A 115343-nucleotide genomic window follows, 5' to 3' on the forward strand; every position below is an offset into this window, starting at 1 on the left:
ATCTGCCTCTTAGCAGACCACCGACTGCGCGGTGGTGAAGGGTAAGAAACCGCCTCTCAAGGGCCGCTCAAGAACTTAAATAATATCAAACATGAAGCCTTTCCTGGTGTGAAAAGGCTTCATTTTTTATTAAACTCTATTATGGCCATTCAAAAGTGCGCCTATCACCATTATTAATAAGGATATTTAATGAGATTTACAAAATTTATTCAGGCTATAACAGTCATTATTGCCATTTGTACAATAAGCGCATGTTCCGCCTCACCACAGATGAGCGGCACATTGACCTTACCCGCTTCTAAATTGGGTCTTGCCGCTGTTAACGATGGTCGCTTTGTCTATGTCGTGGGGGGCTCTGGTAAATCTTTATATGGTGACATTGATATCATTGACCCACAGTCAAACACCATAAAAACGCTCAAAAATAAGCTCACCCCAAGACGTTATCATAGTGCTGTTTTTGATGGTGATGAATCTATTTACATATTGGGTGGGGTTGGCTTAAAACAGGGGCGAATGGGTTTGGTTACCGAAGTCGAAGTGTTCAATACCCGAACGCATGAAGTGACATCCATTCAAAACTTACAAGCAGCAACTAGAGCCAACACCGCAGTTTTCCATGAAGATAAAATCTATGTGATGGGCGGCAGTTATCAAAGTAGGCAGGGTTTACGATCAACTGCGACCATGTTTATGTACGATACAGCTAGCAATAGCTGGTCTAGGTTAGCCGACATGCCTAGCGCTAAAGACACTAGGGCATTTGTTAAAGATGACTTTATTTATGTTGTCGGTGGTTTTGATCATAAAATCAGTATGGCGGTTTTTGAACGCTATAGTATTGTTGAAGACCGCTGGGAAACACTTCCACCTTTGCCAAAAGGTATTAGTTCACACTCATTAACCGTTGTGGACAACAAAGTATTCACCTTTGGGAATTATGATAATTTGGGTGAAACATTTGTTTATGACTTTGATACTTCTACTTGGCGTGAGGTTGATATCGGTTATTTACCTAGCCGACACAATGCAGCTACTACTATTAACGGTGTGACTTATGTTATAGGTGGCACTACACGTACCTCTAAAGGTAGCCTGAATCTGATACAAACCTTCAAATTGGGTGAATAATATCAATCCTGCGATGAGGGTAGCGGGTCGAATATCTACCAGCTGTTGGGGAAGCCTGATAACTCAGGCTCCACTCCTCTTATTCTAATTGAAAAGCGAAAATACATTACTCAACGTTCGCTGAAACCAATTCATAGGTTGAATAGTGAATTTCTCAAACTCGATTCTTTTGGATTCAGGATCCGCTTTCAAGGCATGATAAAGAATAGCAATATCTTGTTTTTGTAACAGTAAGTGTGCTTCGTTTGGTTGATAGGTCGAGCCGACCGGATACAAAACAAAAGGCTCTTTTGACATCTCAATATGTCCGCCGAGAATAGCCGCAACCTCGTTTTCCTCAGAAAATGCATAAAGCAGATTGATTGACTGCTTATAAGCGTCCCAGTTTTTTACGTAAATAAGTCCCGGATACAGTGTGTCTCCCGTCAGCAGGATTTTATGCTTCTCATCATAAATGGTTATTGCGTCAGCGTGATGGCCTGGTGTGTGAATCATTCTAATAGAGCGATTGCCAAGAGTGAATGTTTGAATTTCGCTAAGCCCATTTTGAAACCCAAGTTGTGTAGCTGCTTTTTTGACGTCGCTTGAAACGACTGTCACTGTCTTATTATTAGCAAACTGCTTATCTCCAGCCTTATGATCAGCATGCCCATGGGAATGAATGACGATAAGAGGTAAGGCTGGATCAGGGCTATATTGTTGTATCAGCCTTTCTATTTCCATTGCGACAGGCGAGATATTTGCGTCCTCTATTGCACCAGTATCAAATAGCATGGCTTTATCGCTGCCCAATAGCAGGTACATAAACGGTGCTTCGAAGGTGTCGCACTTATTTTGTCGTAATATGAAGGTTTGCTCATCTAACTTAAGAATATCCATTGGCTTTGCACTATCGGCATTGCAGGTCATTGAACCGTGAAACCATTTCTTGTTCTCAATGATAGGCACGATAGAAGTTGAGTCATTTATTGGTGATTTGTCAGTTATCGCATATCGTTGTTCGGCAATAGAACAACTGGACACAGCCATAATTGCAATGATTAAAAATAAAGAATTCCTCATTATTTTATTTCTCCTTGTCTGCTATTAGGCAGCTTTTTTATACGCGCAGAGATGGGCTCATTCTCAATAGCTTGGCAAAACCCAAATAATACCTCCATTATCTGAACGCTTTGCTCCTTGGATATTTCATTAATGACGCTTGCTACATCCTTTGTTATGCGCGTTAATTCAGCGACGTCATCAACGCCTAGTTTAGTTAAGGTAAATCGCTGACATCTTCCATCATTTAAATCTGTGTGCCGGTATATCAGCGATAATTTTTCTAAGGCACTGACTCTTGATGCGGTTCGTTGATGAGAATAGCTCAACGCCTTAGCTATTTCGGCTATAGAAGCGCCCTTTGATTGAGCTAAAAACATAACGAGAGAAACATCCGTAATAGGCGTGACAATAGAGCTGTCTTTTAAAACTTCTGAAAATTCATCATTAATCATTTTGCTTAATCTGCTGGTCATATTTGCAAAAAATGCTGCGGAGTAGTCGAGCTCATAAAAGAAAGGCTTTTTCATATTGTCATCATAAATACAATTAATTGTACAAATGATTGTATAGTTAGGTGCTGGTATGTCAACTAATCTTTGTTTCTGTAAATTTTTTCTTTAAGAAATTGTGTTAATGAATAGAAGAGAGGGTTCTTATGAAAGGATTGATTACTGCTGTTTAGAACAGGAATGAGGCTGTCTTCCCCCTAATCGATTGCAAAGAACTTCTTATATTGCTAGTTTCAATAGCCTAAATTTTTTTATGCGTAGAACATTTGTTTGGGTGAATATTCAATACTATGGACATCATATTTCGATTGGCGACAACGCAAGATAAACCAGCACTAGACCACTGCCTGCAGCAAATCATAGAGGCGGAGAGACCAATGGATGAATGCTTGGATGATGGATTTATTGAATATTATGATCCTGTAGACTTCATTAATAACGAAAATGCCACCTTGATCGTTGCTGAACAAGGAGACGTGATTATTGCCTGTGGCGCAGCAAAACTAAAGAACGCCAAACACTTTTACCATTACGATAAATCGCTCTACTTAGCCATGATGTACGTGGCCGATGCTTATCGAGGAAAAGGAATAAACCGCGAAATCATGCAGCGACTATTAAGCTGGGGGAGTGAAAAGGATGTCGTCAATGCCTCTCTGACTGTCTACCCTCAAAATGCTTCGGCAATCAGAGCTTATGAGAAGTTAGGCTTCGAGCCCGCCCTTTTAGAAATGCGGCTAAGAGATAAGTCTGAGCGCTAAACCTGCACTACGACTTCTACTCTTCACATTGCACAACAAACTAGTGTAAGGTGATAGTCCATCACCCTAGCATGCTCAATTTTATCGATTGAACAAGGAGCTTACTAACATGAAATTACTTTTCGGGACTGCCATTGTTTGCATCGTTCTATTGTCAGGCTGTTCAAAACAAGAACTAGCGCCACAACCGCCAGTTGTAAGTGCCCAAGAGCAGGCCGTTGCAATGCCAGATCAATTTGCGGCAGATGTTGCTATGCAAATTATGGACGCCGGTGGTAATGCTGTCGATGCAGCCATTGCGGCGCAATTTAGCTTGGCAGTGACATATCCGGAGGCAGGTAATATTGGCGGTGGTGGTTTTATGCTGACCTATATGGACGGCAAAACAAATTTTCTAGACTACCGTGAAACGGCTCCTTCAGGCGCATCAAGAGACATGTATTTGAATGAGCAAGGTGAGGTAGTTAGCGATTTGCCTGTCTATGGTATTTTGGCATCAGGGGTGCCTGGTACTGTCGCTGGCATGTGGGCTGCTCATCAAAAGTACGGTAGTTTGCCTTGGGAAGACTTACTTGCGCCTGCCATAAAGCTTGCCGAGGAAGGTTTTGAGATGCCAAGTCAGTTATTTGAGCGCATCGAAGGCTATCAGAGCTCTGTATCAGAGAAAGATATTGAGGTGAATTTTGCAGATTATTTTAGCGGTGTTAAGACGGGTGAAAAATTTGTACAACAAGAGTTAGCAAGTACCTTGAAGCGGATACAGATGCAAGGGGCAGATGGCTTTTACAAAGGCGAAACGGCGAAGCATATCGTCGATTTTATGAATGCAAAGAATGGCTTAATAACCGAACAAGACCTAGCTGCTTACAATGCGAAATGGCGCGAGCCTATTATCACGCAATGGCGAGAATTCACTGTCGTGAGTGCCTCACCACCAAGCTCGGGTGGCATCGCTATTGCCCAGTGGTTGCAAATGTACGAGCGAGTAAAAGCGCGCTCAGGTAAAATTGAGCATAATAGCCAGCAGTATATTCACGTTCTAGCAGAAATAGGTAAACGGGTTTTCGCGGACAGAGCCGAGTATTTAGGTGATCCAGACTTTTATGAAGTACCTAAAAGTGCTTTATTAGCCGCTGATTATCTTGACTCACGAGCAGCAGAAGTCAATTTAGAAGAAATATCAAATACAGAAAATGTTAAACCAGGTTTAGATGAAAGCCATGACACAACACACTTTTCAATCGTGGACAGCTTCGGCAATGCTGTATCTAATACAACCACGATAAATTTGAGTTTTGGTAGTGGGATGGTTGTTGAAGGCGCAGGCTTTTTGCTAAACAATGAAATGGATGACTTCAGTGCTAAATCAGGAGTCGCTAACTCTTTTGGCGCAGTCGGAGGGGATGCGAACGCCATTGCCCCGAACAAGCGGATGTTGAGTTCGATGAGCCCAACAATTCTTTTAGAAGATGACAAAATCAAGCTGGTAACAGGCTCGCCTGGCGGTACGACTATTATTTCTTCGGTTTACTTGAGTATTCTGAATGCTATCGAGTTCGATATGAGTGCCCAGAAAGTTGTCGATTCTCCGCGGTTTCATCACCAACTACTACCCAAAGACATGATCTATTATCACGACACGCTAGCGGACGACGTTGTCACTGCTCTGCAAGAGAAAGGTTATGTGATGCGTGCCGGCAACTTTGGTGATTTACAAGTAATAGTGAATACTAAGAAAGGACTAGAAGCAGCGTCGGAATCTCGCAATCGAGGTAGTGCTGAAGTCATTAGTAAGAACTAACACTGTTCAGAAAATAGTCTGATTTATTAGCCTTTTATATGTATTAATGTATATACTTAAATTAAAGAGGCCTTCGCACTCTAGTGACACTAGTCTGCAGGACGTCTTTAAATTTGTTAGCACCTCATTGATTGAGTGTAGGTAATAATTTATCTCGGACAATATTGCAGATGAATGCATTTTACACAGCTGTTATCACGATCAACCTGATTGCTGGGCTGAGTATCCTCATTTCAGGTCTGAAAGAAGACTATCGTCACTTTAAGACCTTTGCCTTGCTTTGCTTTCTATGTATAGCGTATACCGCAATTACATGGAGCTTGCACTTATCAATAGAGCTACAAAATGCGCTGTTCTATAGCAAACTCCAATTTGTATGTATGCTTATAGCCTTGCCTTTGTTTACCTATACATTTGGTACATGGTGCAATGTAAAGAAGACGAATCAGATAACACTGTTGGTCACTATCTGTGTTTTTATTATTCTTATTCTCAATTTTATTTCAGAAACGCCTTTAAGGTTCGGAAAAGAAGTTGAGTTAGTATTTCAATCTAGTCCAATTTGGGGTGACTTCGTCACGCTGACAGGCAATACGAGTCCGCTTTTTTACAGCTTCCAAAGTGTTTTTGTCGTTGTCGCAATATTAGGTATCTGGTTCGCCATTAAGCTTTTTAACAAGGCATCTAAGTTAGTGGGAGCAATGCTAACTCTGACGATTCTTGGGCAGCTATTTGCGAATTGGTTGGGAGCTAAAATTGATGCTAATGACTTGTCGTTGATTTATGTGGGAGGTGTGCCTTTCACGATATTATCAATCTTTGTTATGTTGCGCCTTGCCTATTCTTTTAAACTCGCAAAAATTGATATCGATATTGAGCGCAAGAAGTTAAATGATTTAAAACAAGACTTCTTTGAACTTGCGAAGGGCGTTTCTGACCCAAACAGCAATGATTTCTTTGAAAGAATGTTGAAAACACTTTATTCATTTACTCAGTCCAAAGTGATTTTCATTGGAATGGTGAATGAGCATCAGAAGTCGGTCAAAACTACTTTGGCTCTTTCAGACGGTGAAATAAGTACTAATTTTGAATATGAATTAGCTGGCACACCTTGCCAAGAAGTCAGCAACAACGAAGTGTGTGTTTACCCTGATAAAGTAGCTTCATTGTTTCCTGAAGATCATTTATTGGAAGAGATGGGCATTGTTTCCTACATTGGTCTTCCTTTGTTGGATGAACAAGGTAACGCTTATGGCTTACTCGTTTTGTTACACACTCAGGAATTTTCCCCATCTCAAGAGTTTAGACATATTTTGGGTATTTTTGCGTCTAGGGCATCCGCTGAGTATCGAAGGCAGTCTGTTGAAAATAAATTACAACAAATGGCGTATTACGACTATGCGACTCGCCTACCGAACAGAGCTCGATTGATTAATTATCTTGAAGAGCTTTCAAGTAGTGTCGACAAACAAGCCCAGATCGTTTTGTTTCTTATCGACATCGACCATTTTAATTACGTAAATAGGAAATACGGAAAAGATATTGCTGACGCGCTTATACGAGAGCTGGGCGTTCGTTTATTAAATTATTCTAGCTCGGAGATTTATATTGCGCGTGAAGGTGGGGATGAATTTGCGGTAGTTTTTACCGCATCAATCTCAAGCATTCATGGCAAAATTGCGGTTCAGTGGGAAGCACTTAAAAGTATATTTGAGGCTCCTTTTACCATCGGCAAGAGGATGATTTCTGTGACTTGTAGTGCAGGCGTGATTTCTTCTAATGCAAAAGATCTATTGAAAAACAACATCGTTTCTCAAGCTGGTATTGCCTTACATCAAGCGAAAGCAAAAGGCAGAAAGCAATGTGTTAAATTTGAAGAAACTCTAGCAAGTGAACTCGACCACGACAGGGCATTGGTCGTGAAGTTGCAAAAAGCCATCGCAGAAGAAACGCTTTTTGTGGTTTATCAGCCAAAGCATAATAAAACTGGAGAAATCGTCGGGGCAGAAGCCTTGGTGAGATGGATAGATTCAGAAGAGGGCTTCGTGTCACCTGATAATTTCATTCCCCTTGCTGAGTCGAATGGTTTGATTGGTGAGCTCACGATGTTTGTTGCTAGAACAGTCTCCCGAAACCTCAAACATATGGAGTCTAAGGGCGTATTGCTCCCCAAAGTGTCAGTAAACATCAGTGCTTTAGACATCAATAACCTGGGTTTTGTAGACAGTTTAGAAGCTGAAATAGCTAGTGAGGGTTTGAAGCCAAATCAGATTGAACTCGAAATTACGGAAACGGGGATTATTGATAGTTTCGACTTGGCTATTATCCAGTTGGGTAAACTCAGAGATAAGGGCTTCTCTATCGCCCTTGACGATTTTGGAACAGGATATTCATCACTCTCTTATCTTGATAGCTTACCTCTTGATGTCTTAAAAATAGATCGCTCATTTATATCAAAAATGCAAACAAAGCGGGGGAGAGCGATGGTGGATTCTATTATCTCCATTGCCAAGATAATGGATTTTAAAATCGTTGCTGAAGGAACAGAGAGCGAGCAAGATGTTGCAGAACTCGTAGCTATGGGCTGCGATACATTTCAAGGTTACTTCTTCAGCAAACCTCTAGAATTAGATGACTTCGTAGCATATTGTACTGCACCAAGTGTGTGAGTCGTCCGTTTCTAATTTTTCAGCCGTAGAAAGGCAGGAATCAATCTTCCTGCCTCTGCCATCAATTGATTTTACTGCTTGTGTTGATAAGTAATTTTACCACCCACAATAGTCATTACATTCTGTGCCGTTAAAATATCTGCTTCTGGGGCTGTCATAAAATCTGTATCAAAGATGGTAAAATCCGCGTATTTACCGACTTCGACAGAGCCGCGAACATTCTCTTGAAATGCCCCATAGGCGGGCCAAATGGTAAACATCTTAAGCGCTGTTTCACGACTCACTGCTAACTCTGGATGCCAGCCTTCGTCAGAACTGCCGTCTAGTCTTTTGCGAGCAACGGCGGCATAAAACTCTATACGCGGATCACCAAGTTCAACAGGCGCATCTGAACCGCCAATAATGATTGAGCCTCGGTCAATCAGTTGCTGCCACGGGTAAGCATAGGCAAGGCGTTCAGGGCCAAGTCGGTCTGGCGCAAAGTTTAAGTCGCCAATGCCGTGGCTAGGCTGCATAGAAGGAATAATCCCCAGTTTTACCATGCGATCTTGTTGAGCGGGTGGGATAACCTGAGCATGCTCTAGTCGCCACCTTGGTTCGGCAACGGCTCGCTCACTCACTGGAACAGCATCAAATGCTTCCTCATACCAATCTAACAGCGTTTTAACCGCTCTATCGCCTATGACGTGAGTTTGAACTTGCAAGCCTTCACGCAAGGCTTTACGAAGAATGGGCTTTAATTCCTCTTCGGTCGTTCTGTTCATAAAACCGTTGTGAGGTGCATCAGAGTAATTTTCGATCAGAGCCGCACCACGTGAGCCTAGAGTACCGTCGATATATACCTTAATTCCCCGCAAATCAAACAAGTCATCCTCCGTCTTCATTCTGCCGCGAGAGAACATGGTTTCTGCTTCCTGCACATTTGCTGCCGCGTAAATACGCGTTTTCATTCCGTCCTCAGCATGTATTTCTTGCATAATGTCGACATTGATAAAGGGCATTCCGGCATCTTGCGTTGCTGCCCAACCGAGTTTCGCATTTTGTTGCATGCCTACTTCTAGGCTATCTTTAATATATGCCTTCGTTTTTGCTGGAATAAGTTCGCGAAACACATTCATTGCAGTTGCAAGTACATAGCCAGTGGGCTCGCCATTTTCATCGCGCTCAAATTTACCGCCCTCGGGATCCGGGGATCCTTTAGTAATACCAGCCATTGCAAGTGCTTTAGAGTTAACTAAGGCTGAGACACCGTCTGCTCTTGGCATAAACAAGGGTTTATTTTCGGTAAAAGAATCAACGTCATGCTTAGTCAAGAATCGTTTTTCATCACTCCATTCGCGCTCAATCCAGCCTCGCCCTTGCACCCACTCACCTTCCGGCACGTTTTGTGCGAAAGCTTCAATTGCATCACGGGTCTCTTTCAAAGTCGGTATCCCGAATAGGCTAAGCGTCTTAGGTCGCTGGCCCACGCCTTCAACATGCTGGTGACTGTCGGTAAAACCTGGAAAGACAAATTTGCCCTGCATATCAAGCTGTCTGGCGTTACCGCACAAATAATCCTTTGCGCCTTCGTTGTCGCCAACAAAAACGATTTTATCTGCTTTTACTGCCACCGCTTGCGCTGTGGCTTTTGCATCGTTGGCTGTATAAATGGTTGTATTGTGTAGCACTAAATCGGCGTCCAAGCATTGGCTATCGTCAACTGCTGACACACTTTGATTGTCAGAGCAGGCGTTGGATAGACCGCCAAGCAATATTAGGCCAACTAGTTTAATTCGATAATTTTTCATGAGCGCTTCCTTAATTTTATTGCTTCCGAAAAAAATGCCGCTTTGAACAACAAGCGGCATTTTGGGTTTTATTAAGCTAAAGACCTAACTTAAAAAGTGTAACGAGCCTGAACATACCAAGTCGCACCGTTGAAGCCAAAAGGACTGGCTTCTGAGTACAACTGGCCACTACCGCCAGCGCCTGGGTTTTCCTCTGGATATGCATCTAATAAGTTATCAATACCTGCAACTAAGCGAGTTTCATCATTCAATTGATAAGATACTTGAACATCTAATAGCACTTCAGCGCCGATACCATTCACACCATTACCAGTATCATCCCAACCACCATAGTAGTTAGCACGAACTAAAGTACTGATATCGCCGTGAGAATGGAACCATGAAAGGTTACCTCTCAAGTTTGGTAGCAAGTCTTCAATTGCTGCAACTCGTCCTGCGTCGATTGGGTTGACCGTACCAACACTGTCGACCTCAGTTTTGTTGTAGTTTGCTGCAAGTGTTAATCGAGAATCTCCGCCCATAAAGTCGAAACTATAGTTACCAACCAAGTCAATCCCGGTCGTAGTCGTATCAAAACTGTTTGAGAAGAATCTAAATTGTGACAAGTCGTCCAAGCCGACAAACTCACCGCGATCAATCGTACCGTTTGCATCTAGGGCAGTTAGCGCCGCTGATACTGAAGCGAAGTCAGAGCCTGCTCCACCAGCAAAATTAAGTGCGTCTAGGAAGTTGATATTACCTCCTAATGCAACACGATCAGTCAGTTCAATATTGTAGTAATCTACTGTCCAGCTAGTGTCGCCGATATCGAACGCGGCACCAAACGAGAAGTTTCTTGCATCTTCTGGGCCAAGCGTTGGTCTACCGTTGCCTTGGCTTTCCACGAAATCAGCAGCAATTTGTCCTGCCGCTGAGAACAATGGCAATGTACCTTGGTCAATCAATACACCTTGTACGTTCTGTGTTGTCACGTTCGTGATGTTCGCTTGACCTGCAGTTGGTGCATGGAATCCAGTAGAGTAGGCTGCACGTAATCTAACCGTATCAGATACGTGGAAAATACCCGCTAGCTTGAAGTCAGTCGTGTTACCAAACTCACTGAAGTCTTCAGCTCGTATTGCCGTTTGGAGCGTTAAGTTTTCAGTAACATCTGCTTCTAAATCAACGTAAATCGCTTTACTGTCCTGCGAAGCGCTGGTATTCGCCGGGAAACCACCAAAACCGTTCGAGCTTGATGAGAAGCCTTGGCTAGCCAAAGGACCCAAGGCAAATGACGCTGAATCACCTGCGAATAAGTCAAATTCTTCTTTTCTGTATTCCGCACCAAATGCCACACTAAGCTCAGAATATAAGCCGGCATCCACCGCATATACAAAGTCAACGTTCAAGAGCGTTTCAGTTTGCTCTTGGCCACCAGGTACAAAGTCTCTTGGTGTATCTGGACCAAGCGAAGCGTTGATTGTGTTTTTGATGAAGAAGTCAGTTCTGTTTGAACCGCGCTGAGCACTCACATCGTAAGATAAACCGGTACCAACTGCTATTTCACCGCGCACACCCACAGTGAATGCCATATCTTCATTGGTCCCGCCGAAGCGAGGTACGAAGCCATTTGGAATGGTTTCAATAAATGAGAAACAGTTTGCGCTGGCTTGAACTTGTGCAAGTAATGTTGGATCAGGGAATACATTTCCGTTTCCGCCAATTGGGATACCATCGATACATGAATCAGTATTACCATCCAAAGCACCAACGAGTACCGAGTGAACGCCGTTCTCATCACGTAAACCTGTGAGTGGATCAACCAATGGGCCAGCATATACACCGCCACGTTGGCTACCTTCTGTCACTGGGTTACGATAGAAGAAACCACCTGTTACTTGTCTTTCACCGTAGTTACCAAACAAATAAAGCTCAGCATTGTCACTGATCTCAAATCCAGAGTTGATGAAAAGCTTAACGTCGTCTTCAACATCGGGTTGTCCCCAATACTGTGGTACTTCACTCGTGTAAGTATTAATACCGACGAAGTCGTCAGAAGAGATATATCCCGCAGCAACCATGCCCGCTACGTCATCTCTAACAACCGATCTTACTGTGCCTTCAACATCTCTAATTTCAGCTGTGACGTTGATAAAGCCATTTTCACCAGCTTCAAAACCGGCGTTTGCTGAAATTGTGTAATTATCGCCATCGCCTTCAAATGTAGAGCCATAACGCGCGTTTACTTCAAAACCTTCTGAATTATCACGCAAAATAAAGTTAAGCACGCCTGCAATGGCGTCTGAACCATACTGAGACGAAGCACCATCACGCAATACTTCTACTCGTTTCAACGCCATCGACGGTATGGCTGAAATATCGACCCCTTGTGCACCATCAGAAATACCACCGCCAAGGAAGGATATAATAGACCCTCGGTGACGGCGTTTACCATTCACCAAAACCAACACATTATCCGGTGATAAACCACGTAAGTTAGCGGGTCTTACGACTGTCGCTGCATCACTAATGGGTTGCGTATTTACGTCAAAAGATGGCACTGCTGTGCGCAACATGTCTTGAACATCAGTTGATGAGTTTTGGCGAAATTCATCACCAGAAATAACATCTACCGGAACAGGTGAGTCTGCTGCAGAGCGATTTGATAAACGAGTACCCGTAACGATGATTCGTTCAGCATCGCTTTCGGCTTGCGCATCAGTGTCTTCTTCTTGAGCAAACGAGTGGAGTGGATAGGCAGTAGCGATTGTCGCTGCGAGTGCCATCGTGATTGTATTTATTTTGTAAAACTTACTTTTCATTTGTATCTCCCAATATTGTTGTAAGCGGATTTCCGTCGTGCTTAACTGCCGGTTTACTCTAGTTATCAAAAGAGATGCCCGATCTTATTATTGTATGGAGCATTGGAATTGAAGTAAGGCATTGTGCATATTCGGTTTTATTATTGTTTACGCACAAAAACATCAAGACACTATCGGTTTTAGCATATGTGTATAGGGTGTCAAGGATAAAATGATGTTTTCAAAACAGAGACTTAACAGTCATCGGTTTGTACAATGATTCTGGGCTGAGTGCCATCTTCAGGATTATCGTAAATTACACCGCATCGATCGCCCCACTCGTAGCCCTTTGGCCATATCTTGGTCAGGAGTCCTGAAGTCGTAACAGGTCCGGCCACGCTGGTTTGATTGCCTCGACCACACCAATCCACAGCGCAAACAACACCAGGGTTAGTAAAAGTGATGGCATCCAGGTTGACTAGAAATTTGACAGCAAGATTTAAATTCCCCATAGGATAGCCAGAATTTGTTCTTATTGTTTGCCCACCGATATCAATAGTGGAGTCAATGCCCGGTTGAGCTATATTTTTTATAATTGCAGAAGCATAAACTAAGTCAGAAGTGCTTTTTAAATCGGATGCCAGTTTCGTCAATTGAGCTTCTCTTGCGTCTTCTGTGAAATCAACAAACCTAGGTATGACGATGACACTTAAAATCCCAATAAGAACAATGACAACAATGAGCTCAACGAGTGTAAAACCGGTTTGTGATACATTGTTTGCTGCGGTACTTCTCTTCATTCATCCACTACACTATTAATATCTTTTAAGCCAATAATTATCGCGGCGCTTTTAAAAAACACGCCCTGATAACTGATTAATATATTTGCCAACTAAGCCATACTGAATGCGAGACTCTATGACTTCATCAAACTTACCACAGAAGAGTAAGATTACGCCATCGATGATTAAACAAGTGAAGCTCAAACAAACTGCATTGGTAATGGTGTTGAAATAAAGAATCAAGGTTTAGAGTGCCATCATTTGCTCGCGACTTTATAAGAGCTGTTTACGCGTATGCATAGAAGGTGCTATTTAAAAAAGGGGTCCGTTATTGTCACAAAGGTAAAAATAGCAGCGTTGAATAGCATTATTGCTTCACAAATCACTAAGCCACTCACACCTGTTTTTAGTAAGCTATCGGAAGAAGAAACTAGATTTTTTGGTGAGTTTTTTCGTTATTGCGATTCGAATAAAAAGTGCCTCGATTTATTTTTGCGCGAAGCTCAAGAGGTCGACACAGAGCGATCTATCAAACTTAGCCTGATTCAAGGAACAGAGAAAAAGGTTTTCAATGTCGATTTGAACGAGACCAACAGGTATTCGTCTGAACCCGGAAAATTGATTGTTATTTTTCCTGGCTTTGGGATCGATAGTCGCGTTTACTCCGGCACTTTAGCACCATGGTTAAGCCACTTGTCTGGTAATGATGTGCTCGTAGCTCCAGCAGCTAATCAAAATGCAAACTTCAACTTTGGCTTAGATTCTGCCTCTTTGATTGCTGAATACATCAAGAAATCGGCTTATAAGAAGGTATCCGTATTGAGTTTTTCAATGGGAGCGGTAGCTGCAATCCACCTAGCTTCATTAACGGAAGTTGAACGCAATGTGATGATAGCGCCTATGCAGGACTTTCCTCTTGCGCTCAAGACTGTCGGAGGAATGCAATATCCAAAGCTATCTAAATTCTTAAACGATGACGATTATATTTCGATTGCCAACGAGGTTATTTTAAATAGTAAAGTTGATGCTAATACCCTGGACTTGCGTTCGCGCTTGCAACAATACCAAGTGCAGGATACTCGCAGAGTTCATTTATTTGCGAGCCGCGGCGACAGAGTCAGTCCATTTCAGTATTGGAAACCATTGGCAGAAACATCAGTTTGCTTGAAACAAACCAACAAACTAAACCATACACATTTGATGGCATTAATGGATGAAGATTTGAGAAACGAAGTACTTCTGCTGATGAGAGCGCCACTAAGGAGAAATGAATGCATCGCGGAGAGTGATGTGGCTATTTAGACTTCGATATAAATGCTTTGACTGGCTTTTGTGTGGCTGGAGATTCCTACCTGCGCAGGAATGACGTAGGAGGTATTGGCTATGGCTCCTTGTGGATGAGGCCAGAAATACAGTGACCGATGTTTCTCCTGGCAAACCAATGTTTGGAAAACCTTCGACTTGCAAATAAACATCGATGTAATCATTCTCCTTAACGTAGCCTGCCCACCAAACCAGCCACTTTCTTCGCTCAAAAGTAGATTCATCATTTAACATCTTTATCTCTCGGTCTGTGGAAGTGTGGCTTTTCTATGTATGCCAAGCACTTGGAACTTGAATATTTTCAATTAAGAAATCGATAAATACTCGTACTTTCGCAGTTAGCACATTCGATTTTGGATATACTAACCAAACAGCTACGTTATCATCATATTTGTAGTCGGGCAGGACTCGGACCAAACTTCCTTCTTTTAATTCAGTGTGTACGTTCCAAATAGAGCTCATGCAAATGCCAAGACCAGCTTTAGCTGCAATGCGAATACTTGAGCCATCGTCACATATTACTCTCGATTTTACTGGGTGAAGCGGAAAGGCATAACTTTCTCCAGCTACGGTAGAAACGAGCTTTCTTGTTTTGTTGCTGTCGAAAAAAATTAACTGGTGTTGCTCTAAATCGCTTGGTTCTTTAGGTATACCGTACTTTTTTAGATAGTCTGGCGACGCACATAAAATACGTGTGTCGTCAGCTAGTTTTCGACCTATAAGACTACTATCTTCAACTGCATAGTTACGTAAAGCAAGGTCATAACCACCATCGATAAGGTTCATTTGGGTATCGGATAGCTTTAACTCAAGGTTGATTTGGGGATACTGGTCGGTGAACTTTGGTAAAATTGGTGCAATAAACAACTGCGCAAACGTACTTGATGACGCGAAGCGCAATGTGCCGCTTACCTTTTTGAATGGCAATGTTGCGACAACAGTATCGATGGTAGAAATAGATTTAACAGCAGCTCACTTCAAAGGCCTGTCGCTACATGTTGTGTTTATGTTGATCCCAATGCTTCACAATCACAGACGTGAAGAGCATGCTCGGCTCTTAAAAGCCTTGAGTGAGATTGTTGAAGCAGGCGCCTTAAAACCAGTTTTGGATGAAACAGAATACCAGCTTGCAGAGATTGGTAAAGCACATGAGCGCTTAGAGAGTGGCCAAGCAATGGGTAAAGTGGTAGTGACTGTATAGTTGTTCAAATCAAGAGCTAAAGTAAATAGCTGGGGTGTCAAAGTGGGCATGTTAGTAAGATTTAATCCGGGGTTTTCTTCTCCCCCTCATATTCACAATATTACTTATCGCGGCATTGTCATTGAAGGCTTGCTACACAACGACGATCCAACAGCCGAATCAATGTGGCTGCCCGCTGGTTCATTCTGGACTCAACCGGCAGGAGAAGATCATATTACAGCTGCAAATGCACAATCTAATATGATTTATCTTGAAATTGATAGCGGTCCTTACTTAGTAAAGCCCTCTACAGAAAAATTTGATAGTGGTGAAAGGCCAGTCAATATTCATAGCGACAACATTGTCTGGTTATCGGAAGATGAATCTACCCTAATTAACGGTGAAGCGATTAAACTTGCTAACCTTTGGCAAAATAAGACTAACTTGACCCGAGGCATGTTAGTAAAGTTGAATAAAGGTGCAAAAGGATATTTGTTCGGTCAAAGTGACGGCAGTCCAGAATTCAAAGCTGTGGTTATTCAAGGGCTAGTCAGCTACAAATCAGACGAAACAAAGCAAGCTGTTAAACTAAATGCAGGAAGCTTCTTTAGCTCTACAGGAAAATTTGAGCACGAACTATCAACTGAAAGTGACACCATTATTTACATTAGAACTGACGCAAAACTAAAAGCCGAATTCTAAAACTAAAGGTGGCGTCTTGCGCTTTGGACGCCATCTGTAATCGCTAATATATATGTTTCTGGCTTGCTTAATTCTGCTTTTTGCGAAGCATGACAACGCCCATCCATATAAACCAGACTATTTGGCTTAATCCAAATGCATCCTTAAGTTCTGGTAGCCCTTGATAAACAGTGAGTATACCTAGCATACCAACGACAACTCCAAATACACATAAGGCTTTAGTGATTTGCTGAGTTCGCAGCCCAACAATACTTAGTAGAAATACCCATAATCCGCCTACTAATTCGATTCCGCCTCCTAAAGCATTTGCAACTGTTGCGTGGACAAAGTACAAGACCTCAGCTTGCTGTTGATCATGAGCGTGAAGACTGGCCATAGTATTCATCCCAACAAGTGCAATCATCCCTGAGCACATCATGAGTACCACCCAAATAAATCCAAATGCACTCGCAGTATTGAGTATATTTGATTTGTTTTTTGTCAGCATAACGTGGCTAGCTTGAACAACAATAAGCAACAAAATCCCGAAAACCAGATAGCCGGCTATATAGGCACTACTAATGAGCTCCTGGTTTGCGACTAAATAAGCAATTTTTTCCTGAAGTAAATCTGTTGGTGGGATACTGAGCATGACACCAAAAACGATAAACATCCACACATAACATAGCGGCATCGTAAGCAGCGATAGAGCTCCGTAGCGCATCAATTGACTGTTTTTATTTGCGGTAGTATTTGCTTCTGAATTCATGGCTGACCTTATTGCTAATGTTAAAAAGTTAAATTATATTCAAGCCGCTATCATAGTATTGTAGTGTGCTTAAGTCGTCCGAGTTAGTTGGGAAGGACTTTTTTTTCGAAGTTTTTACTCAACACAGGTTATTTCTCTGCTCATCATGTTTGATATTTTTATTTCGACCATAGCCATGTCGGTAGCATGCTTCTCTTTATTTTTGCTTCCGAAAGATCATCCAACGAGAGCCTTGTCGCTTGTGCTTATTTGTTTGGTCTTTTTGTCTGCGGGGTCTGTTGTTTTTAATCTACTGCCAGCGCTTACCCAAGTTTATGTTAGCTTGATTCCGAGCATTTTCTTTCTTCTTATTCCCGCATTTTGGTTGTACCACGATGCGCTTATTTCAGTGAAGCCGTGGTGCTGGGATAACAAATTGTTAAAACACTTTGTTACAGTTCCTATCGCAATGCTGCTTAGTATAGCTTTGTTGGTCCTTCCTGAAGAGGATTTTAAACAAATGTTTTTCTCTTCTGAGCCAGTAAGCAAGTGGTGGTTAAGCTTATTGTCAATGTTATTTTTTATCGGTGTTCTTAGTTGGTGTGTTCTCAGTTGTGCCTACGCTATTAGTATTTTACGCCGCACAGCAAAATATCAAAAACGAATAAAATTAGTCTATGCAGATAAATCCGGGCGAAACTTAAACTGGATCGTTATCACTTCAATTCTCATTGTTTTCACTTGGGTTTATGGCTTGATTGTTTTAGCGCTTGAAGATCAATTGCTCGATTATGGGGTATCAGAAACCGGCACATTGATATTACTAGCAATTGTCGTTTGGCTAGTTGCACATAATGGTATAAGACAAAGGCCGGGCTTTGTAGAGATACAAGATGAACCAAATGCTCTGAATGACCAAACAAATAAGAAGCCTTATGAGCGCTCATCGTTAGGCCAGAATGACTTGAATCGGATATCATCAAAGTTGTCAGTAGCAGTGGATAGGGACAAAGTGCATTTTGATTCAGCATTGAATTTACCTAAGCTCTCAAAGCATATTGGGGAACCTTCCCAATACATTTCACAAACCTTATCTCAACAACTGAATACAACGTTTTTCGACTACATTAATACTGCTAGAATAAATGAAGCAAAGGAATTACTACTGGGTACAAGTAATTCAATATTGGAAATAGCATATGCTATTGGTTTTAACTCAAAGTCTTCGTTTTATAAAGCTTTTCGGCAAGATATGGATATGACCCCTACGCAATATAGGAAATCACACCCAATTCGTTGATAGACACGTTGAGCAACATCAAGTGCTAAGCGGCTTTTGTAGTGGCACCAATGCGTTCGATGTCCAACTCTGAAACAGTAGCCTGATTAGTATAGGCTACCCAATCGATAAGGTTGAGATTGCCTTCGCTATCTTCCACCAAGGCCGAGCAATTTTCTATCCAATCACCATCATTGACGTAATGAATGCCATTTACGGTATCTGATTCTGGGTGATGAATATGACCACAAATGACACCATCTAGTGATAAATCTTTAGCGCGTTGTGTGGTGGCATTCTTGTATCGTTCGATAGCCTTATTCGCACCTTTTACTCGCTGTTTAATGTAGCCAGCAAGACTCCAATACTGCCCATTTCGCCAACTGCGAATATGATTAAACCAGCGATTAGTAAAGAGTAGCGCGTCGTAAGCTTTATCGCCTATCCATGCATGAAATTTACCTAAAGTTACGTCACCGTCGCACTGGTCACCATGTAGCACTAAGTAGCGCTTATTTGCTGCAGTATGGTGTACGTATTGTCGTTTTATTTCGATATCGCCAAACTGCATGCCTGAATATTTTTGCAAAGGCGCATCATGATTACCCGGTAAGAAAATCACTTTAGTCGTGCCATGACTCAAGGCGATGATTTTGTGCATGACCTCGTTGTGCGAATCTGGCCATCTAAATTGCTTACTCATGGACCACATATCGACTATATCACCCACTAAATAAAGACGATCGCAATGCATATTATTGAGAAAATGAAGTAAAAAATCGGCTTTACAATCTTTATTGCCAAGATGAGTGTCTGAAATAAATACGCTTCTGAAGTGTGGTACCTTAACCATAGTAGTTCCAAGTAATCTCTTTACTTGGACCACTACTCTAATCTTCGTAATTGACAGTTAGTTTACACCTTAGTGAAGATACCGTGACACCAAGGTTTTCTATGACGTGGCAAAAACTAACGTTTTATTTTGGCCACTGTTGTGACAGGACATTCACCTTGATGCTTTTAAATACAACAATCAGCCAAAAGCAGTAAAACTTGCATTTTGAGAAAATGCGGTTAAATTATATACAATTAAAAATTAGCAAATTTTTCAGTATTGCCGTTTTTATTACCTTCACGCTAATGGTAGGAAAAACAAAGTGCATTCGGAAGCCACGAAATCAACCTATGCAGCACCCAATCGAAAGTTATGGGTCTATGGTTTATTAGTGGCTACAGTTTTAGGCGCCCTAGCTTATTTTGGCCTTCTTAGTCAGAAAGACCGCTCGGTCAACCACGACTACTACCGGGTTCTGTACGAAGCATCTAACACCTTCAATGAAAATTTACTCAAGCTAGATAGCATGCATAAGTACAAAGAGAGTGTGTCATCTATCCGCTCACTTTTACCCAGCTATTCCCGCACTTGGAAAAACAAAAACGAGAAAGGCTCGGTCGACGCCGAGAGTCTAAAGACCTTCCAATATAAGGTGGTCGGTACATCTTTGTTTGTCACTTCACCAGAAAACGAATCCTTTGAAGCCAAGCTGGCTATCGGTGATATTTTACCTCAACCTAAAAAGGGCTTTAGTCAGTTTTTGTTTGCAAACGAAAATGATGTACTCGCCATGGTCGGCGCAGAACGGACCATTTCTATCGTTGAACTCGACAGTATCAACAAACAAATTCAAGCTAAGAACAAACAATTTCAATTTAACTTTAGTGACACAAAAGCCAGCGCTTCGAAGAGTGGACCTGCGCCTTTACCGACCTACAGTAACCATGTTGATATGAAAATATCTTACGGTGAATTTCGCGTTTATATTTTTCCATTTACTTTAAAAACGCCATTACATCAGGGCGAATCAGGCGAAAATAGTGCTGCCCTCGATCGTTTATATTTAGTGGGTTTGCTGCCTCAAAGTAAGCTTTCTAGTCGTGGTAGTGGTGATTGGAATATGTCGTTGTTGATAGTATCACTCAGTAGCTTGTTGTTTATGTGGTGCATGCTTCGGCTTTATTTACTTCCCAAAAACCAGTCAATCACTAAAACCTTTAGGGTTCTGGTAGCCGCTTCCAGTTATTTGTTTTTCATTGTACTTATTGCCTTAGTCTTGGCCTATTTTCAGAAAACCGTTTTGGAAACCAAGAAGGACAACTTGGCCCTTCATTATGCTAAGAATATCGAAACCAATCTCGCAAGAGACGTGCATAGCGTATTTTCTGACTTAGCAAGTTTTAGAACCTTTTACTACAAATTGATCAGTGCCATTTATGTGATCCCAAAAGCGCAGCAAGAGAGCGGAGAGTTTACCGATAGCCAGATTACTTCATTTAACAGGAGCGTGAAGGATGCCTTGCTGAGTTTGCATGACTCACCTTGCAAGGATGATTCAAGGGGTACGAAAATAATACGTGACCGTATGCCAGGAACGGCGGGCACAGCCATGCAACAATACAACATTACTTACGATTGCAATTTAGGCCCGAAGGATGAAGGCTTTGTTAACATTGAGCTTGATAGTAAGGCTATTTTAACCATCATTAATGCCAGCAAGTCTTCTAAAGATGGCCAAGCAACGCTTGATTTTTATGCTAACAATCAATCCCTAAAATTAGTCAGTAATGAGTCGTTAGAAACATCAATAAAACCAAGCTTCGATCGCACAAGCCCAAATAAAATCCTCTCGGTTTTCGCATTGAATCGAGAAGGTAATTCTGTGCTGCCATCAGTGAATTATCAAGAAGGTAACTCATTGCCAGAAACGTTTAACTTGTCGCACCGAAACTACTACAAACGAGTTCGTGATCACAAGGGATGGGATATTACTATTCCCAAAGAATATTTGGCTGACCAAGATAATCCACCGCTAGCAGATGTCAGCTACAAGAATATCTACATGCAGCGCTTGTTGAATGTTAATAATGGTACGCGTGGCACAACCATTTCAATGCCAATTGTTGAACCATCTCTGGATAAGCGAAGCACGAAGGCCTTAGATTACATTATGGGCGCAGATGTCTTATTGCCCTCTTTATCTTTAGGAAAAGCGCCGCCATATGATTTTGTCTATATGGTTGTCGATCGCAGTTCGGGGGAAGTGTTATTCCACAATGATAGTAGCCGCAGTTTGGTTGAAAACCTTTACTTTTCGGGTGATACAAAATCATCTTTGAGTAAATGGTTAAAGGCCGGTTTAGACCATTACAAAGAGCTATCAAAAGGCCTTATAGAGGGTGTTTATCATGGGCAGGATGGTCGTTTTGCAGTATCAAAAACAATCGTAGATAGGTGGGCGGTTGTCGTCTTCTATCCAAATGATAGCCTTCAAACGTTTATGACCAATCAGTTCTTGTATATCGCTACCACGTTTGTCGCGATTATTGGCTTTATGGTCTTAGTTATTTTTACTGTGCGCCGCTATGTGTGGACTAGCACTCTGAAGCGTAAATTGCATTTGCCAACTAAGCTGAATGTGCGTTTGATCATGTTGGTTAGTTCGCTGCTATTCGGCGCGGGTTATTGTTTTTATATTGTAGGCTATAACCTTGAAACTCTCATTTTTGAGGGAACGACTGTACCGCTCTCGCTGATAGTGCCTTTTGTCGGCCTAGCTATAGCCACATACGCTGTTTATGTCGGTTGTTATAATCACTTTTGCTATCCTTTGAAAGGGATGAAAGATAAGTTGTCTCAAGCGTCGAATAAAACGGCTAAGGAAGGCTCGAAGCGATTGATTGCTGCGGTATTAATTGCTGTCGGTGTTCACTTTATTTATTTGCAGCAAACGGCTGATGCACCACATAAAAGTTTAGACTTTCATTATCAACAACTGGCTTGTAATTGGCTGAACTATGAGCGCGAAGAACTAACCTCAATCGGTTTGAGTCGTTACCCTAATAGTATTACGTCTAGTCGAATATCACCTTTGGACTTACTGCCAATAGATGACTCGTGGCGGAAACGCTTAAAAAGGGATATGCCAAGTTCAAATTCTTCAATAAAGGCACCGGACAATGCGCAAACGGTCGCAGGCAGTTACTGTGATAATCACTCGTCACAAGTGCATCCAGATGACTATCCAAGCCTAAGTTCGGTGTTCGGTGGTACTTATTTGTGGCAGTGGATAAACATTTACATACTGGATAAAGAGCTGGCCGTTGACTATGTGCCATTTTATCAGATAGACAAAGATACACAGTCCGACATTAGTGTGTCTTCGAGTTTATTCAACCAAACACTTCTGTTTTCATTCCTTCTTGGGATCATTGCGATCATGTGGTTTCGTTTTAACACTAAGATCGTATGGAATAAGATGTATTGCCCCGAACGCTTCCTGCAACATATTCAGAATATGACACGTTCAGTGCATCAGCTAGACTTTGAGGAGCGCGCCACTAATCTGGTTATTGAATGTGACACCATTAAGCTCAATGGTATCGGCTTGGCCCTACTTTTGAGAACGATGAGCATAGGCAAAACTCATCATGCGAATAATCTACTTGATGGTTTTGATGAACTTTTTGAGCTCAGTCCCTGTTTACAAAAATTCAGTGCAGATGGCTTATTCTTGCCCAACCTGAAACTCAATATAATGAGGGGAGAGACTGCCAAAGACATGGAAATAGAATTGTGGGATATCGAAACTTGCTTAGAAAAAAGTGAGTTTAGACAGCCTTTGTTAGATCTCATTATGGAACTCAAGTCTTTGACCCTATCGCAACAATTGGCAAAGTTTACGATTTTCACAGGCTTCCACAGTTTACAACGGGTAAAAATGAAAGACCCATTAATGACAGAGAAGAACACGCTACTTGACCATGCGGAGTATCTCTCTTGGGCCGAATGTTTAATGGACTTCATGGTGAGTGTGCCTGATAGCTTTATGCAAGGAATCGACTTTGCGTTGCTAAAAGAAGAAGTTGACCATTTTCCTGAGTTGGCGTTTATTGCAAAAGATGTCGCTGAAAAACCCCAAGAGGATGACTGGGATGGTGTATTCAAACGTGATGAAGATCTTCTTCTCGAAAGTCGATGGGCAACGATTAATTACATCTTATTGAACGCAGAGGCGCTATATCGATTTAAATGGGAGTCTTGTTCAAGTGCCGAAAAATTAGCTTTGATTAACCTTGCGAAACAGCAACGGATCAACCCAGCTAACACTCAAATGATCGAACACTTGGCATTAAACGGATTGATTACGGTTCGCAAAGGTAATTTGGACATAATCAATCGGAGCTTTGCCCACTTTGTTCTGCATGCTGAAACCGCTGAAACGCTGAACCAATTGATTGCTGAAGGAGAGGCAGGCGTTTGGAAGAACTACAAACTACCATTGGGTTTATTGATCGTTTTAATTATTGGCGGTATAGCGCTCACCTCTGGTGAATCGATTTATATCATCGCGGCTTCGATGGCAGGTATCCTGGGCACCATTGCCAGTGTGACCAATAGTGCGAATCTATTGCGAGGGCAAGTGCAGGATTAGGAAACTCGCGAGGTGCTAGTAATCGTGTTATCTTCGCAAATTATGCTCTTGTAGCCATCTGTCCAATTACTAGCCCAAAGAAGTATTCGTTTAAAATGAAATTAATCCAGATCGATAAAGCCCGCTATCGCAAGCATCTCAACTACGTCATCATTACCTGTATTGCTAGTTTAACCGCGGGTAGTTTGGGTATAGCGCAAAGTTTAATTGCTTTATTTCCCGATCCAAGCGGAAGCCATTTCCATTGGAATTTAACGGGAGTAATCATCAGTGCTGTCGTGATTGGCCTCGTGTTAAACAAAATTAAAAACAATCATTTTATGACCGAGGTGACTTACGTTTGGCAACTGAAAAAAGTGCTAAACCGCATTAATCGTAAAATGATGAAACTCAAACCTGCCTCCGAAGAGGGGAATGTAAACGCCATGATTTGCATTCATTATAGCTATGCAGGCTCAAGGTTACTGTGGGAGCTAGACGACAATACCATCATTATGGAGCAACTCGCCCTAGATCAAGCTGCCCTTGATGGTTTAGCTTCAAAGTACAATGTAAATCTACAAGCAGAAGACTTTGAAGCATCTATGCTCGACCAATTTTAGTCATTAGAAAAGCATGATACCAGTTTATCATGCTTAGTCTGTCGCATCTAAAGACAGTGGGTGCTGAGCACCCCCATTCCACTTCGGTTGCTACTAAGTCAGTAAAAAGTTCCTACCATTATGAAAGATTTACTGAAGATCACTATTAATTTGGTCACTAAATCAGCGTACAGCCCATAGAATACGCGTGGGCTCTTCATGGCTCGCTTTTTGCTCCCAGCATAGTCATGTGTGCGACGCACAACAAGTGCTTCTATTGTATTCAACACTTGTACCGCAGTGAGATATTTCGAAACCTATCTGTGGTTAACTGCGATCGCATTCTCGTTAACTTGAACTACGGGAGACTTTTATGTCGACTTCAAAACATGATTTTAATTCTTACTTTATTGCGTCAAATGTCCAGTCTGCAGTTGATATTGTCGATGCGATAAAAGCCGAATCAGTAAGTGAAAACGATATTGGAACAGTGAGTCGAGATCCTCAATTTAAGGTGGCGGAATTGCCACAAGCCGACCTGAGTGACAAATCTAAATTACCGGAAGCGCTCAAGCGTGGAGCTCTCCTTGGTTCAGGCTCAGGATTGTTAGCAGGATTATTGTTAACAAGCTTTCCCGTTGCTGGCGTTACCGTAGGTGGTGCGGCCATATTAGCAATGACTGCGGGTGATGCTGCATTAGGCTCATGGTCAGCAGGCATGATTGGAGTTAGCGAAAATAGCGAACTTGTGCAGCAACTTGAAGATGCACTGGAGAACGAAAAAACAATCATTTTCACGAATATTAGTGACGCTGAGAAAGAGCGGATCCTGATGAAGCTACAACCCATTGCTGCGGCCGGAGAGTTAGAGTTCGGGAAGATTTAATGTCAGCTCAGTTTTTTGAATATAACTACAAGGGGCCATTGTGAGAGATGGCGTCTTGTTAGCTGCAGTAGCAATAGCAAAGGAGTATTAAGGTTATGACTAAGTTACCTCAATCTATTTACATCGCTTTTTATCTGTACCTCATAATGGTTTTGGTGCAATGGGGTGTCGCCACATTTTCTAAGGCTAAACAGCCTAACGCTGTCCCTGGAAAAGTTGACCAAGACTTATCGCACGATAGTTTTGTATTCCGAGCACATCGTACTTTCCAAAATACACTGGAAAACAGCTTATTGTTCGTTGCTACAGTATTGTTTGGCATTGCTATAGGCCAACAGGGACTGTGGTTCGGAGTACTGGTTTGGGTATATGTCATTGCTAGGATCATACATATGGCTCTTTACTACGCGATAGCGACTGAGAAAAATCCAAGCCCTCGCAGCTATTTCTTTATGTTGGGCTTACTCGCCAATGTGGCGTTACTAGGTTTGCTTGCTTACTCGCTTTTCATCTAGCTGCGGTAAACCAAGATAATAAACAAAATAAGGATAGGAATATGAGTAATTCAAAGATTATTTTAATCACCGGTGCGTCAAGTGGTATCGGTAGAGAAACTGCAAGAGTGCTCGTTGAACATGGGTACAAAGTTGCTCTTACAGCGCGAAGCGAAGACAAATTAAAGGCGCTAGTTGATGAGCTGGGTGATAGCAATGCTTATTTCGTTAAGGCTGATGCGTCAAAGTTAGATGAGCTAGAACAAGTGGTCGAAAAAAGCGTCGCGCATTTTGGACAATTAGATGCGGTTTTTGCAAATGCAGGCATGGGCGTGAGTGCAACTGGCACCGAGGGTGGAGACCCGCAGGAGTGGGATAAAATGATAGATATCAATATCAAAGCACTGACCTACACAGCAAAATTGACTATGAAACACTTACGTAAAACAGAAGGTCATTTCATTATCACGAGTTCAATTGCAGGTAAGATCACACTGAAAGGGTCTATTTATGGTGCGACCAAATGGTTCGCTTATGGCTTTGGTAAAAACCTATCAGCAGAAATGAAAGAGTGGGGCGGTAGATGCACCACTATTTGTCCTGGCATGGTTAATACCGAATTCTTTGATGAAGCTAAGCCAGATAAGCTGGATCCGCGTGACGTCGCGGACGCTGTGCTCTACTCGTTAACAACAAATGAACGATGTAATATAGACGAGATAACGTTGATGCCTACGAAGTAGTCTACACAGCAAGGTTATCGCACTGATCTTTAGGTCAGTGCATTTTCTCAAAAAATTATGCTCTTTTTTGCATCAACCACCAGAGGCTAGGGCTTAGTGGCAACGATAGATCTAACAAAAGCAGATATACGCAACGCAATAGTCAAACAAAGTACGCCTATGCTACTTGGTATTACGGCGGTATTTTCAATTTCACTTGTAGACACTTATTTTGTGGGAAAACTGGGTACCAAAGAGCTTGCTGCTTTAAGTTTCACCTTCCCTGTAACCATGGCAATTGCTAGTTTATCCGCAGGACTCGGCGCGGGTGCTGCATCAATTGTTAGTCGAACCATCGGGGAGGGTGAACAATCACATGCTAAGCGCCTATCTACCGACAGCCTTATCTTTTCTTCACTGTTTGTGACATTGTTGAGTACGATTGGCTTTTTTACTGTTGATCCGCTCTTTTCTTTATTGGGTGCTAAGGGAGAGACACTCGCATTAATTAGCCAATATATGAAAATTTGGTATTTATCTATGCCGTTTTTAGTTATTCCCATGGTAGCAAACGCGGTTATAAGGTCGGTTGGCAATGCCAAGTGGCCCGGGATAATTATGGTGGTCTCTGCATTAATCAATATTGGCTTAACGCCTCTTTTCATTTTCGGTTATGGACCTGTTCCTGCTATGCACATAGAGGGAGCGGCCATTAGTACTGCTATCGCGAGAATTTTCACATTCGTGCTCGCCTTATATGTTATCTACAAACATGAAGACATGTTGTTGATATGCTTGCCTTCTCTCTCTCAATTTATTAATTCGGTCACTAAAGTCATTAAAATAGCACTACCCGCTGCTGCAGGTAGTGTGGTTAATCCTCTAGCAATTGGGGTCGTTACTGGATTATTGGCTAGCTACGGGGACAATGTTGTCGCTGCATTTGGTGTAGGCACCAGAATAGAATCGTTTGCCAGTATTCCTCTACTCGCACTGTCAGCTGCGATTGGTCCCATTGTTGGACAAAACTGGGGCGCTGACCAAAAAGGGCGTGTTATTAAGTCGATTAAGTATTGTTATAGTATTACTCTGATTTGGGCATTTAGTGTAACCGTTGGGCTCTATTTCTTAGCGCCATCGATCGCTAGCATTATCGCTTCAGATAGCTCAGTTGCCGACATTGCTAGCTCATACTTGTTGGTAGTGAGCTCAAGCATTGCCGGGTATGGTTTTGTTATTATATCGGCGGCGGCATTTAACGCGCTTGGAAAATCAACGACAGGCTTGGCGCATTATCTAGTGCGAGGCTTCGTTTTGTATGTACCGCTCTCGTGGCTCGCAACGCTTTGGTTTGACTATCAATGGGTATTTTACGCGATAGCGGCTTCTAACATTGTCTCTGGTATTTTTGTGGCAACATACACCCTTTATTGGTTAAAAGTAGCCAAAAAAAATGACTGCGAGCCAAATGCCTTTAGTTTCCAATAATTGGCACATAGACTCTGTTTAACCTTTATGACTTCACGCTAGTTTAAACTGCCCTTGATGCTTCTATGCTCGACCAATTTTAGTTATTAGAAGAGCATGATACCGGTTTATCATGCTTAGTCTGTCTCATCTAAAGGCAGCGGTTTGCATGGCGCAGTGGGGCTAAGATTAACGCTTGGATCCCAAATTCGATCCCAAATTTTACCCACTGACGCAAAATCTGGACGCGCACTCACTTTTTTCGCATTTATAGCCTGAATACCTTTAGCGTCCGTTTGAGCAACCACAAAGTTAAATACGTAATTACACTCAACGCCCATTCGTAAGTCAGACATGATGATATTGTCGTCTTGTCGCTTTACTGAATAAAGTCCTTTCGTAAACCACGCTAAGCGATTGATTGCCCAGTTATCACTTAATGGATCGAGGAGCATGGGGGAACTTGGATAAGCTTGGAAACTCACTTCACTTGGTTCATCGAAGACCGACGCATAAATTTCATGGTACTTAGTCATATTACCAGATTCTGACACAGCGACGACTCGCCACAATAAGGTATTTAGTGGAGCAGGAGTACTGACATAGGCGATAGCACCTATTCCTTTTTCCTCCATTGCTATTTCGACTTTTTGGTCGATCATTACCTTGGCACTCAAGCTCCATGCAATGTATGCCGTGCTTGCAATTATGCCGAGTTTATTGGCCCTTATCGCGCTAATACTTGGTTGTTTGAGTGCTAAAGCAAAGCCCAAACCAATCAATAGTGGCAGAGTATATAAGGGGTCAATGATAAACAAGTTGGAAACACCATACGGATATTCAGTCAGTGGCCACATCAATTGCGTACCATACACAGTAAAGCTGTCTAATAGTGCATGCGTGCTTAAAGTGAGAAACACCAAGGCGAACCACCGTAGCTTTAAATGTGCAGTGTTTGGGTGAAACTCACTTAATAGCCAAGCGATGATTGGACTGACCAACAAGTGTACCCACAGTGAATGACTGAAGCCACGATGATAAGTGAAGGATTCAACGTCACCAGCGTAGGGTATTAAAACGTCTAAGTCAGGGAGAGTGCCTAATGCAGCCCCGTACAAAATCGCCCTACGGCCTATTTTATTCCCTAATACCGCATACCCGACTGCTCCACCAAGCGCGATTTGAGTTAATGAATCCATAATTACTACTATTGCTTTATTTTTGGTATAGCCTTGATACTAGAGGATGCTAGGAAATAGACCACATCATTCTGATTTAAATTTATGTTTGTAAGGGGATGCTAGATCGCAAAACTTGCAGACGGATACTTAATTGAATCGCAGTTATTAAATTTAGCAAAGCGCTCTAGCTCTGCTATCAGTTTAGGCATAAAGCCTGGCATCTCGTTGTTTGAGCTTGCTAGCTGGCCATTCTCAAGGTGCAGACTAATAACTTCTAACTGCTTTAGCTTTCTGTGGGCCTTGCAATCGATGCGCGCGACAAAGCGATCACCGAATAATACAGGTAGGGTGAAGTAACCATATTGTCTTTTAGCTGGTGGAACATAACATTCAAGTTTGTAGTCAAAGCCAAACAAGGCGTTCAGGCGGTCTCGATGAATAAGTACATTGTCGAAGGGGGAAAGTACTTTGACCGTGTTTTGAAAGCGCAGACTTGCTGCCTTATTTTCTATGTGATGATAAGTATCGGGGTGGTTTTTATTTTGAATGGATTCAATTTCACCAGATCGTAGTTTGGTGTCGATAATCGCTTGCATAGCATCGCGAATAGGTTTGCCGGTTTTTAAATGGAGGAGTTGTTTCTTGGTGAAAATGCCATGGGCTTTCATAGTATTTTCGAATAGGTACTTGGCATACTCTTCAACACTGGGCATTGATAAATCAATATTGTCTGGCAGGCAGCGCTCTCGTAAGTCGAATACTTTCTCCATCCCTTCGCGCGCGCAAATCATGATATCGCCTTGCATAAAAAGCCGCTCAAAGGCTCTACGACTTGGGCCCATGTTCCACCAGTCACCGGTATTTTCATTCTGTTTTTCGATATCTCTCAAGCGGGTTGGGCCGTGTTGCTCAATGCGCGCCAGTATCGATTTCAATAAGCTAGGGTCAGTGCCGTTATAATAACGATTCTTGTTGTTGCGCACGTCTTCCATAGCAGGTAGCGCAAAGCGATAATCACGCATTGGTAAATAAGCCGCGGCATGATACCAATATTCAAACACCTGCTTATTGGCGACTAATTCATTTAAATAAGATGGCTGATAATCGGGCACTCTGCTCCACAAAATGTGGTGATGAGCTCGCTCGATAACAGAGATGGTATCTATTTGTACATAGCCTAAATGCTCTATTGCTTGAAGTGTTCCTTGCAAACCTTTCGAAAATGCGGGTTTTCGCGCTAAGCCCTGTGTTTGCAGTGCAAGCCGTCGGAGAACTTTGGTCATCGCGGATTTAATCCAATCTGCTTTCTGTATCGCCGTTCTCGACTGAGCATACGGAACAAGTGGCGTTTGGCTTTACGCCGATGCTTTGCCACTGCGAATTCATAGCATCGAAAAGGTGAAGCTGATTGATGTTTACCTTGCCGTACGAGGTAAGCAATTTAATGGCTTCAAGAGCTTGGTATGCGCCAATGAGTCCAACCACCGGTGACATCACACCTGACTCTACACAAGTTAATTCTTGTTCTCCGAAAAACTGACTAATACAGGCATAACATGCTGAATTCACTCTGGGCGACACGCAAAAGACTTGGCCTTCCATCCGAATCGCGGCACCAGAGACCAGATCTGTTTTGTACCTATAGCAAAGGCGGTTTATATCATTGCGTGATTGCAAATTATCGGTGCAATCCAAAACCAGATTATGTTGCTCAATTGCTGCCGATAAAGCGTCGGTGTCTAGGCGGTAATCTATCGTGTTGAGTTGAACACCTTGATTTATTTGTTCTAGCGTCGATTTTGCAGATGATACTTTCTTTTTGCCTATATTGGCTTCAAAGTGGAGTACTTGCCGCTGTATATTGGACAGTTCAACAATGTCATCATCAACAATGGTTAATTCGCCAATGCCAGCGGCGACCAGATATTGGGCTGCAGCGCAACCTAATCCGCCAGCACCAATGGTCAGCACTTTACTATTTAGTAACAATTCCTGCTTTTCCAAATCAAAACCTTGCAAGGAAATTTGTCTGGAGTAGCGCATCGCTTCTCTAGTGCTAATACTTTTTGTCATTATCTACGCCTTCTCAATCTGATGACTGAATGAGTGAGCTAAACGGCAGAATTGTGAGGTTTTCACCAATCTCTACACGTCCACGCTCTTGCTCAATCAGGGCATAACAATTGCTGTTAGAGAAGCAAGACAATACACCTGAGCTCTGAGAGCCAGCACTTTGCACACATAAAAGGCCTTCATCATTGGTGAAGAAGGTGGCTCTTTGGTAGTCGGCACGCCCAGGTCTTTTTCTAAATACGGAGCTTGCCTCGGCTTGCAACTGAATGCCCGAAGAAGGTAGTTGCCCAGCCATGCATTTGAGCGCTGGTGTCGCAATTTGGTCAAAGGTCACTGCGCTGGAAACTGGGTTGCCAGGCAAGCCAAAAAACACACTCTTTTTTAAACGCCCAAATGCCAATGGTTTACCGGGTTTGATAGCGAGTTTCCAAAAATCAATATCGCCATATTCATCCAAGACTTCTTTAGTGTAATCCGCTTCACCCACTGACACACCGCCACTCGTAATAACGCAATCTGCTTCTTGGTCGGCTCGTTCAAAGGTTTGTTGAATGAGTGCTCTATCATCGGGGATAATCCCCAAATCAATGACCTCGGCTCCCAAGCTTGTCAGCATTGCTTTTAGCATTGGCCGATTAGTATCAAAGATACGATCGCTGCGCGCCGCTTCGCCGACCGAAAGTAATTCATCACCCGTAGAAAACACGGCAACTTTGATTTTGCGATACACTTCAACTTTGTCACAGCCTAAAGAAGCAAGTAAGCCAATATCAATAGGGGACAGCTTTTTACCAGACTGAAGGACACTTGCGCCTTCTCGAATATCATCGCCTTTGGGACGCACGGCCTCACCCTTATCAACCGCCACTGTGAATGATACGGAGTCTCCTTCGACTTCGGCATTTTCTTGCATAATGACGGTGTCTGCACCCTCTGGGAGTTCAGCCCCAGTCATGATCCTTACGCATTCACCAGACTCAATACGGTGCGAAAAAGCGTTCCCTGCGAAGCTTTTGCCAACCAACTGAAACTGAGAAGTGTTGGTCAAGTCTTCGTGTCGTAGTGCGTAACCATCCATCGCAGAGTTGTCATAAGCGGGCACATTGATTGGAGATGAAACATCCACAGCAAGCACACGATTAAGAGCATCATCTAGTGAAACCTCTTCGATTTCCTTCACCACATTAATGGCGCCTAATATAATCTCTTTTGCTTTAGATACGGGCAGTAAACCGTCAGTATCACAATTCCACGCCATGCTTCGTTCTCCTTTTTGGCAGCACTTTTTTTGCTACGTTTTATAGCCGTCTAATATGCCCGTTTAAGCAAATAATTTCATCTGCTTTCACCCATGTTTCTCAGGAGAACGTACTGGCTTATCGATACATGTAGATTTTTGCCGCCCGTTTAGCAACCAACCAATCGGAGACCATGAGACAAACAAAACATAAGTCAGCATACCAATCGCGATGGTGCCAAAAGCACTGATGGCAAATTCGACTAGCATTGGTAGATCGGTATCGAGTAGCAAGAACTGTAAAATCCATACCAAGGGTAAATGAATGATATATACCCAGTAAGACGAGCGTGAGACAAATTGAGCGACCTGACTCTGTCGGTCAAAAAAGCGCTTTCCTACCAATAAAACCGCTAGCACCGTATACATAGACAAGTAGGCTTCTGCGCTGGCTTTTATTGTTTGATTCAAGTCTACATCTGGACTGTTTGTGAGGTTATGCATCGCATCCATAATAGTGAATGAACTCGGCATAAATGAATAGTAGATGATGTAGTAGGCCAGTCCAATGATCAACAAAGGCCACATAAACGGCTGAATAGCATCTAGCACACGGGGCTGATTATAAATACCCCAACCTAGTATAAAGAAAACCCCATGGAAGCCAAAAGCCCAAAGTGCCGGACTGAGCTGCTCAGGTGCTGGTAAGGGGGAAAATTGGGTCAACATTGAAGGAACGAGCACCAAAGGTAGCAAGAGTAAAAATACAATGGGGTGCTTTATGACAGGTGTATGCCAATCAATTGCTTTAAGATTGAGTTTTCGATAAACGAAAAGAAACATCAAGGTCAGTGCATAAAACCAAATCAGATAATATAGAAACCATAAATGCATAGTGCTAAGCGGCGGCTTTGGCGCATCTGGATTATTCAGCATACCGGTAATTAACCCTAACATTGGTGAAGGGTTCGATACCGATTGTGCCGCCCATGAGAATATGGTGACAACAGCAATAGTGATCAGAGGTAAAAAAATGATAAGAGGTAGCGCTATACGCAGACTTCGGTTTTTGATTACAGCGCTTGCGCCTCGCTTCTTATAAAGTAAGGCGCCGAAAAAGCCAGCAACCAAGAAAAACAAAGGCATTCGCCAACCATGTGTATAAAAAGCAACAAAGTCGATGTAGCTTGCATTGTCAGTGCTTGCCGACATCCATACTTGGCTCATTAGAGGGCTGTATGCCAGAGATGCATGAAAGAAAACACCCAGAAGCATTGCAAATGCTCTGATGTTATCCATGTAGTGAATTCGTGAGTTAGAGACCGGTCCCATAAGGGGTTCTCCTTTTAATAAAAGTTATTGGTCGTGCAGGTAGTCAGTCAAGTCAGACCGCTTACTCCGACGATGATAATGTTAAACATCGAGTCAACTTCAGGTGAAATGTCGACATTTGTTTCATACATTGATTACATAACTTTTACTGAATCATGGGCCTTCTCTCTTAGGTACTAAGACGCGTTTGGTTAATTACCCGCCTGTTGTGATAAGTATGCACAATCAAATCGACTTTGCATAGTATTGTTAGTTTAGCGCTAAAGAATCAACTATATTTGCCGCTAAAAACGTAGGCATAACTTAAACTAAAAAAACTCCATGCAATCATATTCAAGCTATAGCGAACCGAGTTCAACGAACGATGACCCAACTGTTAGTGCAGAGTCACGCGAAATCATAGCGACATCTTCCATAATAGACGCACTCATAGAGGGCGATTATTCGATTCAGGCCGATACTTCAACGGCGCTAGGCCAAAAGTTACAAAGACTTATCGAAAAGCTGGGGGAAAATGCTAGGAATGATTTAAATAGGGTGGTTGACCTTTCAATTAATAATAATGAGGCTTCAATTGCAGCAGCCCAATTACTTTACGATTTAAAAAATGTTGCTGCGTTCTCTCAAAGAATTGCCTCTGCTGCGGAAGAAATGAGAGCCTCTGTTGGTGAAGTTAAACAATACAGTGAGAGTATTGATCAAGGCACAACGAATTCATTTAATGCGGTTGAAAAAGTACTAGGAACTCTCGGTAAGGCAGTTGAAACATTCGACGAAATAAAGGCGTCTGTTGCTGAAAATAGCGCAAAGCTGACTGGGCTGACTCATTTTACAAAACAAGTAAGGGATATTTCCGACCAAATAAAAGGCATAGCATTTCAGTCTAATATACTGTCAATGAATGCTTCGGTTGAAGCCGCTCGCGCTGGCGATCAGGGGCGTGGATTTGGTGTTATTGCACAGGAAATTCACTTGCTCTCAGGTCGTTCTGAAGACGCCACCGCTCAAATTACTAAATTGATCAATAATTACGAAAGCGAAGTTGCGGGTATTATGAAATCTCTTGGACAAAGCCAAGCTATGGTGGAGGAGGGGCAAAGCTCTATCAACCTAGCTGATTCCGAAATGAATACAATGGTTGATCAGTTCAAAGCAGTGTCGGAGAACACATCTCAAATATCATTAGCGCTAAGCGAACAATCACAAGCCTCGGAAGAAGTAGCGAAAGGCATAAACACTATTGCTATGCATTCAGATAAAAGCGTGGCAAGTACTGACAACATTGTTGAATCAATTGAGTCAATCCAGTCGCATATCAATCAAGAAATTCTGGCCGTTTCTGAACTAAATATTCGCGGAAAAATAGTTAAACTGGCCCAGTCTGATCATGTCATATGGAAAAAGCGTTTGGTAAATATGATTGCGGGTAAAGAAGGTTTGAGCTCACATGAACTGGCAGATCATCACAGCTGTAGACTTGGCCTCTGGTATGACAAAGTGAATACACCTGAACTCCGCTCCCATCCGGCCTTTGCTCAACTGGAAGAGCCACATCGCTTGGTTCATGCTCATGGTAAGCGTTCTGTCGATTTGTATAATGCAGGAAATATTGGGATGGCTTTACAAGAAATTCAAAAAGTTGAGCAAGCTTCAAGGCACGTTTTAGCGCTATTGAGGAAACTTGAACATGTCTAGTGATTAGCGCCATGAAAACTGTTTCATAACAACCTAATCTGCAGTACCTTTCAACTCAAGCGACCCCCGTGGTCGCATTTTTATGGCGCTTTGACTCAGGTCGCTTGTAAAGCAAAGAATGCCAATTTAACATCGTTTTAACAAAACCCTTCAGGCTTCGGCAGTGTAGAAAACGATGAAAAAAAATCTTGTTAGATTAGGAGCCCGTGTTCTGCTGGCTGGCAGTATTTACTTTTTAGCTTCAGCAAAATCATACGCTGGTTGGGAAGTGTCTTGGATTGATCGCTTTGACGGTGACAGTGTCAATTGGGACAACTGGACCGCACAAATACAAGCCAACTATAACAATGAAATACAGTGTTATACCGATGATGATAGTTCAGCGTTAAAAAACTATGATGTATCCGATGGCACGCTTAAGATTATTGCGCGTAAACAGAATATCGACTGCCCGGGTCAAAGTGGTGCTAGTAGAACGTGGACATCGGGTCGCTTAAACAGTAAAGACAAAGCTGAGTTTTTATATGGACGTTTGGAAACGCGGCTGCGATTCTTAGAGCTCCGAGGTGGAACTTGGCCTGCTTTTTGGATGCTAGAGAATCGGATTGCTGAAAATCCGATAAAAGGTGATAACGACAATGTTAATTGGCCGAACCCCGGGGCAGGTGAAATTGACGTTTGGGAGTGGTTTTCTAACTCTGGTGATTCATACATAACCAATTTCTTTAACGTTCACAACTGCGGAGGTGAAGTTCGTCCTGCTTATCCTGGTGGCGCTCCAGATGTCATGGTGTTTAATCGCTACGCGATAGAGTGGACTGCACAGGACATCACCTTCTATATGAATGACAACGTGGTTGCGCAACACAACCTAAGTGAATGCCCACAGTACAAAGAACCTATGTTTGCCTTAATCAATGTTGCTGTCGGTGGCAACCTTGGAGGGGCGGTTGATCCTGAACTTACCAGCGCGACTTTAGAAGTTGATTATATTGCACACTGCGTTGCTTCAAGCGCAAACGAAAGACAATACTGCAACGAAAGCACACCAGTAGCGCTTGATGATGACGGTGACGGTGTCGTTAATGCTGATGATTTATGTCCAAATACAGAGGCAAATACAGAGGTTGATGCAGATGGATGTGAAGTGCAGCAACAACCCAACGAAGCGGCTCCAGAACCGTCTGAAGAGTCAGTGAATGTGATTTCCTTATTCAGTGATAGTTACCAGAATATTGCGGATATAAATTACAATCCTAACTGGAACCAGGTGACGCAAGTTAGCCAAATTCAGATACAAGACAATACGGTTTTGAAGTACCAAAACTTGAACTACCAAGGCACGGACTTTGACCAAAACAAACAAGATGTTTCTAACATGGCTGAATTTCGTCTGGACTATTGGACCAAGGATGCTACTCAGCTACGCGTTTACTTAATCAGCCCTGGTCCAGTTGAAATTGCCTATGATATTGAAATTGAACAGCAGAGCTGGCAATCAGTGGCTATTCCAATTTCCGTTTTTGATGGCGTTGATTTGACCAACCTTTTTCAGTTGAAAATAGAAGGGAACGGTACAGTGTTTTTAGATAATCTACTTTTTGTCGCTGAAACGCAAACCGCTAATCCACCGCCTGCACCGCCAGCAACACCGCCTGCAGTAGAGCCTGAGCCAGCGCCAATTGATACTGAATCGAGTGGCGGCGCGACATCACTACCTTTGGTTTTATTGTTTTCTTGTCTTGCTTTGATTCGCCGTCGAACGGTATTCACTAAAGCCTAGTTCTGCGTTTTGCGGTAAGTTGACTAAAATAACAATGTTTATTTATTGTTCTATACTTTGCTTGGAAATATTCCAATAAAGCAAAGGAGAACGACATGCAAAATCCAGTAGGTTGGTTTGAAATATATGTTCAGGATATGGCTCGAGCAACTGCCTTTTATGAAAAAGTACTACTAACAAGTTTTGAATCAATTACTGACCCGACAGATGACTCGGTACAGATGATGGCTTTTCCATCTAATTATGAAACTTATGGTGCCAGTGGCGCGCTGGTGCATATGAAAGGTGTTCCGTCTGGTGGCAGCACGATGGTGTATTTCTCGTGCGATGATTGTGCCATTGAGCAGTCTCGAGTGCTCGACGCTGGTGGCAAAATTGAAAGAGAGAAAATGTCTATTGGTGAATATGGTTTTATCTCCTTAGTGTGCGATACTGAAGGCAACATGATTGGACTGCACTCTCAAACATAGTGCATTTACACAAGGAACAGCAATGCAATCGCCGAATCTAGTCTAGGCTTCATCTGGCGATTGCTAGACTGATGCACCTTCGTGAAAATGGTGAAAGCGCACATGCTTTTTCTTTTAAAAGCAACTTCAGCAACGGTCAGTAGAGAGTCCTCAGTCAAGTGAGCAACCTGCAAAACCCTGTCAAAAATTAGAAGCCAAGCATAAACACCGATAATAAAAACTTGCCTAAGGTGTGTTAGTGATGTATAACACTATTAAGTATTGGTGTGTTGGTGATGTATGACACCTAGTTTCGCTTCTATCACTTGTGTTGAACACTTAACTATAGTCGGTAATTAAAACAACTATGACGAGGAAAGACCTATGTCTAAACAATGGGATAACGATATCCCTATTTACATACAACTTTATCAGCAAGTCATTCGTCGGATTCTAGATGGCAACATTACTGAAGGTGAAGCCTTACCATCTGTTAGGACAGTAGCTGCAGAATATCAACTTAATCCGGTCACCATTTCTAAGGCATATCAGATGTTACAAGACGAGCAAATTGTTGAAAAACAGCGTGGTTTAGGTCTATTTGTAAAAGCAGGTGTTCAAGAACTCATATTGGCAAGAGAACGCAGTCACTTTTTAGAAAAAGAGTGGCCTGTCGTGTTAGAGCAAATCGCTCGTCTCAAACTATCTGCTGAACAACTGCTGAGCGCACAAAAGGAGGGGAAATAATGGAAGCCTTAATTAGAATGACCGGGCTGAGTAAGAGTTACGGTAAGAAACCGGTATTGAAGAATCTCAACCTTTCTGTAATGCCGGGTCAAATCTTAGGTTTAGTTGGGCCTAATGGGGCAGGCAAAAGTACTTGTCTTCACGCTATGTTGGGCTTAACAAGCTATGAAGGCAATATAGAAGTCTGTTCTTTTAACCCGCGAAAACAGCGTATCAATATGTTGAAAGACGTCGCCTATATTTCCGATGTCGCCGTCTTACCTTCTTGGTTAAAAGTTTCCGATGCGTTGAGTTACATGGAGGGCGTTCATCCTAACTTCGATATTCAAAAAGCCAAAGCATTCATCGCAAAAACGAATATTAGCTTGTCGTCTAAAGTGAAAACGCTATCCAAAGGTATGGTGACACAATTACATTTAGCTTTGGTCTTGGCTGTCGACGCGAAGGTCTTGGTATTAGATGAACCAACACTGGGGCTTGATATTCTTACTAGACGCCAATTCTACACCCATCTTCTGGAAGAGTTTTACACCGAAGAAAAATGCATTGTAGTGACCACGCATCAGATTGAAGAAATTGAAAATATTCTGACTGATGTCGCTTTTATCCGCGATGGCGAAATTGTGTTGGCTGAAAGTTGCGAAGATCTAAATGCTCGCTATCAATTATTAGCCGTCGATAATGAACACCTGGCTACAGCGCAAAGTTTAAAGCCACTGTACTCCACGAGCATGATGGGTTTGCACAGTATGTTAATCGATCTCAATCAGCTACCAGAAAATCATGTGCCACTTGCAGACTTGGGTAAAGTTCAAAAAGCGTCGTTAGCAGATATTTTTGTTGGTTTGATGTCGAAAGAGCAAGTTGTTGGCGAGAAAGAAGTCGAAGGAGAGAACGCATGAACTATCAGCAAATAAAAAGTAGCTTTCAACGCGAAATTTGGGAATCTCAAAAGACCTTTGTATGGACCCCGATTGTCATGGCAGCCTTGTTCTTCGTGCTGCTAGCATTTGAACTCCTTACGGCCAATGACTACCAAATGGAGAATATAGGTAACTTAATTAAACTGGCGCAATATCCTGATGCTAGCGAACAACTTGATCGTTTTGGCTTCCTTCTTGTTCAAGTTGTGATGGGGATATTTCTATCGATTGCTGGCCTATCTCAGCTGCGCTATTTCTTATCCTGTTTGTTTGACGAGCGACGAGACTTATCGATTTATTTTTGGCGTTCGTTACCAGTTTCAGATTTGCAAAATATCATTGTGAAATTCGTCACTGGTGCTCTCGTTATACCCATCACTTTCATTTTGGCGGCTATGGCCTTAATTTTTGTTGGGTTTAGTTTCTTTCTGATCCTAATGTCGATTACCCTATCAGGCCCTGATATTGGCGTTTGGCAGTTTGCCTCATCGGTGAATTTGCTCACTCCAATTATCAGTGTTTTCTTAAGCATTATTCCAATGACCTTGTGGATGTTTCCAATATTTGCATGGTTAATGTTGGCATCTATGATTGCAGGTCGAGCACCGTTTTTATGGGCGCTTCTGCCGATTGTATTCGTAATGCTGGCTGAAGTCGTCATAGTGAAAGTGTTCAATAGTGGCGATTTCTTTTTTGTTTATGCATTAAGAGACTATCTTTCGATTAGCCCAGAATTGCTTGCTGAGAATGGCATACGATTTACGTTTGAAAATGACGGTTTTACACCTGATTTAATTCCCAAAGCGATTATGAGTAAAGTGGGTATGATTCCCTTGGGTTTAGGTGCTGTCTTTATGGGGGCAACGTATTGGTTGAGAGTAAATCGCAGCCACGAGTAGAGAGCACAGTAAAACAAACGTTCTAGCTTGGCTCAGCTTGCACTCATGCAATCTGAGCTACAAGGCCCACAGTCTTTTAAATTCGCTGGTTTGTCTTTTGGAAATAATCACCTTCAGGCCGTTTTTCAGTGCGACCTGAAGCGAGCCATTCTCCATTGCATCTATAGATTCTATAAAGTGCGTATTGACTAGCCAGCTTCTACTCGCTTTAAAAAATAAATCGTGATCTAAACGTTCATGGATAGCACTGATAGGCCGGTGAACGCATGGCGATGCTTTATCAAAATAGACTTTTGTGTAATTTCCTAAAGCCTCAAAAGCGAAGATCTCGTCCACGCTCACAAAATAACATTCGTCTCTATCTTTAATAAAAATACGTTTTTCAGGACTAAGAGTCTCCTTTTGGACTCGCACTTTTGACAAAGCCTTTTCCAAGCGTTCTTGACGCACGGGTTTTAATAAGTAATCGAGCGCATTGTATTCAAATGATTTGATTGCATGTTCATTGAATGCTGTCACGAAGATCACTTGTGGCATTTCTTGGCACTGCTCCAAAATATCGAAACCGTCACCATCAGGCAAATCAATATCAAGCAAGAGTAAATCGATAGTGTTGTGCCTCAAAATCTCAAGTGCATCTTGCACGTTAGCAGCCTCAGCAACAACTTCAACATTGCCTATCGCCAGCACTTGCTGTTTTAGTTCGAGTCTTGCCAAGCGGCTGTCATCAACAATGGCAATGCGCATTTATTTCTTTTCCTCAAATTGTTCTAAGGGAAGAACGATACTCACAGTAGCGAAACCATTATCGTAGGACAGTGATAGTGACGGGGACACGACACTATTTTTGGGATATAACAGCGCTAACCGTCGGCGAATATTCTTTATTCCGATGCCTGCGTTTGATTGAGTCGAGATATTTTCATTCACTTTTGGCAGCGGATTACTGACATGAATATGCAGTGCGTTTGCTTGCTCGATTGTTATTTTAAGAGAAATAACACCGCCATCGACCAAGCGCGCTACGCCATGCTTGATTGCATTTTCAACACACAACTGTAACAGCATTTTTGGTATCAATGCGCATTGAGCCTCGTCACTTACCTCACTCTCAAACCTTAATCGATCTTCATATTGTATTTTACATAAGGCGATATATTCCTGCAGAATCTCAAGCTCTTTCTCAAGGCGTACTTTTGCACTTTGGTGCTGCTCCAATGAATAACGTAACATGTCCGATAATTGAGCGAGTGAATCTCTAGCTTTGTGAGGCTCTTCTAAAATACTGGCGCGTATGTTGTTTAAGGTATTGAACAAGAAGTGCGGGTTCAATTGTTGCGACAATACTTCTAATTGACTGCTGGCTAACGCTTCTTTTATCGCGTAAAGCTGGCGAACTTTTGTCAGCAAAAGGTACACTACTGACCAGAACAACGAAGCGCCAAACATATTATACCAATTACCCCAAAACATCGTTTTAATAGCGAACCAATGCATACCTTCAGGGATCGGAGGCACTGAGCCAAAGTAGATGAATAGCAGGATGCAAAGCACCATAAGGGATGTACCGAAACTCGCTCCCAGCATCGATTGAACGATGAAGTATATGACTTGATAAAATATGTTTGCAGTGTTGAAGAAGCGTTTGAAACCATAACGGCTGACGTAAGAATACAGTCCGGTTCCAAAAATCAGAGTGATCGCAAAATAAATTTCTTGGTGGGCCAAGCCTCTAGTGAAGTGAATACTGCCTGTTATTACCGAAAATACCGATAGCCAAGCTAAGAGCTGATAGTAGTGTACATATCTGCTTTGCATTAAATACTCTGTAGAGATTTGTCACGAGTTAGCAGTTGATGCGCTTTTTGGTCAAAACTACTCGCTTGATTGTTCAACATGATAACGGCTCTTGACCCATCCAAATAAAAGCCCATGAAAGTACTGAACCCGCCTGTCATTCCGTTGTGCCAAGCATATGTTTGTCCTTTATCGTCTTTCATAAGCATCCAGCCTAATCCTTGTTCAAATTTACCGGCGGTGGGCGTGTAGGGTGTGAATAGCAACTTGGCAAGTGCGTTCTGTTCCGTCGACATCAGCATCATATATTCAGCGTATTTAATCATATCGTCAAGACTTGAAACTACTGCACCTGCACCAGACGCAGCACCCAATGTCCATTTAGGCACGGCTAAACCTGAGGCATTATGACCTTGCGCCATACTTTTTGCCGGATTATTTATCTCAGGAACAGTGTCAACCGAGAGGTAGCTATTGTCCATTTTAAACACGTCGAAGATATGTGTTTGCATTTCATTAGCGAGATCTGTATTGCGGTTAATCGCCAGTGCCTCACCTAAAACAGCGAAGGCGAAATTAGAATATTCATGTTTGTTTTCTTCCGGTAAGTACGTTGGCGCAAGCAAATCTTCCTGCAACATTTCGCGCGTAATATGCTTGAATGGGTTTTGTGGATCCATGCTTTTTTGTAGGCTAGGAGGATTGCGCTCCAAGCGGCTCGTATGAGTCGCTAGTGCTTGCATAGAAATAGGAGATGCATTTTCAAAAAAACGGTCAACTGTAGTTTGTAATTCGAGCTGGCCCTCTACTACTTGTTTTGCCAACAGATACGCAGTAAAGGTTTTACTAATTGAGCCTATTTCATATTGTGTCGTTGGGCCATGCTCACCCCAAAACCGGTTAGTGATCTTGCCATTTTCTATCACGGCTACGCTCCCACCTTTTTCACCAAACTCAGCCGGCTTAAATTGTAAGTGAGCATTTTTATTATTGACCTTGCTCAAGGTAAGTGGCATTGGCATGCCTTGCACAAATGTGCCTGCGTAGCCTTCACTGCTTTTCGCGCCAGAAAATTTAGCGCCTAGAATCTCTGACGTAAAGCTTAATTTTTGCGTATCTATCGATATTTCGTTTACTGGGATCCCAAAGCTATTTTGTGCAGGGCTATCAAGTGCTGCAGAATAGCCGTCTTTGATCACAGCAATATGCAAAGCTAGGGGAAGCGTGCTGCTTGCATTGATTTTTAAGTCGCCAATGTACTTACCTTCAAATGACATTCTATTTAAGTCGTCTTTAGATAATTTGTGAAGCACTAAAGGCATCGTTTTGCCTTGAGTAAAAGTGCCTTCAAGTTTGTCGTCAACTACTTTACCTTCAAAGGTCGCACTTAAACCCTCGTCAAAGAAAGAAATACTCTGACCGTCAATAGTGAAGCGGCTTGGATCTCGGTCATGCATTCCTTGATTGGGGCTATTGATGGTGAGTGTTTTATTGTTCTCACTAATTTCAATACCTATGGCAAGTTTAACCCCTTTTGATATTTGTAGTTCGCCTCGCCACATTCCATCATATGTGTTTTTTTCGCTAGCATAAGTAAGTGGCAATGCCATTAATTGGATGGCAAGCGCAAGAATAAACAGAGATGCTATCTTAGTCACTTTCTTCATTTCGATTCCTTTTTCTTTACTGGACGCTATCACTGTACTCAAATATTTTGATGAAGAAATAAAAATATGACCAGCGGTCAATAGAAGTGACAAACGGGAAAGCTTAGCTTAGAGTATCTTGATTAGGCTTATTGATGCCATTTAACACTGTGTTTAAGGATAGTTATGAAATCCATTGTTTTGATTTTACTTACTGGGCTTTGCCTTATATCAACAGCAAATGCTCAGCAAGGCAGTGATATCTATATGGGGGAATTACGAATAGGTGAAGAGGCCAATGTCTCAAATTTGCAAGCTGTAACGAATAACCCAGCTTACACAAATCAGCCTTATTTTTTTAACGCTTCCAGTTTGTATTTTACGCAAGAGCTTAAGGGCGAAGAGGCGCAAAACGGACAAATGGATATTTTTGTGTATGACTTGCCTTCGAAAAGCGTCCGGAATGTAAGTCAGTCTAGTGAAAGTGAATATTCACCTACACCAACGCCCGATGGAAATGGTTTATCAGTTATTAGGGTTAATGCGGAAGGTAAGCAAGAACTTTGGCAATTGGGCTTTTCAGGTGAGCCGCTTCAGCACTATGTGCCTGCAATAGAGCCGGTGGGGTATCAAGTATGGATGAATGAAAAAGAACTTCTTTTATTTGTGCTAGGCGAACCGCATACTTTGCAAAAAGTAAGTATTGATAAGCCTAATAATAAAGGCGCTGTAATTGACGATAATATCGGTGCAAGCTTGTATCGGGTGAATAACAGCGATTGGTTTCTTTATTCGCGAGCAGCTGATAAAACGGAATTAAAGGCTTACCACCAAAAAACACGCGTGAAAAAAGTCCTCGCTGAGCTTCCTAAAGGTAGTCAGTACTTCTCAGTGAGTGCGAATGGAAATGTCGTCACAAGCGATGGTAATAGTTTGTATTATACGGAAGTAAAGTTAGCAAATGACGGCGACTTAAGTTCAGAAGGAGGATGGTCAAAGGTTACCGTCGAGCATGCAAAATGTGGCTCGGGCGTTTCTCGCACTGCGATTTCTCCCGACGGTAAAACCGTAGCCCTAGTTTGTCCGCACTAATGGCTAAGACTGCTTTTGCTCCTCTGCCTCTGCCTCGGCTTCAGCCTCAAGCTCTTTTTCTACTTTTTTGAGCTTTTTGATATCTGCGCCCAGTGAACGCTCTACTGTTTTCCTACCTAAAAATGCAATAGGACCGTAAGGGTATTTACGCTTGAAAAATTTTTTAAAAATCATGATAAATCCTTTTTGAAAAATGAATGGATGTAGGTGCTTAGGAGATTTGCTTTTTTGCACTGACCTAGTGCCTATCATCCGGATTGCTGGAAATAATCGGAAAAACGTCTTAAACAGGTCAATATCCTTTTGATGTTTAAGATTTAAGGTCATATTAATGCATTTTACCGGTTTTGTCATTTTATTGTCATACGCAGATATAAAAAAAGGTTTCTGATAAGCCGATAAAAAAGGTAGAGTAATGAAGAGCTTTGAGTGGTCGATATATACTAAATGAGCAAGCATGAGCAAAGTATGAAAAAGACAAACAACGCAGCAGTCAGAGATTGGCTTGTGTGTGCTCTCTTGTGCCTGTCTGCGATTGGCTTAAATGCCTTTGGTAATATAGCTATTTATGGCACGATCGAGCTTTATTTCGGCAGTATTGCTGCTCTTTTATCGATTCTTGTATTACCACTGCGCTTGAGTCTACTAGTTCTTTTGGCTAGCTTAGGTAGTTTCTACTCACAACTTGCCAATTTCTATTTTGTTGGGGTGCAGGCTCTCGAGTATTTCTTTGTACTAACCTTAGTGCGGTTGAAAATAAACTTTCTTGTGGCCGTGTTCTCTTTTTGGTTATCGATAGGCTTACCAAGCACCTTAAGTATCCTGCATTTCTTAAGCGATCAGAACCTGCGTTCCTCGTTATTTACTGGGGTTACAATTAGTTTAAACGGTTTTGTGTGTGGTATTTTTGCCTTGTTTGCCTATTGGTTTGTACCAACGGTTAGCCAGTTCAAGCGTTTTAATCCAAAAGCCCCACGCTTTTCAAATGTTGTTTTTGAATTGTGTATCGTCAGTGTCATTTTACCTACCATACTGGTCACGCTCGTATTTACTTGGCAATCTGCTGATGAAACAGAGAAGCGTATTAGTAAGGAGCTTGTTAGCGCCTCTTTGCAGTTCGATGAAATTATTACTGACCGTATTGAGCATAATCTACACACTGTTATTTCGGCAGCAGAAACGATTCAAACGCTGCCATCCCTAAAGAACAAAGGGGCCTTATTAAACGCGGTTGCCAATTCAAATGACGACATTGAGAGTATGTTGGTGAGTGACGCATTAGGCAATGTGACAGTAGTCGCCCCTGAAGCTTACGCAGATATTTTCTCTAACCTAGAGAACTTAACTATTGCTCAGCGAAATTATTTTCAACAAGCCAAGACAACGCAGGAAGCGTTTATATCAAAGGTGTTAGAAGGACGGGGTTTAGGTAGTTTAGACATTGTGGCTATCGCTGCTCCTATCATGCGTGATGGTGAGTTCATCGGTATTGTGCAGGCAGCGACAAAGCTTGAACGAGTAGTGAATTTTGATGCATTGGATAGACTAGAGAATAACGGAATTGACGTCATTGTGACGGATAATGCAAATGCTATTGTTTATAGCTCGCTGAATTTAGAGCTGGATCGGAAGTCACTTTTCGAAGTGCAGCGATCATTTAACCCCTTTTTGAGAGATACGCCGGTACTCGATATCTCTGGTACACCTTTCATGTATGCCAGCAGTCAGAATCGATATGGATGGAATATTTATACATTAGCGCCACCGTCTAAGGTATTCACCAGCATCGTGAATTACTTTTTGTATATTGGTTTGACACTACTCGTTTTACTTATTTTGATTGGTTTAATGGCGAATAGGTTGGCAACAAAAATCACTCGCCCTTTGGTCAACTTAGAAGGCTTTTTAGAGCGCAAAATTTCAGTCGATAAACTGCTACCAGAATCTACCATTAGTCGGGAAATGGAAGCTGTAACTCACAGTTTAATTACGGCTAGAGAAGTGAGTGAAAACTTCCAAAAAAACCTAAAGCAGCAAGTTGATGACAAAACGAAAGCGCTTGAGGAACTAAACCTTAAATTGCTCGAAAGCTCTCAACGGGATGCGTTGACAAACTTGTATAACCGAGGTGCTTTTGATCAACTGGCACTTGTTGCCCATGAGAGCTTGGCGAGCCAACAAAGACCCTTCGCGCTCCTGTTGGCCGATATTGATTTTTTCAAGAAGGTGAATGATACTTTTGGCCATCAAGCGGGTGATCACTGCATTATTGAAGTTGCTGAGGCGTTGCAAGAAATGTGTCACCAAGAGCATGACATTGTTGCGCGTTATGGTGGTGAAGAGTTTATTATTCTGATTGATTGCGCTGATAGCAAAGACCCGGTGGCCTTTGTTGAAAGTATCAGGCAGCGTATTGAAGTGGGTCACGTCCAGTACAACGAGCATCGAATTAAATTTACCATGAGTTGCGGATTAGTCTCTGTTCAGGACGATTTTTCACTTCCACTAGACCGCCTTATCACTATTGCAGATGAGCAGCTTTATACAAGCAAAAGAAGCGGTCGTAACCAAACTACTATTAGGGTTGTTTAGTTCCAGATTGACTCAGACTCAGCTTTGACAAATTGAATTAGCTGGGGATAAAACAGCAAAAAATGTGTCGAAAAAAGCGTTTTATTGTTTTGGACAAACTCATTCGCAGCCTCTGCAAACACTACTTTCCCTTTTAATCTTTTTTCAATTTGATAGTACGCGCGTTCACAACTCGATAAGGCTTGGTAATCACTGAGCCAGCGATATTCTAAAAGCCCTTTTCTAACTGCTTGAAAGCGACCCTTTACTGGGCTATCGAAATTCGCGAGTTTGCTATAGAAACGACTTAATAGATCATCCAGGCTCTCAGTTTCGAAGCTTTGCCAATGCTGACATAACAGGTGATCGAAATGAATATCGATAACCACACCAGACATTCTACGAAGCTCTTTTGGAAAGCTTTCTCTTAAGTTTTTGATACTTTTGTGATGATCAGTAAAACTATCGATTCTTCGATGCAGTTTAATGCCATGTTGGTGCTCTTCGTCTAAATGAGAAAGCTCACTTCCTTTAACAAAGTCGCCGAGGAAGTTACCGACCATACTGGTATCGCTTAGTTTGGCCAGATGGATGTGCGCTAAATAATTCATACTATGTGTATGTGGTGTAAGTGATTAAAAACAAGCTGCAATAGCATCCAAGTCTTCAATGTCATTCATGATATGCAAAGACAAGCGAAAAATGTTTTCACGGCGATCAAAGTGTATCTTGGCGCTTTTTAGCTTTCCTTCTACTTCATCCATATCATTCGCTCCCACACACAAGCTACCTCCTTGCTGCTCAATGTCTTTCAAGGCTGGTAGAATAGACACGGTACTTTTGGCTTGTAAGCGTTCAATTAAGCCTGCTTTGAGGTCCCTGTTGTAAGCGATTATGTTGTCGATACCAATCTTCAACATTAGCTCTATAGATGCACTTGCCATCACAAAGGGTGCTATGCTGGGCGTACCTCCCCAAAAGCGCTTTGCTGAGGATGCTGCTCGATAATGAAGTATATCAAATTCAAATGGATTTTGATGTGAAAACCAGCCAGTGATATCTGGCTCTAGCGTGTCAACTTGATCTTGTTTCACATACATGTAGCCAGCGCCGGGGCCTCCGCAAAGCCACTTCACACATGATCCGAAAAGCGCGTCAACACCCCAATCTTGAACATCAATTTTGCTGATCCCTGCTGATTGAGCAACATCAACTAAGGCATATACGCCTTGTTTTTTGGCTAAGTGACCTAAGGCTTTCACATCTGACTTTTGAGATGTGTTTGAATGCACATGAGTAAACAGACAAGCCAAAACATCATGAGCCTTTAGGGCGGTATTCCATCCGTCTATGTCGTTAGGTTCGCAGTGAACGAGTGCGAGTTTTAAGCCATGGCTTTGTGCTAAACCGCTGACCACAAAACCCATTGAGGCAAAAGCGTCTTTATGCATCAATACAGTGCGACGATTTTGGTTTTTATCTAACTTCGCAATTGCTGTTAAGTACGCTGAAAAGCCCGAGGCTAGATTAGTTTGGGGGCAGATCACACTTTCATCAGCGTTAATCAGGCTTCCTACCTTGACACAAAAGTCATCAATGACTTCTAGCCAATGTGGCCAAGCATCGCCCCCCAACTCAGCCCAAGGATTAAGGTAATGTTGCTTAAGTGCAGCTTCTGCAACTCGTGGTAAAGGCCCTACTGAATGGGATAGAGCGTAGGTTCCCTTGGTTGGATAAAAGTGTTCTTTATACCCTTTGGCGTGGTTCTCAAGGCCTAGATCAGTTTTCAAAACTCATACCTTTATGTTGATTTTGGTAACGCAAAGTCGTACTGCTTTGTTATCCTATTCTTTCAGGATTGTATTTTTGCATAGAGTGAATAGATAAAGCACATTTTATTTTTAACTCGGCAAGCAGGATGTGATTGAAGTATTGATATCAAACATAGAGAACAGCTACATAATGAGAGCACAAAAAGGCTTTACCCTTATCGAATTAATTCTAGTGATTATTCTTTTGAGCATTCTCTCTGTAGTCGCTATTCCGCGTTTTTTAAACTTTGCTGAAGATGCTAATCGCGCTGCGTTTAAAGGTATCGCCTCAGCATTTAGAAGTGGTGTAGATCAGGTTCATATCGCATGGTTAGTCCGAGCTAATGGGCAGGCAGTGCAAGATTTCATCCCAATCAGCGACCCAGCAGTGTTAGGCGACTTATCTGTCAACAGCTTTGGGTATCCAGCCGATACGCGTGGTACCAGTCTTACTTTAAATAGCACCAATGATTGTTTGGATGTGTGGCGTGCAGTATTGTCGACACAAGACGCATCAGTAAATAACAATAGCAATCAAACGTTTCAAGGCGTTTACCTTGGCGGCGGTTCATGTCGTTATACATATAATGCAGAGCCAAGCTTTACTGTGGTATACAACTCTATCACCGGTGAAATAACCATAAACGACTGAGCCTGACGGGCAACCCTCAGCTACATCCTGCTTCACTAGCGTATCGCGTGAACGACTTTCTTATGTTACCCATTTAACATGCTATTAACTTAATCGTTTAAGGTGTTATAATTAGGGCTACTTCATAAAACACCTCGTTTTCAAGGAGAGCTACATGCGGTTTCTAATATTATTAAGTTCACTGGTGCTGGTTAGTGTCAGCGATATTGCTCACGCAAAAGATGTGCTAGTAGAGTCGCCAAACAAAACGATTCAACTAGTCTTTACTGATGATAATGACCTTGCTCAATATAAGTTAATCTATAAGGGCAAAGAGTTAATCAAACCAAGCAAGCTTGGTTTTACATTCGTAAAAGCCCCTTCATTTTATCGTGACTTTTCATTAAGTGAAGTCAGTCGCAACGCTGTCGATTTAACTTGGGAACAACCTTGGGGTGAGCAACGTTTAATCCGTGATCACCACAATGAAGTACTAGTGTCGTTTACCCATAAAGTCGACAAAAACATATCTTTCTTGGTTCGAGCTAGAGTCTTTAATGACGGTATTGGGTTTCGGTATGAAGTGAAAAACCAAGGTGAGTTAGCAATCACTCGTGAATTGACCGAGTTTTTCTTACCCGACTCTCACGCCGGTAAAGCCTACTGGATCCCAGGACAAGGTCGAGAGCGCTACGAGTATCTTTATAATGAAACACTGTTGAATCAAGTGGCAACTGCTCATACACCGATGACAGTTGAATATCCAGATGGAACCCATGTTGCAATCCACGAAGCAGCCTTAGTTGATTTTGCGGGCATGAGTTTGACTAAACAAGAATTAGGTAAGTTTACTGCGGATCTCGCTCCAAGAGCAGACGGTGTGCTTGTGCGAAAGAAAGGGGATTTTACTTCTCCCTGGCGCACAATTACGGTGGGTGATAGTGCCGTGTCATTGATCAATTCTTACATATCATTAAACTTGAACGAACCAAATAAACTCGGCGATGTAAGCTGGGTTGAACCCGGTAAATATATTGGTATTTGGTGGGGAATGCATATCGATAAATTTAGCTGGGGTTCGGGCGAAAAACACGGCGCCACAACCGAGAGAGCTATTGAATACATGGATTTTGCGGCGAAACATGGATTCGATGGTGTATTGGTTGAAGGTTGGAATACTGGTTGGGATGGTGATTGGATTGCTAACTCCGAACTTTTTTCATTTACACAAAGCTACCCTGATTTCGACATAAAAAAGGTGACCGACCACGCTAAAAGTGTTGGGGTAAAACTCATTGGACACCATGAAACTTCAGGTGGAATTACCAATTATGAAAGCCAAATGGAAGCCGGTTTTGCACTATATGAGAAAGTCGGTGTTGCACAAATTAAAACAGGTTATGTTGCTCATGGACAAAACCTAAAACGTCGAGACGAAAACGGCATCATGCGCTACGAATATACCGATAGCCAAGATGTGGTTAATCATTTCATTAAAAATGTCAGTACCGCAGCAAAATATAATTTATCTATTAACACGCATGAATCAGTCAAAGACACCGGGCTTCGAAGAACTTACCCGAACTGGATATCTAGAGAAAGTGCTCGTGGTCAGGAATACAATTCGGGCTGGGCAGCACCGAATCCGCCTAGTCATATTCCACTCTTGGCATTTACTCGCATGTTATCCGGCCCAATGGACTTCACGCCAGGCATATTTGATTTGGATTATGAAAGGGTCAATGAAGGCGGCCCAGAGTGGGGAAATAAAGAATTCTTACGACCACTGAGCACAATCGCTCGCCAGTTGGCACAATATGTTGTGATTTATAGTCCCATTCAAATGGCCGCAGACCTCCCTCAAAATTACGAAAATAAGCCTTCTCCCTTTCAGTTTATTAAAGATGTGCCAACGGATTGGGAAGAAACTCGTGCCTTGCAAGGAAAGGTTGGTGACTATGTTGTGATTGCGAGAAAAGAGAAAAAGCATCGTCAGTATTCCGGTAACGACTGGTACTTGGGGGCTATTACTGATGAGAAAGAGCGAACCGTGACAGTCGCACTCGATTTTCTATCAGATGATGCTACTTACGAGGCACAGATATATAGAGATGGCGACAAGGTAGATTTCAAAACTAACCCATACGACATCATCATTGAAACGAAGAAGGTGAAAAAGGGTGATCTTATTACACTTAGGTTAGCTGCTGCTGGTGGCGCTGCAGTGCGTTTTAAGCTTCTATAAACCATCACATTAATGAATGTAATGCATATCGATATATAAATATTATTGTGTTCTGACTCTTCGTATAGTTTCACTATTCAAGATGAGCCTTCGGAGAGTTAGAATGAAATTGTGCAATTTTGCAAAAGTAGCGAAAGAAATAATCTTAAGCGGTTTACTCGCTTTGTCTTTATTTGCTTTGCTAGCAGGTCAAAGTGCAAGGGCAAATGTCGAGCAAGATGTGCCTGTTGAGCTTGAAAAGAAGATTGCAACAAGCATTGCTACATTGACTGTTTTGGAACAAGCCTATTTTGAAGAGAAGCAGCGATTAAGTCATATAGAATTAGCATTTCAAAACAATGAAAAGGGAATAGCGGAAGTTTTTGAGCAAGCTATTGTCTTTCATAATTTAGAGGATGCACTAATAACAGTGAGAGCAAGTCTGGTTAAAGAGCTTCTGCTTTTGAAGGCTTCGCAAGTTTATGAGAACGGCACTGCCGAGACAAAGAAAGCCCGTTTACTTTAATAGTTCATGGTCTTCAGGCAACTGGTGCATTATCCAGACAACTAAGCGACGTTTTAAACTAGCTAAGTCTTCCTTATCTTCTGGAAGAGCTGTTATTAACTTATCATGCACCAAAAGGCGATATAGACTTTCAATTTTCTGCTTGGCGGAATCGGTTGCGGAAAAGCCATTGTACCCACGTTTCTTTGCATAACCTTCTGCGATGAATAGGGCTTTCTTAAGCAGTGCTGCTTCGTTTTTAATTTTTTTCATTCAAGCCTCCAGCTTCATCTCAACAGCTTAACCTAAGTTAGCCTGACATTCACCATTTGGCTTTCTCTTCGCTTTTGTAGAAACGCCAAACAAATGCAGCGGCAATAGAATAAGTGACTTCCTTTTCAAATAATGGACTGTCCTTATTAGCTGCTTGGCTATGTAGTTGTACTGAGCTCCCAATGAAGGCTCTGATGTCTTCACTCACTTTAAAAGAGACTCCCAAAGAAAGTTCAGAGCCTAGGTACCCAGATTTAGCATCGAATGCGGGTCTTTCAGGTGTGGCAAACTCAGGACTGACCTCATAGAAATAATCGTGTGTTCTTTCCGTTGCGAAAATGGCACCGAACGACACCGTTATAGCGGTATCTTCGTGTTTGAAGCCGCGATGTTGATAGGACAATTGCGGCTCGAAAATAAAACCACGATCGTCGATACTACCAAAGTCTGTTGAGAAAACCGCTCGCGCTTGCAAGCGCAGATCCAAACGACCTTTACCTAAATTTGTGCCAGTACTTTTACCTTGCGTATTTTTATCAAAGTCATAATCGCCCAATTTAAATATCATTTGAGGACCAATCTCAGCTAAAAAATCGAGTTCTGGCATGCCTTCTCGAGCACTATTGTCCTCACTATCGGCAGGCAATGCTGCACCAAAAGAAAAGTCTATTTCAAAGTTTTCATTTTCAACGACCACTGCTCTGGCGCCACCTCCGTCGCCAATGCGAAAGGTTTCGCCGCGATAAACAATAAAAGGTAACACCAATCCAAAAGATCGACTATCACCAGATGCTGGATACTTTGGGCTATAAAAGGCCCCGCCGCCTGCGCCAAACTCCCAGAGTGATAATTCTTCGTTCAGGTTTTCGAAACCGGTTAAGCTTCTTTCCATAGGGAGATCAGCTTTAGCGACATCATCACCTAAGGAAACACGGTTCTTTTTGTCATTTTCAGCATTGCTTTCCATTTCATTTGCTGCATGTGCACAAAGGGACGAGAATAAAAGAACGCACGCAATAAAAAGAGGTTTATGCGTGCGTTTTTTGTTTGGCTTGGTCATATTTGCTCATTTAAAACTTTCGGTCATGAGGCTTATACGTACTTATACCTTAAAATGTTTATTAACGGGTAAATCGCGTATGCGTTTGCCAGATGCTCTAAAGATGGCATTTGCCAAGCTCGCGGCTACCGGTGGTGTTCCTGGTTCACCCACGCCTCCTGGTAAGTCATCGGAAGCAACAATATAGGTTTCTATTTTTGGACTTTGAGACATTCTCAAGACTTGGTAGTCGCTATAGTTTGATTGTACTACTGCGCCGTCTTTCACAGTGATTTCGCCCATGAGCGCTAGTGATAGGCCAAATATCATAGAGCCTTCTTGTTGGGAGCGGACTCGATCAGGGTTCACTACCGTACCTGCATCGATGCTTGAATGCATTTCTAATACACTCACCTTACCATCTTTCACGCGTACTTTAGTTGCAACTGCAACATAGCTTACAAAGCTGCGATGGGCGCTTATTCCCCAAGCTTCACCTTTAGCAGTGGGTTTATCAGCGCCCGACTTGGCGACAACATCATCAAGCACATGCTTTAAACGCTTAGTATCAATAGGGAAGTTATCTAAGGGTTCGCCATAGTTCCCATATTTGAAGCCCTCTTTTGTGGGGTCAACTTTACGATCCGCACCGATCAATTGATGCCACATTTTTTGCGGTGGCATATTGGCCGCATCTGCGAGTTCGTCGACGAAACTCCCTTGTGCAAATGCATGCTGAATATTACTGACTGAACGTACCCAGCCTATACGAATATGTGCAGGGGCTTTGTGAGTTTCACACGACATATTATTGACCGCAAAAGGAACATCGCCAAAGCCAAGGCTCAACTCTCCGTCTGACGGTTCGTCGGTGGTGCCAGTAAAGGTCCAAGAAATACTGGGGAATGCTGTACGTTGAATCCACGCATCCACCGAATTATTTTCGTTCATACCTGCTGCAAAATGCTGTGAGCTAATTGCATGATAATAACCTTGGCGAATATCATCTTCTCGACTCCACACAACTTTCACTGGTTTGCCAGTATGTTTTGCCAATAGTGCTGCCTCAACTGAAAAGTCGGGTTTCGATTTTCGTCCAAATCCGCCGCCTAAAAGTGTTACATGCACAGTGACATTGTCTTTTTCAATACCTAGCGCCCCTGCCACATTTTGTTGCGTACTTTGGGGTGTTTGTGTACAAGCCCAAACCTCGCATTTGCCGTCTTTGACGACTGCGGTTGCTGCTGGCGGCTCCATAGGAGCATGCACTAAATAGGGCATAGTATAGGTGGCTGCGACTGTTTTACTTGCGTTCTCTAGCGCTTTATAAGCATCGCCTGCAGAGCGAATTGCTTTGCCTTTAGTAACAATTCTTTCATTGAGTTCACCCAAATAAGCGGCTGAATCGTGGCTGTCATGTTCGCTCTTGCCCCACTTTACTGCTAGGGCTTTTCTACCCTGCAATGCGGCCCATGTGTTGTTAGCAATAACGGCTACACCATTCATGGGATTAAAAAGCACAGGAACAGGTTGTTCTGGCATTTGATAAACATCGACAACACCCGTTGTGGACATTGCCGCTTTTTTATCAAAACCTTCTACCTTTGAACCAACAACAGGGTTCCGTTCTATGCTCGCGTAAAGCATACCTTCAAGCTTTACGTCCTGTCCAAATACAGTATTTCCGGTGACAATATTCGGCAGGTCGACAATCTGCATCGACTTACCAATGTATTTGAAATCTTTTTTCGATTTAAATGTCAGGCTATCAGTTGCAGGTGGTGAGACTTTCGCTGCAGCATCGGCTAAGGAGCCAAAAGATATTTTTTTACCGCTCTCTTTGTTGATAACAAAACTGTCTTTCGCATAAACGGCCGCTAATGGAACACCCCACTTGTCGGCAGCAGCTTGCTCTAACATGGTCCGTGCCATTGCCCCCATTTCGCGCATAGTAGTGTAGAAGCGTCGAATTGAGCGAGAACCGTCAGTGTTCTGACTTCCATACTCCTCATTAGCTAAACCCTGCACTACATTCACATCTTCCCATGCTGCACATAATTCGTCAGCGACAATTTGTGGAATACCAGTTCGTATCCCTTGACCCATCTCACTTCTGTGACAAACAATGTTGATTTGGCCATTGTGTTCTACGCTCACAAACAAATTGAGTGCGTTGTTGCTATGGTCACCGGTATGCGCCCAAGCTGGCAGACTGATTGGCAACATAGAGCCTAAGACTAAGCCACTCGCACTAAGGCCAGTGAGTTTTAGAAAATCTCTGCGACTAACCGGCTTCGCATGTTTCGTTTGGGTATTTGATGATGTTTGGTCAATGGGGTTGTGCATCATAGAATCATTGGATTTATTCATGCCTGTTCTCCCACATTCTTACCTAGATTATAGTTGTAGCTCGCGGTCTGCTTTTTCGCAGCATCTTTTATTGCAGCTTTAATTCTAGGGTAGGTACCACAACGGCAGATATTGCCCTGCATTGCTGTATCTATCGCTGCATCATCTGGATTCTGATTACTTTCTAATAGCGCTACAGCACTCATAATTTGACCAGATTGGCAGTAACCACATTGTGGTACGTTATGTTCTAACCACGCTTGCTGAATAACGTGACTCGCATCAGATGGTAAGCCCTCAATTGTTTTGATCTTTTTGCCTGCCACTGCTGACAAAGGCATGACACAGGAACGAACCGCATTACCATCCATGTGTACCGTGCAAGCTCCGCACTGAGCTATTCCGCAGCCATATTTTGTGCCGGTCATATCGAGGAGATCTCGAAGAGCCCACAAAAGGGGCATGCTTGGATCTGCATCTACTTCGATGACTTTTTCATTCAAGGTAAAACTAATCATGTCATTATCCTTTGCGCTTTCATTTGTAGCTACTTGCCAGTGTTGCCAAGTAGGCGTTTAATTCTGTTTCTGTATCGATATCGATTGCAGCTTCCGGTAAATCTATCTCGATGACATCATCGCTATTTTGCAATAAATCTCGAGCACCTCGGTCGGTGTCCAGCTCAATAAGCTGAGAGAAGAATGTACGAGGGAATATCGCTGGAGCACCTCGTCTTCCGTTATATCTACTTGCAACGATTCTAGTTCGCTGTTTTCGTGACTCTTCAACTAAAAGGTTACAGTGCTTTGTGTAAATTTCCACCTGATCAGCTAAACCAATGAAAAGATGAGTGGTTTTATCTGGCAAGTTTTCAACACCTGCGGCGATACTTTTACCCATACCTTGTTGCCAATGCTGCGCTGTCAGGACATTTGTATCTGGGGGCAATAACTCTTTGATTTGTTCTGCACGTGCACCTAGAACAACAGTCAGTGTCTTGAATTTGGCTGAACTAAAATGCGACAAGGCTCGCAAAATTATGGTTTGCTCCTGTATTTGAGCGAGTTGCTTTGCGCTTCCAAACCGTTTGCTTTCGCCTGCCGCTAATAGCAATGCGTGAATATGGTAGGGTACTGAATCTGATGGACTCAAGTTTTTCACACCAAAATATGACTAATTGAATGGCCATCGCACCCTTCAAAATGAGCATGAATCTCAGCAATGATAGATAAAGCAATTGATTCAGGTAACTCCCCCCCGAGCTTTAAACCAATAGGGTTGGCCAAAGGTACTTTTAAGGTCGACAGCTCAAGCCCTTGAATCGAGAGCACTCGCTCTGTTCGGTGAGTTGGACCTAGCATCCCCACATAACTTGCTGAGCTTTCTTGAGCTGCATTGAGGGCGTCAGCATCAAGCTGAACATTATGTGTCATGATGATGATGGCATCGATTTCTTGCAACCATGGCATCTCGTCTATATTGCAAAATGGCAGTTTTGAAATATGTGTTGCATCGGGAAACTCGTTTGATCTTGCATAGCCTGTTCGAGGGTCTGCTATCGTAATCTGCCAGCCAACATTGGCAGCGATTTTAGCAACCGGTATGGCATCCACTCCACCACCGAAAATTGCGATATGTTTTACTGGGGCAATTGTTTGTTTGAATTCACCGTCCGTTAACTTTGACCTTATCGCTCTGGTTTGGTGTTTGCCCTCTGGTGAACTTTCAATAAGCTCGTTGTGAGGGACTGTTTCTGTTAGCTTCTGAATATATTCGCAGCTTTGATTGCGATTAATATAATGGCGAAGAGTATCTAGTTGTAAGTAGTTATTTTCTTTATTTACGGCCTGCAACAAAATTCGAACTAAGCCACCACAACCAATACCTAATTGCCATGCAATATCTTCCTCTTCACGCATGTCATATTGGATAATATGGTTTCTGCCCGACTGCCAACATTGTCTCGCTTGGCGCATAATATCTGACTCTAAGCAGCCACCGCTTAGCAGACCATGATACTTGCCCATACTGTTGATCATCATCATAGCACCGGGCTTACGATAAGAAGAACCGTCGATTTCTATGATCGTAGCCAGAACCCATTCCATTTGATCACGCTGCTCGTACCACGTGTTCAGCAACTGTTGGATGTGGCTTGCCATATTAAACTAGGCTTAAAGTTTTGATTCGATGAGTTCTAGTGCTTCAACGAGAATCGTCGAAACGGCCTCACGAGCTTTGTTGGCGTCTCTGCTACGAATGGTGTTGAATATGTCGGCGTGTTTGTTTACGTCAGCGCCAGGAACGCCTTTGATTTTATTTGTATAGCGAATACTCACGCGTAAGGCCGTGCCGATAAAGTCGGATAGCTGAGCAAAAAACCGGTTTCCGCTAGCTTCTAAGATTGATGTATGAAACTCAATATCGGCTTCTAAAGGGTCGTCCAAGCCCATATCAGCGTCAGCCATACGGGCGAGAGACTTTTCAATTTTTGCTAGTTGTTCGGCACTGGCGTTCTCTGCTGCCAAAGCAGCGGCTTCAGGCTCTATAGCAAAACGCATTTGGGTGAATTCTTTTAATAGAGATAAAGAAGGTTTACTGCTTAGAATCCATGTTAGTACATCGGTATCAAACATATTCCAGCGGCTTTCAGGAAGCACCCTAATACCCTGTTTAGGGCGCGAGGAAATCAATCCTTTGGCAGATAGCATTTTTACCGCTTCGCGGGTTGAGCTGCGGCTCACATCATATTCAGCACACAGGTCGGCCTCGGAAGGCATTCCTTCTCCGATAGGGTATTTACCGTTTACGATGGCAATGCCTAAATCGTGAGTTAACTGGTGTGTTAAATTATGCCTTTGAGGGCTTTTCATGTTACAAATTCCGTTAAATGATAAATCAGTTATATCATATTTATTTTGAGGATTGAATTATCAAATTGAATTTTTCGCTTTATAATACCCAGTAATCTACATTTTTGCTGTACAACAATTAAGCAATTAAACTGCCTATAAAGTGTTAGCAATGAAAACGGAGTTTTGCGTGACAGAATCTAGCCAAATGCACACCACATTATACCCGAGTTTACGCGGAAAGGTTGTTTTCATTACAGGTGGTGCTTCAGGCATCGGGGCAGCAATGGTAAAAGCGTTTGTTCGTCAAAGCGCACAAGTTGCTTTTGTCGACATCGATACGAATGCATCGGATCATTTGAAAGAATGCATTACCGATATCGATAAGGATGCAAAACTCTGGTTTAGAAGTGTTGATGTTACGGATCCCGAGGCCTTGCAACAAGCGATAAGCGATGCCTCTAAAGACCTTGGCGGTTTACATGTGCTGGTGAATAATGTTGGCAACGATGCTCGCCAAGATGTCGAAAATATTTCTGCCTACGATTGGCATAAATGTATGCAAGTTAACTTAGATCCGGCATTTTTTGCCTCCCAAGCAGCCTACAAAATTATGCATGAGCAACATGCAGGAAGCATTATTAACTTCAGTTCCATCAATGCTTTAATTGGCCCACAACAAATGACAGGGTATGTCACCGCAAAAGCTGGACTCATGGGGATGACAAAATCCTTGTCGCGTGATTTTGGCGTCGACAACATTAGGGTCAATGCTATTTTACCAGGCTGGGTCGCCACAGATCGTCAATTAGCAAGTTGGCTGACAAAGGAAGAAGAAGAAAAGTGGACTGAGGCTATGGCCTTAAAGAAGCGAATTGAACCCCGTGATGTAGCAAATTTAGCCTTGTTTTTAGCCTCGGATGATTCAGCCATGATCACAGGGCAAGGTCTCAATATCGATGGTGGGAGAACATAATGAACGACAGTTCTTATTTTATCGCTGTTGATTGGGGCACATCGCGTTTACGCGCATTTTTGTGTCGGATACGCGAAGATGGCTCTCTCAAATTAGTGACACGGTCTGCTGGACTTGGGGTGAGTAAATCTCCGCTGAGTTTTGAAGACACACTGATGCAAAGTATTGCCCCTTGGGAGTTTGAATACGGTAAGTTGCCGATTCTCATGTCTGGGCAGATTGGTTCAAGTATTGGTTGGAAAGAAACGCATTATTTACCCTGCCCAATATCACCGCAAAAGTTAGCGAAGTCGTGCATCAATTTTACCTGTAATGGCTACGAGATTTCTATCGTACCAGGACTCAGTTGCCAACTTGAAAATGATAATTACGATTGTATGCGGGGTGAAGAATTACAGATCTTAGGTTGGTTGCAACTTGATCCTGCTAATCGTGTTGGTCGTCACTTATTGTGCTTACCAGGTACTCATACCAAATGGGTGCTGGTGGAAGATGGTAAAATAAAACTGTTCAAAACGGCGTTAACTGGTGAGCTTTTCGACTTGATTGTGAACCACAGTGTACTTATTCAATCCAAAGGCCCAGAGTTTAACTTGGCGGCATTCGACCAGGAGGCCTTTGATAAAGGCGCAGCCTTTACATTGAAAAGTGAGCAAGGTAGTTTTATGCATGGGTTGTTTAGCGTAAGGTCAAAACAATTATTTGGACAGCTAAGCCCTGAGGAAGCAACTTCCTACTTGTCAGGCTTGCTAATTGGCAGCGATATCAGGGCTGCTGTGAATGCCACGGAATGGTGTTTAGAGTCTGTAGATCTGGTGAGTATCATTGGAGCTCCGCATTTAAGTAGAAGCTTTGCTCGCGTGTTGGCATCTCAAAATATCAAAAGCGACATTTGTAAGGTTACTGCAACAACATTGCTTGGGTTTAATTCCTTATATCAGAGCTTTTTAGGGTTAAGTGAAAAAAGTGCCTGAGCATCAACGGCCAAAGCATGTCAAACAAGGTGTTGGCGAGTTACTGTTCACGATTGATTCCCAGTGCATACTAGCTGAATGTGCTTTGTGGCATGCGCCTGAACAAGCTATTTATTGGGTCGATATTGTCGGTGCAAAAATTCAGTCCTATCAACCTAGCACCAAACATCTCGTAACTTACGAAGTACCCCATCGCATTGGGTGTTTTGCGTTTACTGAAATTCCGAATCAAATCATCGCCGCTTTTGATATTGGTATTGCACGATATCAACTTGATACAGGTGAACTTGAATGGTTAGCCCAACCTGAAAAGCACATTTCTCATAATCGTTTCAACGATGGCAGGGCGGATCGCCAAGGGCGCTTTTGGGCAGGAAGTATGAGTGAGCTTGATGACTTGCAATCTGACAAGGTCGTCAAAGGCGCACTATATTGTTTATCATCGTCATCATCAGATACCGTTTCTTGCCAATCAAAAGTACAAGAAGTACTTATTTCTAATGGCTTATGCTGGAGCAAAGACGGCAAGACTATGTATCATGCAGATTCGCCAGAGCGCCGTATCTATGCCTACGATTTCGAGCCGCAAAATGCACTCCTGAGCAACAAGCGAATTTTCGCAGAAACCACGGGACATTGCTTTCCTGATGGTTCAATTGTCGACGCTGATGATTATGTTTGGAACGCGCAGTGGGGAGCCTCACGCGTCGTGCGCTATACACCTTCTGGCAAACTTGATTTATGTTTATCATTACCGGTTAGCCAGGGTTCTAGCGTAGCAATTGGCGGTCCAAATATGGATTGGCTGATTGTGACAACGGCCAAGCATTCACTCGCTCCAGAACGTTTGTTAGAAGAGCCTCAAGCTGGCAATATTTTTGTCTATCAATTACATAGTATCCGTGGAATTAAAGAACCGATATGCTTACTGTAAAACATATCGGTGGGTCTTGGGTTTAACACTTTAGAAACTACAGCTTCTGTCTAGGATGGAGTGATTTTCCAAGGATGTGCTTGTCATCCCCAATGATTTTTGACGCATGCTTAACAATCGCAGGATCTGCACCAGTAATGACTTCAGTATTTTTATTCGGGTAAGGTAAGCTATCTAAGAAGTGATGCATGCAGTTCACTCGGGCTCGTTTCTTATCGTCTGACTTCACCACAATCCATGGGGCATCTGCAGTGTCAGTATAGAAAAACATTGCTTCTTTAGCTTCTGTGTAATCATCCCACTTTTCAGTTGCCAGTTTATCGATTGGTGAGAGCTTCCACTGCTTTAAAGGGTCAATTTCACGCTTAGAAAAACGTACTTTCTGTTCCTCAGCGGTTACCGAAAACCAAAACTTAAAGAGGCGAATACCGCTTCTTACTAGCATACGCTCTAGATCAGGGGTTTGGCGCATAAACTCTAAATAGTCATTTGGTTGGCAGAAGTCCATCACTCGCTCAACGCCCGCTCTGTTATACCAACTGCGGTCAAACAGGACAATTTCTCCTTCTGTCGGCAAATGCTTTATATATCGCTGAAAGTACCATTGACCTTTTTCAGTTTCGCTAGGCTTTTCCAGAGCAACAACGCGACAACCCCTCGGATTCATGTGCTCCATAAAGCGTTTAATTGTGCCACCCTTGCCAGCTGCATCTCGGCCTTCGAAAAGAATAACTACCTTTTCACCACTTTCTTTAACCCATCTTTGCACTTTTAAGAGTTCAACCTGAAGTACCTTTTTAATGGCTTCATACTCCTTTTTCGACATTTTGGTAGAAGTGTCTACAGTCGCTACTGAAGCGTTTGTTTCAGGTGATTCATTCGGTATTGAAGTGGTGGATATTTTCTTTGCTACTTGCGCATCAGCAGTCATGACTAAGCCCTCATTTTTGATTGTCTAAGCTTAGTGTATGCCTTTCATCTTTTGATTTTTTGATCTGGGTCAGTTTACAATTCATTGTTGACCCAAATACCTATTTGCTCGGTTGTTGTGGCTATAAACCTTAACTAATTACACGGCTGTTAATTCAAAAATTAAACTAGTTTGCGGAAAGGAAATGGGCAACTGCATACCCATGTCACTTAGCAGCTGACCATTGAAAACTTTACCTTCAATTTGGCTAAGAATAGAAGGTGAATATTCCTTCAATACGGTCGGCCAAATCAGATTCAGTCGGTAATTGGTACTCGGATTCAAACCTTGAAAGCGATACTTCTTTGGCATCGTACGTTTGGTTTCAGTCACGCTATTGTAGGCATACAAAGCCTGAGTTTGAGCTTCATTAACGATACCAAAATCAATTGAGTTCCCATCAGTATCCAATCGTATTAAATTGCCCGAGTGAATCAGTGAGCGGTGTTTTTTATGCAAAGCTATGACTTGTTGTAGGGCTGTGACTTCATGCTCGGTCAGTTCTCGAGGATCCATTTCCAAGCCCATATGTCCAAAGAAGGAGACTGCAGCTCTCATTTCAATACTAATGTGGCGTCCGGTAATGTGGCAATCACGAGGACCAACATGTGCACCCATTACTTCCGATGGGAAAAAGAATGAACAACCGCGCTGAATATTGAGTCTGTCGAGTGCGTCATTCGAATCAGAGGTCCATACTCTGTCGGTATGACTCAGAACACCATAGTCAACACGCGCGCCGCCGGAGGAGCAACTCTCAATTTCTACATCGGGGTGAGCTATACGAAGGTCATCAATCAACTTGTACAATGCATGCGTTTGCTGACTCACTGCTGGCACGCCAATCGCGTTCCCAGCATGATTAATGTCTCGGTTCATGTCCCATTTGATATATCGTATGGTCGGATACTCTCGCAAAATATCGTCAATGCATTTGTATAAGTAAGCGACAACTTCTGGGCGAGTTAAATCCAATACCAACTGATTTCTAAAACGCAGTTGTTCATTCCCCTCGGTTTGAAGAACCCAGTCGGGGTGGGCTCGATAAAGGTCGCTATCAGGGTTCACCATTTCCGGTTCAAACCAAATACCAAATTCCATCCCCAACTCATTGACGTGATCGATGATGGGAGACAAGCCATCGGGGTATATTTCGTAGTCTACAGTCCAGTCGCCTAATCCAGCATTGTCGCCTCGTCTGCCCTTAAACCAACCATCATCCAACACAAAACGTTCAACGCCAAGTTTAGCAACTCGGTCTGCTAAGCCTTTTAATGTGTCTACGTTATGGTCGAAGTAAATACCTTCCCAAGTATTGTAATGAACGGGGCGTGCTTTTGATTGCTGTTTAGGCGTTAGTATGTGCTGGCGCACAAAATTATGGAATTGATTGGATAACTGACTAAAGCCTTCTTTCGAAAATGAGCAATAGAGGGTAGGAGACTGATAGCTTTGACCCGCTTGCAGAGTAACTTCACTCGGCATTAATAGTTCGCCCATTTGCACATAAGTTCGTTGCTCAGGAAGTAATTCTACTCGAGTACGGTGGTTGCCACTCCAGCCTAAATGAAAACCATAGCATTCACCTTGTGATTCATTGGTGTATTTGTCATGCAGAACAGCGCCTGGAAAATTATCATGCGAGGTTTTGCCTTTACGGTTTTCGCGCAACACAGCGCCTAAGAAGAGGTCAACGGTATTGCGATGGAATTCATTTGACCAACGGCCTTCGAAGCTCATTAACTTTGTTATATGGTCAGGTAAAGGGATTGTTGGTGCGGCGCAATAGCCAACATTGATAGTGCTGTGACTTTGATTTTTTAGCTCGGTTGAAGCACTGAGCACATTGGTCTCGGGGCACAGCACCAAGCGATGAATTAGGCTGATACTGCGAACGGTATCGACGGTCTCAAATTCTACTTCTTGCGCGTTGTTTTGCTTAACGCTATGCAGCTCGCCGCCCATAGACCAAACGTTATGATGTTCATGACTCGATAATTCGATACCTGGCCCACCTGTAAATCCTTCGCCCATGCTAGGTGATAACGAAATTGGGGCTTCGACCACTACAGCACATTTTGCCTCTTGACGAGTACGTAACAATTGAATCATGTTGAATGGCGACTGTTTATTGAGCTTACTGCCAAAATAAATAACGGCAGGTGTCTTGCCACTGCAATCGATAACGATACTGACATCGCGACTCTCTAATTGAACAGAAGCTGGTAGCTTCATGTTGGGTGTCGTCGTCATAGCTGTTTCCTCTTTGTGCCACAGACTCAAATGGGCAGATAATTTATTTAGGTCTAATTTTTTGCAATATATCATATAAATATGTTTAATATAAATATCGATATACGAATTTTTAACATATAATCTCCAATAATGAGATTTTAGTTTTTAAGTGCGTTCGCAAAAGACACTAATGCACTTTAAATAATAGGATATTTTATGCTAGGTATTTGCTATTACCCAGAACATTGGCCAGAAGAAATGTGGGCAAACGACGTTAAAGAAATGTGCGAATTGGGACTAAAGTATGTACGTATTGCTGAATTTGCTTGGTCAAAAATGGAGCCGAGAGAAGGGCAGTACGACTTTGCATGGCTAGACAGAGCTATTGATGTAATTGCCAGTACGGGTTTAAAAGTGATCATGTGCACACCCACAGCAACACCACCAAAATGGTTAATCGATAAATATCCTGATATTTTACCCGTCGATGTCAATACAGGCATAGTCCGCGGTTTCGGTTCACGTCGTCATTACGATTTTTCAAGTGAAAACTATTTCAAGGAAGCGATGCGAATTACAGAAGTGCTTGCTAAGCGATATGGTGAGCACCCTGCCATCTGTGGTTGGCAAACCGACAATGAAATTGCTTGTCATGATACAACACACAGTGGTTCAGAGAACGCGAAAGTAGCATTTCAAGCTTGGTGTGAACGTTACTATGGCGATATCGATTCATTAAACAAAGCGTGGGGGACCATCTTTTGGTCAATGGAATATCAAGACTTTTCACAGATTGAACTGCCTATTCTTGCTGTTACTGAAACGCACCCTTCACACAACTTAGCTTATCGTCGTTTTAGTTCTGATCAAGTTGTCCGCTTTCATGATGAGATGATTCGAATAATAAGAGCGCACGCGCCGGACCGTTTCATTACGCATAATTTCATTCCTATGGTCGACACCCAAACAGACAATTATGCCTTAGCAAAAAATTTAGATTTTGTTGCTTATGATAATTACCCCTTAGGACGAACCGACCTGTTTTTTGAGCATATGTCACCGGAAGAATTTAAACCATACATGCGCACAGGCCACCCTGACTTTTCAAGCTACTCGTTTGATCAAACACGCGGTGTGAGTAAGAAGAACTTTTGGATAATGGAACAACAGCCTGGCCCAGTAAATTGGGGACACCACAACCCTAGGCCTGAAAATGGTATGGTCAGATTATGGTCGTGGCAAGCCTTTGCTCATGGTGCTGAAGTTGTGTGCTATTTTCGTTGGCGACAAGCACCTTTTGCGCAAGAGCAAATGCATGCGGGCGTGAAGCGTAATGACAACTCTAAGTCGCAAGCATGGTATGAGATTGAGCAAGTACGTGATGAACTAGCGTCGGCGAATATTGATACTTCGGCACCTGTAAAAACACGAGTAGCCATTGTCACAGGTACTATAAATCAATGGGTAACCGAGATAGAAAGACAAGGTGACAGCTACAATCATCAGCAAGTGGAGTTTACATATTATACCGCATTGCGCCAGTTGGGTTTAACGGTAGATTTCGTTTCTACTGACTGCGATATATCAACTTATGATTTATTGGTAGCACCTTGTTTACCTATCGTCGAGCAGGGCTTTATTGATAAATGCAAAGCAGCTAAAGCTCACGTCGTGTTTGGTCCTCGCTCAGGTGGTAAAACAAGTGAATTAAGCTTGGCTTCGCAATTGCCACCAGGTAACATTCAGCAGCTCATCCCACTCAAAATACATTCAACCGAAACCATTCGTCCCGATTGTTCTGAATTGATGAGCTTCAACGATCGGCAATATGATAGTAAGTTATGGCGAGAAGAAATTGTGTTCCCAGAAACCGTAATGACCATAGCTAAATATCATGATGGTCGACCGGCGGTCGCTCGATTCGAAAATACGACTTATATCGCCAGCCTGACATGCGAAAACTTTCTAGTAGACTATTTTGAAGTGGTAGCCGCCGAGCTTGGTTTAGACGTAGTGAAACTGCCAAAAGATGTGCGGATCGTGGATCGTGGTAGTGTTGTTTTCGTGTTTAACTACGGACATCAAGAGCAGCGATTCACTGCGCCGCAAGAGGCTAATTTTGTCATTGGTAGCGAAGTCCTCGCACCTTTTGATGTGGCGGTATATAAACGCTAAGACTCATGTGCCTTAGCGTTTTGATCTTGCTCTCTTTTGACCAATACAAAAGTTAGAAACATTTTTGTGGGTAAAGAGAGCGCCATGCCAATAGCAACGCAAGCAGCGCTGATAATAATCCCATTCACGCCCATCTCTTCGATAGTTGGGCTGAATAGGTGAAAATATACGCCTAGTAAAATCAGCGAAATACCCACAGTCATGACAATTTTTAAGATGAATATAAGTTTACGATCATTCATATCAGGCTCCTAGTGAGGATACAATCTTGTAACTGAAACCATTGTAAACCTCGGCTTAGAGCCAAACTTTGATCTAAAGCACCATAACGCATGTTGCATACAAATAATCGATAAATTATCTTATGCAAAGCGTCAAGACTACCTTCGCCTTATCTACATCTCTGCAGTATTTGCCCACGAAAATACCGGCTTTTGTTTGAACACGAGTGCATTCACCAGCAGTGCTACTGACACACAGGACAACAATGTAATAAACATCAAGTGAATATAGTGTAAGCCAAAAGGAGCATGGAGTGGAGAGAACTCAAAGCTCATTGCGCCATAGAACAATACACCAAATATCACAGCGGTAATCGCCGCATTTGCATGTACATTCTTAAACAACAAACCCACTGCGAAGACCGAAAGAATAGGCATACTTAATAAGCCATACAATTGTTGGATTAGATTAATAATACTTTCAGCGCTGGCATAAACTGGTACTAATGCAAGCGAAACAACCGTTAATAAGGCAGTCACTAAACCACTGAGCTTAGGTACGTTTGGTTTATCGTTGATGTAGGCTTGGTGAATATCACAAACATACAAAGCCGTTGCTGAGTTTAGGTTACTGTTATAAGTCGTGAGAACTGCTGCCGCCATCGCTGCAGCAAAAACACCTGAGAGGGAGGGGTCGAGTAAATCACCCACGATCCGACCATAGGTTGCATCACCGATGTCGCCGTAAAGTTTAAATGCGATGATGCCTGGTATCACAATGATTGCTGGTACGATTAACAAGCGAATACCTGCAGCAGCGAAGACGCCCTTTTGCGCCTCTTTTATATTTGGCGCTGCCATTGCTCGTTGAGTAATAACTTGGTTTGTACCCCAGTAGAACATTTGAATGAAGATCATGCCAGTCAGTAAGGTATGCCAAGGAATAGGTGATTCATCATCGCCAATCAAGGTTAAACGTTCTGGTGGAATGCCGGAAAAATCATAGTCAATGGCTTGCAATGCAACAAAGACAACGACTAATGCCATGACGAGCAACAGGACGCCTGAATATGTATCTGACACAGCAACCGCTCGTAAACCACCGAAAATAGCGTACATAGCACCGACGGCAGCGAAAGCCACTGCAACCGTCATGATATTGACCTGGAGGTCAAACATGTTGATCATGAATAAAGAGCCACTGTAGATGACAGCAGGGCAAAAGATGAGTGCGCTTCCGAGGAAAAATAAGGTACTGATAACAGCTCGAATGTTTTTATCGTTATAGCGTCTTTCTAAAAGTTCAGTTGTCGTGGTGCAGTTGTAGCGGTAGTAAACTGGCAAAAATACCTTGGCTAGAATGATAAGACCAACAACCGCAGAAAACTCCCAAAGAGCTAAAAGCGCCATCTGATTGCCATTCATACCTACAAGTTGGTCGGTACTAAGATTAGTCAGCGTGATTGAACCTGCGACGAAATACCAGGCTAGACCGCCGCCCGCTAGGAAGTATTCTTTAGTTTGATTCGCTTCACGGTGTCCTTTCCCTTTACAGTGAATGTAAGTTAGGACGGCGATTAACAATGTAACGCCTAGAAAAACCGATATTTGAATAATACCTTCGGACATAATACTCCCTCGTCTCACGCGCAAAATACTTATTGGTGAGTTTTATTGTTATTTTATTTAATGACTCCGCTAATGTTGCGTTAGCGTGAGGCTGACATTCTTTGATATTGCGATGGCGCCCAGATGCGAGCGCCACATCTTACTGATTTAAGCAATGGCTGTATCTTTTGCTACTTCCATTTTAACTTCTACAATTTGCGCTCTATCAACGACTTCGTTGCTGAGATTAATCAACTTATTCACTTGCATGATAGAAACCAGCATGGCGTGAATAGGCATCAAGTAACCTTCCTTACGCAACTTATCGAGGTCTTCCAAACTGAGACTTTGGAATTTATCTTCGTCGATAGTGTGCAGGCCTTTTAGCTTCTGAATTTCGCCGCTTAAGAAACGAATGTTCATATCAATTGGCTTAAATAGGCCCATTTGGTCTAATACGGTACTGAATTGCGCAGTTTGAATATCTTTCTTCACGTCCGCTTCTAGTATCTGCATACGTCTTTGCGTTGCTGCACTTGGCTTTCCGTCATCTTCAAACATTGCTTCCCCAGTTTTTTCCGAGAAGTCATCACCACCGTCAACAATACCCACTGTGTATGACTTTTCGTCTTTTGGCGAAACCATAAGATATAGGGGGTAGGTTTGAATGCTGGTCGGGCGGTATATCGCGTCGAGTTTGCCGTCTTTTACAAACAAATTCATATCTGGCACGAAACTCGTCATGGCAGAAAAGCTCCAAAATCCGTTGTGTGTATTCTTGGTAGCGAATACTGGATAACAAGTGGCAGCTTGAGCAATCTCAGTTGCACGCAAATTCATTAAATGTTGTTTTGCAGCAAAATTGATCACAGCATTGTTTTTTATCTTTAAGTTTTTATGCGCTGTGTTACTTAGTTCAACAAGAGTTAATTTTTTCATATGTCCGTTATTTCATTTGTGCGCTAGCAAGCCACTTCTCAATATATTCTCTATGAGGCGGAAGGGTTTGTAGCATCTGTTCTGTAATTTTCTGATTTCTCTGAATAATCATTTCAGCTTGTTGCTTGTCTTGATAAAGATGAGCTTGCTGAGAAAAATCAGGTTTGAAGCCCATGCCATAAATCACGTATTGATAACTGGCGGCTGGAAACAATTCTATCGCACTTTCGAAGTCTCCGCTCGTTGGGCCTCGATAACCCCAAATTGCAAGATCTTCCTTTAATGAGTCAGGAATATTGTCTGGGTTGGTATGGTCTTGCCAATATGGCTCTGGACGCTTTGTTAGCATGTAATGCAGCTTTAAAAAATCGATAATTCGAGTCCAGCGATAGCGCATTTGTTGATTAAATCGCTTGGCTACTGTCGGCATTATGGTTTTGCTTGGCGGTAAATTTTCAGCAATATATCGTGCTGAAAGTTCGACCAACATGATTGCAGTCGCTTCTAATGGCTCCACAAATCCAGCTGCCATGCCAACCGCGACGCAGTTTTTCTCCCAAAAGCGCTCTCTATGACCGGATTGATAGGTAATTTTTCGGGTAGTCAAACCTTCTCCCGCTTTACCCAAGTATTTGCGCAAGTTCGACTCTGCCTCATCATCTGATAAGTACTTGCTGGAATAGACATGACCAACACCGCGTCGATGGGTCAGACCAATATCCCAAATCCATCCGGCGTTTTGACCTGTGGCAATAGTATGAGAAGCAATTGGACTATCTGCGTTTTCATAAGGAACGTGCATAGCTAAAGCTGAATCATTGAACAGGACATCGTCTACCTTTATAAACGGTACATTGAGTTTCCCACCTAGTAACAAAGCAGCGAAACCCGTGCAATCCACATACAAATCAGCTTCTACTGCAGGATGCTTTTCCAAGTTTATAGACTTGATACTGCCGTCTGATGTTAGCGTAACTTCATTCACCGTATCCACGATGTGTTTTACATTTAAGTTATCTCGACAGTGATTTTTTAGAAGCTCAGCGAATTCACCGGCATCGAGATGGTAGGCGTAATTGCATTGTCCGGTATATTCACTTTCAGATATGGTACGAGGGGCCAAACCCGCTTCACACACATGGTGTTGGAAGTTCGATTCGACTGCGTAGTTTTCAATGTCGGAAACATAGGGGGCAAGATCTAAGCGACCATATCCGAGTGGCACGGTAAAGGGGTGATAATAGAAGTCGCCGTTGCCATGTACCCAATTTACGAACTTACCGCCTTGTTTGAATACAGCATGGCAATGAGCAAATAAATCAGCTTCTTTGATACCAATATCCCGTAGCGTATTTTTCATAGTCGGCCACGTGCCTTCGCCAACACCTACAGTGGGGATATCAGAAGATTCGATTAGGGTAACTTGGACGCCCTCGGCGCTGCTCCCTTTATGGTGTGCGGCGATAATGGCTGCGCTTAACCACCCAGCTGTACCACCACCCACAATTGTAATATTTTTAATAGCTTCAGACATAGCTTGCGTAATCCGTTTTCAAACTTAACTTAAAAGGCTTATTGCCTTATGCACGATAAACGCTGAGTGAAGTGAAGTAAATATAGGTTTGAGCTTGCTTTGCACTGCTTTGTACAGCCACAGATACAAAGTGTGAGTGAACAGCCAGGACACGTTGGCTGCCACTCACGATGTCAAACATCTTTCTTTGTTACATTACTCTTAAAAAGCAGCACGTACGCCTAATGCAAAGCGACGTCCGTTATCTTCAACCGAGTAAGTTTGGTTAGCAAAACGACCAGTCTGAACCAGTTCTTCTTCAGTAATGTTGATACCTTCAAAGAATACTGTGAACGTTTCGTCAATGTCATAGCTCGCGCTAACATCTATCTGGCCGAAAGTTTCAGTATTGATTGGCTCGCCGTTGAAGCCATTGTCGATTGCTCGAAGGAAGCCCTCACGATTGTTATAAGCAATACGTGCTTGGATTTGGTCTTTCTCGTAGAACAAGACCAAGTTCTGAGAGTCACCAATACCTTCTAGTGCAAATGTTTGCGTAGTATCAGTGCCTAGAGACACGTTACTATCAACAATGGTAGCGTTCGCTTGAATACCAAAACCGTTATCAAACAAATGAGTTAGGCCAATTTCATAGCCTGTCACTGTTGCTGCGTCGCCGTTTTGAGGACGCGTTACCGTGTAAACTTCTGTAAGGCCATTCAATTCGTCAGCGCTTGCTGTTGCGTCACTGCCACAAAGCGCAGTATTAGTTACGCTACAGCGATTTCCTGGCGTGTTTAAACGATCATCTAAGGTATAGGTTTCTGGACCTGTCAAACGAGTAATAAAGTTATCGACTTCTTTGTTAAAGAACGCAAAAGTAAATAAGTTCGCATCACCATAATACCATTCAAAAGCCAAATCCCAGTTTTCAGACTGGAAAGGCTTAAGCGCGGGGTTACCGCCTGATGCCGTTAGGTTCTGACGACGAGGTTCATTAAACGTGGTCGCTGGTGACAACTGGTCCATTGTTGGACGAGTTAGCGAGTCATATACTGAGAAACGAATCACCATGTCATCAGTCGCTTCAAGCTTCACGTTAACACTTGGCAATAAGTTAGCGTAACTGCCACCTTGCACGATATCGGTTGCTGGACCAAAAACGTTTCCAAATAAAGTGGCGTCAGTCGTTGGAATAATATCAGTAAGGAAACTCTGAACCGCTGATACGTCGATATCTGTTTGTGCATATCTAGCACCTACATTTACCGATAGAGGCATGTCACCTAAGTCATAAATGAAAGTGAAGTCCATGTACAAACTCGTGATGTCTTCGTTAATCGTGTAACGGTTATTCTGTAAAGTCGTTACGATTGGGTTGCCACTTGCCGCTAAGAAGTCAACGTATGCGTCACCATCGTAGGTATAGAAAGTGTCAATCAAACCAGGGAAGAAGTTATTTGCTGTAAATGGTCTGAAGTTAATTGTATCGTTTGGTGCAGGAGTACCATATCCACAGAACGCACATTGGTTACCAAAGATTTGGAATACCGACTTTTCACGTTCCTGACGGTATACACCAAAGCGTGCATTATCTAAAACATCGCTGTCAGCGCGGTATGTGAAGTCGGCTTTAAATTCTGTAATTTCATCTTCAGCCGAAGGTACATTACCTTTTTCGTTATAGTGCAAACGAGATAATGACGCATCAGGTAGACTACCATTACCAAAACCATCATGACGAACGGTAGGGATACTGCCAGTGCCATCAAAGGAGTAATTATTAATGATACCCACTACATTGAAACGGTCTTTACCAGCGCGATCATTTTCTGCCGATGAGGTTGACACATCAAACTCGGCCTTCAATTGATCATTGATATCCCATTCAACATTTAAACCGAAACCATCGTTTGAAACATCACGAGAGTTACGAGTGGTCGAAACAAAGTCACTTGCCGGGTTACCAGAACCTTGGGCGTCTAAGCCAATATCTTGAGTAAAGGTTAGCAATGTGCCTGTTGCAGGATCAATAGTGGCTGAGCCAACACGGTCTGGCTCGAACCAAGATGCTAAGTCAGTGACGACAGAGTCGACTTCAAACTTAGATACAAAGCCGTCAAGAGTAATTGTTAAATCATCTGAAGGAGCATATTGGAAAACTAAGCTAGCATTTGTACGCGTACGCTCTTGGTTATCAACGATTTGATCCCAGTTACGAGGAATGTATGCATTTGAAAATAATACGCCGTCACGATTGTTTTGAATCGTCTGGCCAGGACGCCAACCAGCAGTAGCGATTTGGTTGATTTGCACGTCACGTTGTTGGTGGCTAACAGCTAATAAAACACCCATTGTATCGTCGTTGAATGTGTTAGACACTAAAGCAGATACTGAAGGAGAGATTTCCTCACTCAAACTTTCATACATGCCTTTTACCGAGGCAACTGCCTTGAAACCTTCATAATCGAATGGGCGAGCCGTAATCAAACCAACCGTGCCACCAATGCCACCTTCTTGCATTGCAGCATTCGTACTTTTGAAAATGTCGGCACCAACAATTTGGTCGGCTGCTAGTACGTCAAAGTTGAACTCACGACCAGCACTGTCGGTCGCTATTTGACGACCATTAACGAGTACAGTGTTGAATTGTGGACCAAAACCACGAATGGTAACAGCTTGACCTTCACCACCGCTTCTATCGATTGAGACACCCGTAATACGTTGCAATGATTCGGCAACGTTCAAATCTGGGAACTTACCTAAATCTTCTGCCTTAATACCATCTGATACTAGGTTGGAATTCTTTTTATCATCGATAGATGCTTTCAGACTACTTCTGATACCGCTTACAAGAATGACTTCTACTGCGTCGTCGGCCGATTCTTCCTGTGCGATGACTTGGTTTGAGCTCAATAAAGCACCCGCCACAGCTATTGCTATTGACGTGCGTTTACCAAACGTTGTTAACGTCTTGTTCATTTGTGTTTCCCCTTTGCTTTTTCGATCTTTTTTTGTTTTTTAATGTGTCTAGTTGTGTGTGTTCGACACAATACAAAATAGATTAAAACCTATTTATCGTATAAATATAATCAATTGAGTGAAAATTACAATGATTTTGGTTAAATTTAAATTAAATCTAGTGACGTTTTTGTGACAAGTCATTTACAATTTATGTGTTTCTATTCTGTGTGTTTGGATTTTAATTTATTGATAAATATAATTAAAGTTTGCTTTAGGGCAGTTTTTTTTGAAAGTTCTTATGTGAGTTTTGTTGTTAAAAAATAATTTTAAATTATCTTATAAATACGATTAATCTTGATTTGTTTTATGTGCCTCGTTATCATTCGTTACACAAAGTTGGGGCAAAATTGGTTTGTTATTCGACTACGAAAGCAGCACTTATTAACTTTCAGCAGAAAAGTTTGATGAACACCAAAATAAAGCGGTAATGTGCCCAGTATAGAATGTATTGAAGTAACATTAATTGTTAGGTATGCCATATATGACAAGCGATTTCGAATTTACCCACCGCCGTAAAAATATATTAAACGGTGAATGGGTTTTGGTATCTCCACATCGCAATAACCGACCGTGGTTAGGGGCTACTGAGGCCGCAACTGAAAACACACTAGCGTCTCATGATGCATCGTGCCCACTCTGCCCTGGCAACTTGCGAGCAAATGGTGAAGGTAACCCGCAATATGAGTTCACGCATGTTTTTACAAACGACTTTGGTGCGTTGGCGCCTCAACAAACGGACGTCGGGTCTATCCAAAGTGACGCACTGTTTCAAGCTGAGCCTGCGACCGGTACAGCAAGAGTAATATGTTTTTCACCCGATCACAGCAAGACGCTGCCCGAACTGAGCGTGAATGAAATCAGGGAAGTGGTTGATACTTGGAAGAACCAATTTGATGAACTAGCAGAACACTATTCTTGTATTCATATCTTTGAAAATAAGGGTGAGATAATGGGGTGTTCACAACCTCATCCGCATGGGCAAATATGGGCCCACAATCATCGCTCTACAGAAATTCAAGCAGAAGACGAACGACAACTAGAATACTTCCAAACACATGGACGCTCATTGCTTGCCGATTACATCGATCGCGAACTTAGTGAAGAACAACGTATTATCGTTGATAACGAGCACTGGCTTGCAGTCGTACCTTATTGGGCTAAGTGGCCATTTGAAACATTGCTGCTTTGCAAAGACGATGTAAAAACGTTCTCGCAATTAAATGCTGAGCAGCGTCACTCTTTGGCAGAAGCGCTCAAAATCTTAACCATTAAATACGACAATGTGTTCAATACGAGTTTTCCCTACTCCATGGGTTGGCATAACGCGCCTCTTGATATGCAAAATAATGAACATTGGCGTCTACACGCACACTTCTATCCACCACTTTTACGTTCAGCTACGGTTAAAAAACATATGGTTGGTTATGAAATGTTAGCGGAAAGTCAGCGCGATTTGACCGCTGAAACGGCTGCAAAAATATTGCGAGAAGCCTCTAACGTACATTATAAAGCTAGTTAACTTAGCCTCGGCTTGGATAAAATATGACGTCTAAAATATACGATACTGATTTTCAAAAGGCATTTTCATCAATATTTGCAGTACCACCACAAGCTATTTCAATTGCTCCAGGTAGGGTAAACCTCATTGGTGAATTCACCGACTACAACGATGGGTTTGTGTTGCCTTGCGCTTTGCAATATAGCACTCGCATTCTTTTTTCTGTGCGCGACGATGACCTTATTTCTGTTCAATCAACCCACTACCCTGGTGAATCTGAATGTTTTAGTATTAGTGAAGATATTGTCAGCGGCGAATCACATTGGGGTAATTATGTTCGTGCAGTCGCTTATGTGTTCCGACGCGAAGGCTTAGCGCTACGTGGATTCAACATGTTGATTGATAGCGACGTTCCTCAGGGAAGTGGCCTCTCGTCTTCTGCAGCTTTGGAAGTCGCGATTGGTGGTGTGTTTAATCATGCTGGGAACTTAGGCTTGAGCAAGGAAAAGATAGCATTACTGGGTCAAGCAGCTGAAAATGATTTTATCGATTGCCAGTGTGGGGTGATGGACCAAATGATCTCGGCATGCGGAAAAGAAGGCCACGCAATGCTGCTGGATTGCGAGAGTTTAAAAACCCAAGCAGTGGCTATTCCTAAGGACCTAGTGGTTGTTATTGTTAATTCAAATTACCCTCGAAAACTCGTCGATAGCGAATACAACCAACGTAGAATCGATTGCGAAAATGCGGCAAAAAAAATGCAGGTTAATTCCTTACGCAAAGCTGACATGACTACCTTAGACTCCGTGAAAAACCTACTGACAAAGAATGAATACAAACGCGCCCATCACGTGATTAGCGAGAACCAACGCGTACTCGATGCTGTTGATGCATTAGCCGAAAACAATATGACAGAGTTACGTCACTTAATGACAGCTTCTCACATATCACTGCGTGATGATTTTGAAGTAACGGTGCCCGCAACTGATGGCTTAGTTGAAATTTGTGCTGCGGCCTTACAGGACCGTGGTGCCGTGAGAATGACTGGCGGTGGTTTTGGTGGCGCAATTGTTTGCCTTTGCCGCGAAGAGGATATTTCCTCAATCGAAGAGGCTCTTGAAGCTCACTATGAAGAAAGGTTTAAGCTGAAAGCCAATATATACGTGTGTAGCGCTGGTGACGGGCTCCTTGTGAATGACCTATAAGGTCGATTCACGATTTCGCTCAGTATGCGCCTAGATTATCCTTAAAAAACAACTATGATTACAGCTGCTTCTTAAACAGAACTTGTCAAAAAACTAAGGATATATAATGTTGAAATGGGGTGTAATAGGGTGTGGACATATCGCCAATACCTTCGCTGAGGGTTTAGCCTGTTTGAATGAAGGCGAGCTTATTGCTTGTGCATCAAATTCTATGCAGCGCGCGAAAGATTGGGCAGCAAGAAACAGTGAAAAGCATCAAATTACCGAGATATATGATAGCTACGATAAACTGCTCCAAGATTCGGATATCGATGCGGTGTACATTGCAAATACGCACAATTTTCACTACCAATCCGTCAAGCAGTGCCTGCTAGCCAATAAACATGTTCTTTGCGAAAAGCCTATTACACTCAACGCCAAGCAGGCCACAGAGTTATTTGCTTTGGCAAAGGAGAGGTCATGCTTCTTAATGGAAGGAGTATGGACACGTTTCCTCCCAGCGATAAGAATGTTACAGAAGGTATTGAGCGATAATATCATTGGTGATGTTCTGTCTGTGCGCGCGGATTTTAGTTTGAATCGTGTATTTGAAGAAACGCATCGTCTTCGTAATAAAGAGTTGGCCGGTGGCGCATTGCTCGATTTAGGGATTTATCCTATCACGTTCGCTTACATTGCTTTTGGTGAGGCTCCAAGCAAGATACAAAGTTCAGTTGTTCTCGACACAACAGGTGTTGATCAACGCTCATTTTACTTATTTGAATATGAGGATGGTGGTCGCGCTAATTTGTCCTCAGCTTATAGCCATGTTGCTCCAACAAGCGGCATTATTGCAGGCTCTGAAGGTTATATTGATGTACCTCATTTCCTTGGTGCTCAGGGGTTCGTCGTTCATCGAGAAGGTGAGTCACCGCAAACACATTCTTACCCTTTTGATAGCAATGAAAACTTCAGTTTCGAAATTCAACACATGCAAGACTGTGTTAAGCAGGGATTGTCAGAAAGTCCTATTTTACCTGCGAGTGAGAGTATTAGTGTCTTACAAACGATGGACGAACTCAGAGCCCAGTGGGGTATAAAGTATAAAGATGAGAACTAAGGACGGCTATTGAGTCTGACGTTTATCGAAGGAAGCAAGGAAGTGTATCGTGAAGTTCGGTGAAGTCTGAGCTTGGCGACAATCATTAATAATAAAAAGGCAAAATCGATAATGGTAAAAATAACGCAAATCCAACACGAGAGAAGCAAAAACGTCTGGCTGGGAACAGCCCTACTCAAGAGCCTAGCAATACTCGCCATAGGTTTGTGTGTTGTGATGCAGTTTAGTGCTTTTGCTATGTCTGAAACAGAAATAGAAGCACAGGATCTATACCCGGTGACTCATCCAGACATGCAACCTGAACTAGCAAGCAAGGGAAAGTACAAAGTTGGCGTGCGTACAATGGATATTAGCAATAAGAGCTATTTTAACCTGCTAACAAATACTCAAGAGCCACGGAATCTTCGCTTGGAGGTTTGGTATCCAGCAACAGTTGACGTAAATAGCGCCAAGACAAGTTACGAAAATGAAACTCGCTTAGCTAAACGCTTTAGCATCAAAGCTGATGCATATAGAGATGCTTCGCCCTTAGCGAATGGAGAAAAGCATCCTGTTGTGATTATATCTCACGGTTACACGGGCTATCGCACCATTATGTTTTATCTAGGTGAACACTTGGCCAGTCATGGCTACATAGTTGTAGGTATTGACCATACCGATTCAACCAACGAAGACGTGGATATGGTCAATGGCCCTTTTAATGGTTTCCCGAGTACCTTGATCAACCGAAGCCGAGATCAGCAGTTCACCCTAGATTACATCACAGAGCAAAGTCACTTCCTTAGTGATCTTGTCGACGCAAACAATGCGGGACTTGTTGGTTACTCAATGGGGTCCTTCGGCGCGATCAATACAATTGGTGGTTGCTATAATTTTAGCCCGGTAGCCGCAGGCATGTTTACCGGTGTGCAGGACCCAAATATTGTACCGATGATACAAAAAGCCTTAAACAGCTGTGCAGCAGGCCAATACGAGAACCCTAAAGTTGACGATAAGTGGAAAGCGGCAATTACCTTTGCTGCTTGGGGCGGTCAACATCAATTGTTTACCAAAGAAAGTTTGGCAGCGATTGACGTTCCAAAACTATTTGTTGCTGGCAATTTAGATGATATTTCAGGTTATGACGGTATTCGTAGTTTGTACGATAGTATGTCATCAGAAGACACCTATTTGCTGACAATGATGAATGCAAGGCACAATATTGCACCTCATCCCACGCCAGCAGAGGCTTGGGGAAGTGAAACTGACTTCGGTCACTATTACGAACCAGCTTGGTCAAGTGCAGTTTTGAACGATATAAACAAACATTTCAGTTTGGCCATGATGGATTGTCATGTGAAGAAAGTCAGCAGCGCTTGTGATTATTTAGACTTGTCTGAAAGTTCTGACCAGGCACAGGTAAATGGAAAATTAGGTGAGCCTTGGAAAGGCTTTGATAGTCGCTTTTCGACAGGACTTCGCTGGGAACAAAAAGCAAAAAACTCTGAAAAATAAGACAATAAGCGCTTGAAGAAATGACGAGCAAGGGCTCGTCATATCTTTGTTTGTTAAACGGGAATATGAAAGCCAAGCATGTTAACTAGCTTATCTACTCAGCAACTGTTCTCGTTTAATTATTGCGCTTTCAACTGGTGATAATATTAGCCCAATTTAATTCGGCGTTTGGCAAAAATAAATGCAAGTGCCATTAGGCTCATGGCGCTAAACGCCCTGGGGCTGTTGGCGGTGATTACCTCACTGTCTTTGCTATTTGCAATCAAGTCACCGCTGATAACAATATCATCAAATGCGATGCTCTCTTTTGAGGCATTCGTAAAAGCGTCGAAGTGTAGCGAAAATACGTCAAAATTAAGACTGGAAAGATCGTAGCTTACAGTTTGAAAGTCTGCGTTGAGTTCAATCGGATTGTTCAAACCAATACCACCAAAAAAGGAATCAATTAGTATCCTCTGCTGATTATTTGACGGAAGTGCAGACGCATTACTTGAACTGAGGTCCTGTGCATAAATTGCGAGATAGTCAGTGCTTTCTAAGCCTCCAGACGAAGCTACGCTCATCGAAAGGCGGACATTCTGATGGTTACTGATATCTACACTATTAAAGCTTAGTGTGCTTGGTGACGCGGCGCTTGAGCCGTTTTCGTCAAGGTTTATGCCCGTCCAAAAATCTTGGCCCTGGAATCCTCGATAGAAGTTAGTATTATTGGTAATGTTGGTTGAGTGGCGCTGCCAATGCCAATCTCTGGCTGTTCTTGGGCCATCAAAACTACCAGCGTTCACTGCAAAGTATGCGGTATTTAGCCCGTCGTTTTCAAAGTCTTCACCAATGATAACTGCAGCGTAAGCGTGATTAAGCACTGATGCGCAGATCAAAGCTCCAACCAGACCTAAGGCTGCACATAAGCGCTTTGAGTGTTCAGCGATATTGCTCGCTTTGATATTTTTCATATTACCTTCCTTGGTATGTTTAATTACTTGTAGTACATAATGGCAAATTGCAGTGAAAAGAAAACTGATCTTGAGTAGGGTTTTACTTTATCTACAACACGCTAAGATAAATACCGATGCATTCACATCACTTTAGAATGACAATATGGTTCGAAGGCCGATAATCTGAGCGGTGGAGATGTCTTGGCCCGATGGATTATCTATCCATTGATAAGTAGGCTGGACCGACAAATACTCTGTCACTTTCATTAGGTAAGTCAATTCGATATTCAATTCACCATTTGTTAGCGCAGTCATATTTTCTGTCAAATCGAAGTCAGATGAGCCTTCTGCATACGCAAAAGCAATACCTATGGCGTCATCAGGCCTTGTTGATAATAGACCTGTTTTTACCAAGCCGGCACTGTAAAATCGTGAGAATGCATTAAGTTGCTCACTGCCTGAGCCCAATCTAGCAAATCCTGTAAGCCCCTCGAGTTCTTGAAACTGGTGCTCCACACGCAGGTACAGTCCTGTATTACTCTGTGTATTTGGAAGATCATCACGCAAGGTGTTCCTTGAGTATTGCCAAGTACCGATAAGCCATTTAGTGCCGTCGCTTAAATACTCTAATTCTGCAATATTCAGGTAACCTTCGCTTGATGATAAATTCAAGCCTGTGGCATCTGGATGCTGACTATCACCTGGTACACCGTCGGTGACCACAAATCGAAAAGACAGGTCTTCGTTTCTATACTGATAGCGTATTGAAAGGCCCGGGAAAGGATAGGTTGATGGTCCGTTTGTGCCACTGGAGCCGAGTGTATTTCCCATACCGTAAGCTGCATTGACGAATAAATTAGCACTATCGAGTACATCGAACTCCGTGTTCGTATCATAAAGACCTAACAACATTGAGTGGGATTTGTTTGATAATTGTACATATGCTTCATGCACACGTTTCAGATTAACGCCAGTTTCAATACCCGATGCGCCTTGAATATCACCTGATTTCGTCGTACTGAACTCAGCACCATTAGCATAAATCCCCGACACAAATAAATTCAATTTTTGTTCTTTAGCAAAATCAATCTGATGACGTAACTCTATTGTCGCGAAATCAAGATACGCTGAGCCAGACTCCTTACCACCATTTCGATTGGAGAGAAAATCACTGCTGTAAATGACACTTATATTTGTCTCGTTGTTTATTGTTTTTTCAGTTTCCGAACGCAATGGTGACGGGACTGTAAAAAGAATGAAACTGACAATTAAGAAGGTGGGGACTTGCGCCGAAAGGCTAAGAGAGAACATGTAACTCCTAATGACTAAAGGCCTGATAGAATATCCCAATGACTGTGGAACTACAAATTACCAAATAAAAACAAGGCTTAAAGACGTGTTTTCGAGACTAAATTAAGGTGGTTTGACAATTTAACAAACAAACAAAAACGGCTTCTGAAAGAAGCCGTTAAAAAATTGCTTTTGACTCGACTGTGAGCCAATTTACTCGATTTCTTACAACAGCGTTACGAGAAAGAATACTTGGGATACGAGCCCTGATGGGCTTGTTATCGTTACACTTAACGTTGCATCTGTAGCCGGGTCACCTGCAACCAAACTGTTAGTTAATCGGAAGCTAGCGCTTCTGCTACCCTCTTGGTTTGTTTGCGGCATAGTAAAGCTTGTTTGGCCGGATAAAGTACCTGCATTGGTATTCACCGATATTGTTGAGCCGCTAGGAATGGGTTGATTTGCCGTATCGGAAAACGTAAATGTAAATCCTAAGCTCTCTTCTCTGACAATCGATGCAACTGGAGTGCCCGAGCTTGGAGTAGAGTTATTAGCAACTTCAACACCGCCAGTGCTTACAGAAATCAGTGCTGCGCTTTGTGACATCACTAATACCTGTGCACTTCTCACGTGCAAGCTAGCTTCGCCACAAGCACTACCTGTGCATTGAGGACCATCAAATAAACCATTTTGCCCTTCAAACACGCCTGAATTGTCGAAGTCCAAAAACACTTCATTGCTATCCTTTACACGGTTTTCATTGTCATCTCGCCACGCTTCGCTTAAATCGACAAAACCTGATCTTGAAGGAAAAACGAAATCCAAGCCACTTCCGTTGTTACTAGTAATAGCTGCACCATCGGCATCGTCATATACATTGTTACCATTACTATCAACTAATGTTTCATGACCAATCGCGGTTGCTAGAATAGTCACTCGACCGTCGCTCGGTCTCGGATTTGAGCTAGTCCAAACGACACTGCAGACGCCACTTGTTGTTAAGCAACTTGGTTCAATAGAACCGCCTTCAGTGGTGAATGAAACTGCGGTTCCATCAGGTACAGGGTTGTTAAATGTATCAGCTAAACTGGCCGTAACCGTTACCTGCTCGCCATTCTGGCTGAACGCCTCTGGATTCAAATTGCTGAAAGATAGAGAAAAACTATTTTGATCAGGTAAGCCAGTATTCACTGTGAGCAGGTCAGACTGAGTCTGCAATGTTTCGGTATCACTGATATCAACTTCTGCAGTGACACGAACAGAGGTAGGAACGTTACCCGCGGTGACTTTCACACTTACTTGCCCTTCAGAATTAGTCAGGCCTGTCGCTGGCGATAAACTCAAGTCACCGGTACTAGTGTTTAGACTGAAGCGTACTGTTTGTTGCGCCAATGGGTTACCCTCAGCACCATTTACTTGAAAGGTCAGTGTGGAAACAGATTCACTTCCTTGACCACCCGTGCCTTGTAAAACAATGCTCTCTGGTGACGCGGAAAGAAAGGCAATAGAGCCCACAGATTCGGCTGATAAACTCAAATCCCGTGCTACGGTTAATGTTGTGGAATTAATGGTGACACTGGCTGCAATGGTGTCATCGTTTCCAGCACCACCGGCACAACTGATATCTTTATAGGTAGCATTTGCTGTACCGTTGATTGTATTGACTGTATCATCTAACGTTGCTTTGTCCGCCTGAACACATACCGAAGTGAAGGTCACCGGCGTACTTAAGTTGATTGCTTGATCGTTCTCATCGACAACGTCAACTCTCACTCCAAGCGTTGCCCCTGCGCTAATAGTGACGTCGTCCGAACTAGTAGTACCTGCGAAACCTAATACATTCTCAATGAATACGCCATTTTCAAAATGACCAATACGCACAATAGAATCGTTCACTGTGCCAGCGGCTTGAACTTCATAGTTTACTGAATCAGTTATCACTGTGTCATTGTCGTTGAAAGTAACGCTTAAGCTTGCCGCTCCGAGGTCAGACTCGCTTGGCGTTAAAGAAGCTTGGGCAAGACCATTCGCATTTGTAAGTGCTTGGTCAACAGATAGCTCTCCAGATGAGGCCTGAAAACTAACAATTTGATTTTCAATTGGATCAGCATTGCTGTCTAGCAATACAGCTCGAACCTGAACGACGTCGTTAGCTTGAAAACGGGTAATTGGGTTCCCTTCACTGTCGAGAAGATTAACACTGATACTTGATAGAGTGGCGTCAGTTTCTTGAGCAGATAAAAACTCGTAGTTAACAGAGCCAACAGCGCCGTCGAAAGTCGCTGATAATACACCAGCACCTACGTTAGCGTTGCTAGAGTCGAGTGTAACTTGCGCGATGCCATTCGCATCGGTTAATTTAGTCGCCGCAGATAGCTCACCGATATCGGCGCTAAAAGCGATTATTTCACCACTAGTTAAGACATCATCTTGCGTCAGTGTTGCTTGTACACAAACAGTATCTCCGACCACGAAGGCGTTCCCATCAACAGCTTCACAGTTGCCATCAAGGACCTCAACTATGATGGATGTAACAGGTGCTAAATCTTCTAGCGGATCGGTTTCTTCATTGTCGCCTGAAGCGCCGTTACAAGCGGCTAAGGTACTAGCAAGAAAGGCTATACCAAAAAGTTTGGATAATCGTTTTGTCATGAAAACTACTCTTCAATGTTCTGCTTTAAATACTGAAAAATTTCGCGTGCAGCTTTAGGTGGCTTTTCAGTTTCTCTCTGTTTAACGGCCTGACGCTGCATTTGCCTTAATTTTTGTCGGTCTAGTTGTGGATGTTCATTCAATAACTCTTGAATTGCGCTGTCACCCTTATCCACAATTTTATCTCTTAACTCTTCCAATAGGTGAAAGTGCGTATTTGACTTTAGGTGGTGGGCGCGTAATTTATTAATGGCTGATTCAATCTCTGCTATATCGCGGCTTCGCAGTAGTTTGCCAATTAACTGTAATTGACGACGAAAGCCGTCTTTTTTCTTGTTTATGCGCTGAGCAAGTGCGATGGCGTCAATTAGCTCATCGTCCAAAGGGATCTCATTTAACTGCCCAGGAGTCAGATCTACTAGAATGCCGCCTATTTTTTTTAAGTCTTCTGCTTCTTGTTTTAACTGCGTTTTGCTTTTGATTGGATCGCCATTCTCATCTAGCAAAGGCTCATGACTCGGTTCGGTATTCATATAAAGTTTTTTCATTTCTTTAGTGGTAGAATTAGCGCAGATTGTAACCGTCACACTATTGTTTGGACAGTAAAAATAAATTATGGAATCTGAAAAGCAGTTAGCAGAAATTCAAAATGTCGTTGATGACGCGTTGCGTTTGGCACTAAAAAAGGGCGCGACGGCTGCAGAAGCAAGCATGTCGAAAGTTCAGGGGATTGCAGTATCATCTCGCATGAAAGAAGTTGAAACCGTTGAGTTTACAAATGACGGCGGCCTAGGTATAGCAGTGTTTGTAGGCCAAAAAAAGGGCAGTGCATCAACCGCTGATTTGAGTCCAGAAGCGCTAAAATTGACAGTTGAAAAAGCGGTAGAAATCGCAAAATATACCAACGAAGATGAGTGTGCAGGCATCGCTGATAAGGAATTTATAGCGACAGAAATTCCCGAATTAGACCTATACCATCCTATAGAATTAGATACCCAAGCAGGAATAAAACTCGCGATTGAATCAGAAACGGCTGGTCTGGACTATGACTCAAAGATAGTTAACTCTGACGGCGCTTCATACAACGCTAATTTAGGGGTAAGAGTTTATGGAAATACGCATGGAATAAACGCAGGCTATGCGAGCAGTCGTTATAACTTAAGTTGTGTGTTGATCGCTCAAGACGGCGACGATATGCAGCGTAACTACGCCTACACAATCGGTCGTGAAGCGCACAAATTAGATGTCCCTACTATTGTGGGTAAAGAAGCAGCAAAAGAAACCTTGAGTCGATTAGGTGCCCAAAAGATTAACACTGCCAAGGTGCCAGTATTATTCCATCGCGATATTGCGAGTGGTTTGTTTGGTCATTTTGTTAGCGCAATTAGTGGTGGTAGCTTGTTTAGGCAATCGTCATTTTTACTCGATAGTATCGGCACTAAGGTATTCCCTGACTGGCTTACGATCGAAGAAAAACCTCACTTGTTAAAAGGCTTAGCGAGCTCGCCGTTTGATAATGAAGGTGTTCGTACTGAAGACATGACAATCGTAGATTCAGGTGTGCTTCAACATTACCTATTAACGAGTTATTCGGCCCGCAAAATGAAGCTCAAAACAAATGGGCACGCAGGTGGAATTCACAATTGGTTAGTAAACTCGACAGGTGAAACAGACCAAGAGCTGCTTCAAAAAATGGGTACAGGCCTAATTGTTACTGAACTCATGGGGCAAGGTGTGAATATTGTTAATGGCGACTATTCTCGTGGCGCGGCTGGTTTCTGGGTTGAAAATGGTATCATTCAGTACCCAGTGCATGAGATTACCATAGCGGGCAACTTGCAAGATATGTTTAATAATATTGTCGCGATTGGCGCAGAGACCGAGGTCCGTGGAAGTATACAAACGGGTTCTGTTTTGATTGAGTCTATGCAAGTCGCTGGGGCTTAATTTTTACTTAATTTTAGTGAGAGAAGTGCACCTACTGATAGTATGAAACACGCTTTTCGTCATCCATGACAGCTCTCAAACGGCGTCCTGCCGTTTGCAGGTTTCACACTATTAGTAGGCGCACTTCTCTTACCATAAGCAAATAAACTTTTCGTCATCCATGACAGCTCCCAAACGGCGTCCTGCCGTTTGAAGGTTGCACAGTTTACAGGGACTCCCTTCACTTCTTGTATAGTCAAACGCGCAATAAAAAACCCAATCAAATGATTGGGTTTTTAATGAATTAAAATATAAGTTGGTGATTAATCAACTTCACCGCAGAAGCGGTAGCCTTCACCGTGAATGGTGACAATCAACTCTTCATCGTTCGGCTCTGACTCGAAGTGCTTACGAATACGACGAATCGTTACATCGACTGTTCTATCGTTTTGACGCAATTCTCTGCCCGTCATTTCCATGATGAGTTGTTCGCGAGTTAGTATTTTACCTGGGTTGCTTAAAAACAAATGCAGGGCTCTAAATTCACTTCGTGGCAATCTAAATTCTTTACCTGCTGGTGAGATTAGGCTGCGGCTGTCGCCGTCTAAGGTCCAACCGTTGAAGCTAACCTTGCTTGGTAAATCATCATCTTCAGATGCACTGCTAGTGCGAGACAATAAGTTACGGGCACGAATAGTTAATTCGCGAGGGTTAAATGGCTTGGTTAGGTAATCGTCGGCACCGATTTCAAGACCTAGAATACGGTCTACGTCATTGTCGCGACCAGTTAGGAAAATAAGGCCAACGTTTTTTCTGTCGCGCACTTCGCGCGCTAAAATAAGGCCATTCTTGCCAGGCAGGTTAATGTCCATAATAACCAAGTTAATCTGGTTGTTTTGGAAAAAATCATGCATTTCTTCGCCGTTTTCAGCTTCAAAAACATTGTAACCTTCAGCTTCGAATAAGCTCTTAAGGGTAGTCCGTGTAACTACTTCATCTTCTACGATAAGGATATTTGGCGTTTGCATTGTTTACACTCTGTTAACATTTCAAATTTGAGTTTATCAGAATATTGATAAATTTCAGTCGTTTTCTTTGAAAATTTTTCGATTATTTAGCTTGTTGCGACGACTTCATTCTATTTTTGTACGCGAGTTAAAAATGCAACAAGTTTTAAAAAATTACAGAATATGTAATTAAATTACATATTTCATACAAGAGTATATTAAAAATGTAAGCAAATTGAAAATAGGAAATTAGTACTAGACCACAATTTTTACTTCCAATTTAATGTTTTTAATGACTTTTTAGGCCAGAATAAACTTCAGAATACTTTTCAGCGGCTTCTTCCCAAGTGAATTTTTGTTTCATTCCGCGTGAAATCAGCGCTGAAAATTCTTTCTTTGCTTCCAACCTTACCAGTAGAGCCTTCCTGATCACCGATAATAAGGCTTCTGAGCTAGGCTCTTGGAACACAAACCCGGTGCTATTCTCCTCGCCATAATTGATGATCGTATCTTTTAAACCACCAATACCTCGCACAATGGGAACGGTACCATAAGCCAAACTATACATTTGATTCAAACCACAAGGCTCGAACTCTGATGGCATTAGAAAAAAGTCTGCTCCAGCTTCTACTTTATGTGCGTAATCAGGTTTGAAGTCTTCAATGAACACGAACTGCTTGGGATGTTTGGCTGCTATTCTATGAAGCTCATCAGTAATATCTTTCTGCCCAGTGCCAACCAACGCCAGTTGAACATCATGATCTAATAAGCTTTCGAGGATCGGCATCAAGTAACCGAAACCTTTTTGCAATGTGGTCCTACAAACCATACCCAACAATGGTGTTTTGGCGTTTTGACGAAGTCCAAAAGTACGTTGCAGATCTTTTTTACAAGCCACTTTTCCTTGCATGTCTTCGCTGCTGAAATGCGCAGCTATAAACTCATCAGTGCTCGGATCCCATTGCTCGTAGTCACAGCCATTTAAAATACCTTCCACACTATTAATACGTTGTCGAATGACATCATCGATTCCGTGACTGCCTAATGCTGTAGATATTTCTTGAGCATAAGTCTGACTAACGGGACAAATTTTATCAGCGTATAAAAGCCCAGTTTTCAGCATGTTAATATGATCATTTTCAATATACATACCCGGTGCTTTCGAGTCTAAGCTTGGCACTTTCAAAGTGTGTTCGACGCCTTGAAAAGCGGCATTATGAACAGTTAGCACCGACTTTGTACTAGCGAAGTGTTCATACGAGAGAGGTGAATGCTTAGCAAAGTAGCAAGCCATCGAGGTATGCCAATCGTTTGCGTGTAAAACATCTGGTTTGAATCCAATAGCTTCGGCTGTTCTCAACGCTGCAAGAGAAAAGAAAGTAAACTTTTCGGCGTTACTTATGCCGCTCTCATCGTACAGTGCGCCGCTATTAAAATATTCAGGGTAATCCACAAAGTAGACATCAATGCCGTTGAAATTTAGATTTTTCACATCAAAAGCATAGGGCTTATCGTTTACATAAAGAATTTGTTGGGCAATACAATTTGACAGGTTTAAAGTGTCAGATGCGGCCTTATAGTAGGGCAGTATAATTTTAACATCATGGTCTAATTCAGATAACGCTAAAGGCAGCGCTTTACCCACATCTGCCAGCCCACCTGTTTTTACGATGTCTTCTACTTCCGAAATTAAAAACAACACTTTCATCTGTTTTTTACTTCCTTAAAGGCGGCACAGCAAGCAACTCAGGTTGTTTTACCGTGTTATTTTGCAGCCTCATAAATATTAAATTTGTTGGTGCTAACCAAAGTCTTCGCACGAAAATACACCGCATTCATCGCCTCACTGTAGGGCAAAAACTTGTTTGCAACAATATCCAAAGTTCCTCTGGGGCGCGTTTGTTTGTGTGCTTGAGCGATAAATTGTTGAGTGATTGTGTAATTGGTATGCACACCCGTGTGGAACGGCGGGTTACTCACTACGTGATCAAACGTACCGTCAACTTGCTTCATGCCATCGCTAGCAATAACTTTACCTTCAACTGAGTTTAAGGACAGAGTTCGCTCTGCACAATACACCGCAAGTGCCGAAACGTCGCTCATTGTTACTTTCACTTTTTGATTCATAAGGGCGAGATAAGTACCAATAATTCCGGTACCGCACGCAAAGTCGAGCACTTGTCCTTTCAGGTTTAAAAGTTTATCGGAACGGGGCTCAAATTGCTGAAGCAAGAGCTGCGTACCTGGATCAAATTGCTTGTGTCCAAAGACACCCGGAAGTGAAAATACTTTTAACTCTTTACCGTTAACCGAATAGGTGCGCACAACACCATATTTCTTAATATCAAAAGGCTTAGCTGCTTTCTCGGGGCGTTTAACTTCGACACAGACTAATCCACAGTGTTTAGCACCATCGATTTTATTGACATTTTCGCCCACTTTCTCAAGTAGTTTCCCAACGCTTTTGATGCCGGCCTTATTTTCACCCACAATAAGCAACTGCCCGCCATCAACAATCATCTCGGCAATGTTTGCAATAAGCATTTCTAATTGCTGCTTGGCTTTTGGCAAATAGATGATTGCCCCATTTAAAGGCGTGTTGCTTTTGAGTTGTTCTAAATTAAAGCTTGGCGCAAACACCTGTTGAAATTTACTGGTATTTTCACTCTGCGAGTACACATCGTGAAATTGGTGTAAGCCAGTGACAGTAAACTCTCGCAATTCAGCAAAGATTTCGCAATCTGTCGGATTCACTAGTGCCCAATGACCGGCACTAAAGAGGTCGGTGTTACGCAAAATCAGTTGACTCGGCAATGACAGCATCTTAGCTCACTCGCTTAAATATAATGTCCCAAACGCCATGTCCAAGCTTCTGACCACGTACTTCAAACTTGGTTATTGGTCGGTATTCGGGTCGTTCAACATAGCCTAGAGCACCTTTGTCCGACGTGTTTTCAAACCCTTCTGCCTGTGTCATCACGGCCATCATGTGTTCAGCATATGGCTCCCAATCAGTTGCCATATGAAAGGTACCACCAATTGCGAGTTTGCTTCGTAAGTTTTGTACGAAGTCAGGTTGCACTATACGACGTTTATGGTGGCGTTTTTTATGCCAAGGATCAGGGAAATAAAGTTGCAAGCGAGAGAGAGACTCGTCAGCGATACACTGCGCTAAAACTTCAACAGCGTCATGTTCAAATACACGAAGGTTGCTTACGCCAGCTTCTTCAGCGTCAGCGAGGCAAGCGCCAACACCAGGGCGATGTACTTCAATACCAATAAAATTATTTTCAGGAGCGGCCGCTGCCATTTCAACCAGTGACTTACCCATACCGAATCCGATTTCGAGTACGGTTGGGGCTTCACGTCCGAAAACCTCGTCGAGGTTTAGTAAACCTTGTTCGATACTGAGGCCCATGCTTGGCCAATTGGTTTCGATGGCGCGAGCCTGCGCATTGGTGAGTCTGCCCTCGCGTTTTACAAAGCTTTTAACTTTGCTGATATATACGCCAGCAGCGCGTGCTTCTTCTTCACTGTTAAATGACTTCATTTACCCTAGGATCTTTTATTAATGGATGATTCATGAATAGACGCGCCGAAGAAAGTATTCGATAGATTGGTCTATTGCTACAAAAGTTCGGTATTATAATCCATTCTTTGACTGATGTGCGGATAATGTGACTTCCAATAGCTTTTCTTTTTACGATGCCTTGCTGCAATGGTTTGATAAACACGGGCGCAAAAACTTACCCTGGCAACAAAATAAAACGCCATACTCTGTTTGGATCTCAGAAATTATGTTGCAACAGACTCAAGTTGCAACCGTAATCCCTTACTACACCACTTTCATGCAACGCTTTCCAACCGTAAACGATTTAGCCAATGCACCGGTAGATGAAGTATTGCATTTGTGGACAGGCCTTGGTTACTATGCACGCGCTCGCAACATGCACAAAGCGGCGCAAAAGGTCCGTGATGAACACGATGGTCAGTTCCCCCAAACCTATGACGAGGTTATCGCGCTGTCAGGTATTGGGCGTTCAACCGCAGCCGCTATCTTGTCCTTATCACTCAATCAAGCGTTTGCCATCATGGATGGGAACGTTAAGCGAGTACTTACGCGGTTTATGGCTATTGAAGGGTGGCCCGGAAATAAGAAAATTGAAGATCTCCTGTGGCAGGAGGCAGAGGCGCTCAAACCTCAGGCGAAAAATGGAAGATACGGTGACTATACACAAGCCATAATGGATTTAGGGGCGACAGTTTGCACCCGCTCAAAACCGAAATGTGATGAATGCCCAATGCAAAGTCATTGCTTGGCTTATGCCCAAGGAAAACAAACAGAATTTCCCTTTAAAAAGCCCAAGAAACAAATTCCAACGAAATACACCACAATGTTACTTCCGTCATACCAAGGCCAACTATTGATGCAGCAGAGACCCACGAGCGGCATATGGGGCGGTTTATGGGGCTTCTTAGAAACTGGATTTAATGAAAGTGAACAAGTTACCTTGGATGAGGCAAAGATACTATTGCGAGACAAGTTAAAGTCTGTTGAGTTGGCGAACAGTAATGTGATTGAATTAGAAACTTTTAAACATACTTTCAGTCACTTCCATCTGATTATAACACCGATACTCTTAGAGCTAGAACAGCCTCCATTATCGAGCGTAGCTGAATCACTACCACTAGATAATAATCAAGTACCTGCTCAGCTTTGGTACGATATGCATCAACCAAGTAAAATTGGCCTTTCAGCACCAACAATCAAAATATTAAATCACTTGAAAACAAATTTTTAAACGCCACTACTCAACTAATAGCGAATGAGCTTAGACAATCAGCTATACTATGAAAAATTATTTAGAAGGAACATGTAATGGGTAGAACGGTTAACTGCGAGTATTTGAAAAAAGAAGCCGACGGACTCGATTTTCAGTTATATCCTGGTGAAGTGGGTAAGCGCATTTTTGATAATATATCGAAAGAAGCCTTTAGTATTTGGCAAAAGAAACAAACCATGTTGATCAACGAAAATAAGCTCAACATGATGGAAGCAAACGACCGCGCTTTTTTAGAAGAAAAAATGGTCGATTTTTTGTTTAAGGGTATCGAACCTACAATTGAAGGTTACGTTCCGCCTACAAAATAACCGTTTGAACGTGTTTTGCTAATTAAAGTCATAAAAAGCGCAAAAAATATTTGACTTGAGAGGGCAAAATCCGTTTAATACGCACCCACAGCGAAATACAGCGTGCAAACGCAGTCGCGATTGCCTCGATAGCTCAGTTGGTAGAGCAGCGGATTGAAAATCCGCGTGTCCCTGGTTCGATCCCGGGTCGAGGCACCATTATTCTAAGAGCCCTGAACAGAAATGTTCGGGGTTTTTTCTTTTCGGCCTTAACAACCATCAAGCTCAGATTCAATAAGTGGCAGCTCGCCAATTGCTAAAGGTTGTGAATAACGGATTTCACATTCATTTGCAGCATAGTTTGCGTTAGGACGAATCCTAATGCCCGGTCTGCCTGCAGATGTGAATGAAGTGATTTCAAACTGACCACCGTCATCGACATCCGAGATATTGATCATTCTCGCGATACCTGCAGCAGTATGTCTTGGATAACCAAAGGCTAAGGTTATAGACTCGCCTTGAACTGTAATGCTGTTTCCCAAGCCATTTCCCGTAGCTGGTGGAGCGCTAGCATCGCATGTAGGTTCAGTGATGCATTTTGAAAAGGCCAATTGCTTACCGTCGTTAATAGCACCTTGAACGGCCCGCATAGTGCTAGCATAAGCATCACCACTTAAGTTCAGTAAACGAGGTGCAGCGGTGACAGCTAAAATCCCGAGAATTACGATTACAATGATCAATTCTACTAAAGTGAATCCACGGAAACTTGCATGTGGCATTCGAATACCTCTTTATGACTACAATTCGCGAATAATAGCGTTTTTTAATCAAACTTAATACACATCAAAAGTATACAAAACTTGCCCACAGTTCAGTTTTCACCGCCCGTTTCAAGAGACATAATCTATACCAATTGATAACAATCAAAGCCAGAAGTAGAAGCTGTTTTATCTGGCGGATAACGAAGCATACAAGGTAGGAAAAATGACTAACTATATTCTCTCTTCATTGATTGCAGTATCACTTCTAGTGATCACTGCGAAAGCAGAATTTACGCCATCAGAACGGACTTGCACTGGCTTGGATAAAAAGATAAAAATCGTTGTGAGTAAGATGCGGGCGGGTTATAAAATCAAGCAAGGTGAGAAGTATCGAGCTAAGTTAAAACAGTTTAAAAATCACCGTTATCAGTGTAAGCAAAAACGATTTGATGTTAATTAGTTACTTAACAGACGGCGCCAAATAAGAAGAATTGGCGCCATCGAGAGTGAATTTAAGCTTATTGCGACACGACCACAGGCAAAAGAGAGATCTCAACTCGACGATTCAATGCTTTACCTTCCTCGGTGTTATTCGGAGCAATAGCTTGAGTTTCGCCAAAACCAATGACTTCTAACCTATCACGCAAAATCCCTTTGTTAGATAGATAGTCGGCAACTGACTGAGCTCGACGCTCTGATAGTGTTTGGTTCATTGTTGCAGCACCCGTGCTGTCTGTATGACCGCCGACGACAACTAAGGTTTTGTCATATTCTACCAAGACTAAGTTTACCGAATCTAAAACTGCTAAAAAATCAGTATTGATGTCAGCACTGCCTGATTGGAAAGTAATGTTCCCTGGCATGATAAGGTTAATATTGTCACCTTCACGTTGTACGCTGACACCTGTACCACGCAATTGTTTTCTTAGCTTGGCTTCTTGTGCATCCATGTAGTAGCCAATGCCGCCACCGATAGCTGCGCCGCCAGCTGCAGCCTTTAGGATCCTTTCGTTTCGCTTGCCCGCATCCTCGTCTTTGTTGGCTAGAAAAGCAATCACTGCTGCGACACCAGCGCCGATCCCTGCGCCTTTACCGGCGTTACTGACTTCTTTCTCACCCGTATATGGGTCATATGTGGCGCATGACGCAACTAGAGCGCATGCCAAAATAGAACTGGTTATTTTCAAAGACTTCATTTGTATAGATTCCTTAAGCGAAAAATGAGGCGATATGGTAAAGCATAGACCATGTAAGCGATAGCCTGTTCCGTAAATATTCAAAGAAAAGGCCAAAGTCATTAAGTTATCGAAACATAGGTATTCTTTCTTGTTTTAAATCACAGCAATAGCGATATTGTCGGTCTCCCACCAGGTAACAAGTACTAAAAAGGATTAACGGTGTAACCATCTTGTTGAAGTAAAGCATGGGCCGTCATTGCTGATAGTTCAACTTCGCTTCCTTTGACAAGTTGTGATAACTCGATATCGTATGCTACACCGGTTTGTCCGCATAAAATAACTCTGACTCCGTTTTCCATCAGCGCTTGAAGAAGTGGTTTGTTTGGATTGTCTTGCTCATGTAATTTTTGATAGGACGGGTTGTTTAGCAGGTCGAAGCTTGCTTTCCCATGCACTACTAACGCAAGTTGGATGTTCTCTTTTGGCACACCGGCCGCGACTTGCATATTGATGAAGCGCGCTAAGCTGTCAAATTTACGGTTGACCTTTCCGGCATCTGCTTGTGCGGCAACATCAAAAGCTACTTTCATTTTAGTCTTTTTATCGACGGTTGCAGTGGCGACAGGGGCGTATTTACCAAAGCCTTTTATAACAGTACCATCCTTGAAATCATCAAGCTTTGCAAGTGTGTTGGTACTAACTAATAGAAGGGTGCCAGCAAGAGCGAAAGAAGTGCGAATGGATATCATGATAAACCTCAAATGATTACGTTTTAATGTGAAGGGCTAAGAACTAATGACTAACTTTATCGCGATAAGGAGCAAAAGCAAGGCTCCTATGCTGTTCATATATTTACTACTGCCTTTACCGACACTGATATTAACCAGTTTTCCTAGGTAGACACCGCTTGCGCTTAGTAAGCCAGCGCTCAACCCAATGACTAAACACGCTATGTAGGGTTGCAAGGTTAAGTGAGGTAAAGAAAAGCCGATCGCTATTGCATCCACACTGGTAGCAAATGACAGTACAAGCATTGTGGTATGCGATATAGTTTTGGGTATATTAGAAGCAGTATCTGAAAGAGCTTCGTACAGCATTTTGACTGCCACTAATACCAGTAGCACGAAGGCAATATACTTCGCAGTTTGCTCTAGCCAACCGAACAAATGAAGGCCACCCCAATTGCCAATGTATGGCATGGCGGCGTGAAATACTCCGAAATATCCCGCAGCGATTAGTGCTAACTGAGCGGTTTTCCTATTACTCTTGCTGGCACTCAAAGATAGGGACACCAGAAAAGCGTCTATACTCATAATGAGCGCGATAAGTATTATTTCAATCAGCGAAAACTCCCCATGTCTTATTTTTAAGACTGTTCATGGTTGGCGCTAAGTAGCATTAGCAATCTATTCAAAAATGTTGCATATTACACGGTGACTTACTCAAAAAGTACAAATTTATTGGTATTTTTATATCATAAACAAAGGAATGTTTTGAGATGAAACTATTTATTATCTGTGCGCTATTGTTTGCTAGTTCGTTTTCTTTTGCTGATGTCGAAGTAGGGGATGTGCCACCCTCTTACTTAGGAAAAAACAGGAACGGTGACAAAGTGCATCTGCGAGAGATGACGGGCAAAGTCGTAGTTGCGACATTTTGGGCTTCTTGGTGTCCGCCATGCCTTAAAGAGTTACCTATTCTTGAAAGTATTCAAAGACAAATAGGCAAAGACAAGCTGGAAGTTGTTGCCATCAACTACCAAGAAGACAAAAAGGTATTTCGCAAATTAAAAAGCCAAATGAAAAAGATGGAAATTACTATCACTCATGACGCAAGAGGGACTATCAGCAAGCGCTTTGGTGTAGACTCTCTACCGCATATGTTTATTATTGATCCTAGAGGCAAGGTTGCCAAAGTTCATATTGGATATGGTGAGTCCTCACAACAAAAAATTGTTGATGAACTGAATGAACTTCTTACCACTGATTGGGCAGTTAAAGAAGAAGCGACGAGTGAGTAAATTAACTCTGCCCCCTTTTTGGGTTGCTTAGCAAAGCTGAGTAACAAGTACTACTACAAACTAAACTAGTTAGCTATTTCAGTTGCTGTTTGAACTTGTCCTTATAACGACGTGAAAGTGGTAAGCTCGTACTGTTGTTAATGTACACTTTCCCATCGCCAGAACTCATGCTTTCAATGCTCTGTACTTTGTTTATATTCACAGCAAATGATCGGTGTATCTGCATAAAGCCTCTCTCTGCCATACGAGGAATTAAGCTCGATAGCGTTGAACGTAATGGGTAAATTCGCCCGGCAGCGTGCAAATTAACGTAGTTTCCAGCTGATTCTAGGTAATCAATATCAACGACTTTGACTAAAAATTCCTTATCTAGTTTTTTGACTAGGAAGTGTTCAGGCGAATCAGGTTTGCTTTGCTCTTGGTCATTAATAAAGCTAGCTTCGCCCTTGAGTCTCGAATATATAAACCGGTATGCGTAATAAAGGCCCATAAAGAAAAAATAGCCCCATGCATCTTTTCTGTATTCGTAGAAGAACTCAGAAGCGATATCACCAAAATCGTAGTTTCCACCCATTCCCATATAGATGATTTCACGAAACAATACCATTAAGCCGACATGCAGAGCTGAGTAGATGACTGTTGCCCCCAAATGTAGGACCAGAAAGCGTTTAAAATGGGTCAGACTTAAAGGGACGAGTTTGAACCACCAGACTAAAATAGGAATGAGCAAAAGAGTACTCAATGCGCTGGTAATTTCCCAAGCAAAGGGTTCCCAGAGGCTGAACTCTGGCACTGCATCGTCCCGACTCGCTTCCATCCAAACAGAAGTCGCATTTATCGTATTATTAATTAAAAAATAGAGCGCAAGTAAGCATAAAAGATAAACGCGAGGACGTTTATCAAACTGGGTGAATAAGCTTACTTTCGTGTCTCGTGAGATCTCGTTCAAAAATTCGTCCCTGTCATCCACCGTTCGTCACAGAAGCCTGTAAATCCGTCATTCTTGACTAGGTTTGTTACTCAATAAAGTTAGGCTACCACTGAGCCAATAAAATGCAAGAACAGTGGAGAGAGTATATGCAAAGTCATAATAACGGAGCTATTAAAAGGTCAGATACAACACCCAGCAAAGACAGCAATCATATCACTCAAGATGTGCGTCGCTATGATGTGGATTGGTTAAGAAACCTCGCACTAATGTTGCTGATTTTGTATCACCTTGGTATGTACTATGTCGCTGATTGGGACTGGCATATTAAAAGTGAGCAACAAAGCGTGCTTCTGCAAAACGTAATGGTGATGAGTAATCTTTGGCGTATGTGTTTATTATTCTTTATATCGGGCATGACACTCGCTCTTATCGACATGAAGTATTCGGTGGCTGCCTTGTTACGGACGCGCAGCCAGAGACTGATGATCCCTTTGTTATTTGGTATGGCAGTGATTGTGCCGCCGCAGCTTTATTATGAGTTAATTGAACAGCAACAATTTTCTGGGACCTATTGGTACTTTTGGACAGAGTATTTGATTTCAGATCCGAATACAGATGTCGCCCCCGATCGGTATTCAACTATTGGCCTGTGGACGTGGAATCACTTGTGGTATCTCATCTACCTCTTTGTATATACCTGTGTGTTTCTGTTGCTTCGCCCTCTGTGTCGAAAACTGGTTGTAAGTACTTTTTTTAAAAGAGTAGGAAACGTGAAGCTGATTGTCCTTTTCGCAAGTATCTTACTCATTGCATGGGTTCACGTGCGTCCGGAGTTTCCTACAAGCCATGGCCTAACAGATGATTGGTGGAGTCATACAAAGTATTTTCTAATCTTGTTGATGGGCTACCTCTTTGCCTCTAAACCAGCCCTATGGCGAGCAGTGATTAATAAGCGCAGATTGTTACTCACCCTCGGTTTGTGTACCTATGGACTCGTTGCCATGGATAGAAATGGTGCTTTCCCATTTATGGGCGAGGCCTTTCGGAATTACTTAGTTGTGCAATATCTGTATGGCGCAGTGATCATTGCTAACTTATGGTTCTGGATGTTGGGCTTAGTTGGTTATGCAGGTCGCTACTTGAACAAGCCATCTCGTTTGCTGGACTATGCAAATGAAGCTGTTTTACCTTGGTATATTTTTCATCAGACTTTGATCATCGTTTTAGCGTTTAATCTGCGTCGCCTAGAACTCCCCGCTGGATTGGAAGCCTTAACCATATTTATACTGACCATTCTAGCCTGTTATTTGCTATTTGCAGGCATTAGACAGGTGAACATATTGCGCTTTTTGTTTGGGGTAAAATTAAGACAGTTTACTGCTAACCGCAAAACTCATAATTGAAATTGCCCAATCAATATTGATAAATGCGCACTCAGTACTACCATAGGTAACACTGTTTTCTGTGTCGGTTTTTTATTTCACTCGTGCTATGTTAAGGCTTATACAAAAATAAGAATAAATACAATTTTAGAATGGCAGAGAAAATGCACTCAGTAGTAATCATTGGTACCGGTTTTGGCGCAATTTCGGCCGCAATCGCCCTGCAGAAACGAAATATTATTGACTTTGTCATGTTAGAAAGGCGTTCGTTTGCGGGCGGTACTTGGCTGCAAAATGCTTATCCCGGCGCAGCAGTAGACGTGCAATCTCCCCTGTACAGTGTCTCTGGCGAGCCCTACCCATGGTCGCATTTATTCGCTAAGCAAAATGAGCTAGCTGATTATACTGAAGCCCTTATTGCTAAGTTCCTACTTTCAAAACATATTCGATTAAATTCAGAAGTGATAGAAAGCCGTTGGCAAAATGATCATTGGCAGATAACAACGGCAGATAAAAATGTTGTTCACGCCAAAATAGTGATTAATGCAACCGGCCCCTTGAGTACTCCCGTTGTCCCCGATTTTAAAGGTTTAGATAAATTTGAAGGCCAACACTTTCATACCAATGATTGGCAACACGATGTAGATATAGCGGGTAAAACGGTCGCTGTTATTGGCAGCGGTGCCAGCGCAGTCCAAGTTATTCCGGCGATTGTTGAGAAAGTGAAAAAATTGCATGTTGTACAAAGAACACCGCATTGGTTGCTTTCCCGTTTGGATTGGGCCTTTCCTTCCTGGCTAGCTAAGATCCTTGCTTTTAAGCCTCTCTATACTTTGATTCGCTGGTGTATCTATTGGTCACTTGAGTTACGAGTTATCGCATTTAAATACAGTCCATTCCTATTGAAAATGCTCGGCTACTACCCTGCAATGCGGCACCTGAAAAAGCAGGTAGGTGATCCTGAATTGCGACAAAAACTAACACCTGACTTCACTATTGGTTGTAAACGGATCATTGTTTCAAATACTTATTATCCCGCACTACAACATAGAAATACGGTGCTGCACGATGCGAGTGACTCATTGCAGCACTTCACTAAAACCGGCATTGTTTTTGAACATTCAGGAGAGCAAGCAATCGATGTTGTGGTTTTCGCAACAGGTTATGACGCTGCTGACTCTATGATTTCATATTCGGTTATTGGGAAAGGCGGGGTATCGCTGCAAGAACAATGGCAAGATTTTCCAAGGGCCTATCTGGGCACCACCATGCCGAACTTTCCAAATTACTTTGTGGTAACAGGGCCAAACACCGGTATCGGACATACGAGTGCTATTTTTGTCATTGAATCGCAAATGAAATACATCATGCAATGTATTGAAAAAATACAAAACGAAAAATTACAGAGCATTGAACCCACAATTCAAGCTGAGCAAGATTATACCCAGATGGTTCATCAAGAAATGGAAAAAACAGTTTGGAAAACGGGGGGCTGTTCGAGTTGGTATCAAAATAAACAGGGTAAAGTGATCGCCATGTTCCCTGGTTTTAGTTTTGTTTATAGACAGATGTGTAAAAAGTTCAAAGACAAGCATCACGTTTTTGTTCTGCAAAACAGCACACCAGAACAACCCACCAGTAAGAAAACAGCAGGTTAAGCATGAAAGAACATAATTCAACGCCTCTTAATGATTACGTAGAATACCCGCCAGAGGAAATGTTGCAGCGCTCTGAAAGTTTCTACTTGGATATTAAACGGCGACATAGCATTCGGCAGTTTAGTGATAGAGCGGTGCCTAAAGCGATTATTGAAAATTGTATTAAGGCGGCAGGAACTGCGCCCAATGGCGCTAACCATCAGCCTTGGCACTTCGTTGCAATTCATTCATCAGAAGTTAAAAAACAAGTAAGAGAACAAGCTGAATTACACGAGCAGGGCTTTTATTCTGGCCGCGCCGGAGAAGAGTGGCTGGAGGCTTTACAACCCTTAGGTACAGATGCTCAAAAACCTTATTTGGAACATGCTCCCTGGTTGATTGCCATTTTTAGCCAAAAGAAAGGCGGCGTAAACCCGGGTCAAAAGCATCAAAACTATTACGTTCATGAGTCTGTGGGAATTGCTACTGGGTTTCTTATCAACGCGCTGCATAATGCCGGTCTCGTAACTTTAACGCACACGCCAAAACCCATGTCGTTTTTATCAAAAATCTGCAAACGACCTGATGACGAGCGCCCTTATATGTTATTAATTGCCGGCTACCCAGATGACAATGCGACAGTACCTGACCATGCTAGAAATAAAAAAAGCTTAGATGAGATTTGCACCTTTTTATAATACTGAAATCATGTACTATGCGCGCCAGTCGATACAGTCGACAGAACATCTTTATTAACCTCAGATAGCAGCAGAGAGCATCAATCTTGGAACAGCAAGAATTTCGACAAATACGCCGTTTTATTGTGAAGCTAGGAAAAATGCTGCACAAATACGGAACCCCTGCGTTTCGATTGGAAGCCTATTTACAGGAAGTCTCTACTTATCTTGGGGTGCACGCCTCTTTCATCGCAACACCCACATCGATCACTTTTGTCATTTGGAGTGATAAACACGAAGACGAATACACACATGCGGCTCGCCTGCAGCCCGGCGATCTTGATATGAATGCCTTATCCCTAACCGATGAGCTTGCTAATCAATTATTGTCTGGAGAGATAGGAATAAGCGATGCTGATACACGCTTAGATGAAATTGATTTAATGCCAAGCCCTTACGGCAAAATTATTACGGGTTGCGCATTCGCGTTAGCAACGGGCTCATTTTCCATGCTAATGGGAGCAAGTTGGGCCGAAATATTTTGGACTGGCTTATTAGGGCTAGTGGCATATGTTTGGGTGTTGTGGGCGCAAAAGTCGAAACGGGTTAATTTGATGTTGGAACCGGTCACTTCCTTTGTGGCAGGCATACTAGCCTGTGCAATCAGTCGATACTTTGACCCTGGCATTAATATTCCACTCATGGTGCTATCGTCTGTCATTGTTTTGGTGCCAGGCTTAGCCCTGACCATGGGCTTAGCAGAATTATCTTCGCGGAATTTGGTTTCTGGAACAGCAAGAGTTATGGATGCGATAATGCAGCTATTTAAGTTGTACTTTGGTGCATTTTTAGGCGTTGCTGTCGGCTTTAGCTTATTTGGCCAAAACGAATTTCAGCCCGCCTCGTCCTTACCTTACTGGGCAACATGGTTAGCTGTCGTATTACTGTGTTTTGCGCTTGTTCCAATATTTCGAACAAGACTAAAGCATATTCCATGGGCCTTAGTGTCTGCGCTAATTGCGTATAGCACCACTGTCTTTAGTTCGATATACATGGACCAATCTTTCGGTACTTTCCTAGGAGCGTTTGCTCTCGGTGTTTTTGCCAACGTATTTACGCGTGTTGCTAATCAACCCTCTACTATTGTTGCTATGCATGGTTTGATTGTTTTGGTTCCAGGCTCAAAAACGTATATTGGCTTAAATTCTTTTATTTCGGGTCAAGACTTCGTTCAAGCGGACCACGTTGGACAAGAAGTATTTTTGATTTTTATGTCTCTTGTCGCAGGTTTGATCTTCGCGAATGTTGTTATGCCCACTAAAAAAGCCTTGTAGTTTTTTCTGAAGCTGAAATTTGTCTTTTGACTACTGTAGCTTTGCTGCAAGCAAACCTTCAACCGCCCGAGCTTTACTATTCACCAAAATAAGGAACATAGATTCGCTAAATAAAGTGTTTTGCTTTGTTTTCGAGTTTTATAGTCTGCTCACTAACATAATATAGTGGAGCAGCAGTGTGCATAGACTTCGCTATTCAGTATTGAGGAATACAATGATGAACGATAACTATGCGGGTAAAACAACACTGATTTCGGGCGGTGCTGGTGGCATTGGATTAGCGCTAGCGAAGGAGTTTGGTTCGTTAGGTATGAATGTTGTGATCGCTGATATTGATATGGTGGCCTTGGGTAATGCAGAAAGCGAGTTGAAGGAAGCCGGTTTGAATGTGCTAGCTTGCCAACTTGATGTCACCGATTATCAGCAGTGGGAGCAATGTATAGCAGCGGCCCAGAAAGAATTTGGTAAGTTACATATGGTCGTCAATAACGCCGGCGTGGGCGGCATTCCGGGCAAGATTGAAGATACCGATCATGCAACTTGGCGTTGGGTCATTGATGTTAATTTAATGGGTGTACTTTATGGTACGCAAGCGGCGACACCCGCTATAAAAGCCCATGGTGAGGGTGGTTGGATCATAAATGTAGCGTCTATGGCTGGGATGATGGGCGTTCCTTATTCAAGTGCCTATGCGGCCACTAAAGCTGCGGTTGTTTCAATGACCGAAAGCTGGGCAGTTGAACTAAAGCCACACAATATACATGTTTCTGCTTTGTGTCCCGCCTTTGTCAAAACTCGAATTCACGAGTCTCTGCGAAACAAGCAGGAGAAGTATCAAACAGTACCAAGTAAAGAAAAAGTGATCGACAAGGAAAAGCTCAAGAAGAACTTTAACGCGGCGGCGGCACTTGTTGAGTCTGGCATTTCAACAGAGTTATTAGCAAAGCGCGTTGTTGAAGCACTCAATTCAGGTCAGCAATATATCTTTAGTCATCCTAACTACCGTCAAGCCACCTCGTATCGAGCAGCATTAATTGATGGCGCTTTCGATGATGCTCAACAAAGTGAACTGGTTAAGCACCTAATTGATGATGAAATAGCCAGTCTCTAGGCTGGCTGTAGGGGTGTTAAATCTGTGGTCTTTATTTTGGTAATAATTAATTTAAATATTGGTTGACAATCTGATGTCTCGTGGTTAGCCTTAACACCATATTAACAAAAGCTATCAATTTGCGGCAAACTCAATCCTTGCGCCGTCTACATTTGATTGTACTAGACTACTGGAGATGCTCTTATGTCAATGTCAGGTAAAACAGCTATCGTTGCTGGCGGCGGGAGAGATATCGGTGCGGCATGTGCAATTGAGTTGGCAGCTCGTGGAGCAAAGGTGCTAATCACTTATCATGCAAGCTCTACAGAAGCGCAAAAAACGATCGCAAAGATTACTGACGCTGGCGGCCAAGCGATGGCTATTCAAGCTGACTTAACCGATCAGAAAAGCGTCAATGAAACAGTACAAACAGCGTTAAATGAGTTTGGTAGTGTTGATTGCCTCGTTCATGTTTCCGGCGGCTTGATAGAACGAAAAAAGATCGTTGATATGGATTTAGCGCACTGGCAAAAAGTACTTGATGTCAATTTGACTTCCTTGTTCTTAATGTCTCAAGCGGTTATACCGCATATGAAGCCAGGTAGTTCCATTGTGACTTTTTCTTCGCAGGCGTCACGCGATGGCGGCGGTGGTGGTGCAATTCCATATGCAACATCAAAGGGCGCAGTCAGTACATTTACTCGAGGCTTAGCCAAAGAGCTTGGTCCTGATATTCGTGTAAATGCGGTTTGTCCTGGCATGATTGCGACTGGCTTTCATGACACTTTCACTGATGACAATGTTCGCTCTAATGTAGCTGGAGCAACATGTATCAAGCGTGAAGGTAGTTCCGAAGAAGTTGCTAAGCTGGTCGGCTTCCTTGCTAGCAGTGACTCGTCTTATATGACGGGAAATAATGTCGATATTAACGGTGGTTTGCTGTTTTCATAGCAGGCGACTGTTTCAAAGAATTCGGTAAGTGGTTGTGCGCTTAGCGGATGTTGTAAAACAAATTTAATTATTTGTGTCCTAACTTTTCGGGCCTCTTTATGGGGCCCGTTTTTTTATTCTTTTCTAAATATTTCTCAAAAAAAACATTAAAATCATTCATTTATTTTTGGTATTACCAAATGTGGCATTATTGGTAATAATAAATGTTAATGTATGGTTGACATAGTGTTGTCAGATTGGTTACATTGGGCCATCGGTTTTTAATTTTGTTAACAATTTAACATCCCGAGCCAGTGACAGGTAAATTATGTATGACTATATACATAGTGCCAACCAGAGCCCTGTGCGCAACTTGGCATAGGGCTCTACTTATTTTAAAAATGGAATTAGGTAGTTTTTCATGTTTGTAAAAAGTTGCTCCTCTACGATCATATTTGCCATCACTTCGCTGTTTTTTTTAACAGCCTGTGAGCCAGCTTCTCAATCACAGAAAACAGATAGTGCAGAAAAAGCTGCGTTGTCGGTTGATGGCAGGCTTATTCGCACTCAACAAGAATACGTAGACGCATTATCATCTATAAAGGCAGGCGATACTCTCGTGCTTGCCGATGGTGTTTGGAATGACTTTGAAATACTACTGAAAGGCGAAGGAAGCGAAGAGCAACCTATTACGCTGAAGGCCCAAACCAAAGGTAAAGTGATTTTATCCGGCCTGTCTAACTTGCGCCTAGCAGGTGAATATTTACATGTGGAAGGCTTGGTATTTAAAAATGGCTACAGCCCAACAGGTGAAGTCATTTCTTTTAGTGAAGATGCAGATACCTTAGCTTATCATTCACGCGTAACGGAAGTTGTTATAGATGGTTTTAGCAATCCGGACAAATTCAATGCGGACAAATGGGTCGTGCTCTACGGCAAGCATAATCGTTTCGACCACAATCATCTAGTCGGTAAAAGTAATGCCGGCGTCACAATGGCAGTGAGATTAAACTCTGAAGACAGCCAAGAAAATTATCACCGCATTGACCACAACTATTTCGGTCCACGACCTATTCTTGGTTCCAATGGCGGCGAAACGTTGCGTGTTGGCACGAGCAAATACTCACTCAGCAACTCTTTTACAGTAGTGGAAAATAATTACTTTGATCGTTGTAATGGTGAAGTTGAGATCATTTCCAACAAGTCTGGTCAGAACAAGTTTTTGAATAATGTGTTCTTCGAAAGCCGTGGTACCTTAACTTTACGCCATGGTAACGGTAACCTGGTTGAAGGGAATGTGTTCTTCGGAAACGGCAAAGATCATACTGGCGGTATTCGAGTGATCAATGCGGACCAAACTATTCGCAACAACTATATGGAAGGCTTGACTGGCATTCGTTTCGGTGGCGGCTTTACCATTTTGAATGGCGTACCTAATTCTAAAATAAACCGCTACCACCAAGTAAAAAATACAAAAATTGAAAACAACACAATAGTTAATGTCGATAATATCAACCTTGCTGCGGGAAGCGACGCAGAGCGCACAGCGGTTCCAATCAACAGTAGCTTTTCAAATAACTTAGTTATCAATAGCAACGGTCAGAATCCGTTTAAAATATTCGATGATGTCTCAGGTATTACCTTTGCTGGCAATATTGCGAATCAAGCGCCACAAGAAGAAATTGCCCAAGGGTTTAATTTACAAGAAAGTGATTTGGTGAGAGGCGATAATGGCCTACTTCAAAGCCAGACAGCCCAAGCTGCTGAAGTCGGTGCTCCGGCGAGCTTAAACCCGATCTCCAGAGATGACACTGGTGTTGCTTGGTACCCTAAGTCTGGTGACGCAGTGGCATTTGACTCAGGTGAAGTGGTGAATGTTGAAAGTGCTTCAGAGTTAATGCAAAAAATTGCAACAGTAGCACCTGGCTCAATAATTACTTTGGCGCCAGGTGACTATGATATAAACAAGCAACTCCAAGTTAAAACAACGCTCACAATTAAAGCTGAAACGCCAAGAACAGTCACTTTATACCCTATGCGTTCACTTACTTTTGAAATTGAAGATGGTGGCAGCTTGAAGCTTGATGGACTGAATATCTCAGGCGTAAAGTCACCAGACAATGCAGGTAATGTGTTAATTAGAAATACGAAGTTACCTACTTTATTCAACTATCAACTGCATATACACAATACGCAGATTACTGATTTAAATGTAAATCACTCAGCACACGTTTTCGATGCAGGTTATCGCAGTATGGCTGATCACATTCTAATCACTGAAAGTGTGTTCGAAAACATTACAGGCGACATTTTGCGTCTTGATAAAGAGCAAGACGACTTAGGTATTTACAATGCCGAATATGTGACAATTAAAGACTCTAGCTTTTCCAATATCGAGGGTGCCGTTGCAAAAATTTACCGAGGTGGCACAGACGAAAGTACCTTTGGTCCTCATTTTAGAATGAGCAATAGCAAAGTACAAAAAGTGGGTGGTGGTAAGCGTAACAAAACAGGTTCATCTATCTTTTTGTTGGGCGTGCAGCAAACGCGTTTAGCCGAGAATACTTTTTCAGATGCTAAAGTCGTAACTATTGATCACACAGTAGGCGAGCCTAGAACACAGATACTAACGAATACATTTACCAATACACCAATGCCTGTAGTAACGGAGACCTTTGCAAAAGGCCCATCTACCGCCATCGTTGAAGGAAATATTACAAAATGAAACTAGCTAACACACTACTTTCTGTTTTTTTGCTTTCTAGTTTTGCTTGCTCTGCTCAACACCTACTTGAAACACCTGAGCAAATTGAAGCGATGCAAGTGGCTGCAAAATCGGATGGCAGTTTTGCTGATGAATTTGAAGCGCGCAAAGCCAAAGTAGACTTGGCATTGACTCAAAAATTGAATGTACCTTTACCTGCTGATGCGGGCGGTGGATATACACACGAAGTTCACAAAAGAAATTATGCAACTATGCGCGATGCTGGTCGTTTGTATTTGATAACGAATGAGCAAAAGTATGCAAACTTAGTACGAGACATGTTGTTCGAATATGCTGAGATGTATCCAACGCTACCATTGCATCCACAGCAAAAAGAACAGTCGCCGGGTAAGTTGTTTTGGCAAAGCCTAAATGAAGCCGTTTGGTTGGTATATACCATTCAAGGCTACGATGCAGTGAAAGACGCCTTGACCACTGAAGAACGCAACACCATCGAGAATGGTGTGTTTATCCCAATGGTAAGATATTTATCAGAAGAGTCCCCGCAAACTTTCGACAAGATCCATAATCATGGCACTTGGGCCGTGGCAGGCGTTGGCATGGCGGGTTATGTTCTGGATAAACCAGAGTGGGTTGAGAAGTCATTATATGGCCTTGATAAGTCTGGTAAAGGTGGCTTTATGCGCCAACTTGACGAACTCTTCTCACCTCAAGGTTACTATAATGAGGGGCCTTATTATCAGCGTTATGCATTAATGCCTTTTGTGTTATTTGCCAAAGCTATTGATGTCAACGAACCCGAACGCAAGATATTCGAGTATCGCGATGAGGTATTATTAAAAGCGATTACGACCACTATAGAACTTAGCTACAACGGTCTTTTCTTTGGTATCAACGATGCGATAAAAGATAAAGGCATCGATACCTTAGAGCTTGTACACGGTGTCACTATTGCCTACAACAAGACTGCAGAGAAAGGTTTGCTCAGTATTGCTAAAAAGCAAAATCAAGTACTTCTAACCGGTGATGGGCTTGCGGTAGCAAATGCTATCGATGATGGTTTAGAGGTAGTCTATCCGTTTGATTCAAAGGTCTTCGGTGATGGTATTTCTGGCAAAGAAGGTGCCTTGGTTGTGTTGCGAGAGAATCAAGATACGGCCCATCAAACATTGGTTTTTAAAGCGACATCACAAGGCCTGGGTCATGGTCATTTTGACAAGCTTCATTGGATTTTTTATAACCAAGGTGAAGAGGTTGTTTATGACTATGGCGCCGCACGTTTCCTCAATGTTGAAGCTAAATACGGTGGTCACTATTTACCTGAAAACAATGCTTACGCAAAACAGACTATCGCTCACAATACCTTAGTGGTTGATGAAATTAGTCATTTCAATGGCAAAACTTCTGTGGGTAATCAATATCACCCTGATGTGTTATTCACTGAGTTTGATGAAGAGTTACAGATATCTTCAGCGCGTATGGAAAACGCATATGACAATTTGGCGTTTACGCGCACTCAAGCATTGGTTAACAGCAAAGAAGGCTTTGTTTTTCTCATCGATATATTAGATGTTGACGCTGAAGGCGAACATCAACTCGATGTGCCTGTGCACTTTAACGGACAATTTATTGACAGTAACGTCGGCTTACAGGGCCAAACTCAGAGCCAAAGCGCTTTAGGTAGTAATAACGGATATCAGTACCTATGGTTGCAAGCCAAAGGCGAAGTTGAGCAGGACTTAGCCAGAGTGACTTGGCTGAAAGATAATACGTTCTATACCCACACCACTGTTGCAAAGAAACAAAATAATCGTAAACCACAAGAGTTATTGATGGTGCGTATTGGAGCAAACGATCCGAACTTTAACTTGATCGCCAAGCAAGCCTTAATCAACCGTATACATAGCAGCGGAAATCATCAGTTTTTGAGTATGCTTGAAGTGCATGGTGAATATAACGGTAGTCGAGAATTCACTATCAATAGTAAGAGTCAGCTTCAGAGCTTAGAAAATATCAGTCACCTTTCAAGCAATAAAACAGTGACCTTAGTGAAAGCTACTTTTGCACCAGAACTGAGTTTTGTACTAGCAATTGCTAGCAGCGCGAGTGATGAAAATACCGAAACTGAATTTAGTGTCGAAGGGAAAGAATATGAAATGAAGGGCAATGCCCATTTGTTTCGCTTATAGGTTTGATGGTTGATAAAACTAACTACCTACAGACAGTATAAACGACAGATAAAAATTATAATTAGTAGTAAAAAGCATAGGAATAAAATATGAAAAACTTGAGGTGGTGGGTAATTGCGCTTATCGCACTTGCTACGGTCATTAACTACATCGACCGACAAACGCTGAGTGTTTTGTGGCCATTTATGGGTAAGGAAATTTACCCAGACAAAACCGATGCCGAGTTAAAAGAAGTGTACGGCATCATTAGTATTGTTTTTCTTTTCTCTTATGCCTTTGGTCAAGCGATCTTCGGTAAAATATTTGATTGGATTGGTACACGATTAGGCTTTGTTTTGTCTATTGGTATTTGGTCTATTGCCACCATACTGCACGCGTTTGCACAAGGTATACTTACCTTCAGTATTTTCCGAGCAATTCTTGGTATTTCAGAAGCGGGTAACTGGCCTGGTGCGGCGAAAGCTAATGCAGAATGGTTCCCGACGAGAGAGCGTGCGCTGGCTCAAGGCATCTTTAACTCTGGCGCCGCAGTAGGTGGACTGATCTCTGTTCCATTGATTGCTTATCTTGCACTGTTCTTCAGCTGGCAAGTCATTTTTATTCTTGTTGGTGCAATTGGTTTACTGTGGTTAATCCCATGGTTAATCGTGGTGAAGTCTCCACCTGGTGATCACCCTTGGATTACCGAAGAAGAAAGACAATACATTCTGACGGGTCAGAAAAATGAAGTGAAAAGTGAAGCCGAAAATGCAGTGGAATACACACCTTCTACCGGCCAACTTTTATCCCACAAGCAAAGCTGGGGTGTCATTATCGCAACAGCGGCAATTGATCCTATTTGGTGGTTGTTCATCGTTTGGATCCCAACATATCTTGTTGAAGTTTATCAAATGGATGTAAAGGGCTTAGCTATTTACGGCTGGGTACCTTATCTAGGAGCAATGTTTGGTGCTTGGTTCGGCGGATTGTTAGCGCAAAACCGATTGAAGGCAGGTTGGTCAGTGAATAAGACTCGAAAAGTCGTTATCTCGTTAGGTTGTATGATAATGCTACCCGCCTTGTTGATGTTATCAAATCCAGGTGGCGAAGTGGCTGCGGTTCTTATCATGGCAACCATATTGTTCGGCTTCCAAACGTCGATAGGTAATGTTCAAACACTTCCAAGTGACTTATTTGGTGGAAAAACCGTGGGGAGCTTAGCTGGTTTTGCAGGTATGGCGGCCAAGCTTGCTGCAGCGGCGTTAACTTATTCTGTCCCGTTTCTAACAGCAGATGGAAACTACACCATCGTATTTGGTATCGGTGCTGGGCTGGCGCTCATCGCGATGCTTAGCGTATTGTTGTTGTGTCCGAAAGTTGAACCTGTAAAGCCGCACGGTGAAAATACAGGTTCTGCACAGGAATCATAACTTATGAAGGCTTTGAACATATCATCGTTGATGTCTGGTTTTTATCCGAAACGTAACCAGGGTAGTCTTATGACTGCCCTAGCAATGACCTTTAGTTGTTTGGTTTTTACATCGAGTGCTCAAGCGTCTGATAAAGATGTTCAGATCCCTGAGTCTCACACTAGCCTTGCGCAAGGCGTGTTATTGGGTGATTTTACTAAACTCGACCCAAGTAAAAAACCAGGTGAAAACTTTGACTTGCTAGATTGGTCATTGACTCTGCCAACAGACATCAACAAAGACAAAAAAGCGGACACGATATATGAGAACCCTCTCAATGAAGGTTTCGAACTGAAGCCATTTTTCTACACTGCAGATGATGGTGGTTTAGTGTTCGCGTGTCCAAATGTCGGTGCGCAAACTTCCAAGAATACCAAGTATGCGAGAACGGAATTGCGCGAAATGTTGCGTCGTGGAAACACACGGATTAAAACCCGTGGGATTACTGAAAATAACTGGGTTTTTGGTGGTGCACATGGTGCTATGAAGCGCAAAGCTGGCGGCATTGAAGGTAGCTTAGAAGGCACTCTGGCTGTGAATAGAGTATCGACTACGGGTGATGAAAAAATGGTTGGTCGCGTTATCGTAGGCCAAATACACGCAACGGATGACGAACCTATTCGACTGTATTACCGGAAGCTACCTGGCAATACGAAGGGGACTATTTATTTTGCGCATGAGATCAATGGTGGCGACGATATTTGGATAAATATGATTGGCACGCGTTCTCATACTCTCGATAATCCTGAAGATGGTATCGCCTTGAATGAAAAATTTTCCTATAAGATAACGGTAGAGAATGAGATCCTCTTTGTTACCTTAATCAGGGAAGGTAAACCAAATATTACTAAGTACTATGACATGAAAGACAGCGGTTATAGCGCTGGTAACCAATACATGTATTTTAAAGCCGGTGTGTATAACCAAAATAATGGTGGTGCAGAAGGTGATTACGTGCAGGCAACTTTCTACCACATTCAAAATCAGCATAAAGGCTATAAATTCTGAGGTCATTTACGGTCTCAATAAGATTTTATTCTAAGTTGATTGTCTGACCAATTTTGTCAAGGATCCCAAATAAAACCCGTCATCTGCAGCAATGCAATGGCGGTTTTTTTTTGTGTTTACAAATGATTTGGTTTTTATTTTTGGTAAGCCGTATTGGTAATAAAATTGTTAACGATTGGTTGATATATTGGTTTCGATTAAGTATATTGGTGCTAACAAATGCGTAACATAAACATAACAAGCGATTCGCAATCAAATGCTCGCACAAAAACAACGGAGAACTCGATATGTCGTTGATATCAGGGAAACATAAAAACTCACTCAATCAGGAAGAGCAATTTACGCTGTCACCTGTTGCAAAATGGGTCAAGCTTGCAGTCATTGCTTCAGTAGCTAGCTCATTTGCCTTCGCCGCTACTGCACAAGAAACGCAAACCGAAAGTGAAGAAAGCGCAGAAAATGTAATTGAAGTGATTGATGTTGTAGGAACCCGCAAAACGATACAAGACCAAATAGCCATAAAGCGTGAAGCAACCACCGTCGTTGATGGTTTATCTGCAGAAGATATTGGTGATTTACCCGCTCTTTCAATCGGTGAAGCCTTAGAGTCAATTACTGGCGCTGCATCACACCGTGAGAATGGTGGTGCGACAGAGATTACAATTCGTGGTTTAGGTCCCTTTCTAAGTGCCACTCATATCAATGGGCGTGAAGCGACTAACGGTAGTGGTGACCGCTCTGTTAACTTCTCTCAGTTTCCTTCGGAGCTAATGAAAAAAGTTGCGATTTACAAAACGCAAGACGCCTCTATGATTGAAGGTGGTGTAGCGGGTGTAATTACACTAGAAACGCTAAAGCCACTCGACTTTGGAAAACAACGTTTCCAAAGTGAAGTAAAGTTAAACTACAACCCTGATCAAACAAATGTAGAAAATTCACTCCAAGGCGATCTGGGTTATCGCGGCACTCTCAGTTATGTAGATCAGTTTGAATTTAGTAATGGTCAAGCATTAGGCGTTACAGTGGGTTGGCAACGACAAGACATCAGCCAACCAGAAGCTGAATATCGTAGCTCTAGCCCGACGGGTTCTTCGTTATGGGCGTGTCTCAACGACCCGACAAACACGAATGAAGGTTTTTTCCGTTCATCTGCAGGAGATTGTGAAGATCAGGTTAACGGTAGTAACAACCAAGGTTATGAAACAGATATCGATCCAGCAACAGGTCGCGCTGAAAGCTCAGGTACCGGCTATGCGTGGACTGGCTCTAGTCGAAGCTTCCGTCAAAACGAAACCTCTGATGAAAGAGATGCATTGTTTATTGGGCTTCAATTCCGTCCTTCAGACGCGTGGGATATCAATTTCGACGCACAATTATCCGACCGAGTACAAGCAGAAGCTCGTCATGATTTACTCTTTTTACAGAAACGTGTGACGCCAGGTGTAACAGGCCAAAACCTTGTTACAAACAGTGTAGGTGGCATTTTACATTGGGAAGGTGAAGAGCGCTTTGAGTCTGCAGGAGAGCAGTTCTCTCGTGAAGAAAACTATCAAGGTTACGGTTTAAACATTCAGCACTTCGTTACTGATGACCTTAGCATCAGCGCCGATTTTGGTTACTCACAAACTAAGCGTGAAGAACTACAAATCTCTAACCGTGGCAGAACCGCATTCCGTCCATTCTTCTCTTGGGATTTAGGCGAATATATTCCTCACTTAACGGTGAGTGACTTTGATGTTACAGATATCTCAAACTTTACGGATAGTTTACGTACTCGTATCGACCGTGAAAACGTAAGAGATAATGAAGTTGTTTCTGCGCGGATTGATTTTGACTACTCTCTAAACGGTGAACATTTTACTAGCATCCAAGGTGGCGTGCGCAGATCTGAATTGACCTTTGTTCAATTTGGTGGAACGAATGGTAACGGGTCAAGAAATCAGTTTACATTAAATGAAGCCAACACAGCCGCGATAGACATTCTCGAAGGGTGCCAGATTGATTTCCCTGAGTCAGACTATTTATCGAGTATTTCTGATGGCGACATCATTACCAATGTTGACAGTGATGGCAACGTAATTGCGAGTGGCACAGGTTCTTCGTGGGCTACTTACAACAATGTTTGTTTCTCACAAGCCGTTGTTGCTTCACAAGGTGGCGAATTTGCTTACCCTGAAGTTGAATACGCAAACGCCGGTACAATTGATGTGACAGAAGAAACCACTGCTGCATATGTCATGGCTAATTACGATACTGAGATGTTTGGTAAATTCATTCGCGGTAACTTTGGTGTGCGCGTGGTGAACACCGACGTGACTTCTATCGGTTTTAGACAAGGTTTTGATGTAGAAACAAGTGAGCTGGGTGTACTGACACTCGTCACTAATGATTCAATAGAGCGCATTGTGGGTGGCGGTGACTACACAGAGGTGCTTCCGAGCTTTAACTTAGTTGTAGATTATAGCGAAGATATTCTGTTAAGAGCGGGTATTTACCGTGGTATGTCTCGTGCTGACCCAGCGGATCTTGGCTTTAGCCGTACTTTCCAAACTGATGACGAAGTAGCGCCTGTCACCATTTCTGATTTGTTAACGGGTGTTAATGGTTCTGGTAACCCAGACACGCAACCATTGATGTCTTGGAACTACGATGTGGCATTTGAATGGTACCCAAATGAAGATTCCATCTTCGCGGTTAGCGTATATTACAAGCAGTTTAATGGTGGTTTCCAACAACAAACAGTATTAGAGAACTTCAACGTAGAAGGTGTTGATGTTGCCTTGCCAATCACTAACTCAGTGACCACTGACAATGAAAGTGACCTCTTAGGTTTAGAAGCGTCAATAGCATATCGTTGGGACAGTGGTATTGGTGTGAAGTTTGGCTATAACTACGCTGACACAGACTTTGAGTTTGAAGACAGTAATTATGGCGACACATTCATTACTGATCTAGATGGCGTTACAACACAGCTGACTGAAGGGATCATTCCTCCTGGTGC

General features: G+C 42.6%; 95 protein-coding genes and 1 tRNA gene (1 of these 96 running past the window's edge). 50 read left to right on the forward strand and 46 right to left on the reverse strand.

The window, feature by feature from the left end; translation table 11 throughout:
- The first annotated feature begins 189 nt into the window (after nucleotides 1-189).
- Nucleotides 190-1131, forward strand: a complete 942-nt coding sequence (locus RM556_RS13210) for a DUF1668 domain-containing protein (RefSeq protein WP_311374813.1) — start codon at nucleotides 190-192, stop codon at nucleotides 1129-1131.
- A gap of 84 nt (nucleotides 1132-1215) precedes the next feature.
- Here RM556_RS13210 and RM556_RS13215 read toward each other — a convergent pair whose 3' ends face one another.
- Complete coding sequence (locus tag RM556_RS13215; RefSeq protein WP_311374814.1) at nucleotides 1216-2193, reverse strand: MBL fold metallo-hydrolase; 978 nt, start codon at nucleotides 2191-2193, stop codon at nucleotides 1216-1218.
- A complete protein-coding gene (locus RM556_RS13220) occupies nucleotides 2193-2627 on the reverse strand; it encodes a MarR family transcriptional regulator (protein ID WP_311374815.1) in 435 nt (144 codons plus the stop codon). The genes RM556_RS13215 and RM556_RS13220 overlap by 1 nt, the downstream gene beginning before the upstream one ends.
- Nucleotides 2628-2974: 347 nt before the next feature.
- On the opposite strand from RM556_RS13220, the gene RM556_RS13225 reads away from it, so the two are divergent.
- The 3 genes from RM556_RS13225 (at nucleotide 2975) to RM556_RS13235 (ending at nucleotide 7915) form a co-directional block, all read left to right on the forward strand.
- Nucleotides 2975-3445 (forward strand): GNAT family N-acetyltransferase, encoded by a 471-nt coding sequence (locus RM556_RS13225; protein ID WP_311362155.1) that lies wholly within the window; start codon nucleotides 2975-2977, stop codon nucleotides 3443-3445.
- A gap of 109 nt (nucleotides 3446-3554) precedes the next feature.
- The gene (gene ggt / locus RM556_RS13230) at nucleotides 3555-5246 is read left to right on the forward strand and encodes a gamma-glutamyltransferase (protein ID WP_409220090.1); all 1692 of its coding nucleotides are present in this window, start codon (nucleotides 3555-3557) and stop codon (nucleotides 5244-5246) included.
- Nucleotides 5247-5416: 170 nt separating this feature from the next.
- Nucleotides 5417-7915: an EAL domain-containing protein gene (locus RM556_RS13235; RefSeq protein WP_311374816.1), complete on the forward strand. Its 2499-nt coding sequence runs from the start codon at nucleotides 5417-5419 to the stop codon at nucleotides 7913-7915.
- Nucleotides 7916-7986: 71 nt separating this feature from the next.
- On the opposite strand, the gene RM556_RS13240 is transcribed toward RM556_RS13235, so the two are convergent.
- The 3 genes from RM556_RS13240 to RM556_RS13250 all read right to left on the reverse strand — a co-directional run bounded on the left by RM556_RS13240 (nucleotide 7987) and on the right by RM556_RS13250 (nucleotide 13285).
- Nucleotides 7987-9705, reverse strand: a complete 1719-nt coding sequence (locus RM556_RS13240) for an amidohydrolase (RefSeq protein WP_311374817.1) — start codon at nucleotides 9703-9705, stop codon at nucleotides 7987-7989.
- A gap of 89 nt (nucleotides 9706-9794) precedes the next feature.
- Complete coding sequence (locus tag RM556_RS13245) at nucleotides 9795-12506, reverse strand: TonB-dependent receptor domain-containing protein (protein ID WP_311362157.1); 2712 nt, start codon at nucleotides 12504-12506, stop codon at nucleotides 9795-9797.
- A 233-nt stretch (nucleotides 12507-12739) separates the two neighbouring features.
- Nucleotides 12740-13285, reverse strand: coding sequence for a type II secretion system protein (locus tag RM556_RS13250; protein ID WP_311362158.1), 546 nt, complete (start codon nucleotides 13283-13285; stop codon nucleotides 12740-12742).
- 339 nt (nucleotides 13286-13624) lie between these two features.
- On the opposite strand from RM556_RS13250, the gene RM556_RS13255 reads away from it, so the two are divergent.
- Nucleotides 13625-14569, forward strand: a complete 945-nt coding sequence (locus RM556_RS13255; RefSeq protein WP_311374818.1) for a hypothetical protein — start codon at nucleotides 13625-13627, stop codon at nucleotides 14567-14569.
- A 288-nt stretch (nucleotides 14570-14857) separates the two neighbouring features.
- Here the strand turns inward: RM556_RS13255 and RM556_RS13260 are convergent, their stop codons facing one another.
- Nucleotides 14858-15517: a substrate binding domain-containing protein gene (locus RM556_RS13260; protein WP_311374819.1), complete on the reverse strand. Its 660-nt coding sequence runs from the start codon at nucleotides 15515-15517 to the stop codon at nucleotides 14858-14860.
- Here RM556_RS13260 and RM556_RS13265 point away from each other — a divergent pair.
- Nucleotides 15426-15791, forward strand: a complete 366-nt coding sequence (locus RM556_RS13265; RefSeq protein WP_409220091.1) for a zinc-binding dehydrogenase — start codon at nucleotides 15426-15428, stop codon at nucleotides 15789-15791. The two genes, RM556_RS13260 and RM556_RS13265, sit on opposite strands and share 92 nt — an antisense overlap.
- Nucleotides 15792-15839: 48 nt before the next feature.
- Nucleotides 15840-16472, forward strand: a complete 633-nt coding sequence (locus RM556_RS13270) for a DUF4437 domain-containing protein (protein WP_311374820.1) — start codon at nucleotides 15840-15842, stop codon at nucleotides 16470-16472.
- Nucleotides 16473-16539: 67 nt separating this feature from the next.
- On the opposite strand, the gene RM556_RS13275 is transcribed toward RM556_RS13270, so the two are convergent.
- Complete coding sequence (locus RM556_RS13275) at nucleotides 16540-17220, reverse strand: hypothetical protein (protein ID WP_311374821.1); 681 nt, start codon at nucleotides 17218-17220, stop codon at nucleotides 16540-16542.
- Between the two features lie 145 nt (nucleotides 17221-17365).
- On the opposite strand from RM556_RS13275, the gene RM556_RS13280 reads away from it, so the two are divergent.
- Nucleotides 17366-18499, forward strand: coding sequence for an AraC family transcriptional regulator (locus tag RM556_RS13280; RefSeq protein ID WP_311362163.1), 1134 nt, complete (start codon nucleotides 17366-17368; stop codon nucleotides 18497-18499).
- 25 nt (nucleotides 18500-18524) lie between these two features.
- On the opposite strand, the gene RM556_RS13285 is transcribed toward RM556_RS13280, so the two are convergent.
- Nucleotides 18525-19331 carry a UDP-2,3-diacylglucosamine diphosphatase gene (locus RM556_RS13285; RefSeq protein WP_311374822.1) on the reverse strand — a complete coding sequence of 269 codons (807 nt, stop codon included), beginning with the start codon at nucleotides 19329-19331 and terminating at the stop codon, nucleotides 18525-18527.
- Nucleotides 19332-19635: 304 nt separating this feature from the next.
- Here RM556_RS13285 and RM556_RS13290 point away from each other — a divergent pair, with 304 nt between their 5' ends.
- The 6 genes from RM556_RS13290 to RM556_RS13315 all read left to right on the forward strand — a co-directional run bounded on the left by RM556_RS13290 (nucleotide 19636) and on the right by RM556_RS13315 (nucleotide 28138).
- Nucleotides 19636-23967 (forward strand): hypothetical protein, encoded by a 4332-nt coding sequence (locus RM556_RS13290; RefSeq protein WP_311374823.1) that lies wholly within the window; start codon nucleotides 19636-19638, stop codon nucleotides 23965-23967.
- Between the two features lie 95 nt (nucleotides 23968-24062).
- Nucleotides 24063-24569 carry a DUF3087 domain-containing protein gene (locus RM556_RS13295; protein WP_311362166.1) on the forward strand — a complete coding sequence of 169 codons (507 nt, stop codon included), beginning with the start codon at nucleotides 24063-24065 and terminating at the stop codon, nucleotides 24567-24569.
- A 352-nt stretch (nucleotides 24570-24921) separates the two neighbouring features.
- Nucleotides 24922-25434 (forward strand): hypothetical protein, encoded by a 513-nt coding sequence (locus tag RM556_RS13300; protein WP_311374824.1) that lies wholly within the window; start codon nucleotides 24922-24924, stop codon nucleotides 25432-25434.
- A gap of 95 nt (nucleotides 25435-25529) precedes the next feature.
- Complete coding sequence (locus tag RM556_RS13305) at nucleotides 25530-25949, forward strand: MAPEG family protein (RefSeq protein ID WP_311362168.1); 420 nt, start codon at nucleotides 25530-25532, stop codon at nucleotides 25947-25949.
- A gap of 41 nt (nucleotides 25950-25990) precedes the next feature.
- Nucleotides 25991-26671 carry an SDR family oxidoreductase gene (locus RM556_RS13310; RefSeq protein WP_311374825.1) on the forward strand — a complete coding sequence of 227 codons (681 nt, stop codon included), beginning with the start codon at nucleotides 25991-25993 and terminating at the stop codon, nucleotides 26669-26671.
- A 96-nt stretch (nucleotides 26672-26767) separates the two neighbouring features.
- Nucleotides 26768-28138 carry an MATE family efflux transporter gene (locus tag RM556_RS13315; protein ID WP_311374826.1) on the forward strand — a complete coding sequence of 457 codons (1371 nt, stop codon included), beginning with the start codon at nucleotides 26768-26770 and terminating at the stop codon, nucleotides 28136-28138.
- Between the two features lie 116 nt (nucleotides 28139-28254).
- Here the strand turns inward: RM556_RS13315 and RM556_RS13320 are convergent, their stop codons facing one another.
- The 5 genes from RM556_RS13320 to RM556_RS13340 all read right to left on the reverse strand — a co-directional run bounded on the left by RM556_RS13320 (nucleotide 28255) and on the right by RM556_RS13340 (nucleotide 33907).
- Entirely contained in the window at nucleotides 28255-29316 is a 1062-nt protein-coding gene (locus RM556_RS13320; RefSeq protein WP_311374827.1) for a metal-dependent hydrolase, read from the reverse strand.
- 101 nt (nucleotides 29317-29417) lie between these two features.
- Nucleotides 29418-30581, reverse strand: coding sequence for a DNA glycosylase AlkZ-like family protein (locus tag RM556_RS13325; RefSeq protein ID WP_311374828.1), 1164 nt, complete (start codon nucleotides 30579-30581; stop codon nucleotides 29418-29420).
- A 7-nt stretch (nucleotides 30582-30588) separates the two neighbouring features.
- Nucleotides 30589-31371 (reverse strand): molybdopterin-synthase adenylyltransferase MoeB, encoded by a 783-nt coding sequence (gene moeB, locus RM556_RS13330; RefSeq protein ID WP_311374829.1) that lies wholly within the window; start codon nucleotides 31369-31371, stop codon nucleotides 30589-30591.
- 13 nt (nucleotides 31372-31384) lie between these two features.
- Nucleotides 31385-32629: a gephyrin-like molybdotransferase Glp gene (gene glp / locus RM556_RS13335; protein ID WP_311374830.1), complete on the reverse strand. Its 1245-nt coding sequence runs from the start codon at nucleotides 32627-32629 to the stop codon at nucleotides 31385-31387.
- Nucleotides 32630-32716: 87 nt separating this feature from the next.
- The gene (locus RM556_RS13340) at nucleotides 32717-33907 is read right to left on the reverse strand and encodes an acyltransferase family protein (RefSeq protein WP_311374831.1); all 1191 of its coding nucleotides are present in this window, start codon (nucleotides 33905-33907) and stop codon (nucleotides 32717-32719) included.
- A 354-nt stretch (nucleotides 33908-34261) separates the two neighbouring features.
- Here RM556_RS13340 and RM556_RS13345 point away from each other — a divergent pair, with 354 nt between their 5' ends.
- From RM556_RS13345 to RM556_RS13370, 6 genes are all read left to right on the forward strand, one after another.
- A complete protein-coding gene (locus RM556_RS13345; protein ID WP_311362176.1) occupies nucleotides 34262-35635 on the forward strand; it encodes a methyl-accepting chemotaxis protein in 1374 nt (457 codons plus the stop codon).
- A 175-nt stretch (nucleotides 35636-35810) separates the two neighbouring features.
- On the forward strand, nucleotides 35811-37418 hold the full coding sequence (locus RM556_RS13350; protein ID WP_311374832.1) for a glycoside hydrolase family 16 protein: 1608 nt from the start codon (nucleotides 35811-35813) through the stop codon (nucleotides 37416-37418).
- Nucleotides 37419-37513: 95 nt separating this feature from the next.
- On the forward strand, nucleotides 37514-37888 hold the full coding sequence (locus tag RM556_RS13355; RefSeq protein ID WP_311362178.1) for a VOC family protein: 375 nt from the start codon (nucleotides 37514-37516) through the stop codon (nucleotides 37886-37888).
- Nucleotides 37889-38251: 363 nt separating this feature from the next.
- Nucleotides 38252-38614: a GntR family transcriptional regulator gene (locus RM556_RS13360; protein ID WP_311362179.1), complete on the forward strand. Its 363-nt coding sequence runs from the start codon at nucleotides 38252-38254 to the stop codon at nucleotides 38612-38614.
- Nucleotides 38614-39516, forward strand: a complete 903-nt coding sequence (locus RM556_RS13365) for an ABC transporter ATP-binding protein (RefSeq protein ID WP_311374833.1) — start codon at nucleotides 38614-38616, stop codon at nucleotides 39514-39516. Before RM556_RS13360 ends, RM556_RS13365 begins: the two co-directional genes overlap by 1 nt.
- Nucleotides 39513-40436 carry a hypothetical protein gene (locus RM556_RS13370; RefSeq protein ID WP_311374834.1) on the forward strand — a complete coding sequence of 308 codons (924 nt, stop codon included), beginning with the start codon at nucleotides 39513-39515 and terminating at the stop codon, nucleotides 40434-40436. Before RM556_RS13365 ends, RM556_RS13370 begins: the two co-directional genes overlap by 4 nt.
- 57 nt (nucleotides 40437-40493) lie before the next feature.
- Here the strand turns inward: RM556_RS13370 and RM556_RS13375 are convergent, their stop codons facing one another.
- The 3 genes from RM556_RS13375 to RM556_RS13385 are packed head-to-tail and all read right to left on the reverse strand — an operon-like array spanning nucleotide 40494 to nucleotide 43900.
- Nucleotides 40494-41183, reverse strand: a complete 690-nt coding sequence (locus RM556_RS13375) for a LytTR family DNA-binding domain-containing protein (protein WP_311362182.1) — start codon at nucleotides 41181-41183, stop codon at nucleotides 40494-40496.
- Nucleotides 41184-42254: a histidine kinase gene (locus tag RM556_RS13380; RefSeq protein ID WP_311374835.1), complete on the reverse strand. Its 1071-nt coding sequence runs from the start codon at nucleotides 42252-42254 to the stop codon at nucleotides 41184-41186.
- A complete protein-coding gene (locus tag RM556_RS13385; RefSeq protein ID WP_311374836.1) occupies nucleotides 42254-43900 on the reverse strand; it encodes a serine hydrolase domain-containing protein in 1647 nt (548 codons plus the stop codon). The genes RM556_RS13380 and RM556_RS13385 overlap by 1 nt, the downstream gene beginning before the upstream one ends.
- 165 nt (nucleotides 43901-44065) lie before the next feature.
- Here RM556_RS13385 and RM556_RS13390 point away from each other — a divergent pair, with 165 nt between their 5' ends.
- Nucleotides 44066-44971: a hypothetical protein gene (locus RM556_RS13390; RefSeq protein ID WP_311374837.1), complete on the forward strand. Its 906-nt coding sequence runs from the start codon at nucleotides 44066-44068 to the stop codon at nucleotides 44969-44971.
- A 3-nt stretch (nucleotides 44972-44974) separates the two neighbouring features.
- Here RM556_RS13390 and RM556_RS13395 read toward each other — a convergent pair whose 3' ends face one another.
- Nucleotides 44975-45145, reverse strand: a complete 171-nt coding sequence (locus RM556_RS13395; protein WP_311362186.1) for a hypothetical protein — start codon at nucleotides 45143-45145, stop codon at nucleotides 44975-44977.
- A gap of 294 nt (nucleotides 45146-45439) precedes the next feature.
- Between RM556_RS13395 and RM556_RS13400 the strand changes: the two genes are divergently transcribed.
- Nucleotides 45440-47563 carry a diguanylate cyclase gene (locus RM556_RS13400; protein WP_311374838.1) on the forward strand — a complete coding sequence of 708 codons (2124 nt, stop codon included), beginning with the start codon at nucleotides 45440-45442 and terminating at the stop codon, nucleotides 47561-47563.
- Here RM556_RS13400 and RM556_RS13405 read toward each other — a convergent pair.
- Together RM556_RS13405 and RM556_RS13410 are read right to left on the reverse strand one after the other, a co-directional pair.
- Nucleotides 47560-48153 (reverse strand): ACP phosphodiesterase, encoded by a 594-nt coding sequence (locus RM556_RS13405; RefSeq protein WP_311374839.1) that lies wholly within the window; start codon nucleotides 48151-48153, stop codon nucleotides 47560-47562. The two genes, RM556_RS13400 and RM556_RS13405, sit on opposite strands and share 4 nt — an antisense overlap.
- Before the next feature lie 24 nt (nucleotides 48154-48177).
- A complete protein-coding gene (locus tag RM556_RS13410; RefSeq protein WP_311374840.1) occupies nucleotides 48178-49332 on the reverse strand; it encodes an aminotransferase class V-fold PLP-dependent enzyme in 1155 nt (384 codons plus the stop codon).
- Between the two features lie 172 nt (nucleotides 49333-49504).
- Here RM556_RS13410 and RM556_RS13415 point away from each other — a divergent pair, with 172 nt between their 5' ends.
- The 3 genes from RM556_RS13415 (at nucleotide 49505) to RM556_RS13425 (ending at nucleotide 52734) form a co-directional block, all read left to right on the forward strand.
- Entirely contained in the window at nucleotides 49505-50005 is a 501-nt protein-coding gene (locus tag RM556_RS13415; protein WP_311362190.1) for a prepilin-type N-terminal cleavage/methylation domain-containing protein, read from the forward strand.
- 154 nt (nucleotides 50006-50159) lie between these two features.
- The gene (locus RM556_RS13420; RefSeq protein WP_311374841.1) at nucleotides 50160-52229 is read left to right on the forward strand and encodes a glycoside hydrolase family 97 protein; all 2070 of its coding nucleotides are present in this window, start codon (nucleotides 50160-50162) and stop codon (nucleotides 52227-52229) included.
- Between the two features lie 103 nt (nucleotides 52230-52332).
- Nucleotides 52333-52734: a hypothetical protein gene (locus tag RM556_RS13425; RefSeq protein WP_311362192.1), complete on the forward strand. Its 402-nt coding sequence runs from the start codon at nucleotides 52333-52335 to the stop codon at nucleotides 52732-52734.
- Here the strand turns inward: RM556_RS13425 and RM556_RS13430 are convergent.
- The 7 genes from RM556_RS13430 to RM556_RS13460 are packed head-to-tail and all read right to left on the reverse strand — an operon-like array spanning nucleotide 52726 to nucleotide 59247.
- Complete coding sequence (locus tag RM556_RS13430) at nucleotides 52726-52986, reverse strand: DUF5062 family protein (protein ID WP_311362193.1); 261 nt, start codon at nucleotides 52984-52986, stop codon at nucleotides 52726-52728. The two genes, RM556_RS13425 and RM556_RS13430, sit on opposite strands and share 9 nt — an antisense overlap.
- Before the next feature lie 49 nt (nucleotides 52987-53035).
- A complete protein-coding gene (locus tag RM556_RS13435) occupies nucleotides 53036-54046 on the reverse strand; it encodes a MipA/OmpV family protein (protein ID WP_311374842.1) in 1011 nt (336 codons plus the stop codon).
- A gap of 42 nt (nucleotides 54047-54088) precedes the next feature.
- Nucleotides 54089-56371, reverse strand: a complete 2283-nt coding sequence (locus RM556_RS13440; protein WP_311374902.1) for a molybdopterin cofactor-binding domain-containing protein — start codon at nucleotides 56369-56371, stop codon at nucleotides 54089-54091.
- A gap of 20 nt (nucleotides 56372-56391) precedes the next feature.
- Complete coding sequence (locus RM556_RS13445) at nucleotides 56392-56892, reverse strand: 2Fe-2S iron-sulfur cluster-binding protein (protein WP_311374843.1); 501 nt, start codon at nucleotides 56890-56892, stop codon at nucleotides 56392-56394.
- Between the two features lie 19 nt (nucleotides 56893-56911).
- Nucleotides 56912-57526: a nucleotidyltransferase family protein gene (locus tag RM556_RS13450; protein ID WP_311374844.1), complete on the reverse strand. Its 615-nt coding sequence runs from the start codon at nucleotides 57524-57526 to the stop codon at nucleotides 56912-56914.
- Between the two features lie 5 nt (nucleotides 57527-57531).
- Complete coding sequence (locus RM556_RS13455) at nucleotides 57532-58536, reverse strand: XdhC family protein (protein WP_311374845.1); 1005 nt, start codon at nucleotides 58534-58536, stop codon at nucleotides 57532-57534.
- 12 nt (nucleotides 58537-58548) lie between these two features.
- Nucleotides 58549-59247, reverse strand: coding sequence for a FadR/GntR family transcriptional regulator (locus tag RM556_RS13460; RefSeq protein ID WP_311362198.1), 699 nt, complete (start codon nucleotides 59245-59247; stop codon nucleotides 58549-58551).
- 187 nt (nucleotides 59248-59434) lie between these two features.
- Between RM556_RS13460 and RM556_RS13465 the strand changes: the two genes are divergently transcribed.
- Genes RM556_RS13465 through RM556_RS13475 form a run of 3 tightly spaced genes read left to right on the forward strand, consistent with a single transcriptional unit; the run spans nucleotide 59435 to nucleotide 62110 of the window.
- Complete coding sequence (locus tag RM556_RS13465; protein ID WP_311374903.1) at nucleotides 59435-60202, forward strand: SDR family NAD(P)-dependent oxidoreductase; 768 nt, start codon at nucleotides 59435-59437, stop codon at nucleotides 60200-60202.
- The gene (locus RM556_RS13470; protein ID WP_311374846.1) at nucleotides 60202-61176 is read left to right on the forward strand and encodes a 2-dehydro-3-deoxygalactonokinase; all 975 of its coding nucleotides are present in this window, start codon (nucleotides 60202-60204) and stop codon (nucleotides 61174-61176) included. The genes RM556_RS13465 and RM556_RS13470 overlap by 1 nt, the downstream gene beginning before the upstream one ends.
- Nucleotides 61160-62110 carry an SMP-30/gluconolactonase/LRE family protein gene (locus tag RM556_RS13475; protein ID WP_311362200.1) on the forward strand — a complete coding sequence of 317 codons (951 nt, stop codon included), beginning with the start codon at nucleotides 61160-61162 and terminating at the stop codon, nucleotides 62108-62110. Before RM556_RS13470 ends, RM556_RS13475 begins: the two co-directional genes overlap by 17 nt.
- Nucleotides 62111-62147: 37 nt before the next feature.
- Here RM556_RS13475 and ppk2 read toward each other — a convergent pair whose 3' ends face one another.
- On the reverse strand, nucleotides 62148-63041 hold the full coding sequence (gene ppk2, locus RM556_RS13480; protein WP_311362201.1) for a polyphosphate kinase 2: 894 nt from the start codon (nucleotides 63039-63041) through the stop codon (nucleotides 62148-62150).
- 138 nt (nucleotides 63042-63179) lie between these two features.
- Complete coding sequence (locus RM556_RS13485; protein WP_311374847.1) at nucleotides 63180-65333, reverse strand: alpha-galactosidase; 2154 nt, start codon at nucleotides 65331-65333, stop codon at nucleotides 63180-63182.
- Nucleotides 65334-65531: 198 nt separating this feature from the next.
- Here RM556_RS13485 and RM556_RS13490 point away from each other — a divergent pair, with 198 nt between their 5' ends.
- Entirely contained in the window at nucleotides 65532-67490 is a 1959-nt protein-coding gene (locus tag RM556_RS13490) for a beta-galactosidase (protein WP_311374848.1), read from the forward strand.
- On the opposite strand, the gene RM556_RS13495 is transcribed toward RM556_RS13490, so the two are convergent.
- The 5 genes from RM556_RS13495 to RM556_RS13515 form a co-directional block, all read right to left on the reverse strand.
- Nucleotides 67487-67732 (reverse strand): hypothetical protein, encoded by a 246-nt coding sequence (locus tag RM556_RS13495; protein ID WP_311362204.1) that lies wholly within the window; start codon nucleotides 67730-67732, stop codon nucleotides 67487-67489. The two genes, RM556_RS13490 and RM556_RS13495, sit on opposite strands and share 4 nt — an antisense overlap.
- A gap of 153 nt (nucleotides 67733-67885) precedes the next feature.
- A complete protein-coding gene (locus RM556_RS13500) occupies nucleotides 67886-69340 on the reverse strand; it encodes an SLC5 family protein (protein ID WP_311374849.1) in 1455 nt (484 codons plus the stop codon).
- Nucleotides 69341-69487: 147 nt separating this feature from the next.
- Nucleotides 69488-70258 carry a SapC family protein gene (locus tag RM556_RS13505; protein ID WP_311362205.1) on the reverse strand — a complete coding sequence of 257 codons (771 nt, stop codon included), beginning with the start codon at nucleotides 70256-70258 and terminating at the stop codon, nucleotides 69488-69490.
- Between the two features lie 7 nt (nucleotides 70259-70265).
- Nucleotides 70266-71792 (reverse strand): tryptophan halogenase family protein, encoded by a 1527-nt coding sequence (locus tag RM556_RS13510; protein WP_311374850.1) that lies wholly within the window; start codon nucleotides 71790-71792, stop codon nucleotides 70266-70268.
- Between the two features lie 201 nt (nucleotides 71793-71993).
- On the reverse strand, nucleotides 71994-74753 hold the full coding sequence (locus tag RM556_RS13515; protein WP_311374851.1) for a TonB-dependent receptor: 2760 nt from the start codon (nucleotides 74751-74753) through the stop codon (nucleotides 71994-71996).
- A 523-nt stretch (nucleotides 74754-75276) separates the two neighbouring features.
- Between RM556_RS13515 and RM556_RS13520 the strand changes: the two genes are divergently transcribed.
- The 4 genes from RM556_RS13520 to RM556_RS13535 all read left to right on the forward strand — a co-directional run bounded on the left by RM556_RS13520 (nucleotide 75277) and on the right by RM556_RS13535 (nucleotide 80091).
- Nucleotides 75277-76314 (forward strand): UDP-glucose--hexose-1-phosphate uridylyltransferase, encoded by a 1038-nt coding sequence (locus RM556_RS13520; RefSeq protein ID WP_311374852.1) that lies wholly within the window; start codon nucleotides 75277-75279, stop codon nucleotides 76312-76314.
- Nucleotides 76315-76337: 23 nt separating this feature from the next.
- Nucleotides 76338-77498: a galactokinase gene (galK, locus tag RM556_RS13525; protein ID WP_311374853.1), complete on the forward strand. Its 1161-nt coding sequence runs from the start codon at nucleotides 76338-76340 to the stop codon at nucleotides 77496-77498.
- Between the two features lie 106 nt (nucleotides 77499-77604).
- Complete coding sequence (locus RM556_RS13530) at nucleotides 77605-78597, forward strand: Gfo/Idh/MocA family oxidoreductase (RefSeq protein WP_311362206.1); 993 nt, start codon at nucleotides 77605-77607, stop codon at nucleotides 78595-78597.
- Between the two features lie 111 nt (nucleotides 78598-78708).
- Nucleotides 78709-80091, forward strand: a complete 1383-nt coding sequence (locus RM556_RS13535) for an acetylhydrolase (RefSeq protein WP_311362207.1) — start codon at nucleotides 78709-78711, stop codon at nucleotides 80089-80091.
- Between the two features lie 146 nt (nucleotides 80092-80237).
- On the opposite strand, the gene RM556_RS13540 is transcribed toward RM556_RS13535, so the two are convergent.
- The 4 genes from RM556_RS13540 to yjgA form a co-directional block, all read right to left on the reverse strand.
- Nucleotides 80238-81044, reverse strand: a complete 807-nt coding sequence (locus tag RM556_RS13540; RefSeq protein ID WP_311374854.1) for a hypothetical protein — start codon at nucleotides 81042-81044, stop codon at nucleotides 80238-80240.
- Between the two features lie 132 nt (nucleotides 81045-81176).
- The gene (locus tag RM556_RS13545) at nucleotides 81177-82337 is read right to left on the reverse strand and encodes a carbohydrate porin (protein WP_311374855.1); all 1161 of its coding nucleotides are present in this window, start codon (nucleotides 82335-82337) and stop codon (nucleotides 81177-81179) included.
- Nucleotides 82338-82541: 204 nt separating this feature from the next.
- Nucleotides 82542-84968 carry an Ig-like domain-containing protein gene (locus RM556_RS13550; protein WP_311374856.1) on the reverse strand — a complete coding sequence of 809 codons (2427 nt, stop codon included), beginning with the start codon at nucleotides 84966-84968 and terminating at the stop codon, nucleotides 82542-82544.
- Nucleotides 84969-84973: 5 nt separating this feature from the next.
- Nucleotides 84974-85501, reverse strand: a complete 528-nt coding sequence (gene yjgA, locus RM556_RS13555; RefSeq protein WP_311374857.1) for a ribosome biogenesis factor YjgA — start codon at nucleotides 85499-85501, stop codon at nucleotides 84974-84976.
- Between the two features lie 82 nt (nucleotides 85502-85583).
- On the opposite strand from yjgA, the gene pmbA reads away from it, so the two are divergent.
- Nucleotides 85584-86915 (forward strand): metalloprotease PmbA, encoded by a 1332-nt coding sequence (gene pmbA, locus RM556_RS13560; RefSeq protein ID WP_311374858.1) that lies wholly within the window; start codon nucleotides 85584-85586, stop codon nucleotides 86913-86915.
- Nucleotides 86916-87217: 302 nt separating this feature from the next.
- On the opposite strand, the gene arcA is transcribed toward pmbA, so the two are convergent.
- The 4 genes from arcA to trmB form a co-directional block, all read right to left on the reverse strand.
- The gene (arcA, locus tag RM556_RS13565; RefSeq protein WP_311362212.1) at nucleotides 87218-87922 is read right to left on the reverse strand and encodes a two-component system response regulator ArcA; all 705 of its coding nucleotides are present in this window, start codon (nucleotides 87920-87922) and stop codon (nucleotides 87218-87220) included.
- A gap of 268 nt (nucleotides 87923-88190) precedes the next feature.
- Complete coding sequence (locus RM556_RS13570) at nucleotides 88191-89609, reverse strand: glycogen synthase (protein WP_311374859.1); 1419 nt, start codon at nucleotides 89607-89609, stop codon at nucleotides 88191-88193.
- A 56-nt stretch (nucleotides 89610-89665) separates the two neighbouring features.
- A complete protein-coding gene (locus tag RM556_RS13575) occupies nucleotides 89666-90724 on the reverse strand; it encodes a methyltransferase (protein WP_311374860.1) in 1059 nt (352 codons plus the stop codon).
- Between the two features lies 1 nt (nucleotide 90725).
- The gene (gene trmB, locus RM556_RS13580) at nucleotides 90726-91451 is read right to left on the reverse strand and encodes a tRNA (guanosine(46)-N7)-methyltransferase TrmB (RefSeq protein WP_311374861.1); all 726 of its coding nucleotides are present in this window, start codon (nucleotides 91449-91451) and stop codon (nucleotides 90726-90728) included.
- Between the two features lie 127 nt (nucleotides 91452-91578).
- Here trmB and mutY point away from each other — a divergent pair, with 127 nt between their 5' ends.
- From mutY to RM556_RS13595, 3 genes are all read left to right on the forward strand, one after another.
- A complete protein-coding gene (gene mutY / locus RM556_RS13585) occupies nucleotides 91579-92703 on the forward strand; it encodes an A/G-specific adenine glycosylase (RefSeq protein WP_311374862.1) in 1125 nt (374 codons plus the stop codon).
- A 77-nt stretch (nucleotides 92704-92780) separates the two neighbouring features.
- A complete protein-coding gene (locus RM556_RS13590; RefSeq protein WP_311362217.1) occupies nucleotides 92781-93053 on the forward strand; it encodes an oxidative damage protection protein in 273 nt (90 codons plus the stop codon).
- Nucleotides 93054-93175: 122 nt separating this feature from the next.
- Nucleotides 93176-93251: transfer RNA gene (locus RM556_RS13595), tRNA-Phe, on the forward strand.
- A 50-nt stretch (nucleotides 93252-93301) separates the two neighbouring features.
- On the opposite strand, the gene RM556_RS13600 is transcribed toward RM556_RS13595, so the two are convergent.
- On the reverse strand, nucleotides 93302-93811 hold the full coding sequence (locus tag RM556_RS13600) for a prepilin-type N-terminal cleavage/methylation domain-containing protein (protein WP_311374863.1): 510 nt from the start codon (nucleotides 93809-93811) through the stop codon (nucleotides 93302-93304).
- A gap of 205 nt (nucleotides 93812-94016) precedes the next feature.
- Between RM556_RS13600 and RM556_RS13605 the strand changes: the two genes are divergently transcribed.
- Nucleotides 94017-94253, forward strand: a complete 237-nt coding sequence (locus RM556_RS13605; RefSeq protein ID WP_311374864.1) for a hypothetical protein — start codon at nucleotides 94017-94019, stop codon at nucleotides 94251-94253.
- A 58-nt stretch (nucleotides 94254-94311) separates the two neighbouring features.
- Here the strand turns inward: RM556_RS13605 and RM556_RS13610 are convergent, their stop codons facing one another.
- The 3 genes from RM556_RS13610 to RM556_RS13620 all read right to left on the reverse strand — a co-directional run bounded on the left by RM556_RS13610 (nucleotide 94312) and on the right by RM556_RS13620 (nucleotide 96284).
- Nucleotides 94312-94989, reverse strand: coding sequence for an OmpA family protein (locus RM556_RS13610; RefSeq protein ID WP_311362220.1), 678 nt, complete (start codon nucleotides 94987-94989; stop codon nucleotides 94312-94314).
- Nucleotides 94990-95174: 185 nt separating this feature from the next.
- Complete coding sequence (locus RM556_RS13615; RefSeq protein ID WP_311362221.1) at nucleotides 95175-95720, reverse strand: DsrE family protein; 546 nt, start codon at nucleotides 95718-95720, stop codon at nucleotides 95175-95177.
- A gap of 36 nt (nucleotides 95721-95756) precedes the next feature.
- Nucleotides 95757-96284 (reverse strand): manganese efflux pump, encoded by a 528-nt coding sequence (locus tag RM556_RS13620; RefSeq protein WP_311362222.1) that lies wholly within the window; start codon nucleotides 96282-96284, stop codon nucleotides 95757-95759.
- Nucleotides 96285-96469: 185 nt separating this feature from the next.
- Here RM556_RS13620 and RM556_RS13625 point away from each other — a divergent pair, with 185 nt between their 5' ends.
- Nucleotides 96470-96991: a TlpA disulfide reductase family protein gene (locus RM556_RS13625; protein WP_311374865.1), complete on the forward strand. Its 522-nt coding sequence runs from the start codon at nucleotides 96470-96472 to the stop codon at nucleotides 96989-96991.
- 73 nt (nucleotides 96992-97064) lie between these two features.
- On the opposite strand, the gene RM556_RS13630 is transcribed toward RM556_RS13625, so the two are convergent.
- Nucleotides 97065-97940 (reverse strand): LytTR family DNA-binding domain-containing protein, encoded by an 876-nt coding sequence (locus tag RM556_RS13630; protein ID WP_311374866.1) that lies wholly within the window; start codon nucleotides 97938-97940, stop codon nucleotides 97065-97067.
- A 128-nt stretch (nucleotides 97941-98068) separates the two neighbouring features.
- Here RM556_RS13630 and RM556_RS13635 point away from each other — a divergent pair, with 128 nt between their 5' ends.
- The 11 genes from RM556_RS13635 to RM556_RS13685 all read left to right on the forward strand — a co-directional run.
- Nucleotides 98069-99325, forward strand: a complete 1257-nt coding sequence (locus RM556_RS13635) for an acyltransferase family protein (protein WP_311362225.1) — start codon at nucleotides 98069-98071, stop codon at nucleotides 99323-99325.
- A 143-nt stretch (nucleotides 99326-99468) separates the two neighbouring features.
- On the forward strand, nucleotides 99469-100962 hold the full coding sequence (locus RM556_RS13640; RefSeq protein WP_311374867.1) for an NAD(P)/FAD-dependent oxidoreductase: 1494 nt from the start codon (nucleotides 99469-99471) through the stop codon (nucleotides 100960-100962).
- 2 nt (nucleotides 100963-100964) lie between these two features.
- Nucleotides 100965-101639: a nitroreductase family protein gene (locus tag RM556_RS13645; RefSeq protein ID WP_311374868.1), complete on the forward strand. Its 675-nt coding sequence runs from the start codon at nucleotides 100965-100967 to the stop codon at nucleotides 101637-101639.
- Nucleotides 101640-101725: 86 nt separating this feature from the next.
- Nucleotides 101726-102952 (forward strand): threonine/serine exporter family protein, encoded by a 1227-nt coding sequence (locus tag RM556_RS13650; protein WP_311374869.1) that lies wholly within the window; start codon nucleotides 101726-101728, stop codon nucleotides 102950-102952.
- A 217-nt stretch (nucleotides 102953-103169) separates the two neighbouring features.
- A complete protein-coding gene (locus RM556_RS13655) occupies nucleotides 103170-104063 on the forward strand; it encodes an SDR family NAD(P)-dependent oxidoreductase (protein WP_311374904.1) in 894 nt (297 codons plus the stop codon).
- 183 nt (nucleotides 104064-104246) lie between these two features.
- Nucleotides 104247-104993 (forward strand): SDR family oxidoreductase, encoded by a 747-nt coding sequence (locus RM556_RS13660; RefSeq protein ID WP_311374870.1) that lies wholly within the window; start codon nucleotides 104247-104249, stop codon nucleotides 104991-104993.
- Between the two features lie 400 nt (nucleotides 104994-105393).
- The gene (locus tag RM556_RS13665; RefSeq protein ID WP_311374871.1) at nucleotides 105394-107697 is read left to right on the forward strand and encodes a polysaccharide lyase 6 family protein; all 2304 of its coding nucleotides are present in this window, start codon (nucleotides 105394-105396) and stop codon (nucleotides 107695-107697) included.
- A complete protein-coding gene (locus RM556_RS13670; protein WP_311374872.1) occupies nucleotides 107694-109886 on the forward strand; it encodes a heparinase II/III family protein in 2193 nt (730 codons plus the stop codon). The genes RM556_RS13665 and RM556_RS13670 overlap by 4 nt, the downstream gene beginning before the upstream one ends.
- 89 nt (nucleotides 109887-109975) lie before the next feature.
- On the forward strand, nucleotides 109976-111295 hold the full coding sequence (locus RM556_RS13675; protein WP_311374873.1) for an MFS transporter: 1320 nt from the start codon (nucleotides 109976-109978) through the stop codon (nucleotides 111293-111295).
- 84 nt (nucleotides 111296-111379) lie between these two features.
- Nucleotides 111380-112342 carry a polysaccharide lyase family 7 protein gene (locus RM556_RS13680; protein ID WP_409220092.1) on the forward strand — a complete coding sequence of 321 codons (963 nt, stop codon included), beginning with the start codon at nucleotides 111380-111382 and terminating at the stop codon, nucleotides 112340-112342.
- Nucleotides 112343-112629: 287 nt separating this feature from the next.
- On the forward strand, nucleotides 112630-115343 hold the 5' portion of the coding sequence (locus RM556_RS13685) for a TonB-dependent receptor (protein WP_311362234.1). Its footprint extends 322 nt past the window's final position; only the first 2714 of its 3036 coding nucleotides appear in the window; its start codon is at nucleotides 112630-112632; its stop codon lies beyond the right edge, outside the window.

Origin of the sequence: Alteromonas sp. W364 (assembly GCF_031846205.1) — a bacterium.
GTDB classification, from domain to species: domain Bacteria; phylum Pseudomonadota; class Gammaproteobacteria; order Enterobacterales; family Alteromonadaceae; genus Glaciecola; species Glaciecola blandensis.

Bases quoted from the DNA above. Each gene is read 5' to 3' on its own strand.
- RM556_RS13665 (WP_311374871.1), top strand. From the start codon at position 105,394: ATGTTTGTAAAAAGTTGCTCCTCTACGATCATATTTGCCATCACTTCG.
- RM556_RS13435 (WP_311374842.1), bottom strand. From the start codon at position 54,046: ATGACCAAGCCAAACAAAAAACGCACGCATAAACCTCTTTTTATTGCG.
- RM556_RS13610 (WP_311362220.1), bottom strand. From the start codon at position 94,989: ATGAAGTCTTTGAAAATAACCAGTTCTATTTTGGCATGCGCTCTAGTT.
- RM556_RS13420 (WP_311374841.1), top strand. From the start codon at position 50,160: ATGCGGTTTCTAATATTATTAAGTTCACTGGTGCTGGTTAGTGTCAGC.
- RM556_RS13485 (WP_311374847.1), bottom strand. From the start codon at position 65,333: ATGACGACGACACCCAACATGAAGCTACCAGCTTCTGTTCAATTAGAG.
- RM556_RS13345 (WP_311362176.1), top strand. From the start codon at position 34,262: ATGCAATCATATTCAAGCTATAGCGAACCGAGTTCAACGAACGATGAC.
- RM556_RS13600 (WP_311374863.1), bottom strand. From the start codon at position 93,811: ATGCCACATGCAAGTTTCCGTGGATTCACTTTAGTAGAATTGATCATT.
- RM556_RS13380 (WP_311374835.1), bottom strand. From the start codon at position 42,254: ATGCAAAGCAGATATGTACACTACTATCAGCTCTTAGCTTGGCTATCG.
- RM556_RS13275 (WP_311374821.1), bottom strand. From the start codon at position 17,220: ATGAATTCAGAAGCAAATACTACCGCAAATAAAAACAGTCAATTGATG.
- RM556_RS13540 (WP_311374854.1), bottom strand. From the start codon at position 81,044: ATGAAAAATATCAAAGCGAGCAATATCGCTGAACACTCAAAGCGCTTA.
- glp (WP_311374830.1), bottom strand. From the start codon at position 32,629: ATGGCGTGGAATTGTGATACTGACGGTTTACTGCCCGTATCTAAAGCA.
- RM556_RS13385 (WP_311374836.1), bottom strand. From the start codon at position 43,900: ATGAAGAAAGTGACTAAGATAGCATCTCTGTTTATTCTTGCGCTTGCC.
- RM556_RS13605 (WP_311374864.1), top strand. From the start codon at position 94,017: ATGACTAACTATATTCTCTCTTCATTGATTGCAGTATCACTTCTAGTG.
- RM556_RS13680 (WP_409220092.1), top strand. From the start codon at position 111,380: ATGACCTTTAGTTGTTTGGTTTTTACATCGAGTGCTCAAGCGTCTGAT.
- RM556_RS13505 (WP_311362205.1), bottom strand. From the start codon at position 70,258: ATGAAAAAATTAACTCTTGTTGAACTAAGTAACACAGCGCATAAAAAC.
- RM556_RS13220 (WP_311374815.1), bottom strand. From the start codon at position 2,627: ATGATTAATGATGAATTTTCAGAAGTTTTAAAAGACAGCTCTATTGTC.
- pmbA (WP_311374858.1), top strand. From the start codon at position 85,584: ATGGAATCTGAAAAGCAGTTAGCAGAAATTCAAAATGTCGTTGATGAC.
- RM556_RS13370 (WP_311374834.1), top strand. From the start codon at position 39,513: ATGAACTATCAGCAAATAAAAAGTAGCTTTCAACGCGAAATTTGGGAA.
- RM556_RS13655 (WP_311374904.1), top strand. From the start codon at position 103,170: ATGAACGATAACTATGCGGGTAAAACAACACTGATTTCGGGCGGTGCT.
- RM556_RS13615 (WP_311362221.1), bottom strand. From the start codon at position 95,720: ATGATATCCATTCGCACTTCTTTCGCTCTTGCTGGCACCCTTCTATTA.
- RM556_RS13465 (WP_311374903.1), top strand. From the start codon at position 59,435: ATGCACACCACATTATACCCGAGTTTACGCGGAAAGGTTGTTTTCATT.
- RM556_RS13225 (WP_311362155.1), top strand. From the start codon at position 2,975: ATGGACATCATATTTCGATTGGCGACAACGCAAGATAAACCAGCACTA.
- galK (WP_311374853.1), top strand. From the start codon at position 76,338: ATGACGTCTAAAATATACGATACTGATTTTCAAAAGGCATTTTCATCA.
- RM556_RS13215 (WP_311374814.1), bottom strand. From the start codon at position 2,193: ATGAGGAATTCTTTATTTTTAATCATTGCAATTATGGCTGTGTCCAGT.
- RM556_RS13510 (WP_311374850.1), bottom strand. From the start codon at position 71,792: ATGTCTGAAGCTATTAAAAATATTACAATTGTGGGTGGTGGTACAGCT.
- RM556_RS13405 (WP_311374839.1), bottom strand. From the start codon at position 48,153: ATGAATTATTTAGCGCACATCCATCTGGCCAAACTAAGCGATACCAGT.
- RM556_RS13635 (WP_311362225.1), top strand. From the start codon at position 98,069: ATGCAAAGTCATAATAACGGAGCTATTAAAAGGTCAGATACAACACCC.
- ppk2 (WP_311362201.1), bottom strand. From the start codon at position 63,041: ATGACTGCTGATGCGCAAGTAGCAAAGAAAATATCCACCACTTCAATA.
- RM556_RS13520 (WP_311374852.1), top strand. From the start codon at position 75,277: ATGACAAGCGATTTCGAATTTACCCACCGCCGTAAAAATATATTAAAC.
- RM556_RS13240 (WP_311374817.1), bottom strand. From the start codon at position 9,705: ATGAAAAATTATCGAATTAAACTAGTTGGCCTAATATTGCTTGGCGGT.
- RM556_RS13300 (WP_311374824.1), top strand. From the start codon at position 24,922: ATGTCGACTTCAAAACATGATTTTAATTCTTACTTTATTGCGTCAAAT.
- RM556_RS13310 (WP_311374825.1), top strand. From the start codon at position 25,991: ATGAGTAATTCAAAGATTATTTTAATCACCGGTGCGTCAAGTGGTATC.
- RM556_RS13640 (WP_311374867.1), top strand. From the start codon at position 99,469: ATGCACTCAGTAGTAATCATTGGTACCGGTTTTGGCGCAATTTCGGCC.
- RM556_RS13440 (WP_311374902.1), bottom strand. From the start codon at position 56,371: ATGCACAACCCCATTGACCAAACATCATCAAATACCCAAACGAAACAT.
- RM556_RS13620 (WP_311362222.1), bottom strand. From the start codon at position 96,284: ATGAGTATAGACGCTTTTCTGGTGTCCCTATCTTTGAGTGCCAGCAAG.
- RM556_RS13675 (WP_311374873.1), top strand. From the start codon at position 109,976: ATGAAAAACTTGAGGTGGTGGGTAATTGCGCTTATCGCACTTGCTACG.
- RM556_RS13625 (WP_311374865.1), top strand. From the start codon at position 96,470: ATGAAACTATTTATTATCTGTGCGCTATTGTTTGCTAGTTCGTTTTCT.
- RM556_RS13305 (WP_311362168.1), top strand. From the start codon at position 25,530: ATGACTAAGTTACCTCAATCTATTTACATCGCTTTTTATCTGTACCTC.
- RM556_RS13645 (WP_311374868.1), top strand. From the start codon at position 100,965: ATGAAAGAACATAATTCAACGCCTCTTAATGATTACGTAGAATACCCG.
- RM556_RS13515 (WP_311374851.1), bottom strand. From the start codon at position 74,753: ATGAACAAGACGTTAACAACGTTTGGTAAACGCACGTCAATAGCAATA.
- RM556_RS13455 (WP_311374845.1), bottom strand. From the start codon at position 58,536: ATGGCAAGCCACATCCAACAGTTGCTGAACACGTGGTACGAGCAGCGT.
- RM556_RS13500 (WP_311374849.1), bottom strand. From the start codon at position 69,340: ATGTCCGAAGGTATTATTCAAATATCGGTTTTTCTAGGCGTTACATTG.
- RM556_RS13430 (WP_311362193.1), bottom strand. From the start codon at position 52,986: ATGAAAAAAATTAAAAACGAAGCAGCACTGCTTAAGAAAGCCCTATTC.
- RM556_RS13270 (WP_311374820.1), top strand. From the start codon at position 15,840: ATGTTAGTAAGATTTAATCCGGGGTTTTCTTCTCCCCCTCATATTCAC.
- trmB (WP_311374861.1), bottom strand. From the start codon at position 91,451: ATGAAGTCATTTAACAGTGAAGAAGAAGCACGCGCTGCTGGCGTATAT.
- RM556_RS13325 (WP_311374828.1), bottom strand. From the start codon at position 30,581: ATGACCAAAGTTCTCCGACGGCTTGCACTGCAAACACAGGGCTTAGCG.
- RM556_RS13400 (WP_311374838.1), top strand. From the start codon at position 45,440: ATGAAAAAGACAAACAACGCAGCAGTCAGAGATTGGCTTGTGTGTGCT.
- moeB (WP_311374829.1), bottom strand. From the start codon at position 31,371: ATGACAAAAAGTATTAGCACTAGAGAAGCGATGCGCTACTCCAGACAA.
- RM556_RS13285 (WP_311374822.1), bottom strand. From the start codon at position 19,331: ATGGTTAAGGTACCACACTTCAGAAGCGTATTTATTTCAGACACTCAT.
- RM556_RS13460 (WP_311362198.1), bottom strand. From the start codon at position 59,247: ATGAAAAGCCCTCAAAGGCATAATTTAACACACCAGTTAACTCACGAT.
- RM556_RS13280 (WP_311362163.1), top strand. From the start codon at position 17,366: ATGTTTGATATTTTTATTTCGACCATAGCCATGTCGGTAGCATGCTTC.
- RM556_RS13550 (WP_311374856.1), bottom strand. From the start codon at position 84,968: ATGACAAAACGATTATCCAAACTTTTTGGTATAGCCTTTCTTGCTAGT.
- arcA (WP_311362212.1), bottom strand. From the start codon at position 87,922: ATGCAAACGCCAAATATCCTTATCGTAGAAGATGAAGTAGTTACACGG.
- RM556_RS13445 (WP_311374843.1), bottom strand. From the start codon at position 56,892: ATGATTAGTTTTACCTTGAATGAAAAAGTCATCGAAGTAGATGCAGAT.
- RM556_RS13535 (WP_311362207.1), top strand. From the start codon at position 78,709: ATGGTAAAAATAACGCAAATCCAACACGAGAGAAGCAAAAACGTCTGG.
- RM556_RS13355 (WP_311362178.1), top strand. From the start codon at position 37,514: ATGCAAAATCCAGTAGGTTGGTTTGAAATATATGTTCAGGATATGGCT.
- RM556_RS13670 (WP_311374872.1), top strand. From the start codon at position 107,694: ATGAAACTAGCTAACACACTACTTTCTGTTTTTTTGCTTTCTAGTTTT.
- RM556_RS13235 (WP_311374816.1), top strand. From the start codon at position 5,417: ATGAATGCATTTTACACAGCTGTTATCACGATCAACCTGATTGCTGGG.
- yjgA (WP_311374857.1), bottom strand. From the start codon at position 85,501: ATGAATACCGAACCGAGTCATGAGCCTTTGCTAGATGAGAATGGCGAT.
- RM556_RS13390 (WP_311374837.1), top strand. From the start codon at position 44,066: ATGAAATCCATTGTTTTGATTTTACTTACTGGGCTTTGCCTTATATCA.
- RM556_RS13575 (WP_311374860.1), bottom strand. From the start codon at position 90,724: ATGCTGTCATTGCCGAGTCAACTGATTTTGCGTAACACCGACCTCTTT.
- RM556_RS13340 (WP_311374831.1), bottom strand. From the start codon at position 33,907: ATGGATAACATCAGAGCATTTGCAATGCTTCTGGGTGTTTTCTTTCAT.
- RM556_RS13545 (WP_311374855.1), bottom strand. From the start codon at position 82,337: ATGTTCTCTCTTAGCCTTTCGGCGCAAGTCCCCACCTTCTTAATTGTC.
- RM556_RS13660 (WP_311374870.1), top strand. From the start codon at position 104,247: ATGTCAATGTCAGGTAAAACAGCTATCGTTGCTGGCGGCGGGAGAGAT.
- RM556_RS13395 (WP_311362186.1), bottom strand. From the start codon at position 45,145: ATGATTTTTAAAAAATTTTTCAAGCGTAAATACCCTTACGGTCCTATT.
- RM556_RS13210 (WP_311374813.1), top strand. From the start codon at position 190: ATGAGATTTACAAAATTTATTCAGGCTATAACAGTCATTATTGCCATT.
- RM556_RS13320 (WP_311374827.1), bottom strand. From the start codon at position 29,316: ATGGATTCATTAACTCAAATCGCGCTTGGTGGAGCAGTCGGGTATGCG.
- ggt (WP_409220090.1), top strand. From the start codon at position 3,555: ATGAAATTACTTTTCGGGACTGCCATTGTTTGCATCGTTCTATTGTCA.
- RM556_RS13415 (WP_311362190.1), top strand. From the start codon at position 49,505: ATGAGAGCACAAAAAGGCTTTACCCTTATCGAATTAATTCTAGTGATT.
- RM556_RS13250 (WP_311362158.1), bottom strand. From the start codon at position 13,285: ATGAAGAGAAGTACCGCAGCAAACAATGTATCACAAACCGGTTTTACA.
- RM556_RS13490 (WP_311374848.1), top strand. From the start codon at position 65,532: ATGCTAGGTATTTGCTATTACCCAGAACATTGGCCAGAAGAAATGTGG.
- RM556_RS13245 (WP_311362157.1), bottom strand. From the start codon at position 12,506: ATGAAAAGTAAGTTTTACAAAATAAATACAATCACGATGGCACTCGCA.
- RM556_RS13350 (WP_311374832.1), top strand. From the start codon at position 35,811: ATGAAAAAAAATCTTGTTAGATTAGGAGCCCGTGTTCTGCTGGCTGGC.
- RM556_RS13365 (WP_311374833.1), top strand. From the start codon at position 38,614: ATGGAAGCCTTAATTAGAATGACCGGGCTGAGTAAGAGTTACGGTAAG.
- RM556_RS13590 (WP_311362217.1), top strand. From the start codon at position 92,781: ATGGGTAGAACGGTTAACTGCGAGTATTTGAAAAAAGAAGCCGACGGA.
- RM556_RS13530 (WP_311362206.1), top strand. From the start codon at position 77,605: ATGTTGAAATGGGGTGTAATAGGGTGTGGACATATCGCCAATACCTTC.
- RM556_RS13295 (WP_311362166.1), top strand. From the start codon at position 24,063: ATGAAATTAATCCAGATCGATAAAGCCCGCTATCGCAAGCATCTCAAC.
- RM556_RS13360 (WP_311362179.1), top strand. From the start codon at position 38,252: ATGTCTAAACAATGGGATAACGATATCCCTATTTACATACAACTTTAT.
- RM556_RS13495 (WP_311362204.1), bottom strand. From the start codon at position 67,732: ATGAATGATCGTAAACTTATATTCATCTTAAAAATTGTCATGACTGTG.
- RM556_RS13425 (WP_311362192.1), top strand. From the start codon at position 52,333: ATGAAATTGTGCAATTTTGCAAAAGTAGCGAAAGAAATAATCTTAAGC.
- RM556_RS13470 (WP_311374846.1), top strand. From the start codon at position 60,202: ATGAACGACAGTTCTTATTTTATCGCTGTTGATTGGGGCACATCGCGT.
- RM556_RS13570 (WP_311374859.1), bottom strand. From the start codon at position 89,609: ATGAAAGTGTTGTTTTTAATTTCGGAAGTAGAAGACATCGTAAAAACA.
- RM556_RS13375 (WP_311362182.1), bottom strand. From the start codon at position 41,183: ATGCGCATTGCCATTGTTGATGACAGCCGCTTGGCAAGACTCGAACTA.